Here is a 115343-nt window from a genome sequence, read left to right on the forward strand (position 1 = left end):
AACTTGTTCTACCTCTTCTTCTGATATAAAGCAACCTTGTACTCTAAGTGGTTTACTTTCACCAACTGGATAATATAACATATCTCCTTTACCAAGAAGTTTTTCTGCACCAGAGCTATCAAGTATTGTTCTAGAATCTATTTGAGACGAAACTGCAAATGATATTCTAGATGGTATATTGGCTTTAATTACACCTGTTATTACATCTACTGATGGTCTTTGAGTTGCTATTACTAAATGCATACCTGCTGCTCTAGCCATTTGTGCTAACCTACCTATATAATCTTCTACATCATTTGGACAAACCATCATTAAATCTGCTAATTCATCTACTATAATAACTATATAAGGGAGTTTTTCTTCTATTACTCCTTTATTAAATAATTCATTATATGATTCCATATTTCTAACACCCATCTCAGCAAAAAGCTTATATCTTTTTGTCATTTCATTTACTGCCCAGTTAAGCGCTGCTGCTGCCTTTTTAGGATCAGTAACTACTGGAATTAAAAGATGTGGTATTCCATTATAAACATTAAGTTCAACAACCTTAGGATCAACCATAAGAAGTTTCACTTCATTTGGACTATATTTATATAATAGACTTATTATTAAAGAATTTATACATACACTTTTTCCTGAACCCGTTGCCCCTGCAATTAATGTATGTGGCATCTTACTTAAGTCTCCTACAACACATTTCCCTGAAATATCTTTTCCAAGAGCAAAAGCTAATCTTTTACTTGAATTAATAAATTCTTTTGATTCTAAAACTTCTCTTAAAAATACTGCTACTTGATGTGAATTAGGAACTTCTATCCCTATAGCTGCCTTTCCTGGAATAGGTGCTTCTATTCTAATTCCTGACGCTGCTAATCCAAGAGCTATATCATCTGATAAATTAACTATTTTACTAACTTTAACACCAGGGCTTGGTTGTAATTCAAATCTTGTAACTGACGGACCCTTTGTTACTTGAGTAACTTTTGCATCTACTCCAAAATTTGATAATATTTCTTCAAGCTTACTAGCATTTTCTATTAATTCTTTTTTATCAGAACCCTTAAGTTTTTTATTGATTTTTAAAAGTTCTAACCCCGGATAAGAATATGGCATCTCATCTTTATCTTGTTCTTGATAAAGATTTTCTTCTATTTCACTGCTCATATTTTGTTTTTCTTCACTATTCAATTTTATTTTTTTATGAGTAGCTTTCTTCTCTTCTACAGTATTTTCAGCAATTTGATTTTCTATATCAGAAGAAAATTCACCTTCTACATCATCTTTAATATTGTCGTTTTTCATAAAATCTAAAATCTTTATTTTTTTATCTACACTTGATAAAAATGCATCTTTTTCTTTACTGATTATTGGAGCCTCTTCATCTTTCTCAACGACGTTTACAAATGTATTATCTAAAACTTTAACTTCTTTCTTAGATTTAGATATTACATTTCTCTCGCTTTTCATTTTTTTCCCTTTGTCTTTAGCTACAATCACTAAATCATATAAATTGATATCAAATATTAATATAAGTGAAATAATAGATAAAGTAAAAAATAATATATAAGTCCCTATTGCCCCTATAAACCTATATAAAGGGTAACATATAAAATAAGCTATTAATCCACCATGTAAACTTCCCTTATTATCAATAATAAACCTAATGTTGTCTCCAAAACTATTTGTATCATTCATCATTTGAATATTTATAATTGAGCAAGTTAATATTAATATTAATACTAACATTAAAATTCCTAAAAATCTTTTCCCAAACTTTACATTACCTCTAGTTTTGATATATTGAAAACCAAAATATATTAGATATATAGGTATTACATAAGAACCTACACCTATTAATAAATAAGAAAAATTTTGTGCTAAAGAGGATAGTAATCCTGCTAAAGAAGTGTATATAGCTATGGCAAGTATTACGCCTATTGCCATATATATTATTCCTAATATATCATTATTTATATTACTTTCTTTTTTAGTTTTTTTATTACTTCTTTTCGTTCCACTTCTGCTCACATTTAATCACCTCATTGTTAATTATTTCTACATAGATAAAACTTCTCCTTTAATAAGATACCACTAAAAATAAAAAACAGCCATAGATTTTTTTCTATAGCTGTTTAAATAATTAATTATTATTCAGTTAATTCCTTTAATTTTAATAAAGCTTCTTTTATTCCACCAACTTCATCTATAAGTCCACAATCAACGGCTTGCTTACCAATTAATATAGTTCCCACATCATTTAATAACTCATTTGTTTGTAGCATGAATTTCTCTAGCTCTTCTTCTTTGATATGTGATGTCCTTATAATAAATTCATTTATTCTTTCTTGCATTTTTTTAAAATACTCAAAAGTTTGTGCTACTCCTATTATAAATCCATTCATTCTCACAGGATGAACTATCATTGTTGCAGATGGAGTAATGAAAGAATAATCTGCAGCTGTTGCAAGAGGTACTCCTATCGAATGACCTCCACCTGTTACTATTGATACAGTTGGCTTAGACATACTTCTTATCATTTCTGCAATAGCAAGCCCTGCCTCTACATCTCCACCAACAGTATTTAAGACAATTAAAATGCCTTTAACATTATCGTTTTGTTCTAAATCTATCAATTGAGGTATAATATGCTCATATCTCGTAGCTTTAGTTTGAGGTGGCAATACCATATGACCTTCTATTTGCCCTATTATAGACAAGACTTGTATACTTTTGTTTGGTGTTACAGGAGCTGTATTTCCAAACTCCTTTATAGATTCCATTTTATTTTCAGCTTCACTATTATGATTTTTTTCATTATTATTTTCACCGTTAAATATATTGTTCATAAAAACATTCCTCCCATACAATTATTTTGTACCGAAGGAATGATTATATACCTACTTATTTTTACTATGATAAATTAAAAGTTTTATGAAGTACATTTATAGCTTTTTTAGTGTTTTCTGAGTGAATTAAACACCAAATTGTCATATTAGAGTCAGCTGTCTGTAACACTTCTACATTAGCTGTAATTAAAGATTTAATTATTTTAGCCATAACACCTGGTCTTCCATTCATTCTAGATCCTATAACTGCTATAGTACTACATTCTTCTATCAAATGATATTTTAAATTAAAATTAGTCAATATATTTTCTACAGTTCCTTTAACTTTAGAATTTATTGTAAATACTTGTCTATCAGGAAATATATTTATTAAATCTAAACTTATTTTGTTAGCAGCTAATAAATCCAACACATCTTGATATTTTATATTCCCCTCATTTTCAGAAAGTTTAATTAGAACTTGAATTCTATCTTTTTGATGTGTTATTCCTGTTATAATTCTTTCATTCTCTTTATCACCGAAATTATTTATTAACGTCCCTTTACAATTGCTCATAGTGTTTTTAATAACTAGTGGAATATTAGCTTTCATTGCTAGTTCTATTGCCCTTGGATGAATAACACTAGCGCCTTGATCAGCTAGTTGAAAAACTTCATTATAGCTTATTACATCTATTAAGCTAGCATCTTCTACAAGTCTTGGATCAGCCGTCATAATACCATCTACATCAGTATAAATTTCTATACTTTCCGCTTGAAGAGCAGCTCCAAGTATAGATGCCGTTGTATCACTTCCACCTCTTCCTAAAGTTGTAAAGTAACCATCCTCACATATTCCCTGAAATCCTGTAACTACCGGTACTCTTCCTTGAGATATTAAATTTAATATCTTTTTAGAATTAGTATCTATACATTTAGCATCTGTAAAATTGTTATTAGTTATAATTCCAGCTTGCCCACCTGTTAATGGAACTGCATCTATTCCTTCAGCATATAAATCATTACTCATTACAACTGAACTAATAAACTCACCACAGCACATAAGTAGATCTTGAGCTAGTTTATTTGATACTTTAAAATTTTCATTTACTAAAGATAATAATGTATCAGTTGCGTATGGTTCACCTTTTCTTCCCATTGCAGAAACAACTACAACTGGATTATATCCTTCTTTTTTTGCTTGTTTCACTTTTTCAATTACTCTTTGTCTTTTTTCTGGTGTTGAAACCGAAGTCCCCCCAAATTTTTGAACAACTATCTTCACGTGTTTAATTATTTATCAAAATAGTTAAATATAACTCTTTATACTTAATTTATTTTAATAAATATCCTCCCTTCATGATTACAAATATTACATTCTTAATAATATAATATTTGCATACCATTTTAAAGTTTAACTTTATTAAAGTTTAACTTTTTTTACTATTTCATCATCCGCATCAAGTATTATGGTTTTAGATCCTATTTTTTTTACACATTCCCAAGGAATCTCTAAAAACTCTTTGCTACCAAACATGCTAAATTTACTAGTACTTGTGTTAATAATTAAAAATTTAAAATTTCCATCATCATCTATTATTAAATCATTATTCACCAAATAATCATATTTTTCGCCATCATTAATATTTATTAACTCATATTTTTCTATATCACTTAAATATTTTACATTATTTAATTCATCCATAATATATATCCTCCTTGTTTGCTCATAACATAATATGATTAAAGAAGTATATTTATTACAAAATAAATTTATATGTTAACTTTATCTTTATTTAAAGAATTATTATATGCTTTTGTATCTGCCAATATTATTCTACTTAGTTCATTGTGATTTACCTCTTGACCTACATAACCAGCATTTAATATTCCTGGTTTAAAACACTCATCTAAAACACTTTGTATGTCATTTTGATTTATAGCATCTATCTTCCTTATAACATCTTCTTCTGTAAATACCTCATTAGTAAAAAGATAACTTTTAGCATTTGCAAACATTCTTGAACTCGTACTTTCTAGTCCTAAAATATAAGTAGCTTTTATTTTCTCTTTACTAATTTCTAATTGATTCTTTGTTATTCCCTTATTTGAGAATTCTATTACTTCTCTATTTATAACTTCAAGTGCTTTATGTGCATAATTTTTACTAAGCCCTGTATATATATTTATAGTTCCTGTTCCTTGAAACGGTTGCAAATAAGAACAAATTGTATAACATAAACCTAATTCCTCTCTTACTTTTTGAAAAAGTATAGAAGAAGCTCCACCACCCAAAACATTGTTTAAAAGCACTAATGGATAGCTGTTTTTATCTCTATATGGTAACCCCTTTAGCCCTAAAGAAATATGTAGCTGCTCTATTTCTTTATTAACATAGCCTGATTCACAATGTATTATTGGTTTATTATATTCAGGTATGTATTTTTTTTTGCTTTTCCAACTACCAAAACAATTTTCTATTAATTTTTTTAATTCTTTTTCATCAAATTTTCCACAAACTGATATTACTGAATTATAAGGAGTATATTTTTCACATATGAAATTTAAAATTTTTTCTCTAGTAAAAGATTTTATTTTAGGTATAGTTCCAAGTATAGGATATGATAATGAATTCTCTCTAAAAACAGCTTTTGAATGCTCATCATCTAATACATCTTCTGGCGAATCCTGGCTCATATTGATTTCCTCTATTACTACACCTTTTTCCTTTTCTATCTCTTCTTCATCAAAATTCGAATTTAATATCATATCTGAAAGTACATCTAAACTTAAATCTAAATGGGTATTTAAGGCTTTTATATAATAACAGGTTGCTTCTTTACTAGTAAATGCGTTTATTTGTCCACCTACATTTTCTATTTCCTCTACTATTTGTTTTGCACTTCTTTTTTTAGTTCCTTTAAAAAACATGTGTTCAATAAAATGAGATATTCCATTTACTTCCTCAGTCTCATTTCTAGAACCATTTTGTATCATTATTCCAACACTTACTGAATTTAAGGCATCTATCTTTTCTGTTATAACTCTAAGTCCATTATCTAAAGTATACGTATTATACATAATTATTGCTCTCCTTCCATCTATGAATTGCTTAAATCGTGTAGTTATAAAAATATTTTTCCCATAATAAATTTTAATATGAAATTTTTTTATTATATTTTTTCTTATTATATTTATATACTAACAATTCAATTCATGCTCTATGTTAAGGGGAATTTTTAAATGATTGTAATAAAAAAATCGCCAAAGCGATTTTATAGTCATTAATTTATATATATATTTATATAAAAACTATGAAAAAATTTAATAAAAGAACAAAAAGGCAATTTAATTGCCCTTTATTTTTCTTCTTTGTTTTCTTTGTTTTCTTGGTCTAAAAGAACATCTTTTCTTGAAAGATTTATTCTGCCTTGTGAATCAATTTCAGTAACTTTTACTAAAATTTCATCTCCTACAGAAACAACATCTTCTACTTTATTAACTCTTTCTTTATCTAATTTAGATATATGAACTAATCCTTCTTTATTTGGAAGAATTTCAACGAAAGCTCCAAATGTAGTTATTTTAGTTACTTTACCTAAATAAATTTCTCCAGCTTTAACATCTTTAGTTAATCCTTCGATTATCTTTATTGCTTCTTTTACACCTTCATGATCGCTTGAACTTACAAATACAGATCCATCTTCTTTTATATCAATCTTAACGCCTGTATCTTGAATTATCTTATTGATAACTTTACCACCTGCACCTATTACAGATCTTATTTTATCTGGATCTATTTGAATTGTTTCAGTCTTTGGTGCATATAAAGAAACATCTTCTCTTGGTGATGATATACATTCATTAATTTTATCTAGTATAGTCATTCTAGCTTTTCTTGCATCACGAATTGCATTTTCTACTACGTTAAAACTAAATCCTTTAAGCTTAGTATCAACTTGAATTGATGTAATTCCTTCAGTAGTACCTGCTACCTTAAAGTCCATATCTCCAAAGAAATCTTCTATTCCTTGAATATCAGTTAATACTTGTTCTTCTGATAAGTCTTCTGAAGTAATTAATCCCATAGCAATACCTGCCGCTGGTCTTTTTAGTGGAACACCTGCATCTAATAATGCTAATGTTGAACCACAAACTGATGCTTGTGAAGTAGATCCGTTTGAACTTAATACTTCTGATACTAATCTAATTGTATAAGGGAATTCTTCTTCAGATGGGATTAATGGTTCAAGTGCTCTTTCTGCTAAAGCTCCATGACCTATTTCTCTTCTACCTGGTCCTCTTAAAGGTTTTACTTCTCCTACACTATATCCTGGGAAGTTATAGTGATGCATATATCTCTTTGATTGAGCCTCATCTATTCCATCTAAGATTTGTATATCTCCTACAGCTCCTAATGTTGCTACTGTCATTACTTGAGTTAATCCTCTTGTAAATAATCCTGTTCCATGAGTTCTTGGAAGTAATCCAATTTCACAACCTAAAGGTCTTACTTGATCAAAAGCTCTTCCATCAGGTCTTCTCTTGTCTTTTAATAACATATGTCTTACGACTTTCTTTTGCATGTTATAAAGTACTTCTTTGATATCTCCGAATTTATCTTCATATTTTTCGCCAAATTCTTCTTTAACTTTTTGATTAACAGCATCTATAGCTGCATTTCTTTCATCTTTATCAGTTATATACATGGCTTCTTTTATCATATCTGAAGCAAATTCTTTTATATCTTTTTCTACTTCTTCATCAACAGTAAATAATGTTGGAACATCTTTTTCCTTACCAAACTTCTTAACTGCTTCTTCTTGGAAATTGATTATATTTTGACATTCATCAAATCCAAATTTAATAGCAGCAATCATAGTATCTTCAGGAATTTCATTTCCGCCTGCTTCTATCATCATTACTCTTTCTTTAGTTGCACAAACTGTTAAATGAAGAGTACTTTCTTCACGTTCAGTTGCATTTGGGTTAACTATAAAATTATTATCTATAAGTCCAACTTGAACTGCTGCAACTGGCATTGTAAAAGGTATGCTTGATAAGCATAATGCCATTGATGCTGCATTAATAGCTAATATTTCTGGTAAATTATCCTTTTCTACAGAAACAACAGTACAAACTACTTGAACATCATTTCTATATCCTTTTGGGAATAAAGGTCTTAGAGTTCTATCTACAGCTCTACCATTTAATATAGCTTTTTCTGATGGTCTTCCTTCTCTCTTTATAAAACCACCTGGTATTTTACCTACCGCATATAATCTTTCTTCATATTCAACACTTAGCGGGAAAAAATCAATTCCTACTCTTGGCTCACTTGATGCATTAACATTAGTTAAAATAACAGTATCTCCGTAGCTCATGAATGTAGCTGCATTTGATAGCATACCTATTTTCCCGAATTCAACTTTCATTTCTTTTCCAGCAATGTTAGTTGATAAAACGTTATTCATCTTTGAAACCCTCCTTTCAAACTCTCTTTATATTTTTTATAATTTCTTTAAAATAATAGAGCGGAAGATCCGCTCTAAAAATTATCTTCTTAAACCTAATTGTTTTACTATTGTTCTGTATCTTTCGATATCTTGATCAGCTAAATAGTTTAGAAGACCTCTTCTATGTCCAACCATCATCAAAAGACCTCTTCTTGAATGATGATCTTTTTTGTGAACTTTTAAATGTCCTGTTAATGAGTTAATTCTTTCTGTTAATAAAGCGATTTGAACTTCTGGTGAACCAGTGTCTCCTTCACTTCTTCCGTATTGGTTTATAATTTCTAATTTTCTTGCCTTATCCATAAGTGCACCTCCGTGTATTTTATCCCCTTATTTCCAAGTAAAAAGATGGCACCTTCAAACTTAGAAGTAGGTTCAATGTGTATTATATCAAAACTAATGATTATTGTAAATAAATATTATTTAACAACTATTTCTTCTTTCTCTGCAAATAATTTATTATTTTTAAGTTCATTTACTAAATCATCTACAGAATCAAATTTCTTTTGATCTCTGACTTTTTTTATAAAGTGAACTTCTATGGTCTTTCCATAAATGTCATTATCAAAACCTAAAATATTAGTTTCTAAAGTAATCTCTTTGCCATTAACTGTTGGATTATTTCCTACGTTAGTGATTCCTCTATATATTTTATTATTGACTCTAACATTAGTATAATATACACCTATTTCTGGTAAAATAATGTCTTTATTATATTTTAAATTAGCTGTCGGAAACCCCATTTTTCTTCCAATCTCTCGACCATGTACAATTTCACCTTTTATAAAATACGGTCTATTTAGCATGATACTAGCTTCTGAAACATTACCTGCTTCTAATTTTTTTCTAATTCTAGTACTACTTATAACTTCATCTTTATATGTGCATGAATCCATAACATGTACTTCATATCCATATTTTTTCTCAAGTTCTTTTAAAAGTTTAGTATCACCTAAATTTTTATATCCAAATTTATAATTAAAGCCTACTACTATTCCTTTTATATTTAAATTAACACATAAAAATTTTATAAATTCTTCTGGTGTTATTTTCATAAATTCTTCATTAAAATTTGCAAAATATGCTATATCAATACCCTTATCTTCTAACATTTTTATCTTGTCATCATTTTCCATCAAAAGTTTAAGAGTATTATTTGGATTTATAAATTTTCTTGGATGATTTTTGAATGTAAAGACCATACTTTTACCATTATTTTTTCTTGCTATCCTAGTAACTTCATCTATTAATGATAAATGCCCTATATGTAATCCATCAAAACTTCCAAGAGCAACATAATTATCATAAGTTTGTACATCTTCAAAGTTGTTTTCTATAATAATCATTTTTATTACTCCCACTTTAAAATAATAACTTTTGTATCTTAAATCCTTTGCTGTCTTTACTACCAAGTCCTATAAAAGTATTTTCTTTATCGTATACTCTATACAAAATATCATTTTCTATAACTTCATCGCTTAATCTTCTATCATATACCTTTACTCCATTTACTAATAATTTTGTAAATGAAGTATTTACTGTTAATTTAGGATAAGATGAAAGTGCATCTTCTATACTTATTATATAGTCTTTAATATTTTCTGGTGTTAAGTCTTCAATATTAACACTATTTTCTTCTTTAAATACAGAAGTTTCTGTTCTTATTAAATCAACCATTGTTGCTCCTACATTTAGTTTTTCACCAATGTCATAACACAAACTTCTTATATATGTACCTTTTGAACATGTAACTTTAAAAGACACATAAGGCAAATCATATTCAATCTCACAAATATCATAAATAGTAATACGTCTAGCTTCTCTTTCAACTTCAATCCCTTGTCTTGCAAGTTGATAAAGTCTCACTCCATTTTGCTTCAATGCACAGTACATTGGTGGAACTTGATCATATCCTCCTAAAAAAGAAAGGATGGTTTCCTTTACATCATTTTCTTTTATATGAGAGGTATCTCTTTCTTTTACAACTTCACCTTCTAAATCATAGGTAGTTGTATTCTTACCAAGCAACAATTTTACCTTATATACTTTTCTAGAATTCATTATATAATCTATAATTTTAGTTGCTTTTCCTAAACAAACTGGTAAAACACCTTCAGCTTCTGGATCAAGAGTTCCTGTATGTCCAACTTTTTTTTCTTTTGCTGTAAATTTTATTTTTCTAACTACATCAAAAGAAGACATTCCCTTGTTTTTAAATACGTTTAATACACCATTCATAGCTTCATCTCTTCTTTTATTGTTTTTAGTAAATTGTTTTTAGCTTCTTCTAAATTTACACCTTTTTGAAGGGCACCTGCTGCTTTAATGTGTCCACCACCACCGTATACTTCTGCTACTTTTCTTACATCAACATTGTTTTTTGATCTTAAACTAGTTTTAATTCCTTTTTCTGATTCTTTTAATAATATAGCAACTTCTATGCCCTTTATTCCAAGACCAAAAGAAATTATATCTGAAGTATCTGTTGTTAATAAATTAAATTTTTCTAGTATATGATACGGTATTTCCATTACTGCTACTTTATTATTTAATGCTAATTCTAAATTTGATAACACATAACCCATTAATTTTATTTTATTAAATTCCCTATTATCAAAAAGACTGCTGTGTACTTTACTATTGTCTAATCCTAACTCTATAAGTTCTGAAGCTATTGTGTGTGTTCTCTTTGTAACATTAGAATGTCTAAAAGAACCTGTATCTGTAACTAAAGATGTATAAATTGCTTTTGCCATCTCTAAATTATTCTCGTCTTTTTTACTAAGATCAATACCTAATTCTTTTATAAGTAAATATGATATTTCCGCTGTGGCTGCTGCTTTAGGATCTACATAATTTATATAACCATATTGTTCATTTGATAAATGATGATCAATATTTATAATTTTTCCATTATAATTATCTAAATTTGCAGAAATTCTCTCTACATTACCACAATCCATTACTATAACTAAATCAGTATATTGGTCTGGTTCTAGTGTATTTCCATCAACTTCTTCAGATAAAGAAAGGAAAGAGAGGTTATCTTGGATAACATCTCTTGAAATAATATAAGCATCTTTTCCTATAGTTCTAAGTGCTTTAAGCAATGATAAAGTACTTCCTATAGCATCTCCATCAGGAGATGTATGAAAAGATAATCCAATCTTTTTAGCTTTTAATATCTCTTCCTTTATACTTTGTAAAGACATTATTTATCTTTTACCTTTTGAATTAACTCATCAATATGCATTGCATAATTTATTGAGTCATCTAATTCAAATAATATTTCTGGGTTGTGTCTTACATTTATTCTTTGACCTAAGATTTTTCTTATAAATCCACTAGCACTCTTTAAAGCCATAAAGTTATCCTTCTTTTCTTCCTCTTTTGTTGAGAATATACTTACATATACCTTAGCATATCTTAAGTCTTTAGTAACTTTAACATCTGTAACAGAAATCATAGCAGTAAGTCTAGGGTCTTTAATTTCATTTTGAATAATGTTACTTATTTCTCTTTTAAATTCTTCGTTAATTCTGCCGCCTCTATAGTTTGGCATTTACATCACCTCTTTATAGCTCTTTTCTCTTGATTGCCTCCATCATAAAGCACTCAAGGATATCGCCTTCTTTAACGTCATTGAATTTTTCTACTGTCAATCCACATTCATATCCAGTATTTACTTCTTTAACGTCATCTTTAAATCTCTTTAATGATGATAAGTTTGATTCAAAAATAACTATACCATCTCTTATAACTCTTGTTTCAGCATTTCTTTGAAGCTTACCATTTAATACATAACAACCAGCAATTGTTCCGACATTTGAAATCTTATAAGTTTCTCTTACTTCTGCTGATCCTAAAATCACTTCTTTATACTCTGGTTCAAGCATTCCTATCATAGCTGATTTAACATCATCTATGGCATCATAAATTATTCTATAAGTTTTTATCTCTACATTTTCTTTATCAGCTTGTGCTACTGCATTATTATCAGGTCTTACATTAAATCCAATAACTATTGCATTTGAAGCAGTTGCTAAAGTTATGTCAGTTTCTGTTATTGCACCAACACCACCATGAATTACTCTTACTTTAACATCATCTGTTGAAAGTTTTTCTAGTGATTGATTAATAGCTTGAACTGATCCTTGAACATCAGCCTTTACTATTATACCAAGTTCTTTAACTTTTCCTTCTTTAATTTGACTATATAAGTCTTCTAAAGAAACTCTATTACCACTCATTAATGAGTCAGATTTTTCTTTATCTTTTCTCTTATCTGCCATTATTCTAGCTGTTTTTTCATCTTTCACTTGATTAAATCTATCTCCAGCTTCTGGAACTTCTGAAAGACCTAAAACTTCAACTGGAATTGATGGACCAGCAGATTTGATTTTTTTACCTGTATCGTCAAACATTGCTCTTATTCTACCATATGTAGATCCTACAATAATTGCGTCACCAACATGTAAAGTACCATTTTGAACTAATAATGTAGCAACTGGACCTCTACCCTTATCAAGCTTAGCTTCGATTACTGTTCCTTTTGCTTTTCTTTCTTTGTTAGCTTTAAGTTCAAGCATTTCAGCTGTAAGTAATACCATTTCAAGTAGTTTTTCAATATTTAAATTGCTCTTTGCAGATACTTCTTCACATATAGTATCTCCGCCCCACTCTTCTACTACTAATCCATGTTCTGTTAATTCTTGTTTAACTCTATCTGGATTTGCACCTGGTTTGTCAATTTTATTTATAGCAACAACCATTGGTACGCCAGCTGCCTTACAGTGATTAATTGCTTCTTTAGTTTGAGGCATGATTCCATCATCAGCTGCAACAACTAATATAACTACATCTGTTACTTGTGCTCCACGTGCTCTCATTGCTGTAAAAGCTTCATGGCCTGGAGTATCTAAGAATGTAATTTCTTCACCATTTATATTTATAGTGTAAGCTCCTATATGTTGAGTTATACCACCTGCTTCTGTATCAGTAACTTTTGCTTTTCTTATAGCATCAAGTAAAGATGTTTTACCATGGTCAACGTGACCCATAACAGTTACTATTGGTGGTCTCTTTTCAAGATTCTCTTCATCATCTTCTTCAGCTTCAACTGCTTCAAGTTCTTCTGTAACTTCTAACTTTTCTAGTATTACACCATAGCTTTCACATACTTTTTCAGCTGTTGCAAAATCTATTTCTTGATTTATTGCTGCCATAACGCCTGAGAAAATTAATGTTCTGATAACATCATTTGAAGGTTTATTTAATTTTTCAGCTAATTCCTTAACTGTAATAGTTTCTCCAATTTCAATTACTTCAGTCTCAAGTTCTTCATTTTCATCATCTTTATCTTCTCTTTTGTTCTTTTTTCTTTTCTTTTTAGCTTTGTTAAGTTCGTTTTGTAGAATTTCTTCATATTCATCAACTAAACTTTTTGCTTCTTCTGAACTTCCTTGAGCATATTCTGGTTTAGTTGCTAATAATTCTTTGATTAATTGAGCTTCTTCATCCTCAATGGCACTCATATGATTTTTAACTTCCACACCAAACTCATCCATTAATAATGTTATTAAATCTTTTGAACTCACATTAAGTTCTTTTGCTAATTCGTATACTCTTATTTTTGACATAAAGTCACCCCCGTTATTATTATCTACTCATATATTGTTTCTCCTCCTCATATATTTTAAGCAATTTTTTTGCCATATTTTTATCTAGGATTCCTAGTATCATAATTTGATCACGACCAATAGGACTTCCTAATTCTTCTTTGGAGAAACTATTAATATATGGTATATTTCTTTGAATACAATGTTTTATAAATTTTTCTTTTGAAGACTGTGATAAATCATTAGATATTATAAATAAATAAATATCAAGTTTATTTCTTAAATCGTCACATTTACTATAACCCTCTAACAAATTTCCTGATTTTTTTGCAATACCTAAAAAATTATAGAATTTATTCATTTTCTATTTCATCCTTTAGTCTTTCATATATTTGTTCACTTATAGAGCTATCTAAGTTTCTATTTAATCTTTTAGCTTTAAATGCTTTTTCGAAACATTCTATATCTCTACAAATGTAAGCACCTCTACCTGATTTTTTACCAGTTAAATCAACTGATATATCACCTTCTGGACTTTTTACTATTCTTATTAGTTCTTTTTTAGGTTTCATTTCCATGCAACCTGTGCACATTCTTAGAGGAATTTTCTTAACTTTCATTAAAAACACCTCGCCTATTCTTCTATATCTTCACATTTAAGATCTAATTCAGCTACATTTTCTATAGCTTCTTCTGACATATCTATATCTTGATCCATGGCCTTTTCTTCTTCTGCTTCTAAAGCTTCTTGTTGTGACTTGCTTTTTATATCTATTTTCCAATTAGTAAGTTTTGCTGCAAGTCTTACATTTTGGCCTTCTTTACCAATAGCTAATGAAAGTTGATCATCAGCAACTACTATTTTAGCTGATTTGCTCTCTTCATTTACTTCTGCACTTATTACTTTTGCTGGACTTAATGCATTAGAAATAAATTCTGCTGGATCTTTACTCCATTTTATTATATCTATTTTTTCATTTTTAAGTTCATTTACTATGTTTTGAACTCTAACACCTTTAGGACCTACACAAGCTCCCATTGCATCTACTTCTTCATCATTAGAATACACAGCTATCTTACTTCTTGATCCTGCTTCTCTTGAAATACTCTTAATTTCAACTACTCCATTGAATATTTCTGGAACTTCTAATTCAAATAATCTCTTAACTAAACCTGGATGTGTTCTTGAGACATGAACTTGAGCTCCTTTTGAAGTATTTTTAACTTCAACTATATATAATTTCAACTTTTCATTAAATCTATAGTCTTCATTTGACATTTGTTCATTAGGACCTATTATACCTTCAATCTTGCCTAAACTAACAAAAACCATACCTTTATCTTTTCTTAATATAGTACCTGTTATTATATCAAATTCTTTTTCTTTATATTCACTATAAATTATATTTCTTTCAGCTTCCTTAATTCTTTGTGTAACTACTTGCTTTGCAAGTTGAGCTGCTACCCTTCCAAAGTTCTTAGGAGTTACTTCTAAATCCACAATATCATCTACTTCATACTTAGGATTAATTGCTTTGGCTTCTTCTAATGAAATTTCTGTTACTTCATCATACACCTCATCAACAACCATTTTTTGAGCATATACGTGAATTTCCCCATTTTCTCTATTTATACTTATCTTAACATTTTGCGCTGATGTATTTAAATTTGCATAATTCTTTTTATACGCAGCAACCATTGCATCTTCAATAGTAGTAAAAAGTAAATCTTCTGATATTCCTTTTTCCTTTACTATCTCTTTAAGAGCCCCTACAAACTCCTCATTCATTTTAATCTCCTCCTTATTTATATTTCTCCCTCTAAGTTTGCCCCTTTTATTTTTTCAGTTGGAATTTTTAATTCTTTTTCTCCCTCAACTGTTATAAACTCATTGTCCGCTTCCTTCAATATACCTTGTATTTTCTTCATACCTTCTAAAGATCCATTAAATCTTACTAAAACTTCTCTTCCAATAAACTTTTTAAAATGTTCTTCTTTATAAAGTCCTCTATTTAATCCAGGTGAAGAAACTTCTAAATAGTATGAATCTTCAATTGGATCTTCAACATCTAGCATTTCACTAACTCTTCTTGAAACTTTTTCGCAATCATTTAGTGATATACTATCTTCTTCTTTATCAATATAAATTCTTAAATAATATTCGCCATTTTCTTTTACATATTCCAAATAGTATAACTCATATGATAATTCTTCTACTATTGGTTTAACTAATTCTTCTACTTTTTCAAGTAACATATCTTTTCTCAAATTTATGAAACCTCCTCTGCTATATTCAGTTTTAAAATTAATGCATTCGTTTTTAATTATAAAATCATAATCAAAAACGCAACTATATTAAAGTAGTTGCGTTACAAATAGAAAGAGCGGGTAATTTCCCACTCCACTTTTATAGCCTATTGACATTAAAAACTAAGTACATAATATCATAAATAATAGATAAATACAAGAGTTATAAATAAAAGCTTGAATTTTAGATATTAATTCATTCTTTTATTTTAAGCTAAAGGTATATTTTTAAGTCTTAGTATTTCTAGAATAAAGATAATTGATTTGTTTCTGATAAACCATCTAAGCATCCATGACTGCTTAAACTTTCTATAACGGTTTTTGAAACCCCTGCTCTTATTCTTAAATCTTCTTTAGATATAAATTCACCTTTTACCCTTGCTTCCACTATATTTTTGGCTGCATTATCCGCAACTCCAGGCAAAGAATTTAATGGTAAACGAAGTGCTCCATCTTCAATTTTAAATTTTATTCCTTCTGATTTATATAAATCTACTCTTAAAAATTTCACTCCCCTTTTATAGGCCTCAAAGCATAATTCTAATACAGTTATTAATCCCTTGTCTTTTACACTTGCATTATTTCCAAGCTCATATAATTCTTGGAGTTTTGTATGCACAGCACCGTCTCCAAGACATACTAAATTCGCATCAAAATCATCAGCTCTAACTGTAAAATACGTTGCATAATATGCTTCTGGATAATATACCTTGTAATATGCTATTCTAACAGCCATCATTACATATGCAACCGCATGACCTTTAGGGAACATATATTTTATCTTTTTACATGATCCAATATACCATTCTGGTACTTCATGTTCTTTCATAAGTTTTTCATCATCTTCTGAAAGACCTTTTCCTTTTCTTACTTTTTCCATTATTGTAAATGCGTTCTTTGGTGGCAGTCCTTTATACATTAAGTAAACCATAATATCGTCTCTTGTTGCTATACAATCTCTTAATGTAGTAAAGCCTTCTTTTATATAATATTGAGCATTATTAAGCCAAACATCTGTACCATGTGAAAGTCCTGATATTCTTACTAAATCTGCAAAAGTCTTAGGCTGTGTATCAACAAGCATTCCTCTTACGAATTTAGTGCCAAATTCAGGAAGTCCATAGCTTCCAACTTCACATTCTAGTTCCTCTTTTGTAACGCCTAATGCTTCTGGCGATGTAAAAAGACTAAGAACTTTTTCATCATTTAAAGGTATTGTTTTCGGATCAAGTCCTGTTAAATCTTGTAACATTCTAAGAACAGTAGGATCATCATGACCAAGTATATCTAATTTTAATAGTCTACCACTAATTGAATGATAATCAAAATGTGTTGTTACAACATCTGTATCATTATCATCAGCTGGATGTTGTATAGGACAAAAATTATAAATTTCATTATCAGCTGGTACAACCATTATTCCACCTGGATGCTGTCCTGTAGTTCTTTTTATCCCTGTACAACCCAGTGTAAGTCTTTCTATTTCAGCTGAAGAGGTTATAATCTCTCTTTCATCTAAATATTTTTTTACATATCCATAGGCTGTTTTCTCTGCTACTGTTCCAATTGTTCCTGCTTTAAATGTATGACCTTTACCAAATAGTACTTCTGTATACCTATGTACTACACCTTGATACTCTCCTGAAAAGTTAAGGTCAATATCAGGTTCTTTATCACCTTCAAAGCCTAAGAATGTTTCAAACGGTATATCATGACCATCTTTTATATATGGTACATTACAATCAGGACAATTTTTATCCGGTAAATCTGCTCCTGAACTTATGGAACCGTCTAAAAAGAATTCAGATTTCTTACACCTAGGACATACATAATGCGGTGGTAATCCATTAACTTCAGTAATATCAGACATTGTTGCTACAAATGAAGATCCAACTGATCCTCTTGATCCAACCAAATAACCATCTTCCGTAGATTTAGCAACTAGCTTTTGCGCTATTAGATATAATACGGCATATCCATTATTTATTATAGAGTTAAGCTCTTTATCTAGTCTTTTTTGAACTACCTCTGGAAGAACTTCTCCATAAATAGCATGAGCTTTATTTAATGTCATATTCTTTATATCTTCTTCTGCACCTTCGATTTTAGGTGGATATGTTTCATCGGGTATTGGCTTTAACACATCTATACTATCAGATATTTTTTTTGGATTATCAATAACAACTTCTTTTGCAATATCTTTTCCTAAATAAGAAAATTCTTTTAACATTTCTTCTGTTGTTTTTAAATAAAGTGGTGGCTGATTATCTGCGTCAGAAAAGCCTTGCCCTGCCATAATTATTTTTCTAAAAGCTTCATCATTAGGATTTAAGAAATGTACATCACCTGTAGCAACAGTAGGTTTATTGCATTCCTTACCTAATCTATATATTTTTCTATTAATCTCTCTTAATTCTTCTTCATCTTTAACTGACCCTTTTGCAATAAGGAAATTATTATTAGCTATAGGTTGAATTTCAACATAATCATAAAACTCTATAATTTCTTTTATTTCATCATCGCTTCGTCCTTCTAATACAGCTTTATATACTTCTCCTGCTTCACATGCAGACCCTATAATTAGGCCTTCTCTAAATTCAGAAAGTAGAGTCTTTGGTGTTCTTGGTCTTCTAAAGAAATTATCTATATGAGATTTAGATATTAATTTGTATAATTTTTTTAATCCTGCTTGCGTCTTAGCTAAAATAATAATATGGTAAGTTGGTTGCTTTCTTATATCCACTTTTGATAAAAACAAATCATTTAAGGATTTCAAATCATTTATTTCAAACTCCTCTTCTATCTTCTCAAAAGATTTTAAAAGTATATCTGCTGTTGCTTTTGCATCGTCTACTGCTCTGTGATGATTTTCAAGAGAAATTCCCAAGAATTTAGCAACTATATTTAGTTTAACCTTTTTTAATTCAGGATATAAAAATCTGCACAATGTAACTGTATCCAATATTGGAAGATTAAAGTTTATATTTAAATCTCTGCAATTCTTCTTTATAAAACCAGTATCAAATGCTGCATTATGTGCAACTACTACAGTATCTTCACAGAACTCCATAAATTTCGGAAGTATGTTCTCTATTATGTCTGCATCTTTAACCATATTATTATCAATGCTTGTAAGTTGTGTTATTTTATATGGAATATCTCTTTCTGGATTAACAAAACAGCTAAATTTATCTATAATTTCACCACTTTTAATCTTAACTGCTCCAATTTCTATTATTTTATCATTAATTGGGGAAAATCCTGTTGTTTCTAAATCAAAAACAACAAATGTATCATCCAATGTATAACCTTTTTCATTTATTACAAGAGGAACCCCGTTATTAACTAAATAACCTTCAACTCCATATAATATCTTTATTTTATTTTTTTTAGAAGCAATTTGTGCTTCTGGATATGCCTGCACTACACCATGATCTGTTATTGCAATTGCTTCATGCCCCCATTTTGCAGCAGTTTCTATTATTTTAGATGCACATGTAATACCATCCATACTACTCATATTAGTATGAAGATGAAGTTCTATTCTCTTTTCCTGAGCTCCATCCATTCTATGAATTTTTTTCATTCTAGCTATATCTCTACCCATTATTACTACTTCTCTTGCATAAGTATCAAATACAGCTTCACCTCTAACTTTACAATAAAGCCCTTTTTTGACTTCATCTAATACCGCTTCTTTTTCTTGAGGTTTTAAGAAACACTTTACAGTGATCGAACTTGTATAGTCTGTAATATAAAAGGTTAATATGGTTTTTCCTGTTTTAGTTTCTATAATATCTGTTTTGAAAATTTCACCTATAATAGCTACATATCCCGTTGTTTCATCTATATCTTTTATAGGGGTAGATTCCATCCTTATACCTCTTCCAAGAATAGTATTTTCATCCTTTGGTTCTTTCTTATAAGAAGCATAATTTGGTTTATTATCATTTTTTCTATAATTATTTTCACCAGATTTTTGTGCTTTAGATACTTGTGAACTAGAACCACCTGAACTTACACTTCTATTATTCATAACTTCTTTTATTATTTTAATATTTTCTTCTTTTTTGCTTGTTTCATATTCTTCACCAATCATTAAATTAGAATCAAAACTAAAATTAACTTTTGTTGAAATACTAAAAATATCTTTTATATTATTTTGAAGCAATTTATCTATTTTCTTGTTTAAAGCATGATTTATTAAAGTTTCATTTCCTGAATATATATTTATAACTTTTTCATCAACTTTTCTGTTCTTTGAATACAATATAGAACGACATAGAGGATGTTTCTTTGCTATTTCTTCTGCAACATTAATCCAATATTTTGAGTTAATTTCTTCTAATGATGTATTGTTAACATCTAAATAACATAAAAATTCTATATCTATATTAAATCCCAAATTATCTATAATTAACTTTTTCAAATATTCTTCTTCTTGACTTGTAAGTGATTCCAATGATTTCAGCACTATTTTTAATATTTGACTTTTTTTATAAAACTGAAATCTTAATAGTCTTATTTCTTTATTTTCTAAAATTTCATTCTTATTAATTTCTTTTGTTAATTGTTTTATAAAGTCTTGACTAATAAGAACCACTCTCCTCTCTAAAGAAATAAATAGAGGGATTTTCATCCCCCTACACTTCTTTTTATATTATAATGCTTAATTTATAAATCACAAAATATCCTTTTTATCTTCTAAACTAAATATTATTTATTTCTTCCATCAAAGCAGTTATTAACTCTTCTTCTTTAACTTTTTTAATTATTTCGCCTTTTTTAAAGATGATTCCTTCACCTTTACCTCCTGCAATTCCAATATCTGCTTCTCTTGCCTCTCCTGGACCATTTACAACACATCCCATAACAGCAACTTTAATATCTTTATTACAATTTTCTAACCTTTTTTCAACTTCATTTGCTATATTAATAAGGTTAATTTGAGTTCTTCCACATGTAGGACAAGATACAAAGTTTACTCCACCTTTTTTTAATCCTAATGACTTAAGTATCTCTATTCCAACTTTAATTTCATCAACAGGATCACTAGTTAAAGATACTCTTATAGTGTCTCCTATGCCTTCTGCTAAGAGAGTTCCTATTCCTATACTTGATTTTATTGTTCCCTTAGTTACAGTTCCCGATTCTGTAACACCTAAATGAAGTGGATAGTCACATTTATCTCCTATTAGTCTATAGCAATCTATCATCATCCTAACATCCGATGATTTTATTGAAATAACTATATTATAAAAATTAAATTTTTCTAAAATTTTAACATGTCTTAAAGCACTTTCAACTAAACCTTGTGCTGTAGGTTTTCCATCTCTAACTAAAATGTCCTTTTCTAAAGAGCCAGAGTTAACGCCTATTCTTATAGGTATGTTTTTTTCTTTACATTTTTCTGCAACTATTTTTACTTTTTCTTCGCTACCAATATTTCCGGGGTTTATCCTTAATGCAGATACACCACTTTCTATTGACTCAAGTGCTAATCTATAATCAAAATGTATATCAGCAACTACTGGCATTGGCGATTTAGTTGTTATTTCCTTTAACACCTTAGCTGCATCCATATCTAACACTGCGCATCTAACTATATCACATCCAGCTTTGTATAATTCATTTATTTGATTTAATGTATCTTCTGCATTTCTTGTATCAGTAGTAGTCATTGATTGAATAGTTATTGGTGCATCTCCACCAACATAAATGTTTCCAACCTTAACTTTTCTTGAAATTCTTCTTTCCATTTTTTCATCTCCTAAAACTTAACAGGGAAAATGATATCTTTTATGGTTACTAAAACCATAAGACCTATAAGCAACATAAACCCTACATAATTTAAAGTTTCAACTATCTTATTTGGAACTTTTCTCCTTGTTATTAATTCAATTAATAGTATTACTGTCCAGCCTCCATCTAAAGCTGGGAATGGTAACATATTAAATACTGCTAAACTAACACTTATATATCCAACGAATCTCATTAAAGTCCATATACCATTTTCAGCAGTTTTAGCTGACATCTTTATTATGGTAAGTGGGCCTCCAACATCTGTTTTTAAATTTGCATTTCCTGTAAATATCATTTTAAGACCTTTAAATGTTTGAGATACTAAAGAAGCTGTTTGATTAACACTATGTTTCAAGCTAGCACCTATACTTGGATTAGTTTCTGCCCCAAAGCCTATACCTACCATATATTGATTTTCTTCACTTAGCTTAGGTTTTACAGTAAAGTTTTTAATTTCTTCTCCTCTTTTTACTGTAAGATCTACTGATTCACCCTTCGCCATAAGTATTCCTGTTGTAACATCATCTACTGTAAAAACTTTTGAACCATCTATTTTTAAGAATTTATCACCTTCTTGAAGTCCTGCTTCTATTGCTGGATAGTCAGGAATAACAGTTGCTATCTCTGGCACATTGTATCCAAATTTTCCTGCAATACACGCAAATATTACCATTGCCAATATATAGTTCATTACAGCTCCAGCTATTATAATACTTATCCTTCTAAGAGGCGATTTTTCTGAAAAACTTCTATCATCTTGAACTGCCTCTTCTTCACCCATCATATTTACAAAACCGCCAATAGGAAATAGACGTAATGAATATGTTGTTTCTTTTCCTTTTTTAGAAATCACCTTAGGACCCATTCCTATAGCAAATTCCTCTACTCTTACTCCATTTAATTTTGCTAATGTAAAATGACCAAGTTCATGTACGATTATTAAAACACTAAACGCTAAAATAGCCCCTAGTATAGCTACTAGACTCATATTGTTCATCCTTTCCTATCTCATATCTACTACATATTTTTTAACTTTTTTATCTAATTCAATTATATTTTCTAAAGTTAAAGGCTTTTTAGTTTCTTCTTCAAATGTATTCATACAGTTTTCTATAATATTAAATATATCTAAAAACTCAATTTTTTCTTCTAAAAATAATGCCACTGCAGCCTCATTAGCACCATTTAATATAGTTGGCATAAGTCCACCTTGTTTTCCTGCTTTAAATGCTAATTTTAATGGCTTAAAAGTTTCTAAATCCGGCTTTTCAAAAGTTAACTGTGATATTTCATAAAAATCTAATGTTTTTGCTATTAAATTTTTTCTTTCTGTATAATTAAAAGCATATTGTATTGGCAGTCTCATATCTGCTGCTCCAAGTTGTGCTATTATACTTCCATCACAGTATTCAACCATAGAATGTACTATGCTTTGAGGATGAATAACAACTTGTATATTATCATAATCACAATCAAAAAGCCAATGTGCCTCTATTACTTCAAGACCTTTATTCATTAAAGTAGCAGAATCTATAGAAATTTTTCTACCCATATTCCACTTAGGATGATTTAATGCATCATCTACACCTATATCATTTAAATCACATAATTTTTTGCCTCTAAAAGGTCCACCTGACGCTGTAAGTATTATTTTATTTAAAGTCTTTAAATCATTTCCTCTTAAAGATTGATAAATAGCACTGTGCTCTGAATCAACAGGAAGTATTTTAACATTATTTTTTTTAGCTTCACTCATAACAAGTTCACCTGCAACAACTAATGTCTCTTTATTTGCAAGTGCTATATCTTTTTTTGCTTTTATCGCTTCTAACGTTGGCTCTAAGCCTATCATACCAACTAAAGATGTCAAAACTATGTCAATTTCTTCTAAAGATGCTATTTTATTAAGGCCCTCCATTTGAGATAAAACTATTGTTTGCTTATTTCTTTCTTTGCAGTATTTTTCTAATTTATCTGCAGAATTTTTATCCATCATACCTACATATTTAGGATTAAATTCTTCAATAATTTCAATCATTTTATTTACTGAAGAATTTGCAGTTGCCCCAATTAGTTTTAATTCTCCATTCGATTTTTTTATTACGTCTAAGGCTTGAGTTCCAATTGAACCTGTAACCCCTAATATAGATAGCTTTTTCATTTCTTTCCTCCTAAAGTATATTATAAAATGCTACTAATTTTATAAATTGTTTAACTAGAACTATATACTATTTCCTTTGCCAAAATACTGTACATAGGTCCAACTAGTATTCCTAAAATTCCAAATACCTCTACCCCAATATATATAGAAATCAATATAATTAAAGGATGTATATCTAGTTTATCACTCAAAAATTTTGCTTCTAAAATTTCTCTTATGACTTGAACTAATATATATAAGCACATAAGTCCAAATGCAGTAAGATACTCTTTCATTACAATATTGTATATTATAATTGGAATAAATACAATTATAGTTCCTACATAAGGTAACACATCTAAAATACCACAAAGTATTCCTAATATAAAATAATTAGATACATTTAATATCCAAAATCCCCCTATAATCTCAAGTGTTGATATTAATACTAAGATTATTTCTATAATAAACATTTGGCTAAAATTTTCTTTTTGTTTTTTTATTTTTTTAATCATTTCACTTGGAAATAACATTAAAATTATTTTTTTTATTTTTTCACCATCAACTAATATAAAAAAAGCACATATATTCCCTATAAAATAGGCTATTATTCCTTCACCTGTAGTTAATGCTCCTCGTCTTATGCTTTCTTGATTTATTATAGAAATCACACTCTTTCCTAAATCAAGCTTTTTTAATTGCAAATCAAGTTCTAATGATATATCTTGTATAATTTTATTTATTGTATTTACATTACTTAAATATATCTTTTGAAATACATTGAATATTTCATTGCCTAGGTATAATATAATTAATATTAAAAATATATTAACTAAAACAATACTTAAAGCCCCTGAAATTTTATCTGGAATATTAAATTTTATCATAATTTTATATAGAGGACTGGCTATTATAAATATAAATATCATAGCTAAAAAAGGCTTAAAATAATATTTTATAGTATATGTAATTATAAGTGTTATAAAAAGTAAGATTGTTAAAGATATTATCTTTTTGTATTTTTCAAAAATAGTATACACCACCCTAAAATCACTTTTTATAATATATGCTCTAAGTAACAATTTAATTATTATTTATCTTTAACAAATCCTATATTTTAGTAGAGTATTTATATGTACGTAATCAAAGTTGATTGAGTAATTGAACTTAGAAATGTCACTTTACCTATTGCATATATCAACACCTATTTAAAACATAGCCTTAGCAAATAAATTTAATTTTCTATAAAAATAAAAAAATCCGTGGATTTAAATTTAAATCCACGGATTTTTTAATAAATATTAAATTACAACTATAAAGGTTAAATAATAAAATACTACTGTTGATGAAAAAATTATACTATCAAATCTATCTAAGATTCCACCATGACCAGGTATTAAATTGCTATAATCCTTTATTCCTACGTATCTTTTTATCGAAGAGGCTACTAAGTCTCCAAACTGGCTAAACACACCACACAAAGCGCCTATGATAAAATAATGATATAAAGGCATGACATATACATATTTATTAACTATAATTCCAAATATACCACAGCATAAAATTGCTCCTAAAAGTCCTCCGATAGATCCTTCAATTGTTTTCTTTGGAGAAACCTTTGGACAAAGTTTATGTTTACCTAAAAACTTTCCTGAGTAATATGCACTTGTATCTGTCATCCATGATCCTATAAATATAAGCCAAACTAAAAATTCTCCATGATGTTTTGCATTAACTAAATATACAAAACTAAATAAAATACCAGCATATATAAAACCTAAAAATGTTAAAGAAACATCTATAAATGTATAATCTAAATTTATTACTGGAATAATCAACAATATAAACATGGCAAGAACTATTACATACATCATTATATTAAAATCATTATTTAATAAATAATACATAATTAATAATGCATATCCAAAAACTGATATTGGATTAAATTCCTTCTTTTTCAGAGCATTGTAGAATTCCCAAAGTCCCATTGCTGATAATAAAATAACAAATGATTTAAGATAAATTCCTCCAAGAAAAATAAATATTATAAATGGAGCAATCATAAGTGCACCTAAGTATCTATTATTAGATTTCAAAAACAGTCACCCCTTTACTTTACTCCACCAAATCTTCTATCTCTATTTTGATAGTCCAATATGGCCTTTTGTAAATCTTCTTCTTTAAAATCTGGCCAAGCTATGTCTGAATACCAAAATTCTGAATAAGCACATTGCCATAATAAAAAATTACTAATTCTTTGCTCACCAGAGGGTCTAACAATCAAATCTGGGTCAGGCATTCCTTTAGTATATATGTAATTTGATATTAAATCCTCACTAATATTTTCTTTTTTTATTTTATTGTCTTCTAAATCGTCTATAATTAATTTCATAGCTCTAACCAATTCATCTCTTCCACCATAATTTAGTGCAAGATTTAAATTTATTTCAGTATTATTATTTGTTATTTCTATAGCTTTATTTAATTCTTCCTTACATTCTGCTGGAAATTTTGACATATCACCCAATATATTGATTTTAACACCATTTTTGTTAAGTTCTGCAACTTCTCGTTTAAGATAAACTACTAATAGCTGCATTAATGCACCTACTTCTTCTTTAGGCCTTTTCCAATTTTCAGTTGAGAAAGCATATAAAGTTAAATATTTTATTCCTAATCTTTTAGACTCTTTTACAATTTTTCTTATTGTTTCAACGCCTGCTTTATGTCCCATGCTTCTTGGTAATTTTCTTTTTTTAGCCCAACGACCGTTTCCATCCATTATTATTGCAATGTGCTGCGGTATTTTATTCATATCTAATGCAACTTCATTTGTCGAATCTTTTTTTGATTTGAATATACTTAACAAATTTCCCATCCCCTCTCTCGTTTTATAATATAAATAAGATTAAATAACATTTAAATGATGAACTTAAGGAAAAAAACCTGCTAAATAGCAGGTTTTGAGATTAAATAGCTAGAATCTCTTTTTCTTTATCAACTATTATCTTGTCTATATCTTTTATAATAGCATCTGTCTTCTTTTGAACATCATCTTCGCCTTTTTTAACTTGGTCTTCAGATAAATCTCCATCTTTTTTTAATGCTTTAATTTTATCATTAGCATCTCTTCTAATTGATCTAATTGCTACTTTAGATTCTTCTCCAGTTTTTTTAACTTTTTTAACAAGATCTTTTCTTGTTTCTTCTGTTAATTCTGGAATAACTAATCTTATTATTGAACCATCATTTGAAGGATTTAAACCTAAGTCCGATTTTAAAATAGCTTTTTCAATTTCTTTTAATAATTGCTTTTCCCAAGGTGTTATCATTAATACTCTTGGTTCAGGTGAAGAAATATTTGCAGCTTGTGATAATGGGCACATGCTTCCATAATAATCAATTTGAATTTTATCAAGCATACTTGGATTAGCTCTTCCTGCTTTCATAGTTCCTAACTCTGATTTTAATACAGTTACAGTTTTTTGCATTTTTTCTTCTGCATTCTTAATGATGTCCTTAATCATGATTATCCTCCTATTTTTTAGTTACTAATGTTCCGATATTTTCGCCAGTTATTGCTCTTTTAATATTACCTGGCTCATCTAAACCAAATACAAGTATTGGAATACTATTATCCATACATAATGAAGTTGCTGTAGAATCCATAACTTGTAGTCCTTGATCTAAAACATCTATATATGATAGTGTATCATATTTTTTTGCTTCTGGGAACTTCATAGGGTCTTTATCATAAACTCCATCAACTTTTTTTGCTAAAAGTATTACTTCTGCTTCTATTTCTGCTGCTCTTAAAGCTGCAGTAGTATCAGTTGAGAAATATGGATTTCCTGTTCCTGCTGCAAAAATAACCACTCTACCTTTTTCCAAGTGTCTCATTGCTCTTCTTCTAATAAAAGGTTCCGCAACTTCTTTCATCTCTATGGCAGTTTGAACTCTAGTTTTTACACCTACTTGCTCTAAAGAATCTTGTAGTGCTAATGCATTTATACAAGTAGCCATCATTCCCATGTAATCAGCAGTTGTTCTATCCATACCTTCGCCGCTTCTTCCACGCCAGATATTTCCTCCACCTACAACTGTTCCAACTTCTACTCCCATGTCAACTAGTTCTTTAATTTCTAGAGCTATTCTTTTAGCTACATTAAAGTCAAGTCCAAAACCATTAACTCCAGCTAAAGCTTCACCTGAAAGTTTTAAAATTACTCTTTTATATTTACAATTTGTCATTCAAAACTACCTCCTAAATGTGGCATTAGAAGAAAACAATGCCTTATCTTCTATTATTTTCTTTAAAAAAAGAGAACACAGAGTGTCCTCTTTAGTTTTTATATTTTACTATTTTCCTAATTGTTTAGCAACTTCTTCTGCAAAGTTTTCTTCAACTTTTTCGATTCCTTCGCCTCTTTCGAATCTTACGAATCTATTTACTTTGATTGCAGAACCTGCTTCTTTAGCTTTTTCATCTATAAACTTAGTTATAGTCTTATCGCCATCTTTAACCCAAAGTTGTTCAAGAAGACAAACTTCTTTGTAGTACTTTTGGATTCTTCCCATAACCATCTTTTCAACTATCTTTTCTGGTTTTCCTTCATTTAAAGCTTGAACTCTATAGATTTCTTTTTCTTTTTCTATAGAATCTTGATCAACTTCTTCTTTAGATAAGAATAATGGGTTTGCAGCAGCTATTTGCATACAAAGTTCTTTTGCAACTTCTTCAACTGCTGGTGATTCAACATCACAAGCTACTTCTACTAAAACACCAATTCTTCCGCCACCATGGATATAGCTCTTAACTACTCCATTATCTACTGCGAATTTAACAAATCTTCTAACAGTCATGTTTTCACCAAGTCTAGCGATTAGTCCTGTTAAAGCTTCTTGTATTGTAGCTTCTTCATCAAATTTTTCATTAACAAGTTCTTCTACTGTTGTAGCACTTGTTGATGTTGCTATTTTAGCTAAAGCGTCAGCAAAAGCAATGAAATCTTCATTTGCTGCAACGAAATCTGTTTCACAATTAAGTTCAACGATAGCTCCGCTCTTTTTATCTTCTGAAATATATGTTTTAACTAAACCTTCTGCAGCAACTCTTCCTGATTTCTTAGCTGCAGCCGCAAGTCCTTTTTCTCTTAATACTTCAACAGCTTTTTCGATGTCACCATCTGTTTCTGTTAATGCCTTTTTGCAGTCCATCATTCCTGCGCCAGTTCTTTCTCTTAATTCTTTAACTGATTTTGCAGATATCATTATTAAATTCCTCCTCGATTATATATTGCATTTTATCAATCTATTATATTTATAATAAATTAAATATTTAGAAGAAATTATTTAAAACTTAATATAAAATATTAAATTTTAAATAATTGTGGCTTCTAAGCTAGAAGACAAAACAAAATTGTTTTGTCTTCTATTAAAATAGTATATATAAACTATTCAGCTAATTCTTCGCCTTGTCTTCCTTCCATGATAGCATCAGCCATTTTAGCAGTTATTAATTTAACAGCTCTTATAGCATCATCATTACCAGGAATTACGTAATCAACTTCTTCTGGATCACAGTTAGTATCTACTATAGCAACTACAGGAATTCCAAGAATCTTAGCTTCTGATATAGCATTCTTTTCTTTTCTTGGATCAACTACAAACATAGCACCTATGTTGTCACAATCTAAGTTTTTGATACCACCAAGATTTTTTTCTAATTTTTCTAATTCGCCTTTTAATTTGATAACTTCTTTCTTTGGAAGAACCTCAAATGTTCCATCTTCTTGCATTTTTTCTATTTCAGAAAGTCTTCTTATTCTTTTCTTGATAGTAGAGAAGTTTGTTAACATTCCACCTAACCATCTGTTGTTTACAAAGTGCATGCTGCTTCTTATTGCTTCATCTTTGATAGCATCTTGAGCTTGTTTCTTTGTTCCAACGAATAATATATCTTTTCCTTCTGTAGAAACTTCTTTAATGAAGTTGTAAGCTTCTTCAGCTTTTCTAACTGTTTTTTGAAGGTCTATGATATATATACCATTTCTTTCTGTGAAAATGTAAGGAGCCATCTTAGGGTTCCATCTTCTTGTTTGGTGTCCAAAGTGTACACCTGCTTCTAATAATTGTTTCATTGATATTACTGACATTTTGTTACCTCCTTGGTTTTTACCTCCATCATCTTCTTCTTGCAAATAATCCCTTAATAGGGCACCTAATTTACAAATTGGATGATGTGTGTATTTTGTTACCTTAAACAGTATAACATAAGGTATTTAACCTATCAATAAAAAATTTACTTTTTCTCTAAAAATAAATAAAAGAAACCAAATTTATTGGTTTCTTCTATTTATAGCTCGTCTAATTTTGAAATAAAACTACTATTTTATTTTTTTCAATTCATCTAATAATTTTTCATTTAATACTCTAATATAAGTACCTTTCATGCCTAGTGATCTAGATTCAATGACCCCAGCACTTTCAAACTTTCTTAAAGCATTTACTATAACACTTCTAGTTATTCCTACTTTATCAGCAATCTTAGAAGCAACTAATAAACCTTCATTTCCATTTAATTCTTCAAAAATGTGCTCTACTGCTTCTAATTCAGAATAAGAAAGAGTTCCTATAGCTAATTGAACAACAGCTTTTTTTCTAGTTTGGTCTGCTAAATCTTCTTGCAATGCTCTAAGCATTTCCATTCCAACTATTGTTGCACTATACTCTACTAAAACTAAATCATCATCAGTAAATTCTTTTCCAAATCTAGCTAATATTAATGTACCTAGTCTATCTCTACTACCTATTATTGGAATTATAGTTGAAATTTTATCTTTTGTCTTACAATCACCAATTTCCGCAAATACACATCTGCCTTGATTAGATAAGTTTGCTAATGTTTCATTACTTTCTAAAAGGGTAAGATTGTAATCTTCTGGGAATTTTTTATCTTCTATGACTTTCTTTTTCATAGCTTCACATTCAAAGCCTGGAGAAAAAGTATATCCTAAAACTTTACCTCTTTTGCTTACTATATAAGCATTACATTCAAGAACTTCGCTTAAAAGTGTACATATATCTTGAAAAGCAACTGGTTCAGTCCCCGTCTTTTGCAAGATTTTATTTAATCTTCTTGTTTTACTTAATAGAGATGACATTTCTTATCCTCCTTGTTAACCTCACAATAATCTCTGAATTATACAAACAGAATATAATCTTTTTAGAAAATTCTTAATTTAATGAATTTTCTCTCATGTTTTGTTAATTTTAGTCTAACATATAAAATAATGCTTTACAACAGTATTTTTTTTATTTCGACACAATAGAACTGTTAAAATTCATAAATTAATCTATTCAGTTTTATCTTCTTTAAGTTCTTTAGTATAATCACATTCTCCGTTAGAACACTTAATATATTTTCCTTTAGTTTTTGAATATTTAAGTACCATATAAGAATCACATTTAGGACATTTATCTTTTACTGGTTCATACCAACTAACAAAAGTACACTCTGGATATCCTGAACATCCAAAAAATTTCTTTCCTCGTTTGCTTTTCTTAACAACTATAGTTTTTCCACATTCAGGACATGATACATCTAGTTCTTCTACTATTGGTTTAGCATTCTTACATTCTGGATATCCAGGACACGCTAGGAATTCACCATATCTTCCTCTTTTTATTACCATCATGCGACCACATTTATCACACTTAACATCACTAACTTTATCTTCTATTACAACCTTTGATATTTCTTTTTCGGCTTTTTCTATTGCTATCTTTAGAGGTGTGAAAAATTCTTCTACTATTTTAGTCCAACTTTCACTTCCTTCTTCAACATTATCAAGCTTTTTCTCCATATCAGCTGTAAAATCTGCATCTACTATTTGAGTAAAATATTCACTAACTATATTATTCACTATAAATCCAAGTTCTGTTGGAATTAAGTTTTTCTTTTCACGAATAACATATGATCTCCCAACTAATGTGGATATTGTTGGTACATATGTACTAGGTCTTCCTATTCCTTTTTCTTCTAGTAATTTAACAAAAGATGCTTCTGTGTATCTTGGTTGAGGTTGTGTAAAATGTTGTTTTTCATCTATAGATACAGCTTTTAGTTCTTCCCCTTCTTCTAAAACAGGTAATGTAACTGATTTTTCATCATCTTCATTTAAATATTCGTATATTTTCATAAATCCATCAAAATTTATTGTTGATCCTGATGCTTTAAATTTATATTCTCCATTTAATATATCTATAGAATTTGTATTAAGTACACATGATGACATTTGACTTGCTACAAATCTATTCCAGATTAATGAATATAGTTTATATTGTTCTGAAGTTAAATTTTCTTTTGCTACTTCTGGTGTAATTTCTACGTATGTAGGTCTAATAGCTTCATGAGCATCTTGAATATTTTTCTTTCCTTTATATATTCTAGGAGCACTTGGTAAATATTCTTTACCATAAGTACTTTCAATAAATGTTTTCGTATTTTCTTGAGCTTCTTCAGATATTCTCATAGAATCTGTTCTCATATAAGTAATTAAACCGACAGTTCCATATCCCTTAATTTCTATACCTTCATAAAGAGCTTGAGCAATTGACATAGTTCTCTTAGTCATAAAATTCAACTTTTTACTAGCATCCTGTTGAAGTGTACTTGTTGTAAATGGTGGTAATGGATTTTTAACCTTATTACCTTTTTTTATTGAATTTATAATAAACTTATCATTTTCAAGTTCTTGCTTTATTTTATTAGCTTCTTCTTCTGTATTAATTTCAATCTTTTTACTTTTATAAGTTGAAAGTCTTATTGGAAATTTCTTTCTATCTTTTTTTAATACGCAATCAACAGACCAATATTCTTTAGGTATAAATGCTTTTATTTCTTCTTCTCTATCACAAATTAATTTTAATGCTGCTGATTGAACTCTACCTGCACTAAGACCCCATTTTACATTTTTCCATAAAATTGGACTTATTTCATATCCAACAAGTCTATCTAATATTCTTCTAGCTTGTTGAGCATCAACTAAGTCTAAATCTATACTTCTAGCTTGTTTTATAGCGCCCTTTACTGCACTTTTAGTAATTTCATTAAAAACTATTCTGCATTTTTCATTTTCAGGTATTTTTAAAATGTTAGCTAAATGCCATGATATAGCTTCTCCCTCACGGTCGGGGTCAGTTGCCAAATATATTTTATCAGACTTTTTAGCTGCTTTCTTTAGCTTATCTAACAATTCACCCTTACCTCTAATTGTTATATACTTTGGTGTGTAATTATTCTCTATATCAACACCTAATTTACTTTTAGGTAAATCTCTTATATGACCCATAGAAGCTTCTACAATATAATTTTTTCCTAAATATTTCCCGATTGTCTTTGCTTTTGCTGGCGACTCAACGATTACAAGTTTTTGACCCATATTTATAACTTCATAAAAAATTTTATGAAGTACTCACCCCCTAAATTTGTTTTAAATTATTTTTATATAGTAATTACCAGGAAGGCAAATTATCTCATTTTTTATTTGCATTTCAAATAATAACGCATATAAAGCCCCTCTGTCAACACAACTCTTCTTAAATATGTCATCGATATGAATTGGTGCATCTGTTATCATATCTAATATTTCTCTTTTTTCTGGTCTAATTTTCATTGGTTCAATATCTATGTGATTTGTATTAAAAAATTTATTCAAATCATCTATGCTACTTAAAACATCACATCCGTCTTTGATCAACTTATTAGACCCCTTTGCTCCTTCATATAAAATAGAACCTGGCACAACCAATACATCTTTATTTTGTTCTTGTGCTATTCTAGCTGTTATTAATGATCCACTTTTTTCACTGGCTTCTACAACTATAACGCCATCACTTAAGCCACTTATTATTCTATTTCTTAGTGGAAAGTTATGCCTTAAAGGTTTAGTTCCTAATGGAAATTCTGAAATAATTAATCCATCTTTAATTGCTTTTGAAAATAAAGCTCTATTTTCTGATGGATATACAACATCTATTCCACATCCTAAAACTATAATAGTTTTTCCTTCATTTTCTAAAGCGGATTTATGAGCTATGGAATCCACACCTCTTGCACCACCACTTATAAGCGTTATATTATTAGTAATAATCTCCTTTGTCAAGAGCTTTGTCACAGCCAATGCATAATTCGAACATTTTCTTGCACCTACAATGGCTATGGATTTATCATTTATTAAATTTATATCTCCTTTATAAAATAAATAATATGGTGCTGGCGAAAGTAGCTTTAATCTCTCTTTATATAAAGGATTAGAGTACGTTATATATCCTATACCTTTTTGGTTTAATGTATTGTTTACAGATATAATTTGATAAACCAAATCATTCTTTTCAAAATTTCCAAGTTTTTTTTGCAAATTTTTATTTTCTTTTAATATATTCTCAAAATTATTATATATATTTTCTTCATTTTCATACTCATCTATCAAATTTATTTTTTCTTTATTGCTTATATCTAACAATATAAACCATAACTCATAGTTTAACATTTACTTTCTCCTTATATTTACTATATAATCTCTCCATCTATATTTTTTCTATAATTAAAAGCTTCAATTATATGATGTTCTAAAATTTCTTTACTTTCATCTATATCCGCTATTGTTTGTGCTAATTTAATGACTTTACTGTATCCTCTCATTGATACACTAGATGTATTATAATAGTGTTTTAAAATATCACTACATCCTTTACTCATTTTACATATGTCAAATACATCTTTTCCTTTTATATCTGAATTATATTTGTATCTCGTATTTTTAAATCTTTCTTCTTGAATTTCTCTAGCCTTAAGAACTTTTTCTTTCATTACTTTAGAATTATAAGAATCCTCTCTTTTCTCAATATCATCATATTTAAGTCTTGGAACAAAAGTCAAAATATCCATTCTATCTAATAACGCAGTAGAAAACTTTCTAAAATACTTTTTCGCATTATATCTAGAATACAAACCACTTTCTAATATGCTTTCATCTTTTTCTTCAATCGGATTAAATGCTCCAACAAGCAAAAAGTTCGCTGGCATTGTATAATTCCCACTAATTCTATCTATATTGATTTGTTTTTCTTCTAACGGCTCTCTTAAGGATTCTAAAGCATCTTTTTTAAACTCTAATACCTCATCAAGAAAAAGCACTCCATTATGTGCTAATGTTACTTCTCCTGCTTTAACTTCTTTTCCGCCTCCAATTAAAGCACTTTTAGTTGTAGTATGATGTGGAGACCTAAAAGGACGATTTATTAAAGTATTTTTCTCCATAAGACCAGATGCACTATATATTTTTGCTATTTCTAATAATTCTTTTTTTGATAATGGTGGCAATATTGATGTTATGGCTTTAGCTAACATTGTTTTACCACATCCTGGTTCCCCATATAATAAAATATTATGTTTTCCTGCTGCTGAAATTTCCAAAGCTCGCTTTGATGAGTACTGCCCTATGATTTCACCAAAATCCAAATTTTCTAATATATCCTTTCTTTCAATGTCATCTTTAGAAATTCTACATGGTAATAAATCTTTGTATGTTACATATGATATTACTTCTTTCAAGTTTCTAAATGGATAGTATTCACCTTCATCAAAATAGTAACTTTCTTCTAAATTTTCATAAGGAAAAATAAATTTATTTTTCCCTTCTTTTATTCCTTCAATTATTATAGGTATACTTCCCTTTACTGCTTTTAATTCTCCTGATAATGATAGTTCGCCAAAAATTATATAATCATTTACTTTGTTATGTTCTATTTGATTAGATTCCATAAGTATTCCTAATGCTATAGGTAAATCTAAAAGAGAACCTATTTTTTTCATATCTGCTGGCGCTAGATTAATAGTTATTCTTCCTAGTGGAAAATCATATCCACTATTTAAAATTGCTGATCTCACACGCTCTTTAGATTCTTTAACAGAAGTATCTGCAAGCCCAACAATTGAAAATGATGGTAAACCTTTTGATATATCAACTTCTACTTCTATTAATAACCCTTCTAAGCCATTTTGTGTGGCACTTATTATTTTTATAGACATATTAAATCACCCATTAACATTATAGACATATAAACTTTTATTAATCCTTTTAATAAGAATGATTCACTTTTAAAATTTATGTCAATAATATTTACTATATTTTGTATATTATTATTCTTAACATAATTTTTATATTACATTTAATAAAAAATTTTTTATATCTTTAAGGAGCTTATATTAATGAAGAAATTTAATAAAGACATAGGAACTTATTGTGAAAAATTGTCATGTGATTATTTAATAGAGAATAATTTTAAAATACTTGAATGTAACTTTAAAAATTTTCTAGGAGAAATAGATATTATATGTATAAAGAATTCTATATTAATAATAATAGAAGTAAAAGGCAGATATAATTATGAATTTGGATCTCCAAAAGAGTCCGTGTCTATAAGTAAACAAAAAAACATTATAAAGGTTACAAAATCCTTTATAAATTATAAAAAACTTTATAATTTCAATGTACGTTTTGATGTTATAGAAGTATATCTGAATAAGCTTGATTCATCTTATAAAATTAATCATATAAAAGATGCTTTTAGAACTTAAAAATACCTTGTGAAATAATTTTCATATTATTTCACAAGGTATTTATTATAATATATTATTTAAAAAACTATTTCTATGTATTTCACATTTTCCATATTTTTTCAATCCATCTATATGTTTCTGCGTTCCATAACCCATATTATTTTCAAAATCATAATGTGGATATTTAATTGAATATTCCTTCATCAAATTATCTCTGTATACTTTTGCTAATATAGATGCAGCTGCAATACTAGCACTTTTAGTATCGCCCTTTATTACAAATTTATTAGCTATATCTATATTCTTTACTAAGTATCCATCAGATAATACTAAATCAGGTCTTACGCTTAAATTATTGCAAGAGTCTAAAAAAACATTATTATTAGAAAATGCTATTCCTCTTCCATCTATTTCTTTGTTTGATGAAAGAGAAATATAATACGCTAATGCTTTTTCTTTAATTATTGCTGATAATTCTTCTCTTTTGGTGTGATTTAATTTTTTAGAATCATTTAAATATAATATTAACTCTTCATCAATAACATTTAAATCTAAAATTACTGCACAAGCTACAATAGGTCCTGCTAATGGTCCTCTTCCAACTTCATCAACACCAGCTATATATTTGAATTCTCCAAAAGATTTATCAAATTCATACATAGATTTTACCCTACTCATTTCTTTTATGTATGAATCCAATTGCTTTTGCATGGTCTTCCCTAAAGATGATACATTTTTTCTTTTATCATCTAATAATTTATTAATTATCATCTTCAATTCTTCAGACTTATAGCTATCTAAAATTGATATTTCTGAAGCTTTTTCTTTTATAACTTTATATGATAATTTATCTATATCTAACTCAAGGAAACTATTCATTTATTTTACCTGGACGTTCTAATGAAATTTTTCCTATTCTTCCTGCTCTAAATTCATCTAATAGTATAACAGCTATTCTATTGTAATTAATTTCTCCCCCTGAAACTAATGTACCTCTTTTTTTAGCTATTGCATTTAAAGTTTCTAATGGGTCTTCAAAAACTTCATCTATTTTATATCTTTCCTTTAAATTATCTTTATAAAAATTTTGTAACCTTTCAACAAGTTTATATGAAAGTTCTTCTATATCCATTATTTCATCTTTTATAGCACCTGTAAAAGCTAAATTTAATGCTGTTTCTTCATCTTCAAATCTAGGCCATAATACACCTGGTGTATCTAAAAGTTCTATGCCTATTGATGTTTTTATCCATTGCTTACTTTTAGTAACTCCTGGTCTATCTCCTGTTTTAGCAATACTATTTCTAGCCATTTTATTTATAAATGTAGATTTACCAACATTAGGAATTCCAACAACCATAACTCTAGTTGTTATATTCACCATCCCTTTTGCTCTTAATCTATCATGTTTTTCTTTAAGTAAAGATAATAACATTGGTTTTATTGCTTTTAATCCGTCTCCTTTTAAGCAATTTACCTCTAATACTCTAACATCGTCTTTAGTTAAATGTTTAATCCAATCTTTTGTTACTTTGCCTTCTGTTAAATCACTTTTATTTAAAAGTATTATTCTTGGCTTACCTTGTAATAAACTATCTATATCTGGATTAGCAGAACTTCTTGGTATTCTAGCATCTCTTATTTCAATAACCGCATCTACTAATTTTAAATTTTCTTTTATTTCTCTTTGAGTTTTTTTCATATGCCCTGGAAACCAGTTAATTGCCATTTCATTTCCTCCTTACGCTTCTTTTTTTCTATATTAAAAGAAAAGAAGCTTAAGCTTCTAATTAATTTATTATAGAAAAAAAGAGGACTGAATCAGTCCACCTTTTAATCTAATTATCTAGTTAATAATTCTTTAACCTTTGCAGCCTTACCAACTCTATCTCTTAAGTAGTAAAGTTTAGCTCTTCTTACTTTACCTCTTCTTGAGATTTCAATCTTTTCGATTATTGGTGCATGCATTGGGAATGTTCTTTCAACACCGCATCCATAAGCAACTCTTCTTACAGTGAAAGTTTCTCTTAATCCACCGTTTTGTTTCTTAATTACAGTACCTTCAAACATTTGTACTCTTTCTCTTGTACCTTCTGTAACCTTAACATAAACTTTTACGTTGTCACCAATTTTAAAGTTTGGTAGGTCAGTTCTTAATTGTTCAGCTTCAATAGCTCTTATTATTTCGTTCATTGTGCATTCCCTCCTTAAAGATAATTTGACGTTCTTAACAAAATATATATGCATGACAGAGGAACGCCCGTACTAGCACGTTTTTAATCATAACATATTTTTTTATTTGTTTCAATAAATTTTATTTATTTTTTCTTCCCAAAAGTTTCTTATCTTCTTTTGTTAAAGTAACATTCTTATATAAATCAGGTCTTCTCTTTTTAGTTAAGTTTAAAGATTGTAATCTTCTCCATTTTCTTATGTTCTCATGATGGCCTGATAAAAGTATTTCTGGAACACATTCTCCCTCAAACTCATACGGTCTAGTATATTGAGGATATTCCAATAAATCATCAGAAAAAGATTCTTCCATAAAACTTTCTTCTTTTCCTAGTACCCCTGGTATCAATCGTAAAATAGAATCTATAACTGGAATTGCTGCCATTTCTCCTCCTGTAAGAATAAAATCACCTAATGATACTTCCACATCAATATGTTTATATACACGCTGATCTATTCCTTCATAATGACCACATAAAAATATTAAATTTTCCTCTTTTGAAAGATCCATTGCCATTTTTTGATTAAATGTTTTCCCTCTAGGTCCTAAGAAAACTACTTTACCCTTATTATTTTCCTTAGCTTTTCTTATAGTATCTACAATTGGTTGAGGTGCCATCACCATTCCGGCACCTCCACCATAAGGGTAATCATCTACCTTTTTATGTTTATCTAAAGTATAATCACGTATATTAAGCAATTCCAATTCTATTATATTATTTTCCTTAGCTCTACCTATTATGCTGTGATTAAAAATTGAAAACATTTCCGGAAAAAGAGTAAGTATACTAATCTTCATCTTGCCACTGCCTAACTGGTTTTATTACTATTTTTTTATTATCTATATCAATATCTAAAACAATATCTTTTAAAACAGGAATTAATAATTCTTTAGGTTCCTTTATCCAATATACATCATTGCTTGGCGTGCTAATAACATCAAATATTTTTCCAAGTTCCATATTATCAGTATCATATACCATACAACCTATTAAATCAACAATATAGTGAGTATCTGCTTCTAGTGTAGGAGCATTACTTCTAAATATCTCAATATATTTTTGTTTATAAGTTTCAGCATCATTCATAGTGTCTATTCCTTCTATTTTTAAAATAACTCTATCTTTTTGGAATTTAACACTTTGTATATTTCTTTCTTTTCCATCAATTAAAACATTTTTTAATTTTTTAAATTTATTAACATCATCAGTCAATGGATATACTTTTACTTCCCCTTTAATACCATGAGTATTTACGATCTGTCCTATCTTAAATATCTCTTCCAAAAAATTCACATCCTTTACATATTGTTTTATTTTAAATATTTAAAAAGAGTTAGGTGTAACCCTAACTCTTTATTTTTAAATAATTTCTACTATAACTCGTTTATTTTGTTTAATGGCTACGGCTTTTACAACAGTTCTAATTGCTTTGGCTATTCTCCCTTGTTTGCCGATAACTCTACCCATATCTTCAGGAGCTACTTTTAGCTCTAAGATTATTGATTGTTCACCAATTATCTCATTGATACTAACGGCTTCTGGATTATCAACTAGAGATTTAGCTATAAACTCAACTAATTCTTTCATAAACCTCTATAATTAATATGTACTAATTATAGAACTCACCTCCACAAAATTACTTGCTAAGACCTGCTTGAGTGAAAAGCTTTTTAACTACATCAGTTGGTTGTGCACCATCTTGTAACCATTTGCTAGCTTTTTCTTCATTGATTTTAACTTCAGCTGGTTCAGTTATTGGATTGTAGTAACCAATTTCTTCGATGAATCTACCATCTCTTGGGCTTCTTGAATCAGCAACAACTATTCTATAGAAAGGTGCTTTTTTGCAACCCATTCTTCTTAATCTAATTTTAACTGCCATTTTAATTTCACCTCCTTCAAAAGATATTATTTATTTAAAAAGGTAGTTTTCCAAACAAACCTTTTTTAGACTGTTTTTGAAGCGACTTCATCTGCTTCATATTTTTCTTCATCATTTCATAACTTTTTACAAGCTTATTAACTTCTTGTATTGTTGTACCTGCTCCTCTTGCAACTCTCTTTTTTCTTGAGCTTGCAGTATTACCTGACATAAGCAAAGCTGGATTATTTCTTTCTTTTTCTGTCATAGATTGAATAACAGATTTTGTTTTGTTAATTGCATCTTCGCCTTTAGATAAATCTACATTTTGTAGTTCTTTAGAATTCATTCCTGGAATCATTTCTAAAATTTTATTTAAAGGTCCAAGTTTTTTCATTTGCTCTATAGCTGTTAAATAATCATTAAAATTAAATTCTTGATTTAACATTCTTTTTCCTAAATCAGCTGCTTCTTTTTCATCAATAGCTGATTGAGCTTTTTCTATAAGAGACAATACATCCCCCATACCAAGAATTCTTGATGACATTCTATCAGGATGGAATATTTCAAAATCACTTAATTTTTCGCCAGTACCTATATACTTTATTGGCTTTTCAGTGATACTTCTTATTGAAAGAGCTGCTCCACCTCTTGTATCACCATCTAACTTAGTAAGTATTACGCCTGTTACATCTAAGTCCTTATTAAAACTTTCTGCAACATTTACTGCGTCTTGACCTGTCATTGAGTCAACAACTAACAGTATTTCAGATGGATTAACATTTTCCTTTATATCTTGAAGTTCTTGCATTAAAGCTTCATCAATATGAAGTCTTCCTGCTGTATCTATTATTATAATATTATTTCCATTATCTTTTCCATGTGCTATTCCAGCCTTTGCAATATCAACTGGATTAACTTTATCTCCCATTGAGAACACTGGAATTTCAATTTGCTTTCCAACAATCTCTAATTGCTTTATAGCTGCTGGTCTATAAACATCACATGCAACTAATAATGGTTTCTTATTGTTCTTTCTAAGTTCAAGTGCAAGTTTACCACACATTGTAGTTTTACCTGCTCCTTGTAGACCTACTAACATAATTACTGTTGTTCCTGAACTAGAGTAATTTATTTTACTCTCACTTCCACCCATAAGATTAGTAAGTTCTTCGTTAACTATTTTTATAACTTGTTGTCCTGGCGTTAAGCTTTCAAGAACTTCATTCCCAACACATTTTGAACTAACAGTTGAGATAAATCCTTTAACAACTTTATAGTTAACATCTGCTTCTAATAAGGCAAGCTTTACTTCTCTCATGGCTTCCTTTATATCTTTTTCAGTTAACTTTCCTTTACCTTTTAATTTTCTAAAAGTCTCCTGTAATTTTTCGCTTAAACCTTCAAAAGCCATGTTTAATTACCTCCCTATAAATTTTCTAGTTTTTCTTTAAACATTAAGTAATCTTTATCACTAACAGAATACTTCTCTTGTAGTTCTTCTAAAAAATTCATAATATATTTTTCTTTTCTCATACTCTTTTGAAGTAAGTTAAGCTTACTTTCATATGATAGAAGCTGTTTATCGCATCTTTTTATTAAATCATGAATTGCTTGACGACTTGTTTTATTTAATTCTGCTATTTCAGCTAATGACAAATCATCATCATAATATAATGCCATAACGCTACGTTGTTTCTCTGTTAATAATGAACTATACAAATCCATTAACATTGAAATTTCAACTCGGTCTTCCATAAGATCACCTTACCCACAAAAGAGATTTTAACAGGATTTTATATAGCTGTCAAGTATTTTTACTTAACAGTCATATTTTTTTTATTTTATTATTAAATTATTGCCTCTGCAAAACTTTCAGCATCAAATTCTTGAAGATCATCGATACCTTCCCCAACACCAATATATCTAACAGGTATATTTAAGCTTTGTTTTATTGAAATCACAACGCCACCCTTTGCAGTACCATCTAATTTAGTTAGTATTATTCCATCAATAGGACATACCTCCATAAATTGTTTTGCTTGTATTACTGCATTTTGACCTGTTGTAGCATCTAATACTAATAACGTTTCTTTTGTAACTCCATCTAATTCTCTATCAATAATTCTATTAATTTTTTCTAATTCATTCATTAAATTCTTCTTATTATGAAGTCTTCCTGCTGTATCACATATTAATAAGTCAGTATTTCTTGCCTTAGATGCTTCTATAGCATCAAATACAACTGCTGCTGGATCTGAACCTTCTTGATGCTTTATCAAGTCAACTTCTGCCCTTCTGCTCCATACTTCTAATTGATCTATTGCCGCTGCTCTAAATGTATCTGCTGCAATAAGTAATACTTTTTTTCCAGCCCTCTTATTTTTGGCTGCAAGCTTACCAATTGATGTAGTTTTTCCAACGCCATTAACACCTATTACAAGCATCACTTTCTTTTCATCATTATTGTCTTCATAATTACCTTCTAATAATATTTCCTTTATAACTTCTTTTAATGCTGGTTTCACTTCTTGAGGATCATTAATCTTTTCTTTACGAATTTTTTTTCTTAATCTTTCAATAATATCCATGGTGGTATCCATACCTATATCAGATGTTATTAATATTTCTTCTAATTCCTCATATAAATCTTCATCTATTGTTATGGCTATTTTTAAAGCTTCATTTATTTTATCTGTTAACCCATCTCTTGTCTTAGTTAATCCATCTTTTAGTTTATTAAATAAATTTCCAAACAAATTTAATTCCTCCTAAAACTTTAAGTCTACATATATTTTTATTATTTAGTTTTACATATATTATTTTATTTCTATACACCATAAACTAATCTCTTCTTTAGTATATAATATATTTCCAAACTTCTAAACAACAAGTTGCAAATTTTATTAAAAAACAACATTTTAATATAACATAATATATTTAGTATCTATCTTTAGCTAGCAGTTAAATCTACTGAAACTACTTTAGACACTCCTTTTTCCTCCATAGTGACACCATAAATTATATCACTTACTTCCATAGTACCCTTTCTATGAGTTATAACTATAAATTGAGTATTTTTAGAAAATTTAGTTAAGAATTCTGCATATCTATATACATTTGCATCATCCAATGCAGCTTCTATTTCATCTAATATACAAAACGGTGTTGGCTTCATCTTTAATATTGAAAATAATAAGGCTATTGCAGATAAAACTTTTTCTCCCCCTGATAGCAAGTTAATATTTTGAAGCTTTTTACCTGGTGGTTCAACATTTATATCAATGTTTGCAGTTAACTCATCACCATCACATAAAATCAATTGTGCACTTCCACCTTTAAATAACTCTCTAAAAGTTTCATTAAAAGTTTTATTTAATACCTTGAAATTTTCTTTAAACAAATCTTTTATTTTAACAGTCATTTCTTGTATTACAGAATTTAATTCTTCTTTAGCACATTCCAAATCTTTTTCTTGAGAAGACATAAAATCAAATTTTTCTTTAACTTCTTCATATTCTTGAATTGATGCTAAGTTTACTGTTCCAAGTGCTGTTATTTGCATCTTTAATTTCTTAGTTAATTCTTTAACTTCTTCTTCATTTTCAATGTCTTCTGCTATATCTAAAGCTTCTACATATGTTAATTCTAGTTCCTCATTTAATTTTTTATAATAATTATCTTTTTCCATCTCTTTCTTAGCTTTAATAACTTCTCGTTTATTTATATCTCGTTCTTTTAAATTTATCATCTCAAACATACTAGTTATTAAGTTATCTTGTTTTAAAGAGTTTTCTTTTAATTTTTCTTTTTCTAATTCCTTATATTTTAACTGTTTTTCTAACGCTTCTATTTTAACATTATTTTCATTAGTAGCAGTCAATTTATTTTTTATATCATTTTCTAAATTTATAAGATTTTCATTACTATTATTATTTTCAATTACAAGTGCTTTTTCTTTCACTCTTAATTCATTTAATTCTTTTTCTAATCTAATAAATTGATTTTTTTCATTTTGAATAGTTTCATCTAATGTTGCCTTATTAATTTTTATCTCTGTAATATTATTTGTATTCTCATCTATCTCTTTATTCTTTTCTTTAATAGATTCTTCTAATTTTAAATATCTATCTTTATTGAATGTATTTTTATCTTCAATAACTTTAATTTCAGACTTTTTATTTTCAAGATCAGAATTTAATTTATCTATATCCTTTTTGACTCTTTGGAATTCGTTTTTAGTTATCGCTAGATTATCTCTAAATTTGTTAGTATCATTTTTTAATCTTTCAGCTTCACCTTGTTTTTTAGTTATTTCAATATTTTTATAGTGAACCTCATCTCTTTTATTTAATATTTCCTCATCTAATTTTTTTACGTCTTCTCTTATTGCTAAAATTTCTTTTTCTACAATAATACAACTTTTTTGAGTTGTATCAATCTTTAATAATATCTCTTCAATTTCTCTTTTTCTTCCTAATACATTACTGTGTTTAGCATATATACTTCCTCCAGTAAGTGCACCTCCAGGGCTTATAACTTCCCCCTCTAATGTAACTATTTTATACTTATAATTCCCCTTTTTAGCTATCTGCAATGCTGAATTCATATCTTTTGCTATTATTGTTCTACCTAATACATGATCTAATATATTTGTATATGTTGACTCGTAAGAAACAATTTCACTAGCAATACCAAGATATCCATCAATTTTAGTAATATTATTATCTAAAATTAGCTTTTTACCTTTTATTATATTTAAAGGTAAAAACGTTGCTCTACCTAGGCGATGTTCTTTTAAATATTTAATTAACTTCTTAGCATTTTCTTCATTTTCAGTAATAATATTAGAAATTATTGATCCTAATGCTATTTCAATTGCTATTTCATATTGCTTATCAACTTTAAAAATTTCGCCAAGAATTTTAGTGTTTTTCACATTATTAATTAATCCTTTATTAATAGCTTCCATCAAATACTTAACAGATCTATTATAACCTTCATATTGTTTTTCTAAATTTTCTAATATGTTTTTATTAGCCTCTAACTTTGTTACTAAATTATTTAAATTAGTTAATTCTTTTTGTTTATTAGTTAATTTAGTCATTAATGAAGCCATATCACTTTTATCTCTACTTATTTCTTCTTCTAATGAAGTTATATCTTTTTTATCACTCATTATCTTATTCAATAAGTTTTGATAAGTAACCCCATTTATAGCTACATTATGCTTTATGAACTCATATGATTTTTCTAATTCAGCTTTTTTCTCTTCTTTTAATAAAATTTCTTTATTTATTAAAGTTATAGAGTTCTTTGTTTCTGAATTACTCCTTAATAGTTCAAACTCATCTTCTTTAAGTTTAGAAAGCTCTTTTTCCATATCCTCTTGTTCTTTTAAAAGAGTTAACTTTATTTTTTCCAAGTTGACAATGGCTTCGTTCTTTTCTTCTTGGTCCTTTAAGCAGCTTTTTAAATAAACATTTAAGTTAGTTTTAGCTTCTTCAACTTCTTTAATCTTTAATACTAAAACTTTGATTTCTTTATCATTTTTTGAAATTTTTTCTTTTAAGTTTCTAATTCTTTCTTTATTTAATTCTATATCCTTAGAATCTTCACTAATTAGTTCCTTTAGTTTATAATAAGATGTTTTTTCTTCCTCTGTTTCTTTTTCTAATAAATTAATTTTTTCTTCTAATGATTTTAATTTTTCTTTAAGTAAATCTAATTCTCTCTTCTTTTCATCAATAAAAGTATTTTTATCTCTTAATTCATTATCAAATTCTTTTAACTCATCTTCTTTTATTTTTATATATTTAACTAATAGTGAAACTTCATTCTTTCGCAAGTCTTCAGAAATCAAATTAAACTTCAAAGCTTTTTCTCTATCTATTCTCAATGGTTCTATACGTTCACTATACGTAGATATTATGTCTCGTATTCTAACCAAATTACTATCTGTATTAGCTAGCTTCTTTTCTGCTTCTTCTTTTCTGCTTTTAAATTTAACTATACCTGCCGCTTCTTCTAAGAGTGCTCTTCTTTCTTCTGGTCTTCCACTTAATATAGATTCTATCTTTCCTTGTCCTATTAATGAGTATCCTTCTTTACCTATGCCTGTATCCATGAAAAGATTTATAACATCTTTAAGTCTACATTTTTTGTTATTTATTAAATACTCAGATTCCCCAGATCTAAATATTCTTCTTGACACAGTAACTTCACTATATTCCGTTGATAATTTTTTATCACTATTATCTAAAGTTAAAGAAACTTGAGCTAACCCTACAGGTTTTCTATATTGAGTCCCTGCAAAGATTACATCCTCCATCTTTCCACCTCTAAGAGTTTTAATACTTTGTTCTCCTAAAACCCATCTAACAGCATCAGAAATATTACTTTTTCCACTACCATTTGGACCTACTACTGCAGTTACTCCATTGTTAAATTTTAATTCTGTCTTATCTGCAAAGGACTTAAATCCTCTTATATCTAGGGATTTTAAAAACAAATACACCACTCCTTATAAAAATACTGCTGGTAACAATCCTATAATAAAAATTAAAATAATAAAAATAGCCATAAAAACTTTTAGCTTTTCTCTAGTTTTCTTTTTCATAAACAACACTCCTTATTTGTAATAATTTTATCTTAAAGACACTTAAATATCAATGCAATAAAATTCTAATTATAAATCAGCTCAAAAAGCTTTTTATTCCTATATTTTATCAACTTTCAAAATTAAAAAGTTTTCTTAATTAAAAAACTTACAGAATAAAAGCGAGAGTTTCCTCTCGCTAATATGTAATGTTAATATTTTTTTCTTCAGTTATTAGTTTTAAATTTCCTCTTGAGACTTCAAAATCTTGCTTGATTATAATATTCTTGTTTTTTATAGTATTAAAATATTTTTTCTTATTAGCATATAATTTGCTTATATCTTTAGGATTTATCCTTAATTCAACTCTTTCTTTATCTTTTATATTAGAATTAATTAAGTTTGCTATTAAGCTGCTCTCAACCAGTTCTCTAAATGCTGGATGAAACGGACCACATACAATATCCGCTCCTTCATTTATACTTTCAGTTGGTTGAAGTCCTATTCTAATTACTTGAATATTATTTTTAAAGTATAGTTCATACATAGCCTTACTTATCTCAACTGCCTCATCTAAAGAATATGGTGTATATGTTCCCATTTCATACATCTTCTCCATAGGAGTATCTTTAATAACTAAAGCTGGATATATCCTACAAATATCTGGTTTCATCTTTATAGATAATTTGGTTGTTAGAATATCTTTTTCAAAAGTATCCCCCGGTAACCCTGGCATTATTTGATGCCCTAAAACAAATCCATATTGTTTTATTAAAGCTGATGCTCTTTCTACATCTAAAACGTAATGACCTCTACCTGATTTTTTTAATATTTCATCATCTAAGGATTGTACACCAAGTTCTATTATATCAACTTTGTATTCCTTTAAATAAGTAAGTATATAATCATCAATTGCATCAGGTCTTGTAGAAAGTCTTATTTTATCAATTAAGCCTTTATCTTTATAACCTTTGGCTATTTCTAAAAATGCTCTTTGTTTTTCTTCTTTTACAGCTGTAAAAGTGCCACCAAAGAATGAAACTTCTATAATTGCCTCTTTATTTTTTATTGTTTCTAAATAATCATCTATTGTTTTTCTTACTATATCAGTAGTTACTATATCTTTAAGCCCCGTTATTCTGTCTTGATTACAAAATACACATTTATGTGGGCATCCTTCCTGAGGTACAAATATAGGGATAATATAATAATTTTTACTCATAGTTCTTTTCTAACCTCTTTAAAGCTTCTTTTGCTGCATTTTGTTCAGCTTCTTTTTTGCTATATCCTTCTCCTATCCCCATAACCTTTTCATTAATAATTACATTAGTGAAAAATTTTCTTCTATGAGGTGGACCTTCATATTTTACTAAATCATATTGTATTAAAATTTCTCCATCTTTTTGCAATAGTTCTTGTAATTTAGTTTTAAAATCTAATACTATTTCATTATTTATTGCTTTATTTATCATTTCTTCAAAATGAAGTAATATAAAATCATTTACAAAGCCTATTCCCTTGTCTAAATACACTGCTGCAATTACCGCTTCAACAGCATCTGCTTGTATAGACATTCTTTCTCTTCCTCCAGTAAGTTCTTCACCCTTACTCATTCTTATATATTCTCCAAGACTTAACTTCTTTGCTATTTCGTAAAGTGAATTTTCACAGACTATCAAACTTCTAATCTTAGTTAATTCACCTTCTGATTTATCTTTAAACTTATTAAAAAGATACTCTGTAATACAAAGTTGCAATACAGAATCCCCCAAAAATTCTAATCTCTCATTATATTTGGCATCTTTAAATTGATTACCAAATGAACTGTGTGTTAATGCAGTCTTAATTAACGAAGTATTATTAAAATAAACTCCTAAGCGGTTTTCAATATCATTAAATTTATATCTATTCATTTATATCCACTCCTTGAAGTTTATTCTTCAACTTGCTAAAAATAAAATTTAATAAAAACATAACAAATTCAAGAATAAACTAGTTATAAAGAAAATCCCGCTCACTCGCGGGATTATATTATTCATCGTAATGAGCTTTTACGTAATTAACAACGTCGCCAACTGTCTTAAAGTTTTCAACATCTTCATCTGGTATTTCCATATCTAATTCGTCTTCTAATGCCATTATAAGTTCCACTATATCTAATGAATCTGCATTTAAATCTTCAATAAATGATGATTCCATAGTAACACTACCTAAATCGATACTTAATTTATCCGCTATAATATTTTGAATTTTTTCAAACATTTATTTCACCTCCCAAACTCTACAGTTAGATAATAGTATATATTTTTTCCATAGTCAATATTAATTTAAATAACTTTATAAATAAGATTTAATTTTTCTTCTCAAACTCTTTTTTTATCTCATCTAAAACATTATTTTCATAAAAAATCTTTGTTTGTCGAATTGCATTTTTAAAAGCCTTACCATCTGAGCTACCATGTGCTTTTATGCAAATACCATTTACACCTAAAAAAGGCGCTCCGCCATATTCTTTATAGTCAAATTTCTTCATAATTTTCTTTAGAAAAGGTTTTAATAACAATACACCTATTTTACTTTTTAAATCTGCTTTTAATACTTCATCTTTTATCATCCCTAAAATATTAGTAGCTGATCCTTCATACATTTTTAAAGCTGTATTTCCTGCAAAACCATCACTTACTATAATATTAGTATCTCCAGTTGGAATATATCTTGGTTCTATATTACCCACAAAATTTATAGTATTTTCTTCTTTTAACAATTTATAAGTTGCTTTTGTAAGATCATTTCCCTTTTCCTCTTCTGCTCCAATATTTAATAATCCTACACTTGGATTATTAACATTAAATACATTTTTATAGTATATACTTCCCATTTTGCTGAATTGAACTAAGTATTCTGGTTTGCTATCTACATTAGCACCTGCATCAACAATCATAAAGCTTCCTCTTCTACCAGGCATTATAGGACCTAACGCTGGACGTTCTACGCCCTTAATTCTTCCTACAATCAATGTACATCCTGCCAAAAAGGCACCAGTACTTCCTGCTGAAATTATGCCATCACAAGTTCCATCTTTAACCAAATTTAAAGCTTTAACAATGCTAGAATCTTTTTTTCTTCTTAATGCCATAACTGGATGTTCATTTGTTGATATTACTTCTTTCGCATCTATTATAACAATTTTTTCCTTTGAGTAGTCGTATTTTGAAAGTTCTAATGATATTTTATCTTCTGGACCTGTAATATAAAAAATCATTTCATTATATTCTTTTAATGCTGATACTATACCTTCCACAACTGCGCTAGGTGCATTATCTCCACCCATTCCATCAATCGCTATCTTCATAAACTTAACCCCTCTTTTTCTATAATAATAAAAAAAATAGATTAATTAAAAATATTAATCATAATAAATTTAATTAATCTAAAACATTTTTAATTAAATTACATTCATATATCAAAATATTTTACTTAATAATATTCTAATATAAAAATAAAAGAAAGTCTAAAGACTTTCTTTTATTTTTCTGAAGATACAACTTCTCTATTCTTGTAGAATCCACAGTTTTTACATACTCTATGAGCAAGCTTCATTTCATGACATTGAGGACACTCAACTATGCCAGGTAAGCTAGCTTTAAATGTTTGAGCTCTTCTTGAATCTCTTCTTGCGCTACAACACTTTCTTGCAGGATTTCCCATAACTACACCTCCTTATTGTCAAACAAACCTTTTAGAACATCAAATCTAATATCTATATCATCCTTATTACAAGAGCATGGCTGCTTATTAAGGTTTGAACCACATTCTTGACAAAGACCTTTACAATCACTCTTGCAAAGTCTTTGAATTGGTAAAGTAGATATTATATTAGACTCAATTATTTGACTGATGTCTAAAATGTCATCAAGCACAATAACAACATCTTCTTCTTGAAGATCATTATTATTGGCAAACCTCTCTTCTATATCAATATCTATTGGATAGATAAAGGTATCTAAACATCTTGCACAATTCATTTCTAAAGTAATTTTTACTTTAGCTTTCATTATTACAATATCTTTATCAGATGTTATTACTCCTGATACTTCGCACTTACTTACTGGAGTGATTACATCTCCTTCAAATTCAAATTTAGGTATTTCAAATTTGTAGTCAATTTTTTTACTTCTTTCTTTTCTTGAAATAAGATCTGAAACTCGTACTTTCATAATCAGTAGAACCTATTTATTTATAATAAGTCCTTTCTCACTCCTTAAACATATTATATTTGTTAAGCAAACACAATTTATTATATAAAGTGTGTCGATAAAAGTCAAGAAATTTATTATTAAATTACTTTTATACTAATGCTAAAGTTTCTTTTGCTATCATTAATTCCTCATTAGTAGGAATCACATAAACTTTTACTTTAGAACTTTCCTTTGAAATTAAAATACCTTCACCTATATCATGGCTGTTATTCTTTTCTTCATCAAGTTCTATTCCTATAAATTCAAGACCCTTTAAAGCTCTTATTCTAACTTCTGGAGCATGTTCTCCTATTCCTGCTGTAAATACTATTGTATCAATTCCACCCATTGCAGCTACATATGCACCTATTTGTTTCTTTATTTGATAGCCAAAAATATCTGTTGCAAGAATTGCTCTTTTATTATTATCTCCCATAGCACTTCTTATATCTCTAAAATCAGTTCCTACTCCTGAAACTCCTAATATACCTGATTTTTTATTTAATATATCATTTACTTCATCAGCTGAGTAACCTTTTTCTTTAATTAAATACGTAACTATTGCTGGATCTATATCTCCACATCTTGAACCCATTATTGTACCTGCAAGTGGAGTAAATCCCATTGTAGTATCAATTGATTTCCCACCATCTACTGCTGTAATGCTAACTCCATTTCCTAAATGACAAGTTACTGTTTTTAATTCATTTACGTCTTTTTTCATAAATTCTGCAACTTTATTAGCTACATACTTGTGAGATGTTCCATGGAAACCATATTTTCTTATATGATCTTCAGCATAATATTCATATGGTAATGGATACATATATGCCTTTTCTGGCATAGTTTGATGGAATGCAGTATCAAATACACATACCATAGGAGTATTTGGCATAAGTTCTTCACAAGCCTTTATTCCTATTATATTTGGTGGATTATGAAGTGGTGCTAATTTAATACATTCTTCAATGTTTTTCATAACTTCATCATTTACCAATACTGATTTTGAATACTTTTCTCCACCATGAACTACTCTATGACCAACTGCACTTATTTCATCCATTGATTTTATAACACCATGATTTTCATCAATTAAACTCTTTAATACTAATTCAATTGCATCTTGGTGATCTTTTAAAGGTTGTTCTACTATATACTTTTCTCTACCTTTAACTTTTTGAGTTAAGATTGATCCATTAATTCCAATTCTTTCTACAAGTCCTTCTGCTAAAGCGTCTTCTGTTGTCATATCAATTAGTTGATATTTTAAAGATGAACTTCCACAATTAATTACTAATACTTTCATTTTTTTCCTCTCCTCTTTCAGCTAATTAAACTTCTTGTGCTTGAACTGCTGTTAACGCTACAACATTAACTATATCATCAGCACTACACCCTCTTGATAAATCATTTATTGGCTTTGCAAACCCTTGACAAACAGGTCCAATTGCATCTGCATTGGCAAATCTTTGTACTAATTTGTATCCTATATTTCCTGATTGTAAATCTGGGAAAACTAGCACGTTTGCTTTTCCTGCAACTTTGCTATTTGGAGCTTTTTGAGCAGCTACTTTTTCAATTATTGCAGCATCTAATTGTAATTCTCCATCTATCATTAGATCTGGTCTTAAAGCATTTGCTTTAGCCGTAGCATTTCTTACTTTATCTACAAGTTCATTGTCAGCACTTCCCATCGTTGAAAATGATAGCATAGCTACTCTTGGTTCCATTTTACAAAGCTTCTTTGCTGTCTCTGCTGTTGCAATAGCTATAGCTGCTAATTCATCTTCATTTGGATTAGGATTAACTGCACAGTCTGCAAATATTAAAGTTCCATCATTACCAAATTCTTTGCTTGGTACATTCATAATAAAGAAACTTGATACTATTGACACTCCTGGCATTGTTTTTATAATTTGTAATCCTGGTCTTAATAAATCTCCTGTAGTATGAATTGCTCCTGAAACCATTCCATCTGCATCATCTAATTTTACCATCATAGTTGCAAAATAAAGAGGGTCTCTTACTATCTTTTCTGCCTTGACCATAGTCATTCCTTTATTTTTTCTAAGTTCATAGAAATTTTTTATATAAATTTCTAGCTTGTCTGAATCATTTGGATCTATTATTTGTATGTTTTCTAAATTCACATTTATTTCATCTGCTTTTTTCAACACTTTTTCCCTATCTCCAATTAGAATAGGATTTGCTAAACTATTATCTACTATTTTTCTAGCAGCAGCTATATTTCTTTCTTCAATTCCCTCTGGCAATACTATATTCTTCTTATCTGATTTGGCTCTAAGCCATATTTTTTCCATAAGTGGCATAAATGATTCTCCCTTCAATTATGAGTTACTCTTTTTATAATATACTCCTATACATATGATTTTTTCAACCAATTTTCTTAATAAAATAGAAGTCTTTAGATTTGAAATAATCTGAATAATCTGATAACACTTTTTTATCTTTTATTTATTTTTCTATATCAATATTATTAATTTATATTTTTTAGTATATTTTTTTTACAATATTGATAATTGTTTAACAAACAATTCCTTCTCATTTAATTGTGTTATAATAACATAACAAAATCATTTATAAGGAGTGTTTTTTTATTATGGTAACAGGAATAATTGCTGAATATAACCCATTTCATAAAGGTCATGAATACCATTTAAAACAAGCTAAAATAAATGCTAAGGCCGATAATATAGTTTGTGTTATGAGCGGAAATTTTATGCAACGAGGCATACCAGCTATTATAGATAAATGGAGACGTACTGAAATAGCTCTAAAGAATGGAGTTGATTTAGTAATTGAATTACCTCTAGTATACTCTTTATCATCAGCTGAGCATTTTGCCTTTGGTGCAATTTCCCTACTTAATTCTCTAAATATTGTTGATAATTTATATTTTGGAAGTGAAGAAGGTAATGTAAAAATTCTTGAAGATATAGCTTCTGTATTAGTAAATGAGCCCAATAATTATAGAATTATGTTAAAAAATTATTTAAATTTAGGCCTTCCATTTCACTTAAGTAGGGCTAATGCATTAAGTGATTTTTTCAAATCTAATCATATTATGGAAGCTATTTCAAGTTCAAATAATATTTTAGGAATAGAATATATTAAAGCTTTAAAAACTCTTAATAGCAACATAATGCCTTTAACTTTAAAAAGAGAAGGTTCAAAATATAATGATGAGTGTCTAAATACTACTTTTTCTTCAGCAACATCTATAAGAAATCATTTGAAAGATAAAAATTTAGAACATTTAAAAGACTTTTTACCCGAAGAAAGTTACAATATATTGTATAAATTATGGTGTGAAAATTATCCTTTTATATTTGAAGAAGATATATTTAAATATGTTAAATATAAACTTATAACTGACGGTAGCTTACTAAAAAATCTTCCTGATATATCAGAAGGATTGGATAACAAGATATTAAAAGAAATATTAAAATCAAATTCTTTAGATGAATTAATACTAAACTCTAAAAGTAAAAGATATACTTACACTAGATTAAATAGAATCTTAGTTCAATTTTTCTTAGGTCTTGAAAAATATGATTTGCTTAGTCTATCTAAAGAACCTTGCCCTTATTGTAGGGTTTTAGGCTTTAATTCAAAAGGAAAAGAACTTTTAAAAAATATAAAAAAGAATAGTACTATTGATTTAATAACTAAAATCCCCAAAAATAACATCAATGAATGTTTAGAAATAGATCTTCTTGGAACAAAAGCTTACTCTATTTTGAATCCTAAATTAAGTCCTATGCAAGATTATTTAACTAGCCCAATCATATTATAAATACATTTAACATAATCATAAGAATATAAATAAATTTCTAATAAGTTGTAGTGCTTTAATACACATATTGTAGTAGAAGTGAAAATATTATAGATTACCACTATTAGATATTTTTAATAAATATAATATAAATTTTTATTTCTATTCTGAGATTTATGAGAGTATATTTTTACTCTCTTATAAATCTTTAAAATTGGAGTGATTTAATGAGTTATACTATTATTTTCTTATGGTTATCAATAATATTATTAACTATTATTTTAATAAAATTATTAAATATAAAAAGCAATATCCTATTTTGTATAATATGTTCTATATTTATAGTGTTATTTATATTAAATATAAGACAGTGTACAATTGCAGCTATTGATGGATGCAAATTATGGTATACTGCTGTTTTACCTGTAACATTTCCATTTTTGGTTATTTGTAATTTATTAATTTCCTACGATGGAATATCTCTTTATTCTAAATTATTAGGACCATTAATTTGCAAACCCCTAGGTTTGTCTAAAAACTGTTCATTTCCTATAGTAGCTAGTTTTTTATGTGGATATCCTCTAGGTGCAAAATATTCTATTGATTTATGGTCTCTAGGAAGTATCGATGATGATGAATGTCAAAGACTTTTAAATATAGCTTCAAATGTAGGACCGCTGTTTTTAATTGGTTCTGTAGGAACAGCGCTTTTAAATAATACTACCTTAGGTTATATACTACTTATAGCTAATTATCTTTCTGTTATATTTATTGGTTTAATCACAAAAAAAAATAGAACCTTAAGAAATCCGCTTTCTAAAAGTTCTATAAATGAAAAAAAATTAAATTTTGGTCAAGCAATAAAAAATGCTGTTGGAAATGGTGTAAACACAATATTATCAATTTGTGGATTCATCGTTATATTTTCCGTAATAATATCTCTTATAAAAAATAGTGCTTATATAAATAATATATTTGTTTTTTTAGAAAATTCATTCCATATACAAAGTGGTACTTTGTTTTCTATATTCCTAGGAAGTATAGAAATGACAAATGGTTGTAATTTAATTTCAAACTTAAATATTTCACTTCCATTAAAATTAGGAATTATAAGTTTTTTGTGTTCTTTTTCTGGATTATCCGTAATAGCACAAATAAGTTCATTTATGAATGACTTTAACATTTCCTACTTTAAATATATATTTTTAAAGCTAGTTCAAGGAATATTCAGTTTTGTAATAACATATTCATTAATAAAAATTATACCTACAAGCATTGTTACATCTAGTTTTCCAACAACTTGTACTATAAATCCCTTTATGTATTTATTACCAATATTATTACTTTTAATTTTAACAATAGTACTTAAAATAATATATAAATTATTTTTTCATACCCCTTAACTCTTTTATATTTTCCCTTATAGTTACGCAGGCCGTACTTAAATTATCATCTATATCTTTGGCCACTACTTCAAAACTATTTTGAAGCCCTTTAATTAAAGCTCCTTTTTTAGCTTCTATTTCTCTATCAAGTTGTGATAAGATTTCATCTGAATAGTCTCTAGAACCTAGTCTTATAGCTTTAGCATCTCTTTGTGCTGAAGCTATAATTTCTTGTGCTCTTATCTTAGCTTCTTTTACTATATCATGACTCTCAACATTTTGTCTCATAATCATCATAGTTTCTTTTTTTACTGTATCATATTCTTTTTTAGCTTCTCCAAGTATTCTTTCTCTTTCATTCATAACCCATTGTGCTTTTTTAAATTGATCTGGCAAATAATTTATAATTTGATCTACCACTTCAAGAACTTCTTTTTTATCAACTACAACCTTACCGCTTATAGGAACTTTAGGTGAATTATCTACTAAATCTTGCAGATACTCCAATAGCTCCATTATATTTACATCCATCTTTTCCATAATACCACTCCTTAAATTTTACTCCTTCTAATAACATCAGATATAATTTCTTTTGGCACAAGACCTTCAATACATCCTCCGAACTTAGCAACTTGCTTTACTGAAGATGAACTTAAGTATGAATATTGCGCAGAAGTCATCATAAATACTGTTTCAATATCAGGATCTAATTTATTATTCATAAGTGCCATTTTAAATTCATATTCAAAATCTGATACCGCTCTAAGCCCCTTTAAAATAATCTTAGCATTATTTGCTTTTAAAAAGTCTATTAATAATCCATTAAAACTTAGAACTTCAACATTTTTTATATGTCTTGTAACCTTTTTTATAAGTTCAACTCTTTCTTCAATTTCAAAAAGTCCTTTTTTATCAACATTAACCAAAACACCTATGATCAGTTTATCAAAAACTTTTGATCCCCTTTCAATTATATCTAAATGACCATTTGTTATAGGATCAAAACTTCCCGGGTAAACAGCTACTTTCATAGTTAGTCCTCCTTATACCCATAAAAACACACTGTTGTGTTACCATATTTTCTATTTTTTGTTAAAATTATATCTTCATATCCATCATAAATCTCTTCTATAGTATCAATTTTAGTTACAATTATTCCATTTTCACTTAAAATATTATTTTCTTTTATAATTTTAATAGCTTCTGGAATCATTTCTTTACAATATGGCGGATCTATAAAAATCAATTCAAAAACTTTTCCTTGATTTGATAATTTTCTTAATGCTTCATACGAATCCATATTTAGTCCAAAACAAAAATCATCAAATTTTAAATTTTTTATATTTTCTTTTAATAAAGGAAAGGTCTCAGAACTTTTATCTATCAAGTAAACTTCTTTAGCACCTCTACTAGCTGCTTCTAGTCCAAGACTTCCTGTTCCAGCAAAAACGTCTATAACATTAGAGTCTGGTATATACCCTTGTATCATGCTAAACATAGCCTCTTTAACTCTATCTAATGTTGGTCTTGTTTCCATACTTGCAGGAGGTATTAATTTACGTCCTCTTGCTTTTCCTGATATTATTCTCAAAATTCTTCCTCCTTAATGGCATATATTAAGTATATTAACATATTTGTATATAATAATTCAATTAATTAAAGCAAATGTATTTACTATTATTTTCTAAACTTTTTTGCATTTCATTTATAAGTTGGATATTTTCTTTATAATCATTATGTAGTATATCAATTGCTTCATGTTTAGCAGCCCTTAAAATACTAATATCCTCATATAAATCTGCTAAAATAAATCCTGCATCACCACTTTGTTTTCTACCAAACATTTCGCCTGAACCTCTTAATTTTAAATCCTCTTCTGAAATAAAAAATCCATCAGTTGATTCTGTCATTATCATCATTCTTTTTTTAGTTATATTACTCTTTGCTTTAGCAATTAATATGCAATAAGATGCATACTCGCCTCTTCCAACACGACCTCTTAATTGATGTAGTTGAGCTAATCCAAACCGTTCTGCATTTTCTATTATCATAACTGATGCATTGGGTACGTTAACCCCTACCTCTATAACAGTTGTAGATATTAATACTTTAAATTCATTATTTTTAAATCTATTTATTTTATCTTGTTTTTCAATTGCTTTCATTTTACCATGAAGTATTTCAACTCCTATATCTTTAAATATACCATTTTTCAGCTTAATATATAAAGTTTCTACGGAATTTAATTCCTCTTTTTCATCTTCATCAATAAGAGGGCAAACTATATATACTTGCCTTCCCTTATTTATTTCTTCCAAAGCCAATTCATATCCAAGATCTCTATTATTTTCTTGATAAAATCTAGTATCTATTTTCTTTCTTCCAGGAGGTAATTCATCAATTATTGAAACATCTAAGTCTGAATATAAATAAAGGGCCAAAGTTCTAGGTATTGGTGTTGCTGTCATTACTAAACAATCTGCTTTCATGCCTTTGTTAATAAGCTTACTTCTTTGTTCAACACCAAACCTATGCTGCTCATCAGTTATTATAAGTCCTAATTTATTAAAAATAACATCATCTTGAAATAATGTGTGAGTACCTATAAGCAACATTGGATTTTCTTGCTTTATTTTTTCTTTTATTCTTTTCTTTTCTTTTAACGAAGTACTTCCAGTTAATATCTCAATATCTATATTAAAATCTTGGAATAATTTTTTAGATTCTTCATAATGCTGATTAGCAAGTATTTCTGTTGGCGCCATAAAAGCACATTGATATCCATTCTTTATTACATTAAATATAGAAATTAATGCAACTATAGTTTTTCCACTTCCAACATCACCTTGAACTAATCTATTCATAGGTTTTTGAGATTTCTGATCTCTTAAAATTTCTCTAACAACTTTTGTTTGAGCATTTGTTAAAGAATACGGTATGCTATCTTTCAATGCTTTAAGTTGATTATCCCACCCAAAATATATTCCATTTTTATTCTTATTAAGTTTATGTTTTACTAATAATAATTTTAATGAATACGTAAATAATTCTTGAAATTTTAATCTAATAATAGCTTTTTCTAATAAATCTTTATTCTCTGGAAAATGAATTGACCTTATTGCATCATTTAAAGATATAAGATTATACTTATTTAACATCTCCAAAGGAAGATTTTCTTTTATGATTATTGAAGAAATAACAAGATTAATTAATTTTTCTATAATCTTATTACTTATATCTCCTTTTAAAGGATATTTGGGTAAGATGCTATTATCTAATGCTTCCTCACATACAATTGTAGGATTGGTCACTTCAAGAATCTTACCTATTCTTTTAAATTTCCCCATTAAATTATATACTTTGTTAATATAAAAAGTATTTTTTATATATTTTTGATTAAACCATTTTCCATAAACTTTATGTCCATTATAATCAAACTCTATTGTTGTTAGTATTTTTCCAGTTTTGGTTTTCATATCACCTTTTATTCTTATAACTTTACATTTTAAAATTTGTTTCTCATTACCGCTTATTTCTTCAAATAATATATTAGAATCAACAAATTCATAATCTCTTGGAAAGTATAATAAAAGATCCAAAATGTTAAATATACCACATTTATTTAATTTTTCTGTTAGCTTAGGACCTACACCCTTCAATGAAGAAATATCACTATATATATCCATTAAATTTTTCCTCCAAAAAAAGCACCAATTAAGGTGCTTTTTAATTATATAATATTAGTAAATTTTATTATTCTACTGACATTAAGAAGTAATATAAAGGTTGGTTTCCTCTATATGCTTGAATATCTAAATCTTCAAATTCATTTTCTAATTCTTCTACAAATTCATTAACTTTATCTTCTTCGATTTCTTCGCCATAATAAATAGTTATTAGTTCGCTATCATCATCTAGCATATCTTTAAGAACTTGTTTAGCAACGGAAATTTTATCTTCCCCTACTTCTTTAATTTTTCCTTCTACTAATCCTAATATATTACCTTCTTTTATTTCTTTGCCATCAATTTCAGTATCTCTAACAGCATAAGTTATTGATCCTGTCTTTACTGAATTTATAACATCATTTAACTCTTCAACATTTTCTTCTGCTTCACATTCAGGATTAAACATAGTTATACAAGCTATTCCTTGTGGAATAGTTGTTGTAGGAATTACAACTATATGCTTATCTGATATTTCTGCAGCTTGATTAGCAGCCATAATTATATTTTTATTATTTGGCATAACAAAAATATGATCTGCATTTAATTTTTCTATACAATCTAATATGTCTTGAGTAGATGGATTCATCGTTTGACCACCTTCAATAACATAATCAACACCTGAATCTTTAAATATTTTTACGATTCCATCTCCCATAGCAACTGTTATAAATGCATATTTTTTATGGTCTACTTCATCACTTGATACTTCATCCATTGGTGTATTTTCATTTGATTGTAATTCTGTTAATAACTCTCTATGTTCTTCTCTCATATTATCAATTTTAATCTTTGATAATTCTCCTATTTTCACGGCATGAGATAGAACTAAACCCGGATCATTAGTATGAATATGAACTTTAATGACATCTTCATATCCAACAACAATCATAGAATCTCCAAGTGGCTCTATTGTATTTTGAAATTCCTTTGCTTTTTTTGCATCACCAAGAATAATAAATTCAGTACAATATCCAAATTTGATATCAATATCTTCAGTAGATTGTGCTCCTACCTTAGCTTCTGGTGAGCTTATCTTTATGTCTTGAATTTCAGCTTGTATTCCTTCTTTTAATGCTTCAAGCATACCTTGAAGTATAATATAAAGTCCCATACCACCTGAATCAACTACTTTTGCTTTCTTTAACGCTGGTAATAGCTCAGGAGTTTTATCAAGCATTATTTTAGAAGCTTTATTAACTTCTTCTAACAATGTTATTACATCTTTTGCTTCACACTCTACTGCGCATTCTGACGCTGCTCTTATTACAGAAAGTATTGTACCCTCTGTCGGTCTCATGACAGCCTTATAAGCCGCATTAGAGCCCTCAAAGAACGCTACTGAAAGTTCTGTTCCGTCAACTTCTTCTTTTCCCTCTAAGCCTTTAGAAAACCCTCTAAGTATTTGTGATAAAATTACTCCTGAATTTCCTCTGGCACCCATTAAAGCACCTTTTGCTAATTTTTTAGATATTTCTCCTATTGAATTAGAATTTATATTTTCTATTTCTTTAACTGCAGCCTTAAATGTCATTGACATATTAGTTCCAGTGTCACCATCTGGAACAGGAAATACATTCAAAGAATTTACAAATTCACTTTGTTCCAATAATCTATTACTAGCATTTACAACCATGTTATAAAAATCATGGCCATTTATTTTTTTAAATTCCATCTAATTTTAACCTCCTAGACTCTTACCGCTTGAACATTTACAGTTATTGATGAAACTTTTAATCCTGTGTAATTTTCAACGCTATAACGAACTTTTTGAATTATGTTGTTAGCTATAACCGATATTTTAGTTCCATATTCAACCATAACAAATAATTCGATTTGTAATCTATCTGTTTCTATAAGTTTTAGTTTTACACCTTTACTTAAATTTTCTACACGCATAAGTTCCCAAAAACCATCAGTAGCATTTTTAGAAACCATGCCAACAACTCCATAACATTCCATTGTTGATAACCCAACAATCTTAGCTAAGACTTCTTCAGAATAATTTATATTACCATTTTCATTTGAAAATCCAACCATAGCTATTCCTCCTAAATACATTCCTTATTGTATATTCTATATTAGAAAGATGTTTTATTCAAGAAATATATGTGTAATAATCTCAATAATATCTTTTCTTTTATAAAATTAGCTTGCATATATAATACATTCTGTGTTATAATTCAATCTGTCCTATTGAAGATAATTATCTTTAGAATATAAGGAGGTGTTTTCTAGTGGCAAGAAGATGCGAAATTTGTGATAAAGGCGTTGTAGCAGGTGTACAATTCAGCCATTCACATCGTCAATCAAAGAGAACTTGGGCTCCTAACATAAAGAAAATAAAGGCTTTAGTTAATGGAACACCAAAAACTGTTCGTGTATGTACAAGATGCCTTAGATCTGGTAAGGTTCAAAGAGCAATATAGTTCAAATAAAAAATGCAATTATGATATGAATTGCATTTTTTATTTTTTTACCTTTATTTTAGAGTTGTATGTATCACTCTATTATTTTTTTCTAAAAAATTTTATTATACTAGAAAAAAATCTCGGTAACTTGATTGCTATTATTTTCATTAATAACCCTCCTGAAAATTAATATACAAAAATTTTTAGATTACTATATTAATATTCAAGAGTTCTAGAAAACGTTCCTATTTTTTATATTTTATTTAAAAATCACATTATTAATCAATAGAATGCAATATTAATATCTCACCTTTATCATATTCTATATTTATACAAGTATCTAAAAATTCATTACATATTGCCCTTGGGTCTAATAAATTTATATCTTTTCCATTTAGTATATTATATTTAGCTCCTGTAACTTTAAAATTTTTAACGGTATCAGATAATGCATGAAAAGAAATATTTTCACCTCTCTCACCATTTAAAACCATTTTATTTTTAGCTAAATATACTTTATTATTATTGTCTATTATTTCTAAATCTATTCCTTTTTTCTTATATGATAAAAGTAACCCTATATTACCTAATGTATGATCCATCCTAGTACCAGTAGCACCTAATAAATAGATTTTTTCCCCACCTCTTTTTACAGCTTCCATTAGAGCCATTTCTGTATCTGTATAATCTTTTTCTGGTGGGAATTTTAATACTTCTTTTATTACCTTCTTTAATGTATTTAAGCTTTCTTTGCTCATCGAATCAAAATCTCCAATGAGCAAATTAGGAATAATATTATATTTAAGAAGATATTCTCCACCTTTATCAGCGGCTATTATAAAATCAACCTTTTCAGTATATTGATTTATTAGTTTTTCTGATGGTGTATTTCCCCCACTTACAATCATAACTTTCATTTTTATACTTATCTCCTTAAAACTTCTATATTTTCTTCTATATTTCCTCCTTTAAATACTGCTGATCCAGCAACTATTACATTAGCACCAGCTTCTACAACTTCGCTAATATTGCTTAAATCAACACCTCCATCTACTTGTATTAATAATGATGGATTTGAATGTTTACTCATTTCCTTCACTTCTTTAATTTTTTCTAATGAATATGGTATAAATTTTTGTCCTCCAAATCCAGGATTAACAGACATTATTAAAACCATATCTAATTGAGGTATTAAATCTTTTAAAACCATAGTTGGAGTACCTGGATTTAAAGCTATCGCTGCTTTTTTACCTTTTGATTTAATATATTGAATTGTTCTATCTATGTGTCTATCTGCTTCATAGTGAACAGTTATTAAATCAGCTCCAGCTTCTATAAAATTATCTATATATTTTGATGGATTTTCTATCATTAAATGAACATCAAAAACCTTTTCAGTTTTATTTCTTATTGATTTCATGATTGGAAATCCAAATGATATGTTAGGCACAAAAGATCCATCCATAACGTCTATATGAATAAACTCTGCTCCTGCTTTATCTATTCTTTCTACGTCCTCTCCTAACTTTGAAAAATCTGCTGATAATATTGATGGTGCTATTTTTACCATTTATTTTTTTCCCCCTCTATTATTTCTTCTAATGTTTTTATATAAAATTTATATCTATACTTATTAATTTTACCGTCTTCAACGTCTTGCTTTATAGCACATTTAGGTTCTTTATTGTGTAGACATCCTCTGTACTTACAACTTTCATTATGCTCTTCAAATTCTGGAAAACAATACTTAAGATCCTCTTTATTCATAAGCTCTTTTATTTCTAAAGTTGAAAATCCAGGGGTATCAACTATATATCCATTTGAAACTTCTATAAGTTCACTATGTCTTGTAGTATGTTTGCCTCTCCCTATTTTCTCGCTTACGATTCCAGTAAGCATATGCTCTTTATCTGTAAGCTTATTTATCAATGTAGATTTACCTGCTCCAGATGGGCCGCATAGTACTGTTATATTGCCATTAATTTTTTCTTTAAGTATATCTATTCCTAATCCTTCTTTTGCATTTATGTACAAAACTTCATATCCGATATCGTTAATTCTTTTTTTAACATTTTCTCTTTCTTCTTCTGAAACTAAATCTACTTTATTTAAACAAACAATTGCCTCTATATGATTATACTCACATAACACTAAAAATTTATTTAATAAATCAAAATTTATATCAGGACTTTTAATTGCAAATACCACAAATGCTAATGAAATATTAGCTACAGCTGGTCTAAGTAATTCAGAACTTCTTTTTTCTATAGATTCAATAACGCCCTTACCGTTTTCAACCTGTATTACTACATTGTCTCCAACCATTGGTTTAACATCTTTGTGTCTAAACTTTCCTCTGGCTTTACATTCTATTAAATTTTCTTCAACTTTTACATAATAAAATCCAGCTATACCTTTTATTATTTTTCCTTTCATACATTCCTCCCTAATTAAATTTCCTATCTAATATAATAAACAAAATCATATTAAAAATGCAACTTATTTTTTAAATAAAGAAACTATAAAAAACCATCTTAAAAAGTAAATTAAATTGCTTTTTAAGACAGTCTCTTAATTATTCTACCTTTGGTACTGTTGCACTTGGATGCCCAGCAGATACGTCAACATCTCCTCCGTCACCATCAACAGGCGGTGTTGTAGGTGTCTCTGTATCTCCAGGATTTGTAGGTCCTTCATTATTATTGTTATTTCCGTTGTTATTGTTATTTCCGTTATTATTATTGTTGTTTCCATTATTATTATTGTTATTTCCGTTATTGTTATCTCCCGGATTTGGAGTAGGTGCTACAGGTGCTACATACTTTCCTATGGTTATAGTAACTGTAGTCCATTGTTGTACCTTACTACCTTCCATAGTTTGTTCTAAAACTCTTCCATTCTTTGCTTCATCATTTGTGTCTTTTTCTACAATAGAAATCTTTAATTTAGCATTATCTAATCTACTCTTTGCATCATCTAAGCTTAATCCAATAACACTAGGTACAGTTGAAAGTCTAACTTGTGCACCCTTACTTACTACCACACTTATTTTTGTCGTAGTATCTATTTCTGTATTTTTTGAAGGAGTTTGACTTATTATTTGTCCTTTTGGCACATCATCACTATACTCCTCCATAACATTATCTATTTTTAAGTTAAGTGATTGTAATATTTTATTTGCAGTATCAGTATCTTCTTCACGTAAATCAGGCATTTTTACTTTTGATTGTCCAGAACTTACAATTACTCTAATTTTACTTTTTGCCTTTACAGAGCTTCCAGCCTTAGGATCACTTTTTATGATAGTTCCTTCTGGTTCATCACTTTTTTCTGAACCAGCATCAACTAAAGTTAAATCCATTCCTTCAAGCTTAGATTTAGCTTCATCTAAAGTCATTCCAATTATATTAGGTAATTCTACTTCTTTGCCTACTCCTGAAGAAAATAATGTGAATATTCCTACACATAATAATATTAAGAATATTCCTCCTCCAACGCCCAATAAAATCTTTTTAATTTTTTTACCATTAAATTTCTTTTCTTTAAATTCATCCTCGTCATCATAATCATCATAGTCATAATCATAATCGTCATCATCACTTGCTGATACAGCTTTAATTGATGATTGTTTTGCTATTTCTTCTGTGACAGCTGACATTATTATAGTATGTTGGTCATCACAAACTTTATCTATGACAGCATTAGGATTTTCTTTTATCTTTTCAAGGTCTTTTATTACGTCTTGTGCAGTTTGATATCTTTTGTTAGGTTCTTTTTCCATACATTTTAAGATAAGCTTATTTAAACTATCAGGAATTTTAGCATTTATATTTTTAGGTGGTACAACCTGTTCCTGTAAATGCTTTAATGCAATAGTTACTGCTGTATCTGCTTCAAAAGGCAATGTTCCTGTAACCATTTCGTATAAAACTACTCCTAGTGAGTATAAATCTGTTCTATAGTCAATGAATCCACCCTTTGCTTGTTCTGGCGAAAGATAGTGAGCCGATCCCATTATAGTGCTAGTGTTTGTAATAGTTGTAGATGTTGTAGATTTAGCGATTCCAAAGTCAGTAACCTTAATTACTCCATTATCTGCTACTAAAATATTTTGTGGCTTTACATCTCTATGAATTATTTTATTTCTATGAGCACAATCTAAAGCTTTTGCTACTTGAATTGCTGCAACTATTGCTGACTCATAATTCATTTTACCTGTCTTTTGAATAATTTCTTTTAAGGTCTTTCCATCAACTAATTCCATAACAATATAATTTATATCATCTTGTGTACCCACATCTAATATATTTACTATATTGCTATCATTTAATTTAGCAATTGCTGTTGCTTCTCCCTTAAACTTTTCAACGATCTCTTCATTATCACAAAATTCTTTTTTAAGAATTTTAACTGCTACAAATCTATTTAATTTATTACATCTTGCTTTAAAAACTTCAGACATGCCACCTTCGCCTATTTTTTGAAGCAATTCATATCTATTCCCTAGTATCACACCATTCATACTACATATCTCCTCCAAACAACAATACAGTTATGTTATCTCTTCCACCTTTTTCTTTAGCTGAACTCACTAATTTGTTAGCTGCACTTATATAATCATTTTCGTCCTTAATTATATTTAATATCTCATAATTTGTTAACTCATTTGTTAATCCATCTGAACATAATAAATATTTATCATATTTATTATGTTCTAATGTAAAAACATCAACTTTTACATTTTCGCTAGTTCCTAATGCCCTTGTTATTATATTTTTCTTAGGATGATTCAATGCATCTTTTTCCGTTATGCTACCACAATCAATCAACTCTTGTACTAGCGAATGATCTTTTGTTATTTTAACAATTTCACTATTATTTATAGCTAAACATGAACTATCACCAACATTTGCAATGTGAATAAAATTTTTAGTTATTAAACAAGCTGTTACAGTAGTTCCCATTCCATTTAAGCTTTCATTACTTTTAGAATATTTAAAAACTACCTTGTTAGATTTTTTAATAGCATCTTCTATTAAAGTATCCTTTTCTGCGGAATTAAAATTTTCTTCTACATATTTTACAATATGTTCAGCAGCCATTTTGCTTGCTACTTCACCAGCATTATGTCCACCCATTCCATCTGTAACAACATATAGTTTAAACTCATCTTTTTCTAAATAAATTGCAAAATCTTCATTTAAAACTCTTCTTAATCCTACATCACTAACTAATCCAACCACTTTATTCCCCCCTTGTTTCTTGGGTCTTTATATAACTTCTCCTAAGTTGTCCACAAGCTGCATTAATATCGCTTCCCATTTCACGTCTAACAGTTACTTCTATTCCTAAATTACTTAATATGTTTGCAAAATCTTGTATTGTTTCTTTAGATGATCTCTTAAATGTACGTTCTTTTATTTCATTTACAGGTATTAAATTAACGTGACAAAGCATTCCCTTTAACAATTTACCTAAAGCTTTTGCATCTTCTTTAGAATCATTAACATCTTTAACTAAAGAATACTCAAAAGTTATTCTTCTTTTAGTCTTGTTTATAAAATACTTACACGCATTTAAAATTTCATCAATACTATATTTATTAGCTATTGGCATAATCTCTTTTCTTTTTTCATCGCTAAATGCATGTAATGAAATAGCTAGAGTTATGCTAAGTTCTTTATTTGCAAGTTCATATATCTTAGGTACAATCCCACAAGTAGATAATGTTATATGTCTTTGGCCTATATTTAGTCCATACTCTGCGGAAACTATGTCTAAAAATTTCATTACATTTTCATAGTTGTCTAATGGTTCACCACTTCCCATTAAGACAACATTTGAAATTCTCTCACCTATGTGATTTTGAACCACTAATATTTGAGCTAATATTTCACCTGTAGTTAAATTTCTAATTCTACCATCTATTGTTGAAGCACAAAATTTACATCCCATCCTACAACCTACTTGAGTAGATATACATATAGAATTCCCATGCTTATATCTCATTAAGACACTCTCTATTAAATTTCCATCAGAAAACTTAAATAAAAACTTTTCTGTTCCATCAAGTTCTGATTTATATATTTCCTCAATTTCTGGTAATGCTATTTCAAAATTTTCTTCAAGCTTTTTAATTAAAGATTTAGGCATATTTCTCATATCACTAAAATTTCTAATATTTTTGTATATCCAAGACATAATCTGCTTAGCTCTAAAAGAACTTTCATTGTTTTCTTTCATCCATAATGTTAGTTCTTCTAGAGTATAATCTAATATGTTTTTCATTTATTCACCTACTATTATTGCTTTTCTAGTTTTGCAACAAAGAATCCATCCATTTTTGCATTTGGAAGTATTGTTAATGTACCATTCTTATTGTAAATTAAGTTATCTTCTTTTCCTATGAATATAGTTTTTAATTTACAATCCTTATGAGTATTTAAGAACCATTCAATGTTTTCTTCATTTTCTTCTTTATTAAGTGTGCAAGTTGAATATATCATAACTCCACCATTTTTTAAGTATTCCCATGCATTATTCATTATTTCTCTTTGAACAGGAATTATTTCTCTTAAATTTTCTCTTGTCTTATTCCATTTTATTTCTGGTTTCTTTCTTATTATACCTAAACCTGAACATGGAACATCTATAAGTACTCTATCAGCATATGAAACTAAATCTGCATTTAATTTTGTTGCATCTCCTACTTCAATTTTAACATTATTTAAATCAAGTCTTTCACAGTTCTCTTTTATTAAACCAAGCTTAGATTCATGTACATCAAAGGCTCTAACTTCACCTGTGTTTTGTAACAATTCAGCTATATGAGTTGTTTTTCCTCCTGGAGCACTACATAAATCTAACACTTTCATATCATTTTCTAATTCAAGTAAAGGTGCAACTAACATAGCACTTTCATCTTGAACAGTAATTTCGCCTTCTTTGAATAATGGATTTTCTTGTATTGAACTTCCACCTTTTATTAATATAGCTTCTGGACATATAAATCCTTCTTCAACACAATATCCCATTTCTTCTAATTTTTCAAATACTTCATCATACTCGCATTTAGTATCATTAACTCTAACAGTTGTTTGTGGAATTTGATTTAAACCAACCATTATTTTTTTAGCAAGATCTTCTCCATATTGTTTAATTAGAAGTCTTATCATCCATGGCTCAAAAGAAAACTTATATGCATACTCATTAATTTTATTTCCATTAATTGTTATATCATCTGGATCTTTTGAGAAGTTTCTAAGGATACCATTCACAAGTTTGCCTGCTTCTGGAGATATTTTTTTTGCTTCATCAACAGCTTCGTTGCATGCTGCATATGTTGGTACCTTATCCAAGAATGTCATTTGATATATAGCTACTCTTAAAATATTTAATACTTCATGATCCATAAGTTTTATATCTCTTACAAAATTAGATATTATAAGATCCAATGTTTTCTTTCTTCTTAAAACACCATAAACTATTTCTGTTAATAATGCTCTATCTCTTTCTTCTAAGTTTGCTTCGTTTAGTTCATTTGAAAGAATAATATTTGAATATGCTCCTTCATCAATAACTCTTTTTAATATTTTTACTGCTAAATTTCTACAATTCATACGCTACCTCTTTTTTTCCTAATTTCTATCGCTTATCGCAATAAGTCTAATTAATTGTGATATTGCCATTAATGCTGCTGCTACATAAGTCATTGCTGCTGCATCTAAAACCTTTGCTGCGCCTTTTACTTCATCACCATATAAAATATTTCTTGATTTTAATATATTTAATGCTCTGCTTGAAGCATTAAATTCAACTGGTAATGTTATTAATTGGAATATTACCGCCGCAGAAAATAGTATTATTCCTAAGGTTACTAAACTTTTTACTCCCATTAGTATTCCTGCAAAAAATAAGATCCATGAAAAATTAGAACTGATATTTACAGCAGGAACTATTGAATTTCTTATTATTAAAGGTCTGTACGCTTCTTTATGCTGTATTGCATGACCTACTTCATGGGCTGCAATACCAGCTGCTGCTATTGTCTGACCTCTATATACTTCTGGAGATAATCTTAAAACTCTATTTGATGGGTCGTAATGATCTCCTAATTTTGTATTTACCAGTTCAATTCTTATATCATAAAGTCCAGCTTCATCTAACATCATTCTTGCAACTTGCTCTCCAGTATATCCATTCATAGCACTTACTTTACTAAACTTACTATAAGCTGAATTAACTTTTGTTTGTGCCCAAAAAGCTATTATTATTGCAGGAACTAATATAATCATTGTTGGATCAAAATAAAACATAAGCTTTCCTCCTATTCTCTAAATTATACCTTTTTATATGTTATTCACCTAATATTATATCCTTATCTATGCTATGACCATTTATATACTGTTCTATAGTAAGTGGTTTTCCATTAGGGAATTGTACCTTTTCAATTATTAATACATTTTTGCCACATGCAACCTTAACGCCATCTTTGTTGACTTCTATTATTGTGCCTGGCTTATTAGAAACTCCCTTATATAAAACTTTTGTTTTATATAATTTCATTCTTTCACCTTTATATTCAGTGTAAGCAATAGGCCAAGGATTTAATCCTCTAACAAGATTGTGAATATCATAAGCATCATCATTCCAATTTATATGTGCTAATTCTTTATCAAGCATTTTAGCATAGAAAGTTTCTCCTTCTTGCTTTGTATGCTTTATGCTTCCATCACATAATCCTTCTATTGTTTTTAATAAAAGTTCTCCACCACTTATCATTAAAATATCATGTAATTCTCCAGTTGTCATATCTTCATGAATTTCAACTTCTTCTTTTAATAACATGTCACCTGTATCTAAACCTACATCCATCAACATAGTAGTGTTTCCTGATTTTTTTTCGCCTTTTATTATAACCCAATTTAATGGTGCTGCCCCTCTATACATAGGCAATAATGATGCATGTAAATTTATGCAACCATATTTAGGTATATCTAATACTTCTTTAGTTAATATTTGACCAAATGCCACTACTATAATAAAATCAGGATTTATGTCTTTTAGTTTTCCAATAAGTTCTTTATCATCTTTTAACTTTATTGGCTGATATACAGGTATATCATGCTTTAAAGCCTCTTCTTTAACAGCAGAATATGCAAGCTTTTTTCCTCGTCCCTTTGGCTTATCAGGTTGAGTAAGAACCGCCTTAACTTCATGTTCTTCTATTAATTTTTTTAAAGATGTAACTGCAAATTCTGGTGTTCCCATAAATACTATTTTCATTTATTAAGGCCTCCTATTTTTTATTAGTTCTGTCGATAAATAGAGTTCCATTTAAGTGATCATATTCATGTAAAATAGCTCTTGCTAAAAGTTCTTCAGCTTCTATTTCAAACTCTTCCCATTTTTCATTTAAACCTCTGGCTTTAACATAATTAGGTCTCATAACAGGTTCTGTTTTACCAGGTAAACTTAAGCAACCTTCTTCATCAACTTGATTTCCATTAGTATCTAATATCTCAGGATTTATAAATACTAAGGGACCATCTCCAATATCTACAATAAATAACCTCTTTAATATTCCAACTTGTGGTGCTGCAAGACCTACTCCATCTGCATCATACATTGTTTCAAGCATATCTTTAATTAGTGTTACTAATCTTTCATCTATTTTTTCAACTTCTCTACATTTTTTTCTTAAAACAGAATCTCCATATTTTCTTATATTTCTTAATGCCATATAAAATTCCCCCTATGTCATATTATTAGGATTTATATCAAAACTAATCCTTATTTCATTATATACACTCTTATTTAATAGATAAAGTGTATCTTTTACTTTTTTATTAAATTCATCACTTAAATTGCCTTTTATTATTATCTGCCAGCGATATTTATCCTTTAATTTGGTAATTATGCAAGGTACTGGACCTAACAACGTAAGTTCAGTTCCTATTATTAACTTTTCCAATTCTTTCTGTAAATTATACATAAAATTTTTCAATTTTTCCTCAAATTTAGAAGTTCCATTAATAACCAATATCTTTGTGAATGGTGGATTATCCATAAGACTTCTAAATCTAATTTCTTCATCAAAAAAAGACTTATAATCAGCATTTTTAGCATGTATTAAGCTGTAATGGCTAGGAGTATATGTTTGAACTATTGCTAATCCATCCTTTTCTCCTCTACCTGCTCTACCTGCCACTTGAGTTATGATTTGGAAAGTTCTTTCTCCACACCTGTAATCTGGAATATTTATAGAAATATCAGCTGCTAATACTCCAACTAGCGTTACATTTGGAAAATCCAAACCTTTAGCAATCATTTGAGTACCAATTAAAATATCTCCTTCTCCATTTTTAAATGAATTATATATAGATTCATGTGAATTTTTATGTCTAGTAGTATCAACATCCATTCTTAGTACTCTAGCTTTAGGAAAATATTTTTTCACTTCAGTTTCTACTCTTTCTGTACCAGCACCAAAATACTTCACATATTTACTTTTACATTTTGGACATGTTTTTTGTTCTCTTTCTGCTCTTCCACAATAGTGACATATTAAATAACCATTTTTATGATAAGTCATTGATACATCACATTCTGGACATTTAAAAACATATCCACAGCTTCTGCAAGAAATAAAAGTTGACATTCCTCTTCTATTTAGAAATAAAATAGTTTGATTTTTGTTTTTAAGATTCTTATCAATTTCATTATAAAGAGTCCTGCTAAATAAAGATAAATTATTACATTTTAATTCTTCTCGCATATCTATTATATCAAATCTTGGCATATCTTTTTTATTCACTCTTTTATTCATCTCTATAAGCTTATATTCCCCCTTCAAAGCTTTATAATAGCTTTGAATACTTGGAGTAGCAGAACCTAATATAAGCTTACAACATTGCATTTCAGTAATAAATTCTGCAACTTCAATAGTATTATACTTAGGATTTTGTTCTGATTTATAAGTGGTTTCATGCTCTTCATCTATTATAATTAATCCTAGATTCTGCATTGGTAAAAAAAGAGCACTTCTGGCCCCTATAACTAATTTAGATTTACCTTCTTTTATTCTAAACCATTCGTCAAATCTTTCTCCATCAGAAAGTCTACTATGAAAAAGAGAAATATTACTTCCAAATCTTCCTTTAAATCTTTCAATCATTTGAGGCGTTAATGCAATTTCTGGTACTAATATTATACATCCCTTATCTTGCTTTAACATATCAGCTACTAAGTGCATATAAACTTCCGTTTTTCCTGACCCAGTTACTCCCTTTATGAGATATTTTTTTTCATTTCCATTTACAATAGTATCAAAAGCTTCTTGTTGTTCTAATGTTAATGTTTTAGAAGCGTATTCAGAATAACTTTTAATATTATATCTAAAAACTACTTGCTCTTCACATTTTAAAATTCCTGCTTCTATTAATTTATTTAAAGAATAACTTGAAAATCCATTTTCTTTTGTTATTTCACCTTTAGTAAATGAACCCTCATTTTGTGATATAAATTCATATAATTTTATATAATTGTCTTTTTTAAATTTCTCATCGTCCAATTGTTTAGCTGTATATATCACACGTCTTTTTTTATTTTTTAAACCTTTCATAATGCCAACAGGTATTAAAAGTCTTATTCCATCTATATACTTACAAAGATATTTGCTTCTCAAAAAATTAATAAGATCAATATCTGATTTTGTTAAAATAGCATAGTCTTCACACACATCTACAATACATTTAATCTTATATTTAAATTCCAACTCTTCTGTTAAAATTCTAAATATAAAACCATCAACATTTCTATTTCCTTTTCCAAAAGGAACTTTAACTCTATATCCAACACCAACTTTATCCATGAATTCATCTGGTATTTTATATGTAAATGGTCTATCTACTTCATTTGCATCACTATTTATAATTATTTCAGCATAAATGCTCATATAAATTCACCCTTTTTAAGATGCATTATTAACATATACTTGTATAATAAGAAGAAAGCGCATTTAGCGCTTTCCAATAATATCAAATAATTTGCTAGCAATCTCATTTTTGCTTGTTTTATCTATTGGGATTTCTTCATCTTTATTAGATAAAATAATTACTCTATTATCTTCAGAAGCAAAACCAGTATCTTCACTTGTTATGTCATTTGCAACTATATAATCTAAATTTTTATTCATAAGCTTTCTTTTAGCATTTTCTTTTAAATTTTGACTTTCAGCAGCAAATCCAACTAAAATTTGATTTTTCTTTTTGCTTCCTAGCTCCATAAGAATATCATTATCTCTAGTAAAAGCTAATTCTAAATCGCCCTCACCTTTTTTTATCTTTTGATTACTGTATTCTTTTGCTTTATAATCAGCTACAGCAGCTGATTTTATAACTACATCAGAATTATCAAAATACTTATTTACTTCTTCTTTCATTTCGCTGTTAGTAGAAACTCTAATAAAATTAATATTAGCTGGTACTTCTAATGAAGTTGGACCAGAAATCAATGTAACATTAGCGCCTCTATCTCTAGCTTCTTTAGCTATTGCATATCCCATTTTTCCTGTTGATCTATTAGTTATATATCTTACTGGATCTATTGGTGATATTGTAGGACCTGCTGTAACTAAAATATTTTTATTAGCTAAATCTTTTTTTGTAAATTGTGATATCACTCTATCTACAATTACTTTTGGGTCTTCAAGTTTTCCTTTTCCTATGTCCCCACAAGCAAGTCTACCTGATGCTGGTTCTATAAATTCATATCCTAAACTCTTAAGTTTTTCTATATTTCCTTGAACTATTGGATTTTTATACATATGAGTATTCATTGCTGGTGCAAAAATTACTTTTGCTTTAGTTGCCATAATAGTTGTTGATAGCATATCATCTGCTATTCCATTTGCAACTTTACCAATTATATTAGCTGTTGCTGGTGCTACTAAAAAAACATCTGCTTTTTCAGCTAAACTTATATGTTGAATTTCCCATGCTTTTGGTTCAGAAAACATATCATATATAACCATATTTTGGCTAAGTGATTGAAATGACAGTGGTGTAACAAATTCAGTTGCTGATTTTGTCATTATAACTCTAACTTCAATATCTTGTTTTCTAAGTAAGCTTACTACTTCTAAAGCCTTATAAACAGCTATGCCTCCGCTTACTCCTAATACCACACACTTTTTCATAATACCCAAATCCCTTTATATTATTCTTCGTATTTTACAATGTCTTCATTTACTTCATTAATTGCAATTGTTAATGGTTTATGAGAATCTACTTTAATTAAAGGCTCTGCACCTTCGATTATTTCTCTAGCTCTTTTTGATGTTAAAATTACTAAAGAATATCTGTCCCCCACCTTTGTTAATAAGTCTACTATTGATGGATTAATCATAGAGTTGTTCATGTATTAAGTCCTCCTTTGAATCTAATATACTATGTTTTAACCTGTCTACCCTGCATTTTTCTGCTAATATTATTGCTTCTAATTTTTCTACTGCAACGTTAACTTCATCATTAACTACTGCATAATTGTATTTAGAAACAAAATTTATTTCTTTATATGCAGATTTGAATCTCTTCATAAGAGATTCTGGGGTTTCACTTCCCCTTTTTATAATTCTTTGTTTTAATTCTTCCATAGAAGGTGGTAATATAAATATAAATACTCCTTCTTCTGTATTTTCTTTTACTTTTAATGCACCTTGTATATCTATTTCTAAAATAACATCTCTACCACTATCTAACATTTTATCTACATTTGATTTAGGCGTTCCATAATAGTTTCCATATACTTCTGCATGTTCTAAAAAGTCATTTTTTTCTATTCTTGTTATAAAATCGTCTTTAGATAAAAAATGATAATTAACACCATCTACTTCACCATTTCTTGGTGATCTAGTTGTTGCTGAAACTGATAATAACAAATTATCATTTTTTTCAAGTAATTCTTTGCATATCGTACCTTTTCCTGCACCTGAAGGTCCCGATATTACAATTAGCAGTCCTCTCTTTTGATCATTCATTATTCATCGACCTCGTCAACAACTTCGTCTTTAGTAGATAATCTATGAGCAACTGTTTCAGGTTGTACTGCTGACAATATAACATGATCACTATCTGTTATTATTACAGCTCTTGTTCTTCTTCCGTATGTAGCATCTATTAACATACCTCTATCTCTCGCTTCTTGAATTATCCTTTTTATTGGTGCTGATTCAGGACTTACAATAGCAACTAATCTATTAGCAGAAACTATATTACCAAAACCTATGTTTATTAATTTTATTCCCATTTTTTTCCTCCTATTATTCTATATTTTGTACTTGCTCTCTTATCTTTTCTATAGTATTTTTTATATCTATAACTTTATTTGTCATACAAATATCTACTGATTTAGATCCAATAGTATTAGCTTCTCTATTCATTTCTTGAATTATAAAATCTAATTTTCTTCCTATTGGTTCTTCTAATCCTAACGTTTGTCTAACTTGATTTAAATGACTTTTAAGTCTTACAATCTCTTCATCAACCGCTGCTTTATCAGATAAAATTGCAATTTCTTGAGCAATTCTTGATTCATCTAAATCTACATTACTTAATAATTCAGATAATCTCTCTTCGAGTCTTTGTTTATAATTTTTAGGAATTTCATCTGCTAATTTTTCTATTTCTATCACAAATTTTTCTATTGTATCTATTTTCATCAAAATATCATTTTTTAACTTTTCACCTTCTCTTATTCTCATATCATTCATTAAATCAATAGAATTTTCTATCAAAGGCAATAGTTCTTTTAATATTTCTTCTAAATTTTCTTCCTTTTCAATTAAAGTTAACACGTCAGGCAATCTTGATATCTTAGTAGTTGTTATATCATCTACCAAATCCAATTCTTCTTGTATTAACTTTAAACAATCATAGTATTTTTTAGCCAGCTTAACATCAACTGTTGGCTCTATATTTTCTTTTGAATAGCTCTTATAGTTTATAAAAACGTCCACTTTACCTCTATTTAGTTTACTATTAATTAGTCCTCTAATCTTTTCTTCTAGAGATAGCATAGTTTTAGGCATTCTAATATTAATATCTAAGTATCTATGATTTACGCTCTTCATTTCAACTGAAAAAACCATGCCACTATTTTTATCACTTTGAGCACGCCCAAAACTTGTCATGCTTTTAACCATTTTAGTACACCTCCTTCATTTATAAGAAGTAATTCTTTAATTATAATAATTAATTTGCTATCTTAAGTCAACTCTTTGTTCATATTTTATTCACATTTAATTTTATTCATAAGTAACTATCTCATAAATATAGTTACTCTTCATTGTGTAGTTATTTTTTTGCTAAGTTCATTATTTAAGTTAAAAATATAAAATCATTAACTAAATACCACACTGTTCTTCCTTTAACCTATATATTACACTTATTACAATGACATAGTTTTCTAAATATAAACTTCAAATTTCACTCTTCAATTATTTATAAATAAAATATGCATCTAATATTCAATACTAAACATTAGATGCATACTTTTTATTATTCCGTTAAAACTTTAACCCATAGTTGAAAGTTCGCTTTATTTTTTAAATAAAAATTCTATATTATAATACTATTAATTTCACTAAGAAGATAAATGCCAATATTATCATAACCCAAGAAACTTTTTTCTTATCTTCTTTTTTAGAGAAAAGATTATACAACACATTTATAAATACATAAGATAGTATACCAAATGTTAGTCCATCTCCAATACTATAAGTAAGAGGCATTAAAGCAATTGTCACAAATGCTGGAAGCCCTTCTGTAATTTCATTGAAATCTATATTTTTAGCTGCTCCAAGCATTAAATATCCAACATATATTAAAGCTGGTGCTGTAGCACATGATGGTATTGCAATAAAAATTGGTGAAAAGAACATTGCTATTAAGAATAAGATACCTGTTGTAATAGCAGTCCATCCTGTTCTTCCTCCTGCCGCAACTCCTGTTGAACTTTCTACATAAGTTGTTACTGTTGAAGTTCCAAGACATGCTCCTATGGTTGTCCCAACGGCGTCTGCAAGTAGTGCTTTTCCTACATTAGGAACTTTTCCTTCCTCATCAAGCATTCCAGCTCTTGAACTAACACCTACTAATGTTCCTACTGTATCAAAGAAATCTACAAACAAGAATGTACATACTACTATTATAAATAATCCTATATTATCTGGATGAAATGCATATCCTAAGTCTACCTTACCTGCAATAGGAGCAAGACTTTCAAATTTAAAAATCCCATTTGGTAAATATATACCTAATTCAGCTGCCACTGATGGATTTTTTAAAGCATATCCCCAAGCTAATAAAGTACTTACTAAAATCCCAACTAAAATCGAACCTTTTATTTTCTTTTTATCTAATACGGCAATAATTATTAATCCAACACAAGTAATTGTAACTGTAGGAATTGTAAAATCCCCCAGTCCTAATAGTGTTGCATCATTGTCTATAACTATTCCACTTCCTACAAAACCAATAAATGCAATAAACAATCCAATCCCAGCAGTAACTGCATATTTCATATTCTCTGGAATTGCATTTACAACAGCTTCACGAATTTTAAATAATGACATTAAAATAAATATAATACCCTCTACAAATACTGCCGTCAATGCCACTTCCCATGATATTCCTTTTCCTAATACAACTGAAAATGCAAAATATGCATTTAACCCCATTCCAGATGCTAACGCAAAAGGTAGATTTGCAAATACCCCCATAAATATCGTTGCAAATGCTGCCGATAAACAAGTTGCTGTTACAAGCGCTCCACTTGGCATTCCTGTTGCATTTAACATATTAGGATTTACAGCAATTATGTAAGCCATTGTTAAGAAAGTAGTTACCCCAGCTACTATCTCTTTTTTAAAATCAACTTTTTCATTAGAAAATATTTCAAATATTTTTCCAGACTTCTTTTCTTGTTGCATTTTTATTCCTCCTAAATTATTCAAATAAAAAAAGCCACTATAGTTTTATTTGATAACTCATAGCGACTTAATTATTAATAAGAAATTAATATAGTCTTACTCATAGTCAGATTATTTACGGCAATCTGGTAGATACTTGCGAACCCTATTATCACAATTATATGAGTTATCCCTTTTACGAATATTATTATACTTTTTAATCCGAACGTTGTCAATATTAAAAAGCTAAATTTCTTATTTTTTTCTTATTTTTCCGAACGATTTATTTTATTTGTTTTTATTTATTCAGTTTTTTATATTTCATATGTACCTTTTTCAAATATTTCTCTTATTTTCATTAAATTATCATTATGATTTACAGCTACTAATAATTTTATTCTAGCCTTCTGTCCAGATAATACGTCTCCAAATATAACTCCATATTCTCTAAGATTTTTTCCTCCACCTAAATATCCATAGGATTCAAATACTCTTCCCTCAAAGCACCTTGATACCATTACAACTGGAATTTCTTTTTTAATAGCTCTCTTAATTCCATCTACCATTAAAGGAGGTACATTTCCTCTTCCTAAAGCTTCAATTACTACTCCTTTATATCCATTAGCAATAACAAAGTCTATAAACTTTGAATCCATACCAGAAACACATTTAATTAAAGCTACATCTTTTTCTGCACTATTTATTTTAACGTGTGTAGATTTAGAATTTTCTCTATAAAATATAACTCTATTATTATCAACTATTCCTATTGGCCCAAAATTGGGTGTACTAAAAGCATTTAATGCCATTGAATTTCTTTTAGTTACTTCTTTTGCACTATGTAATTCACTATTAAAACATACTAAAACGCCTCTATTTTTAGCACTATCAGAAATAACTGTACATATTGATGTAGCTAAGTTAAAAGGTCCATCATATCCTAATTCATCACTACTCCTCATGGCTCCCGTAACAACCACTGGTTTATCAGTATTTAAAGTTAAATCTAAAAAATATGCTGTTTCTTCCAAAGTGTCAGTTCCATGAGTTATTACTACACCGCTTATATCATCTCTGTCTAATAATTTTTGAACCAAATTTGACAATTCAAGCATTAATTCAGAAGTCATATGTGGAGATGGTAAATTAGAAAATGTATGACTTTCAATTTCAGCAAAGCCCTGAATTCCTGTTACCATTTGCATTATTTCTTCTCCACTTAGACTAGGAACCGCTGCTTTTATTTTTTCATCTACCTTCATAGATATAGTTCCACCATTAAATATTATTGCTATTTTTTTCATCCATTGTTCCTCCATATAAACATAGTTACTTTATAATATATAATTATTTTTTATTTTTATCATAAAAATACTCTTGGAATTCCAAGAGCATTTAAATTGTTTTGTTAATATTTAAATATTCTACATTTCCATTAAAACTTTCTTAGTTAATTAAAATATATCCTGAGTTTCTTCATTATTGCAACTTATCAACCTTCCACTATTCAATCTTGAAATCATTCTAGATTCTGTTATAGGATACATAGTTGCTACATATATATATTGACCCTCTTCATCATACTCTAAAGCTAAAAGAATATTACTATCAATCTTTTTTACTAATTCTAATGCCCCACTATTACTTCTTAAAGGATCTATTCCTATATAATCTGGACACCTAATTATTTCTTCCATAATTTTTATTATATGATTTTTAACTGTTTTAGTAAATTGTTTTCCATGCTTTTTTATTATATGATTTATTACTCTAGAAGATATATAAACAGATGATGGAAAGTCATATTCTATAAGTTCTTCAATTAAAGATATATTTAAATTGCCAACCTTCTTATAGATTCTATACATTTTTTTCATGATATCCCTCATTTTATATTCTTTATTTTATTATATAATATTAGGATAACTCCTTCTATGAATTTTAAAATATTAATATAAAAGTTTATTAATATGTATTAAAAAGGAGTTCAAAGATACTTTTCTTTAAACTCCTTTTTAATTATTAATCCCTTAAAGTTAAAGAATTATACAAATCAAACCGCCATTACCTTCATTAATAATTTTTTGAAGTGTCTTTTGAATTTTAACTTGTACATCTTCTGGCATTTTATATAATTTGTTTTGAAGCCCTTCTTTAACTAGCACTTCTAAAGACTTTCCGAACATGTTGCTTTGCCATAGTTGTGCTGGATCTGTTTCAAATTGTTCTAACAATCCCTTTACAAGTTCTTCTGATTCCTTTTCTGAACCCATTATCGGACTAATTTCTGTCTTTATGTCACACTTTATAAAGTGTAAGCTTGGAGCACTTGCTTTTAATTTAACACCAAATTTACTTCCTTGTTTTACAATCTCCGGTTCTTCAAATTTCATTTCTGATAGTTGAGGTGCTACCAATCCATAACCAGATTCTTTGACATCTTCTAATGCATCTTTCACCTTATCATATTCTAATTTTGCATGAGTTAACTCCTTTATTATACTTAAAAGATCACTTTCTGAATTTACTTCTAAATCACATATTTCACTAAGTATCTTGTAAAATATACCATCTTTAGGTTTCATAAGTATGTTTGCTGTTCCATTTCCTAAATCAACTTCTTTAATAGATGTTGTTCCCATAAATTCTTTTTCTTCAAAACTATTTAATATATGTTTAACATCTCTAACTTTTGAAATTTCGTTACTCATAGTTAAAATTACATCAAAGAAGTTCTTTTTCAACCAATGATTACAATCTAATTTTTCCAACCATTCTGGCATATTTATATTGACTTCTTTTACCGGAAATTCTCTAAGTACATACTCAAATAAATCTTCTATATCTTCTTCTCCCATATTGTATATATCCATCACTTTTACTGCCACATTATATTTTGCTTCTAATTCATTTTTTAATGCTTTTGTTTCTTGAGAATTTGGTTTATTAGTATTAAGTACAACCACAAATGGTTTATTTATTGATTGAAGCTCATATATAACCCTTTCTTCTGCCTCCATATAATCTTCTCTTGGTATTCCTGTAATACTTCCATCTGTTGTAATTACAAGACCTATGGTTGAATGATCACTGATAACCTTTCTAGTGCCTATTTCTGCTGCATCTTCAAAAGGAATTTCATACTCATACCATGGTGTATGTACCATCTTACTTTCTTCACCTTCTAAATATCCCAATGCACTTTTTACAATGTATCCTACGCAATCTACCATCCTAACTTTAAATTTTGTTTCATCTCCTAAAGTTATTTCTACCGCCTCATTTGGCACGAATTTAGGTTCTGTTGTATGAATACTTTTACCTGAACCACTTTGTGGTAACTCATCTTTCGCTCTTTCTTTCTTATAAGTATTATCAATCTTTGGTATTACCATAAGGTCCATAAATTTTTTAATAAAAGTTGATTTACCAGTTCTTACTGGTCCCACTACTCCTACATATATGTCCCCTTGGGTTCTTTCAGCTATATCTTTGTATATGTTAAAACTGTCCACATTATTCCCTCCTTATTCTTTTTACCAATATATATATATTCTTAAAAAACTAAAAATATACAGATTAAATAAAATTTTAAATAGAAAAGTCCTAAAAAGACTTTATTAACACAGTTATATGGTTAAAAAATTCTTTTTAGGACTAATATTAAAATATTTCACTTTTCTTTTCACGAAGCATGAGTTCTTCAATCCCTGATTTAGGATCTTTTTTCTCAAATAAAACTTTATAAAGAATGTCAGTTATAGGCATAGACACGCCTATTTTTTCTTTTAGTTCATAAAAAGCCTTACAAGCTTTTACACCCTCAACTACCATTCCTATTTCTTCAATTGCTTTATCTACGTCCATACCACTTCCAATTAATAAGCCTGCTTTTCTATTTCTAGAATGATTGGAAGTACATGTTACTATTAAATCTCCCATTCCAGTCAAGCCATAGAAAGTTTCTTCTCTTCCACCAAGAGCTGAACCTATTCTAGAAATTTCTTTCATTCCTCTGGTCATCAATGCAGCTTTAGTGTTGTCTCCATAACCTAAACCATCTAAAATTCCAGCGGCTAGTGCAATTATGTTTTTAACAGCACCACCAACTTCTACACCTACCAAATCTTCATTTGTATAAACTCTAAAGAAAGAAGTCATAAATAAATTTTGAACTTCACTAGCTGAATTCATATTTTCCGAAGAAACTACAAGTGTTGTTGGAAGTTTTAATACTACTTCCTCTGCATGACTAGGTCCAGATAAAACAACAATTGGATTATTTAACTCTTCCTTAATTACAGCAGACAATCTTTTGTCAGTATGTTCTTCAATTCCTTTGGCAATTGAAATTATAATCGTTTCTTCTTTTATTTTGTTTTTTAACTGTTTGCAAATACTGCGTATTGTATGAGATGGTATTGCTAGAATAATATATTGAGCATTTTCAGTTGCTTTTTCTAAATTATCAAATGCTTTAATATTACTAGGAATTTCTAACTTTTTTATATATTTGTCATTTCTTCTATTAATATTTATATCATCAACAACTTTTTTATCTCTATTGTATATACTTACAGTATTCCCCTTTTCCGCAAGCAGTATAGCTAAAGCTGTTCCAAAACTTCCTCCACCTATAAAACTTACTTTATTCATTACTATTCCTTCCTTTGTCTATACTCGATTTGTATACCAGTACCTTTAAAATCAAAACTATTTCTTAATTGATTTTCTAAATATCTTTCATAAGAAAAATGTGAAGCACTAGCATCGTTAACGAAAAATACAAACTTAGGTGGTTTAGTAGCAACTTGAGTTGCATAATATATCTTCATTCTCTTAAGACTAACTATTGGTGGTTCTTTCATTAATATTGCCTGACTTATTACATCATTTAATATTCCTGTAGATACTCTCTTATTGTAATTGTTATAACATTTTTTAGCTAATTCTAAAATTTTATGAGTTCTTTGTCCTGTTAATGCTGAAATAAATAAATATTCAGCATATGGCATAAATTTCAAATTACTTTGTAAGTCTTTTTTAAACTTCTCCATAGTTTTATCATCTTTTTCAACAAGATCCCATTTATTTACTAGAACCATTATAGCTTTATTTAACTCATGAGCATAACCTATTATTTTTTCATCTTGTTCTGTTACACCATCTTGAGCATCTATCATAAGTATACACACATCTGCTTTTTCTATTGATGCATATGTTCTTATAACACTATATCTCTCTATTTCTTCTTTAACTTTACTTTTTCTTCTAAGTCCAGCTGTATCAATTAAAATAAATTTCCCTTGTTCTGTTTCTAAATAACTATCTATAGCGTCTCTAGTTGTTCCGGCAATATCAGAAACAATAAGTCTCTCTTCACCTAATAATTTATTTATTAATGATGATTTTCCTACATTAGGCTTTCCAACCATAGCTATTCTGATGTATTCATCATCTTCAGCATCAGCATCAAATCTATCAAAATGTTCTACTACTCTATCAAGCATATCACCAAGACCTAATGCTTGTGATGCTGATATTGTTATTGGATCACCAATTCCTAAGTTGTAAAATTCCCAACTGTTTTCTTCATATTTTAAAGAATCAATTTTATTTACTACTAATACTACTGGCTTTTTGCTTTTTCTTAACATATTAGCAACTTCTTGATCGGCAGCAGTTAATCCTTCTTTACCATCAACTATAAATACTATTACATCAGCAGTTTCTATAGCGATATTTGCTTGCCTTCTCATTTGTTTCATTATTATATCGTCATTTGTAGGTTCTATACCACCAGTATCTATCATAGTGAAATTATAATTTAGCCACTCTGCCTCAGCATAAACTCTATCTCTCGTTACTCCTGGTGTATCTTGTACTATGGAAATTCTCTTCCCTGCTAATTTATTAAACAATGTTGATTTACCAACATTCGGTCTTCCTACTATTGCAACTATCGGTTTTCCCATTAAAATTCCTCCTTATATTCATTTAATATACTAATTAAATCTTCTCCTGTGTAATCTGTTACTATAACTTTTACATCTAAAGCTTCTTCAATATCTCTAATTTTTAAATCATCCAACATGATTTGTTCACTGGAATCAGCTAATTCATATCCTTTTCTAAACATACAATCAGCCATTAATAAATACTTGGTATTTATCTTTCCTTTTAGTTGATTTATTATATCAGTTCCAGTTAAAAGACCTGTTATAGTTATTGTTTCTCCAAAGTAATTGTTTATTACTTTGTATACATCTAATTTTATATTAGGGTTCTTTTGCACAATCTTGTTTCTAGCTTTCATAATTTCATCATAAGCTAATACTCCCGTTGCAATTGAAAAACTCCCTTTAGAATCCTCATTTAAATCATTTAATGTTCCATCTATAATATCCTTGAAATATCTTACAACACCGACTCCATCTTCCAACTGTTCATATCCTTTATAAAAATCCTTTTTAGGAACTTCCTTGCCAGAAACTATATAAAATTCATCTGATAATCTTACAAAAGGTTCATTTACGTCTTTCATAAATTTATTTTGAAGCTCTTTAACCATCTCTATTTCTTTTCCAGATTGTTCTTTAGTAAATGTCTTTACATGTTCAAGCTTTTCTCTGAATTTAGTTATTCCTATTGGGACAACAGCCACACTAGCTACAAATGGATAAAATTCATATAAATCTTCTATAGTTCTCTTTAATTCATTTCCATTATTTATACTTGGTATACACACTATTTGAGCATTTATTGTAATTCCCGCATCCGTTAATCTTTTTAATCTCTCTAGTATGTTTCCTGCAAATCTATTTTTCAACATTTTAACCCTAAGTTCTGGGTTTGTTGTATGTACTGATACATTAATTGGACTTATGTGATATTTTATTATTCTATCAATATCTTCTTCCTTCATATTAGTTAATGTAACAAAATTCCCTTGAAGAAAAGATAATCTAGAATCATCATCTTTAAAGTATAAAGTTTCTCTCATTCCAGTTGGTAATTGATCTATAAAACAAAAAATACATTTATTACTGCATCGTTTTGCTTTATCCATTATTCCACCACCAAATTCAAGACCTATATCTTCTCCATATTCTTTTTCTATTTCTATTTCCCAAATTTCGCCGTTTGTTTTTTCTATTTCTAAAACTATTTCCTCATCTGCTGATAAGAATTTATAATCCATAATATCGCCGATTACAGTTTGATTAATAGATACTAAACTATCATTTACTTCTATTCCTACTTCTTCAGCAATACTACTTTGTTCTACTTTTGTTATAATATTCTTCATTTTTTCACTCCTAATTATAACATCCTATATTCATTTATAGTACGTTTAATTATATAATAACTGACTAGTTATTGCAAACACTATATTTTAAACCAATTTTATTTGTTTTATTCTATAGATAAACTTTTAATTCAAACTATGTTTGATTAATATGTATTTTAGAATATAATCTAAATTTATTATTAATAAAGGCTAGGAAAAATTTCATTTCCTAGCCTCAACTTTTTTATTCATTTAAATCAACATAAGTTCCATGTTTCGAAAAAATAGTCCATTCACATATATTAGTAACATGATCCGCTATTCTCTCAAGATACTTTATTACAAATAATAATTGAGTACCTTGGTTAATTAAATCTTCATTCTTTTTAATTTCATCTATGCAAACACCAAACAATCTTTTATATAAATCATCTATTGCATCATCCATTTTACATACCTTATATGCAAAATCAACATCATCTTTTATATAAGTATCTATTGACAGATTAATCATTTCTCTAACCTTTACTTCCATATCCCATAACTCACTGATATTTTCTTTAAATACCACCTGATTTAATCTTTTAGTTATTTTGCATATATCAACTGCATGATCTGCCATTCTTTCTAAATCCGTTACTATTTTAGAAGCTGTAAAAACTCTCCTTAAATCTGTAGCAAGAGGTTGCTCCATAGCAATAAACTTTATACAATCTTCTTCTATTATTTTTTGTAAATCATCTACTTTATCATCATACTTTATAACTTTATCTGCCATATCTGAGTCATGATTTTTTAAAGAAATCATACTATCATGTATTTGCTTTTCTACTAAACTTGTCATTTTTAATAATTGCCTATTAATTTCTTTAATTCTTGTATCTTGAGATTCTCTTGTCATTAATTCTCACCCTTTCATTTAGCCGAATCTACCAGTTATATAATCTTCTGTTCTTTTATCCCTAGGATTGTAGAATATATCTTCCGTTTTTCCAAATTCTATAACTTCTCCGCTTAAAAAGAAAGCTGTTTTATCCGCTATTCTTCCTGCTTGTTGCATATTATGAGTTACTATAACTACTGTATAATCTTTTTTTAGTTGCTCTATTAACTCTTCTGTTTTATTCGTTGAAATTGGATCTAATGCAGATGTTGGTTCATCCATTAAAATAACTTCTGGAGACACTGCTAAAGTTCTTGCAATGCATAATCTTTGTTGTTGTCCTCCTGAAAGTCCCATTGCACTTTTTTTTAGTCTATCCTTTGTTTCCTCCCAAAGCGCTGCACCTTTTAAACTATTTTCAACAATTTCATCTAATATTTTTTTATCTTTAGTTCCATGAATTCTCGGACCATATGCTATATTATCATAAATAGACATAGGAAATGGATTAGGTCTTTGAAATACCATGCCAACTCTTTTTCTTAAATATATTTCGTCATAATCTTTATATATATCTTTATCTTCAAATAAAACCTCTCCGGTTATTCTAACTATTTCAATCAAGTCATTCATTCTATTTAAGGTTCTTAAAAAAGTTGATTTACCACACCCCGATGGTCCTATTAATGCTGTAACTTCATTTTTATTTATATTCATATTTATATCTTTTAACGCTTGATTTTCAGCATAATATAAATTTAAATTCTTAGTTTTTATAATACTCATTTTTATATTCCTCTACTTTCCACCATAAGATTTCATTAATCTATTTCCTATTAGCCTTGCTAAAATATTAAATAAAAGAACTGCTATAATCAGCACCGCTGCTGTCCCATTAGCAATTTGAGCTGCATCTACCACTATTCCTTCAGAATTTAATTTCCAAATGTGAACCGCCAAAGTTTCTGCTGGTCTAAAAAGAGAAAATGCCGATTTGTTTCCAACTAAACTTATTTGATTAAAATTTAAAGCGCCTGAACTTAATCCTGCTGTATACAAGAAAGCGGCTGCTTCTCCAAAAATTCTACCTGCTGATAATATTATTCCAGTTAAAATTTCACTCATGGCTGTTGGTACCGTAAGTTTTGCTATTGTTTGCCACTTACTTGCACCAAGACCTAAAGAAGCTTCCTTTACCTTCTTACTAGCTGCTTTTATTGCATTTTCTGAAATTCTAGTCATAGATGGTATATTTAATATACTCACTGATATAGCTCCAGCAAGTATTGAATATCCCCAACCTGCCATATTAACAAATACTAATAAGCCAAACATACCTATAACTATAGATGGTAATGAGGAAATTGTTTCAAGACACATTCTTATTATATTTAAAAACTTTCCTTCTTTTGCATACTCAGCTAAGTATATTCCAGCACCTATTCCTATTGGCACTGTTATTATTAATGAAACAATAAGCATATAAAATGAATTAAATAATTGTGGTCCTATTCCTCCGCCAGCTCCTGTTAATTTAGGTTTTCCAAACAAGAAAGAAGGTTTTATCATATTCCCACCTCTATATAATATATAAAGAATAAACGCACCTAACAAACCTACTATAAATATACTTATTATATAAAATACTACGGTAGCCATTTTATCAACTCTTTTAGCATTCATTATACTGCACTCCTTTTTTCTATCTTTCTAACCATTAGTATAAAAATAAATGAAATAACAAGTAATATTAATGCTAATGTCCATAATGCGTCATTCCACATTGTTCCGCCCACTGTATTAGCCATATCCATTGTTATAATACTAGTTAAAGTAGACATTGAAGAAAGAAGTCCATCTGGTAATTTAACCGTATTACCAATTACCATTTGCACTGCAAGTGCTTCTCCAAAGGCTCTTGCTATGCCTAATACTACACCAGTTAAAATTCCTGTTTTTGCTCCTGGTACTATTACTCTGCTTATTGTTTGCCACCTTGTAGCTCCCAGTCCATAAGAAGCTTCTATATGATCATTTGGTATATTCTTTATTGCATCTATAGCTAACGTTGCAATTGTAGGTAAAATCATCAATGCTAAGACTAATATTCCTGATAAAAGTGAGAATCCCATTCCTCCAACATTATTCTTTATAAATGGTACTAATACAGATATTCCAACCCAGCCATAAACAACTGATGGTATTCCAACCAATATTTCTAATGATGGCTTTATTACCTTGTTACCAAATTTACTAGAAATAACATTAGTAAAAATAGCTAGTGCAATAGCAATAGGAGAACTTAAAATTACCGCTCCTATTGACACACATGTAGAGCCTAAGATGAATGCTAAAGCTCCAAAGGAAGGCTGTTCTTGATTTGGTTTCCAATTATTTTTAAATAAAAATTCAGTTATGCTATATCCATTTTGGGTAAATGATTTAATTCCTTTTGAAGCTATAAATAATAATATCAAGCCCGTAATCACTATTATTAGTATTCCACATAGAGTTGCAAAGCCTTGACCCAAATATTCATTTTTAAGCCTTTCCTTAAAACTTCTCTTTTTCATCTTCTAATCATCCTTTAATTATTATTTTTCTTTTATTTCAGCTCCTGAAATAAATCCTAAATTTTCTATACTTTCTTTATTGTCTTCACTTGTTATAAAGTTTATAAATTCTTTACTTAATCCTTCTGCTTCACCTTTTGTATACATATGACCCCATGACCAGAAATCATAGCTTCCATTCTTTATATTCTCATTTTGTGCTGATACGCCATCAATGCTAGTAACTTGCAATAATTCTTTAGCTTCAGCTGTATTCATATAAGAAAGAGCTAAATAGCTTATTGCGCCATCATTTTGTTTCATCGCAGTAAGAACTGCACCATTTGAGTCTTGCACTGCTCCTAATGAATCATTTTCTAATGACTTATCTCCATCTAATATTTTATTTTCAAATGTACCTCTTGTTCCAGATCCTGATTTTCTATGAATTAAGAATATTTCTTTGTCTATACCTCCAACTTCTTTCCAATTTGTTATCTTTCCAGAAAATATACCTTTTAATTGTTCTTTACTTAAATCTGTAACTCCTAATGATTTATTTACAACAACGCCAAAGCCTTGAGCTATAACTTTATGATCTACTAATTCTTTAGCTTGTGTTTCGTCTAATTTTTCCTCTGCAAATATATCTGAATTTCCAATATCAACAGTTCCTTCTAGTACTTGAGTAAGACCTGTTCCTGAGCCACCTGCTTGTGCACTTATTTCTGCCTCAGAATTTATTTCATTAAATTTTTCAATTGATTGTTCCATTAACGGTAATAATGCTGATGATCCACTCACTGTTATTGATCCGCCTGCATCACTTGCATTGTCTCCAGATCCACAGCCTACCATACTTCCTCCAATCATAGTTATTAATAATGCACTGACTATAAGTTTTAAAGTATTTTTTTTCATATAAAATTCCTCCACCAACTTTTTTATACATTAATTAAATCTTGCATACTTATAATATAACCCGTAAGTTAAGCTATTATTAGATTAAAGTTAATTTATATTAGGACTACGTTAAATGAATTTAACAATAGAAAATATTTCAGCATTTCCTATAACTAACTTTACGCAAAATAAAATAAGCTGAAAATTTTAATTTTCAGCTTATTTTAACAATTGGCTATATTTTAGATTCGCGTAATATGTAAAGTGGCATATATCAACACAATGCTAAAGCATATCCTTATAATTATATATATTTTATTCTTACTTTAAATGTGCTACCTTCACCTAATATACTTTTAACATTTATATCTCCATTAAATGTTTTAACTATATGTTTTACAATGGCTAGTCCTAAGCCTGTTCCACCTTTTTTTCGTGATTTATCTACTCTATAAAATCTTTCAAATATTCTTGGCAGGTCTTCTTTAGGGATACCAATCCCATTATCACTAACTTCTAAATAATAATATCCTCGTTTACTATAACTTACTACTTTAACTTTTGATCCATTTTCAGAATATTTTATAGCATTTTCAACTAAATTTAATGTTAGCTGATAAAATTTGTCCTTATCTCCTAGTATAAGCTCTTGGTTATCATCATAAAATTCTAAATTGATATCTTTGTTATTAGCAAGTTTTCTTACCATATTAATAACATCTTCTATTATAATTTTAGGCAAAAACTCATCATTTGGAGTTGATATATTACTCTCAATACTAGAAAGCACTAAAATATCATTTATCAATCTAGATAGCCTTTCTGATTCTTTATCTATTATATTTAAAAATTTTTCTCTAGTTTCATTATCTTCTACATATCTTAATGTTTCTGCAAAACCCTTAATAGATGTTAATGGTGTTTTTAGCTCATGAGATACATTTGCAACAAATTGAGTTCTCATAAGTTCAAGTTTTTTTATGTCAGTTATATCTTGTATAGTTATTACTTTACCTATCATTTCTATTCCATTTATTATATTTGATTTTTTTATCTTTAGATCTCGCTCTATTGGATGAAGTATTTTTATTTCTTTATCTATTTCGTAATCTTCTTCTAGAAAAGTATTTATATCATAATCAGAAATATATTCAATTATAGATTCACCTAAAATATTTTTCTTTATACCAAATATTCTTTCTGCATAAGGATTAATAGATATTACAACATTATTATTATCTACTGCAATAACACCACTTTCCATACTTCTTAAAATAGATTCTATTCTAGTTTGTTTATCAAATATCTCGTTCATTTTCATTTGAAGCTGATCTGCCATATTATTAAAACTTTTTCCTAGATTCCCAAGTTCATCTTTGCTATTTATTTTAGCTCTTATTCTATAATCTCCATTAGCCATTTTATGGGTTACTGACTCTAAATCTTTAATAGGTTCAATAATCATTTTTATTAATTTTAAACATAATGATATAGAAAAAAACATTACAACAGTTATTATACCTATACAATACTTTATATTTTTATTTTGGAACGTCTTTACCATATTAACTGGAACTGAACTTACTATTATTAAATTATCATTTAATTTTGTAGAATAATATATTAAATTCAGATTATAATCCTCACTATATTTAGTTGAAGATCCTTCTCCACTTTCTATAGCTTGTTTAAATTCTGTATGATTTTTGTAATTGCTTTCTAATTCATTTTCCGTATCATATAATATATTACCCATCCCATCAAGTAACGTTAATCTAACTGATACATTGTTTATTTTTATTTCCATAAAATCTTGCTTATTTATATTATTTAATGATTGTAAATTATCTAACTGACCAATAAGCAAATTGAAATTTCTAAGTTCATTTTTAGTATCTCTAATTTGTTGAAAATTACTTAACAATACAAAAAAAGAGGTTACTATTATAAGAGCAAAGAAAACTGTCATCATTGATGATATTAATATTTTCTTTTTCATTATTTATCAATTGGGTTAAACCTATAACCTACTCCTCTAATCGTTTCTATAAATTTAGGATTTTTATCGTCTTCTTCTATCTTCTTTCTCAGATATCTTATATGTACATCAACAGTTCTAGTTTCCCCTATGTATTCATAGCCCCATATTTTATCTAACAAGGTTTCTCTTTGAAGAATTTTCCCTTTGTTTTTTATTAATATTTTTAAGAGATCAAATTCCTTTAAAGTTAACTCAATTTTTTGCTTGTTAATAAACACCTCATGTCTATCAAAGTCTATTTTAAGACCTTGGGACTCATATGAATTTTCTTCAATATCTGCACCTGGATAAATTCTTCTAAGAACAGCTTTAACTCGTGCCAACAATTCTCTTACCGAAAATGGTTTAGTTATATAGTCATCTGCACCTAATTCTAAACCTAATATTTTATCAATTTCCTCTCCTTTTGCTGTCAACATTATTATAGATATATTTTGAGTTTCTTTATCTTTTTTTACTTCTTTACAAACATCAAAACCATCTAATCCTGGCAACATTAAATCCAATAATATCAATTTAGGTTTTTCAGCCTTTGCTATTTTAAGCGCATCTATACCATTATTGGAAGAAAGTACTTCGTACCCAGCATTGATCAAATTGAACTTTAATAATTCTATTATGTGTTCCTCATCATCTACTATCAATATTTTTTCATCAGACATAACTATTCTCCTTACTCTAAAATTATAAAAGTAAACATTCTACCATAATTCCCATTTGATTTTCTATATGAATATAATTTAATTTTTTCACTACAATACGTGCATAATTCTAAAGTATTTATACTATCTTCTTTAACTCCTGAATTGCTCAAATCATTTAATATACATTCTTCTAAATTCAAGTTATTTTTATTAAATAAATCCGATTCTTTAATTTCTTCCTTTTTCTTTAAAAACTTTTCTTTTAGTTCTTCTGATACCTCATAACAACAGCTTCTTATATGAGGTCCTATATAAGCTTTAATATTTTTAGGATTACACTTAAACTCATTCTTCATCTTCTCTATTGTTTTTAAAGTAATAGAATTAAATGTTCCTCTCCAACCACTATGAATCGCTGCGCATACCTTTTTAACCTCGTCTACTAATATAACGGGAACACAATCCGCTGTAAAAACTCCAATAATAACATTTTTATTGTCTGTTATTATTGCATCTCCTTCTTTATTTATAATATCATTGTTATTATAAATAAATATGTTATCACTATGTACTTGTTTTAAATATACTACTTCATTAACATTAAATTTACATTTCAGTGATTCTAATTGCTTAATTCCTTCATCGGTATTCCTATTAAAACTTCTATTAAGTTCTGCATTTGAAAACACTATTTTAGCAACATTATCTAAATTTATTGTCATAAAATCTTCTACATTTTCTATAGCTTTTAAGTCTAATTTTTTCAGAATTATCCCCCCAAAATTTATACCTTAATTTTATCATTTATAAGTTTTATGTTAATTATATTAACTCATTTTTAACGTTCATATAACATATATATAACATAATATTATACATATTAATATATAAAAAGGATTTGAATGTTAAATCTAACATATTCAAAACCCTTCTTAAAATAACTATTTAAATTTTAATTAACTACGAGATTTTTAATTTCTTCTAAGAAAGTATTTATATCCTTAAACTGTCTATAGACAGATGCAAATCTAACATATGATATTTCATCAACTTGTTTAAGTTTATCCATAACCATTTCACCTATATCTTTAGATGCAATCTCAGTAACCATTCTATTAGAAATTGATTTTTCTATTTCATAGGCTATATCTTCTATTTGCTTTCTTGAAACAGGTCTTTTTTGACAAGCAATAATAAGACCATTAATAATTTTTTCTTTATTAAAATTTTCCCTAGTTAAATCTTTTTTTACAACTAAAACAGGAAAGTCCTCTATTTTCTCATAAGTAGTATATCTCTTATTACAATTTAAGCATTCCCTTCGTCTTCTAATTGTAGTATTATCATCCGTTGCTCTGGAATCAACAACTTTGCTTTCTTCAAAATTACAAAATGGACATTTCACTTTAATCACCTCTTTTACTTTAGTAAAAAGTATTTATAGATTCATTATATATAGTTTTTGTTCTGATTACTACCCATTATCAGAATCATACTCTGTTATATTATTTGATTTAACTAATATAACATCAACTCCAACTTTTACTATATCATTCCACTTAATCTCTATTTCATCATCTTTTAAAAACCATGACTTCATGGTTGTACTTGGTAAAATTAATGAGGTTATTTTATTTTCATCACAATCAACTTTAAAATCTTTTATAAAACCAAGTTTACGGCCTGTAGATATATCTATTATTTCCATAGATCTCATCGCATTAAGTGAATACATTTCTGCTTCCATAGTTATCCCCCTACCTATAAAAATTAATATCTTTATTCATCAACAACAACTCGTAATATTTTTATTCTATAACGCTAAATACACGTTTCAATGCTAATGAATCATAAATTTATAACTTTCAAATGCATAATTGTACATTTACTTTACTTTGAATACAAAACAAACTGCAAATGAAACTAAAAACTTTATTTATTTTATATATTTATATGTATGATAACTTTACTTAATTCCTGATATAATAAAAACTGATATTTATTAAATATCAGTTTTTATTATATCATATGGATTAAATTTAAACATGCTTTCTCATATGCTTTAAAGCTGTTTTTTCTAGTCTAGATACTTGTGCTTGAGAAATTCCAATTTCATCTGCAACTTCCATTTGCGTTCTTCCCCTAAAAAATCTCAAATTTAAAATTAATTTTTCTCTATCTGTTAGCTTTTTCATAGCTTCTTTTATGGATATATTTTCAAGCCAACTTTCATCTGTGTTTTTTGAATCGCTTATTTGATCCATAACAAATATTGCATCTCCACCATCATGGTAGATTGGTTCAAATAAAGATACCGGATCTTGTATTGCATCTAACGCAAATACAACTTCTTCTCTTGGTAGTTCTAGTTCTTTTGCAATTTGAGATATTGTCGGCTCTTTATTATTGTCTTTTATAAATTTATCTCTTACTATTAATGCCTTGTATGCAATATCTCTTAATGATCTACTAACTCTTATAGAATTATTGTCTCTTAAATATCTTCTAATTTCCCCTATTATCATAGGTACTGCATAGGTTGAAAACTTAACATTTTGTGATAAATCAAAATTATCTATTGATTTCATCAAACCAATACATCCTACTTGAAATAAATCATCAACGTTTTCTCCTCTATTATTAAATCTTTGAATAACACTAAGTACTAATCTTAGGTTGCCTTTTATAAAGGTTTCTCTAGCACTTAAATCTCCTTTTTTTAATGCTAAAAGAAGTTGTTTTTTTTCTTTTTCTTTAAGCATTGGAAGTTTAGAAGTATTTACTCCACATATTTCCACTTTATTAATAATCATAAGTACCAACCCTTTCGGAAGTAATAATCTGCTGCATTAAAGATTATCTCCGATAGATAATACTTTTATACTAAAGACAAGCTAAATCATTTTACTTATTTCTTTTTTTAGCCTTCCAATTATTTTTTTCTCCAATCTTGAAATATAAGATTGAGATATTCCAAGCATATCAGCAACTTCCTTTTGAGTTTTTTCTCTTGTTCCATTTAGTCCAAATCTAAGCCTCACAATTTCTTTTTCTCTATCATTTAAAATTCTAAGTGCCATTAGCAATAGTTGCTTATCCACTTCATCTTCAATTAAATTATATACTTCATCATTTTCAGTACCTAAAATATCTGATAACAATAGTTCATTTCCATCCCAGTCTATATTTAAAGGTTCGTAAAATGAAATTTCTGCTTTTATTTTACTATTTCTCCTTAAATACATTAGAATTTCATTTTCTATGCACCTGGATGCATATGTTGCTAATTTAATCTTTTTTTCTGGATTAAAAGTATTTACTGCCTTTATTAATCCAATAGTACCTACTGAGATTAAATCTTCAACATGAACACCTGTATTTTCAAACTTTCTTGCTATATAAACAACTAGTCTTAAATTTCTTTCTATTAAAGTACTTCTTATACTTTCATCTCCATGCATAAGATTATTGACTAATGTTTCTTCTTCATCTTTTGATAATGGTGGTGGAAGTGCATCGCTACCACCTACATAATATAGTTTTCTTCTAAATAATTTAAATCTAGATAATAATTTATTTAAAAATAAAATCACTCTTCTCATAATACACCCCTTTTATATTACTCCTCTTGATAACAATGCATTAAAATCATTTTCCTTACTTAATTTTTCATTGCACGGACATATGATAGCATCTACTTCATTATAAAATTTTTCACCTTTTATTTTTATTGCCTCTACCTTTATTCCCTTTAAATTACCTCCATATCCAATTGCACTATAAGGTATGTAGTAGACATCCTTACTATTAAAATTAATTGTACCTATAAGATCCTTTTCTATTAAAATACATGGAAGATTGCTAACAGGCTCTCTTAGTTCATTGCCAGTATCTAAAAATCCTTTTATATCATACATAGTGTCAGATACCTCAAACTGTATACTAAACTTAAAATTATTTACCATTAATTTGTTTTTAACATATTCTATTAATCTATTACAAAACATATATATTATCATTCCACCTAATAACAAATACTTCATTGAGTATTTACTTATTTCAAAACTTTCTCCTAATAAATATTCATTCTGATTTAGTGAAAATAAAAAACATAATCCACTTAATGTAAATGTTAATAATAAAAATATTCCCATTGCTTTAATTATGTTAATAAAACCTTTTTTACCATAACTTATCCTAATCATTATATATAAGATTATTATTCTACAAGGAAACGAAGTTAAAACATTCAATTTAGGAAATAATAATACAATCGTATACAATGCGCCTATAAATCCTGAACATATTAATAGAATATCTTTAACTTTATACTTTAGTATTTTCATTGTTAGTATCATAAGAAATAAATTAATTATAAAATTTTCTAAAATTAAAATATCTATATATACCTCCATACGAATCCCCCTATTGAGTTTTATTATAGACTTATATTAATTAAAAATTTGTCACAATAGCATACGATTTTACCATTTTTAGAACATAACTTTTTACATATATTTACATTTATTTTTTAATAATTAATAATACTTTTATATTTAATCAATTGCTATCTTTAATTGTATAACATGGATAAGTTACTTTATAAAAAGTAATAACATGTATTAAAACAATAAAATTTGCATAAAGAAAAAAGCATACAAGATTAATTAATCTCGCATGCTTTTCTTATATATAAATTCATAAAATACTAAGTATTAATGCTTTTTAGTTCTTCTTAAGAAAACAGGTATATCTAATAGATCATCATCATCAAAATTATTTTCTGGTTTAGGTTGTTCCACTGTTGCTGCAACTTCTGGTGTATGAGCCTTAGCTTGTGGTACCTCTTCCTTTTGAGTTTGAGTAACCTTATTTATCACTTCTGAAGGAGCAATATTATTGTTAGGAACTTCAAATCCTGTAGCTATAACAGTAATTCTAATCTCTTCATTAAGTGTTTCATCAATTACCGCACCAACAATTATATTAGCATCAGGATCTACTGCTTCACGTACAACATCAGCTGCATCATAAACTTCTAATGCACCTAAATCAACTCCACCTGTGAAGTTTATTATAACATCTGTCGCACCTTCAATTGATGTTTCTAATAATGGAGATGAAATTGCTTGATGAACTGCATCTTGAGTTCTATTATCTCCACTTCCGAAACCAACACCCATATGAGCTAATCCTTTATTAAGCATAACTGCCTTTATATCTGCAAAATCTGCATTAATTACACCAGTAATGGTGATTAGGTCAGAAATTGCTTGTACACCTTGTCTTAACACATCATCAGCTAATTTAAATGAATCTAATAATGTAGTCTTCTTATCTGCCATTCTAAGTAGTCTTTCATTTGGAATAATCACCAATGTATCTACTTTTTGTTTTAATGTTTCTATGCCCATTTCCGCATGTCTCATTCTTCTCTTACCTTCAAATGGGAAAGGTTTTGTAACTACACCTACCGTTAATATTTCCATAGACTTAGCTATTTCTGCAACTATTGGAGCAGCGCCTGTTCCAGTTCCGCCACCCATTCCTGCAGTTATAAACACCATATTAGCACCCTTTATTGCAGCCGAAATTTCTTCTTTGCTTTCTTCTGCTGCTTTTTTACCTATTTCAGGGTTAGCTCCAGCACCTAAGCCTTTTGTTAACTTTTCTCCAATTTGAATTTTGTGATCTGCATGTGAAAGCATTAACGCTTGCTTATCTGTATTAATTGCTATAAATTCTACATTTTTTAAACCTTCAACTATCATTCGATTTACAGCATTACTACCGCCACCTCCGCAGCCTATTACTTTTATATTAGTTAATTCTTGAATATCCCCATCAAAATCTAACAAAATAACTCCTCCTTTAGAAAATTCCCTCTAAAAAATCTCTGACTTTCTTTAAAACACTCTTACTTGCTTTGTTTTCTAATTTTTCTTCTTCATTTTTACTTATAACAATATCATTAACCTGTTGTGAACTTTTATACTCATATGAAATTAAATCTAAATTATCATAAACTTCCTTGACTACAGCTAAAGATGTTATATTCTCCGGATTTTTTATCCCTAAATCATCTTTTGTTATAACTGTAGCTGGAATTTTCAAAATATCATTAACGAAATTGCTTATATTCTCAAAATAATTTAATCCACTACCATATAGAATTATACTACAAATTCTATCATAATGACCAGTGTTTTTTAACTCCCTATTAATATAATTTAGTATTTCTTCAATTCTAGCATTAATAACTTCATAGAATAATGATTTTGATATCTTTAATGCCCCAACTTCTATTTCGTCCGCTATTTTATTATCTTTATACAAAGTTTCATAATTACTAGAATAAATTATTTTTATATTCTCAGCTTCCGAAAACGAAAGTTCTCCACAAATTGCCAAATCTTTAGAAATATTACTTCCACCTAAAGGTATACTACCAATATATTTAGGAATTCCATTACTAAATATAGCCATATCTATATTGCCTGCACCTATATCTACTAAAACTTTATCTCCTACATCATCCTCAGTTAAAAATATCTGTTTACCACACAATATATTTAACTTTATATTAGATAGCTTATAATTAGTGCCTTTAAAAATCTCATAATATTTAGTAATTTCATCTTTTAACCCTATTATTAAAGTTAAATTTACATCTAATTTATTACCTCGCCAATTTAATATATCCCTATGTAAAACTTTTCCATCCAAGATATAAAAATTAATCAAAGTATCAATTAGAATTTCATTGTCACTAATAGAAGTAGCGTTTCTAGCCTTTTTTAATGCTTCTTTTATATCTTCTTTTCTAGCGATCCCCTCTATTAATGAAATAGAAACAGTGACTTCAGTTATTCTAATATTTCTTGTTGATATCCCTGCTGAAATATTTTTTATCTTCCTACCAGTTTTATCTTCTAAATCTTTTAAAAGAGTTTTTAAAACAGCTCGACACTTGTCAGCATCTTTAATTATTCCTTTTTCAATTCCTTTGGACTTACAGTACTTAACACCAAGTATTTGCATATCCTCTTCATCTTTTTTTACTGCAAGAGAAGCTGATAGCTTCTTACTTCCAAAGTCTACTGATGCAATTATTTCTTCTTGCATTATTTTATTTCTTACCTCCTTGCAGAAAAGTATACTATGTTCCTATATATTCAACATAACAATTAAAATTCCTTTTTATTACTTTATTAATTTTAATTATTATTTGATTTCCATTTTATATACTCTTCTTTAACTATTATATTTTCATTAACCAATCTTTTCAAATCCATATCAATAGTTTGCATTCCATACTTAGACCCCATTTGAATAAAACTATTGATTTGTTCGTAATTTCCCTCTCTTATTAAGTTCTTTATGCTAGTAGTACATGTCATAATTTCTAGTGCTGCTGTTCTTCCAACCCCTGTAGCATTAGGTAATAAAATTTGTGATACAACACCTCTTAACAGCGAAGAAAGTTGTACTTTAATTTCATTTTGTTCTTTATTATCAAAAGAGTTAATTATTCTATAAATACTATTAGCAGCTCCCATTGTATGAAGTGTTGAAAATACCAAGTGGCCTGTCTGAGCTGCTCTTAATGCCACTTCTATTGCCTCAGTATCTCTCATTTCTCCAATTAATATAACATCTGGATCTTGTCTTAGTGCAGCTCTTAGTCCCATAACATAACTTTTAGTATCTTGACCAACTTCTCTTTGATTTATTATTGATTTATTATTATCATATATATACTCAATAGGATCTTCTAGTGTAATTATATGTTTCTCTTTTGTATTATTAATTTCATTTATCATCGCCGCAAGTGTTGTACTTTTACCTGATCCTGTAGGACCTGTTACTAATACTAATCCATCATTCAGTTTTGTCAAATCCTTTAGTGTTTGTATATTTGTTATATCACTAATTTTAGGTATACGTTGCTTTATTACTCTTAAACAAATAGAATAATTACCCTTACACTTATATGCATTAACTCTAAAATTCCCCATACCTTCAGGTTTATACTTAAAATCAATATCCCCTTCTTCTAAAAATTCTTCAAATCTTTCCGGTGCTAGTTCTCTAATATATTGAGATACTGTTTCATGATTGATTACTAAGTTACTAGCACTTTTTAAATTACCATCTATTCTAATCATTGGAGGTAACCCAGAAGAAATATGAATATCAGAAACATTATTTAAATCAATACTTTTTATCAATTTGTCGATATTTGACATACTCACTCCCCCATTAAATATTAAAATATATTTTTAAAAAATAAAACTTTTTTGATTTATTCTAAAAAATAATCTTCTTACAATAAGATTATCATATTTTTCAATATAATTAATAGTTTTTTATATTAAAATAAGGTGTGCTTTTTAGCTACACCTTATTTTCACCTTAAATTTTACCAAATAATTCTTTTTTTAGTTTTTTTAAAGCTTTTTTTTCTATTCTAGATACATAAGAACGAGAAATTCCTAATGATCCTGCTATCTCCCTTTGAGTTTTTCTATTTCCATCTATCAATCCATATCTCATTATAAGTATTGTACTTTCTCTTTTAGTTAAAGAATCTTTAATTTTTTTGTATAGATCTTTAATCTGTAGGTTACTCTCTACTTTTTCTAAAACAGAATCACTATCACTACTTAATATATCGATAAGACAAATTTCATTTCCTTCTTTATCTACTCCAATAGGATCTTGCAGATATACTTCACTTTTTTGTTTTTTATTATTTCTAAACAACATTAAGATTTCATTTTCTATGCACCTAGAGGCATAAGTAGCAAGCCTAGTACCCTTACCAGAATCAAACGAATCAATTGCTTTAATTAATCCAACAGTTCCAATAGAGATTAATTCATCTACATCTTTATTAGGAAAAGAATATTTTTTCACTATATGTGCTACCAGTCTTAAGTTTCTTTCAATTAAAACACCCTTGGCTGTCTTATCTCCATCTTTAAGTCTTTTTAAGTATTCTTCCTCTTCACTTTCATTAAGCGGGTTGGGAAATGTATTTCCACTACTTATATATCCTGTTAAAAATAGCGAATTACATATCAATTCTATGAAACCATTTAATACAAACACCTTTTTCCTCCATAACAGTGCTTGATACTATAATATGTTTGGAAATCAAAAAAGTTGCTTATTCATTTCTATTTTATTATATTTATTTATTATTTAATGTTTTAACTATATCTTTAAATATAGGAGCAGCTGTATCTCCGCCACCAAGTTCAACATTAGTCTCTAAATTTTGTAATTCTATATTTGGTATAAACACTACCATAGTATATGTTTTGTTATTAAATTTAAAATACCCTGAGAACCATCCATGTGTATTTCCATCACTTGCTGTAGCTGAACCTGTTTTTCCGCCTATATCTAGATCCGCTATATACGCTTTTATTCCTGTACCTCTTACTACAACCTCTTTCATTGCATCTTTAACAAGTCTTGATGTTATTTCACTATAAATTTTTTTCTCATCACTTTTAAATTCTTTTACTACATTGTCATTTTTATCTAAAATACTCTCTACAATATATGGCTTTACATATACTCCATTATTCACCACAGTATTTATAGCTCCTAACATTTGAACTGGTGAAACATTCATACATTGACCTATTGATATATTATTCATGCCTGCATCTTCTTTAGGTTGTATTCCACGGGTTTCATTTTTATTTTCTCCTTCTAAGTTTAAAACTCTATTATATAAACCTTGTTCTTTAGAATATTCCATTAACTTATCATATCCTACTAAAGAACCAATTTTAGCAAATATATCATTGCAAGATTTTACCAATGAATTTTTTACAGTTAATTTTCCATGATTTTCCCTACATATATTTCCATTACAATTGAATGTATCATTTACGTTTACTAAACCCATTTCTAAAGCAGAAGCCAATGTTATTATTTTATATATTGATCCCGGTTCATATCCTATTTCTTGGATACCCAAATTTATATTAGCTTCACTTTCATCTTTTTGCACTAAAGTCCTTATCTTTCCAGTATCACTTTCTATAATACTTACTCCAACATTTTTTAAATACTTATACTCTTCTTTTTCAAGTATATTTCTTATTTTATCTTCCATATCTTTATCAATAGTTAACTTTAGATTATTGTTATCATCACTTATATTAACTGTTTCTTTGGCATATACAGACTTATTATCTAAATAAAAATTTTTTTTAGGCAAATCATTATTTTTTAAATACCCTTGAAGATTTTCTTGCAAAGATCCCTCAACTTGGCTTTCATCTAATACATTTGCTAAGAAACTACTAACACTCCAAGCTTTTTTTGTATCTACTTCATCAAAGATATACGTGTAAATTCCTTTTATATTTTTAAGTTTATTTATTTTATTATAAGTTTCTTCTGAAATATTATAATAATTTTTTCCTTGTGCCTTCATTATTTCTGAATAATTAAAATCAGGGTTTTCAGATTTCATTATAAAATTTAAAGCCATTAAGTCCTCTAATGTTTCCTCATAATTATTCAAACTAAAAGGCTTAATATCAATAACTAAAACATATTTTTTATTATATTTCATCAAATCTTTCCCATTAGTATCTAAAATCATATATTTTATATTACTTATATTCTCCATTTGATGATTCTGATAAGATACCTGTACTTTTTCTGATGGATGTACTTGTAACATATACAATCTCATACTCAGCACTATTATTATTGTAATAAAAAAAGACAGAATCTTTAACAATCTCTTTTTTATGCTATATTTATCAGTAAAAATACAAAACACCTCTCTTCAGCTTAAATTTTAGCCTTAGATAAGGTGTTTTATTCAAAAATAAAATATTTTATTTGTTTTATAATGAAAGTACTTTATTAGATTTTACTAACATATCATTTTCTTGTAGTGGCTCATCAACTTTTACTGTAAATGTCATATGTGCTCTATTAGCAACATCAGTCTTCACATTCTTTTCTGCATCAAACATATCTAAAAGTTTAACATTAAAATATGGAGTATTAGGTCTTAACACTTCTACTTCATCATTTTCAAACACTCTATTTTTTTGAAGTATGGTTGCTATCTTAGTTTCTGAATCATAGGATTTAACCATACCTACAATATCATAATCTCTTACATAAGATGATTCTTCATAATTTTGTTCGCCCATTTTACCTAAGAAGAATCCAGTATGATATTTTCTGTGACTTATTTTATTTAAAGTATCCATCCACTCTTCTTTAAATTTATACTTTTCAGGATCTTCCCAATAAGTATCTAGTGCTTCTCTATACGCTTTTACAACAGAAGCTACATAAAATTCACTCTTCATTCTACCTTCTATTTTAAATGAGTATATTCCACTTTGTACAAGTTCTGGTATATAATTAATCATACATAAATCTTTAGAATTCATTATATATGTACCATTTTCATCTTCAACTACTGGATAATATTCACCAGGTCTTGTTTCTTCCATAAGATGATATTTATATCTACATGCATTTGAACATACACCCTTATTAGCATCTCTTCCAAGCATATAATTAGATATTAAACATCTACCTGAATATGCTATACACATTGATCCATGAACAAACGCTTCTATATCACAATCTTCTGGAATATTAGATGTTATTGTTTTTATTTCATTAAAAGTTAATTCTCTTGCTAATACAATTCTTTTTACTCCTAAATCATGCCAAAACTTAGTTGCTACCCAATTAACAGTGTTAGCTTGAGTACTTAAATGTAATTCAAGATCTGGAGCTACTTCTTTTGCTATAGCAATTAATGATGGATCTGCTATAAGAACTGCATCAACACCTAAATCATATAAGCTTTTAATATATTCTCCTGCACCCTTTAAATCATGGTTTCTTGCGAAAACATTTAAAGTAACATATACTTTTTTACCTCTATCGTGACAGTACTTTATTCCTTCTGCCATTTCTTCATTAGTAAAATTATTTGAAAATGCTCTTAAATTTAGTTTTCCTCCACCTAAGTATACAGCATCTGCTCCAAAGTCTACTGCAATTTTTAATTTTTCTAAATTTCCAGCTGGTGCTAGAATTTCTGGTTTTCTCATTTTAAATTACCTCCTTTTTGTCACTGCAATACCATCGCCCATAGGTATTACTGTTGTTATTAATTCTTCATCGCTAGTAACCATATCTAAGTATGTTCTCATTCTTTTAACTATAGTTATCTTTCTTCTTTTAACAAGCTCATTAGAAGCTACCATACCTCTAAATAAAACATTATCAGCTATAATGATTCCATCTTGTTTTAATAATCTTAAACAATGTGGAAGAAAATGATTATAATGACCTTTGCCGGCATCCATAAATATTAAATCAAAAGGTTCTTCCAATCTTTCTAAGACTTCAAGACAATCACCTTGTTCTATTTTTATCTTATCTTCTAAATTAAACTTCTTTAAGTTCAACTTAGCAAATTCTATCATTTTTTCATCTCTTTCAATTGTTATAATTTCAGGATTAGTTTTCGCTGATTCATACATTAATATAGATGAAAAACCTATTGCTGTACCAAGTTCTAAAATTCTAAGTGGTTTTTTCATGTTTACCATAAACTCTAAAAATACCCCTGTTTCTTTTTGAACTATAGGAACTGCATTTTCTTTTGCAAAATCTTCAATTTCTTTTAATGTTCCTTTTCTATCAGGAATTAGACCTCTTATATAATCTTCCATATAGTCATATGTAATTTTACTCATTTAAATCCTCCATATTAAACTAATATCCCAATTCTTTTTTTTTCTTTAAAAAATCATCATAACTATCAGTAAAATAATGATATCCATCTTCTTTTAATATATAAAATAAATAATTTGTTTCTTTAGGAAATAATGCAGCTCTTATAGATGCCTTCCCCGGACTTCCTATTGGTCCTATTGGTAAACCAGCATACTTATATGTATTATATAAAGAATTCACTTCTAAATGCTTATTTAATACTACATCCACATGATAACCAAGACCATATATTACTGTGGCATCTAATTGCAATTTCATATTATCTTTTAATCTATTATAAACAACAGAAGATATTAAATCCCTATCATAATCATATCTAGCTTCCTTTTCTATCATGGATGCAATAGTTATTACTTTTTCAATTTCATTATCTTTTATGTCAATTCCATCTTCATTTTCAATTTCTGCTAATACTTCTAAAAATCTATTAAACATTAGGTTAACTACTGCCTCTGCATTAGAACCATTTTTCACAAAATATGTATCTGGATATAAAAATCCTTCTAAGCTGTACCTCTTATTAGAATCTTCTCTTATAAAATTGGGTAATTTATAATTCTTTACTGCATTTATAAAATCTTCTTTAGAGCAAATTCCTTCTTCTTCAACTTTAGAAGATATTTGATCTATTGTATATCCTTCTGGAATTACTAACTTCTTAACATTTTTATTATCTTCTTGATTGTTTAATGTATTTATTAGCTCTGGTAAATTAACATTAGAGTTAACTTCATATATTCCCTCTTGAAGACTCATATCTTTTTTATTAAACATTAGGTTAAGTTTTATAAAATACTTATTAGATAATTTATTTTCTCTATTTAACCTATCCAATACTGAATAAATTCCTTCTCCATGTCTAACTTCTACAGAAATAACACCTTCATTTCCCTTTAAGGGTTTAGATATACTTCTTTTGTATGAAAATAATAATATAGCACATAAAACTACTAAAAAAAGACTTAAGGTTAATATGACGTGCTTTTTAAAGGATTTAATCTTCTTCATAAAGTTCCTCCGTAATATATAATAAAGTAAATAGTCAGAAGACCATTTACTTTATTATAATATCTTTTTATATTATTTTAAACATAAGAACTTATATTATTTTTTACTTCTGCTTACTAATTTTTTTCTTTCAGAACTACCTAATACAGTTTTTCTCATTCTTATATTCTTTGGTGTAACTTCTACTAATTCATCATCATTTATGAATTCTAAACATTGTTCAAGCTTCATTTCTAATGGTGGAATTAATTTTACTGCTTCATCAGCTCCTGAAGATCTTGTATTAGTAAGTTTTTTACCTTTACATATATTAATATCTATATCTTCTGCTCTAGATGACACACCAACAACCATTCCTTCATATACTGGAAGACCTGATGTTATAAATAATTGTCCTCTTTCTTGAGCATTAAATAATCCATAAGCAATAGATTCTCCATCTCCAAATGAAACTATAGATCCTCTACTTCTAGTTGGAATTTCACCCTTATATCTGTCATAGCTATGGAATACATGGTTCATTATACCATTTCCTTTAGTATCAGTCATAAATTCATTTCTGAATCCAATTAATCCTCTTGCTGGAACTATAAACTCTAATCTTGTATATCCATTAACAGCTGATGTCATATTAACCATTTCAGCTTTTCTTGGTCCTAATTTTTCCATAACAGGTCCCATGAATTCTTCTGGAACATCAATTGTCAAATATTCCATAGGTTCTTCTTTATGACCATTTTCTTCTTTGAAAATAACACTTGCTTTTGAAACTTGGAATTCATAACCTTCTCTTCTCATTGTTTCAATAAGTACTGAAAGATGAAGTTCTCCTCTACCAGAAACTTCAAAGCAATCTGGTGTAAGTTCTGTTACTCTTAAACTTACGTTAGTTTCTAATTCTTTAAATAATCTATCTCTTAAATGTCTTGATGTAACGAATTCTCCTTCTTTTCCTGCGAAAGGTGAATTATTTACCATAAAGTTCATGCTAAGAGTTGGCTCATCTATATTTACAAATGGTAAAGCTTCTGGATTTTGAGAATCCGCAATAGTTTCTCCTATATTTGCATCTGTAACACCACTTACTGCAACTATATCTCCAAGTGCTGCTTCTTCTGCTTCTATTCTCTTTAATCCATCATAAGTAAATACACTTGTTATCTTATAATTTGATGTACTTCCATCAATTTTTACTAAGGCAACTGTTTGGTTTTTCTTTACTTTTCCTCTATGAATCTTACCGATGGCAATTTTACCGACATATTCATTTGTATCTAATGTAGTAACTAACATTTGTAATGGTTCATCAATATAACCTTCTGGTGCCTCTACATGTTCTATTATCTTTTCGAATAATGGAATCATGTCATTGTTAGTATCCTCAACATTATTTCTAGCAAAACCTTCTCTAGCTGATGCATATATAATTGGGAAATCTAATTGTTCATCATTTGCTCCTAATTCTAAGAATAAATCAAAAACTTCATCTATAACTTCCTCTGGTCTTGCATCTGGTTTATCTATTTTATTGATTACAACTATTGGTTTTAATCCTAATTCTAATGCCTTCTTTAAAACGAACTTAGTTTGAGGCATAGGACCTTCATATGAATCTACTACTAGTAAAACCGAGTCAACCATTTTTAATACACGTTCAACTTCTCCACCGAAATCAGCATGTCCTGGAGTATCTACTATATTTATTTTAATATCCTTGTATTGTACTGCTGTATTTTTTGAAAGAATAGTAATTCCTCTTTCTTTTTCTAAATCATTTGAATCCATTACTCTTTCTTGTATTTTTTCGTTGCTTCTAAAAACATGGCTTTGCTTTAATAGAGCATCTACTAAAGTTGTCTTACCATGGTCAACGTGAGCGATAATCGCTATATTTCTTATGTCTTCTCTCTTGATTAATTCCATGTACATTCCTCCAAAAATAATTATTTAATGTATGGACAGTTTAATTTTTACTCTATGTAAACCTATAACTTTTTTTCTCCAAAAGAAAATTGGATACAAAAAGTATCCAATCTCCTATAACCACTGTTTTTTATTTTAAACTTTTATTCTACAAAAGTCAACTCAATTATACACGATACCCTTTACCAATAATTTTAAATTTCCATAATTATTGGTAAAATCATTGGTTTCCTTTTTGTTTTTTCATAAAGAAGTTCTCTTAATTCATCTCTCATTCTAGATTTTAATGTAGCCCAATCAGTAATATTCTTTTCTTCACAATCTTTTAAAACTTTTCTAACAAGTTCTTTTGCTTCATCCATAAGACCTTCTGATTCTCTTACATATACAAATCCTCTTGAAATAATATCTGGACCTGCAATTACATTAGCAGTATGTCTTTCCATTGTAACTACAACGGTTAATATACCATCTTGAGATAAATGCTTTCTATCTCTTAATACTATATTTCCAACATCTCCTACCCCTAATCCATCTACAAATACTTGACCAGCTGAAACAGTACAACTTTTCTTAATACTCTTTCTTGTGATCTCTATTACATCACCATTTTCAGGTATTAAAAGATTTTTTTCTGAAAGTCCAAGACTTATAGCCAATTCTCCATGTTGCTTTAAATGTCTATATTCTCCATGCACTGGAATAAAAAATCTTGGCTTTACTAATCTTTGCATTAATTTTAATTCTTCTTGACAAGCATGACCAGAAACATGTACTTTTTCTAAAGATTCATATATTACTTCAGCACCTTTTTTGAATAACTGATTAATAACTTTAGAAACTAGTTTTTCATTACCTGGAATTGGCGTTGCTGAAATAATTACAGTATCACCTTCAACTATATTTATCTTTTTATGTTCAGATGCTGCCATTCTAGCTAATGCTGACATTGGCTCCCCTTGGCTTCCTGTTGTTATTATAACAATTTTTTCATTTGGATATTTTGATATTTGATCCACAGATACAAATACATCTTTTTCTATAGTTAAATATCCTAACTCTATTGCAACTTGAACTATATTTTCCATACTTCTTCCAGATACAGCGACTTTTTTACCATAAATTTGTGCCGCCGTTATAATTTGCTGAATTCTATGAACATTCGATGCAAATGTAGCGACTATAACCCTACCTTTCGCATTATCAAAAAGTCTAATAAAACTCTCGCCTACTGTTTTTTCTGACATTGTATAACCTGGTCTTTCAACATTTGTTGAATCTGCTAACATTGCTAAAACGCCTTTTTTACCTAATTCTGCAAATCTTGCAAAATCCATTATTTCTCCGTCAATTGGAGTATAATCGATTTTGAAATCCCCCGTATGAAGTACCGCGCCAAGTGGCGTGTGAACTGCAATTGCTACTGAATCTGCAATTGAGTGATTAGTTTTTATAAATTCTACTGAAACATTATTTAACTTTATTGTATCTCTTGGCTTTATTGTAACTAATTCTGTAGTTGAAAGTAAACCGTGCTCTCTCAACTTTGTTTCAACGATTCCAAGAGTAAGTTTAGTACCATAAATAGGAACATTAAGTTGTTTTAAAACGTAAGGTAATGCACCTATATGGTCCTCATGCCCGTGTGTTAAAAATATTCCTCTAACTCTATCTTTGTTTTTAATAAGGTATGAAACATCCGGAATAACAATATCAATCCCAAACATATCGTCATCTGGGAATTTAAGTCCACAGTCAATTACTACGATATCTTCTTTATATTCAATGGCTGTGATGTTCTTACCGATTTCATTTATACCACCTAAAGGAATAATCCTAACCTTAGCTCTTTCGTTTTTCATGTTTCCCCTCCTTCTTCTTTTAATATTTTATAATTAAAGATTCCTTAATTTTAAGAAATTCTTTTATTCATTTTTATCTTTTTCTTGACATTCTTTACATAATCCATAAAATTTAACACTATGATCAGATATTTTAAATTTATATTGTGTCTCTATTTGTGTTTCTAAATCTTCTAATAAATCATCTTCAACTTCTAATACTTTGTTACATATATTACATACAAGATGATGATGTCTATGAGTTTCATTGGAGTGAACTAACTCGTATCTACTACAACCGTCATTCAACTCTAATCTGCATATTATACCTAGTTCCTCTAAAAGAATAATAGTTCTATATACAGTTGCTAATCCTATTTCAGGACAACTTTTTTTAACCTCATCATATATTTCTTCTGCTGTTAAATGCTTTCCTTCTGTCTCAATAATAGCATTAACAATAGATCGTCTTTGAGCAGTTAATTTATACCCTTTTCTTTTTAAATCTTCTTTCAAGGCATTCATATCTATTGAAGTTGATTGCTCCATAATAACACCTCACTTTATAAAATATAAGTTAATTTATAAAATTTTACTCTTGTTCTGACATAACAAGATTATATGCTTCTTCAACTAAATCAAATTCTTTTTCATCTTCTATTGAAACAAGAGTTTCATTGCCATCTTCATCAGATATAACTTTTAACACAAATGCTTCATCGCATTCATCATTTTCTGCTGGAGTCACTACAACATATTCTCCATTTATTTCGTCTATTTGGAAATAAGTTATTACCTTAAATTTAATTTGTTCTCCTTGTTCATCTAATAATTCTATATATTCTACATCTTTTTGCATTTCAAATGCCCCTTTCATAACTCTTATATATTCTGTTCACATAACTAATATAAACAATACTCTAAATTATATAATTTCAAAATTTATTACTATTTTAGAGTATATTAGTTATATACTTAAAGATATCCATTCTCAAGTTTCATATTTTAACATAACTCTATATGAAACTAAGAACTTTGTCTATATTAATGTACTATAAATTTCAATATTATTTAGATATTCTATCCAAATAACCTTGAAGTATGTATGTTGATGCCACCTTATCAACTATCTTTTTTCTCTTACTTCTTGAAAGATCTGCTTCAAGCATAGCTTTGTGAGCTGCAACTGTTGTTAAACGTTCATCCCAAAATTCTACTTTTATATTTAAAGCTTCTTCTACTAGTTTGCCCATTTCCATTGCTATTTCTCCTGATGGTCCTATTGTTCCATTCATGTTTTTAGGAAGTCCTATAACTATAGTTTCTACTTTATATTCATCACAAATTTTTCTTAATTCTTCCATATCTTTTTCTTTATTTGCTCTTCTTATTGTAGTTATACCTTGTGCTGTAAAGCCTAGTGGATCAGATATAGCTACTCCAATAGTTTTTTTTCCTAAGTCTAAACCTAATATTCTCAAATTAAAGCACCTCTTAAAAAATAAGAGCACCCGCTAATACGGGCACTCTTTACTTTATCTCTAAATAAGATTTTATAACTTCTTCAAGTATTTCATCTCTTTCAAGCTTTCTTACTAAAGCTCTTGCTCCGTTGTAATTCGTAATGTAAGTAGGGTCTCCTGAAATTAAATATCCAACTAATTGATTTATAGGATTATAACCCTTTTGTTGTAGTGAATCATAAACCTCTGTTAATATTGCTTTTGTTAAAGCTTCCTTAGTTTTGTTTAAATCAAATTGCATTGTATGTTCAATATTTTTACTCATAAGATTGCTGCTCTTGCAGCTCACCCCCTTACAATATATCAAAAAGAAACTATTTTCATATATATAGCATCACCATAATTGTTCTAACTTATTCACATATTAATGAAATATGATTCTTAATGACAAATCTATAATATATACAGTATTCTTATATATGATTATAACCTATATTTATTAAAAAGTATACTACTTTACTAAAGTTTCAACTATTTTATAAACAGAATCCAGTGCTTCACTTATTTTTTCTGGTAATTTACCTCCAGCTTGGGCCATATCTGGTCTTCCACCACCGCCTCCACCAAGGATTGTTGCTGCCTCTTTAATTACTTTACCACAATGAGCGCCTTTTGATACTGCTTCTTTATCAGCCATAGCACATATTACAACTTTTCCATCTATTGAACTTGTAAGTAAAGTTAATGAATTATTAACTTTATCTCTAACTTTTTCACAAAGTCCTCTTAATGCTTCACCATCAACATCTTTTAATGCATAAGTAACAACATTTATACCCTTAACATCTTTAGCTGAATTAATTATATCATTAATTTCCATTGAAGCAAATTTAGATTTTAAGTTCGTAATTTCTTTTTCTTTTTCTTTCATTTCTTTAGATTGTTGATCTAATTTACTTGTAATTTCTTTTTCTGAACATTTTAATTTTCCTGAAATTTGTTTTAATAATTCAGCTTTTTCATTTACTAATTTATATGCTTCCATTCCAGTTACAGCTTCTATTCTTCTTGTTCCAGCTGCTATTCCATTTTCAGATATTATTTTAAATAATCCAATTTTACCAGTATTATCTATATGTGTTCCCCCACATAGTTCCTTAGAATATTCCCCAGCGCATACTACTCTTACTTTTTCAGCATATTTATCATCAAATATACCTACAGCTCCTGAACTTTTAGCTTCTTGTAAATCCATTTCTGTAGTATTAACAGGTGTAACACTCATTATAGCTTCATTCACTAATTGTTCTACATTTAATAATTCTTCTTCTTTTACGCCTTCAAAATGAGAGAAGTCAAATCTTAATCTATCAGCACTAACATATGAACCTGCTTGATGAACATGAGAACCTAATACTTTAACTAATGCTGCATCTAAAAGATGTGTAGCTGTATGATTTCTCTTTATATCTTCTCTTCTAGCATTATCAACTTCTAATGTTACTTTATCTCCAACTTTAAGTTCTCCACTTATAGCTTCAACAAAATGAATTATCTTACCACCAATATTTTTCTTAGTATCTAAAACTTTTCCTTTAAAGCTGTCATTGTATATTGTACCTGTATCTCCTATTTGTCCACCCATTTCAGCATAGAAAGGAGTAACATCTGTAACTACAACAGCATTATTACCTTCTGTTATTGAGTCTGCAAAATCTTCTCCATTAACTAAACTTTTAACTTCAGCAATTAAGCTATCATTTTCATATCCATCAAAGGTAGTTTCAATTTCACCTGATATTATATCTAATGTTTTTACATCTGTTCCCATATAATTAGAAGTTTTTCTTGCACTTCTAGCTCTTTCTCTTTGTTCCTTCATTTCTTCATGGAAACCATCCTCATCAAGAGATAATCCTTCATCTTCTAATATT

Annotated in this window: 112 protein-coding genes and 1 riboswitch (2 of these 113 cut by a window edge); of the genes, 4 read left to right on the forward strand and 108 right to left on the reverse strand. The window is 28.4% G+C overall.

Annotation, left to right across the window (positions count from 1 at the left end; all coding sequences use genetic code 11):
* From RYM86_RS01550 to RYM86_RS01700, 31 genes are all read right to left on the reverse strand, one after another.
* On the reverse strand, positions 1-2031 hold the 5' portion of the coding sequence (locus tag RYM86_RS01550) for a DNA translocase FtsK 4TM domain-containing protein (protein WP_315076916.1). The gene continues 324 nt to the left of window position 1, outside the view; only the first 2031 of its 2355 coding nucleotides appear in the window; its start codon is at positions 2029-2031; its stop codon lies off the left edge, out of view.
* Between the two features lie 119 nt (positions 2032-2150).
* On the reverse strand, positions 2151-2849 hold the full coding sequence (locus tag RYM86_RS01555) for a ClpP family protease (protein ID WP_315076918.1): 699 nt from the start codon (positions 2847-2849) through the stop codon (positions 2151-2153).
* Between the two features lie 64 nt (positions 2850-2913).
* On the reverse strand, positions 2914-4113 hold the full coding sequence (gene dapG / locus RYM86_RS01560; protein WP_315076921.1) for an aspartate kinase: 1200 nt from the start codon (positions 4111-4113) through the stop codon (positions 2914-2916).
* A gap of 138 nt (positions 4114-4251) precedes the next feature.
* The gene (locus tag RYM86_RS01565; RefSeq protein ID WP_315076924.1) at positions 4252-4533 is read right to left on the reverse strand and encodes a YlmC/YmxH family sporulation protein; all 282 of its coding nucleotides are present in this window, start codon (positions 4531-4533) and stop codon (positions 4252-4254) included.
* Positions 4534-4601: 68 nt separating this feature from the next.
* Positions 4602-5909, reverse strand: coding sequence for a pitrilysin family protein (locus RYM86_RS01570; protein WP_315076927.1), 1308 nt, complete (start codon positions 5907-5909; stop codon positions 4602-4604).
* Positions 5910-6187: 278 nt separating this feature from the next.
* Complete coding sequence (locus tag RYM86_RS01575; RefSeq protein WP_315076928.1) at positions 6188-8302, reverse strand: polyribonucleotide nucleotidyltransferase; 2115 nt, start codon at positions 8300-8302, stop codon at positions 6188-6190.
* Between the two features lie 81 nt (positions 8303-8383).
* Positions 8384-8647: a 30S ribosomal protein S15 gene (gene rpsO, locus RYM86_RS01580; RefSeq protein WP_315076930.1), complete on the reverse strand. Its 264-nt coding sequence runs from the start codon at positions 8645-8647 to the stop codon at positions 8384-8386.
* A 116-nt stretch (positions 8648-8763) separates the two neighbouring features.
* Complete coding sequence (locus RYM86_RS01585; RefSeq protein WP_315076932.1) at positions 8764-9690, reverse strand: bifunctional riboflavin kinase/FAD synthetase; 927 nt, start codon at positions 9688-9690, stop codon at positions 8764-8766.
* 16 nt (positions 9691-9706) lie between these two features.
* Entirely contained in the window at positions 9707-10582 is an 876-nt protein-coding gene (gene truB, locus RYM86_RS01590; RefSeq protein ID WP_315076934.1) for a tRNA pseudouridine(55) synthase TruB, read from the reverse strand.
* Positions 10579-11556 (reverse strand): bifunctional oligoribonuclease/PAP phosphatase NrnA, encoded by a 978-nt coding sequence (locus tag RYM86_RS01595; protein ID WP_315076936.1) that lies wholly within the window; start codon positions 11554-11556, stop codon positions 10579-10581. Before RYM86_RS01595 ends, truB begins: the two co-directional genes overlap by 4 nt.
* Positions 11556-11906 carry a 30S ribosome-binding factor RbfA gene (gene rbfA / locus RYM86_RS01600; protein ID WP_315076938.1) on the reverse strand — a complete coding sequence of 117 codons (351 nt, stop codon included), beginning with the start codon at positions 11904-11906 and terminating at the stop codon, positions 11556-11558. Before rbfA ends, RYM86_RS01595 begins: the two co-directional genes overlap by 1 nt.
* Before the next feature lie 13 nt (positions 11907-11919).
* Entirely contained in the window at positions 11920-13983 is a 2064-nt protein-coding gene (gene infB, locus RYM86_RS01605; protein ID WP_315076940.1) for a translation initiation factor IF-2, read from the reverse strand.
* 19 nt (positions 13984-14002) lie between these two features.
* Positions 14003-14323: a ribosomal L7Ae/L30e/S12e/Gadd45 family protein gene (locus tag RYM86_RS01610; RefSeq protein ID WP_315076942.1), complete on the reverse strand. Its 321-nt coding sequence runs from the start codon at positions 14321-14323 to the stop codon at positions 14003-14005.
* The gene (rnpM, locus tag RYM86_RS01615) at positions 14316-14582 is read right to left on the reverse strand and encodes an RNase P modulator RnpM (RefSeq protein ID WP_003372910.1); all 267 of its coding nucleotides are present in this window, start codon (positions 14580-14582) and stop codon (positions 14316-14318) included. The genes RYM86_RS01610 and rnpM overlap by 8 nt, the downstream gene beginning before the upstream one ends.
* Before the next feature lie 14 nt (positions 14583-14596).
* Entirely contained in the window at positions 14597-15751 is a 1155-nt protein-coding gene (nusA, locus tag RYM86_RS01620) for a transcription termination factor NusA (RefSeq protein ID WP_315076949.1), read from the reverse strand.
* Between the two features lie 17 nt (positions 15752-15768).
* Positions 15769-16230 (reverse strand): ribosome maturation factor RimP, encoded by a 462-nt coding sequence (rimP, locus tag RYM86_RS01625; RefSeq protein ID WP_315076952.1) that lies wholly within the window; start codon positions 16228-16230, stop codon positions 15769-15771.
* A 283-nt stretch (positions 16231-16513) separates the two neighbouring features.
* Positions 16514-20908 (reverse strand): PolC-type DNA polymerase III, encoded by a 4395-nt coding sequence (locus RYM86_RS01630; RefSeq protein WP_399547057.1) that lies wholly within the window; start codon positions 20906-20908, stop codon positions 16514-16516.
* A gap of 70 nt (positions 20909-20978) precedes the next feature.
* On the reverse strand, positions 20979-22028 hold the full coding sequence (gene ispG, locus RYM86_RS01635) for a flavodoxin-dependent (E)-4-hydroxy-3-methylbut-2-enyl-diphosphate synthase (protein WP_315076955.1): 1050 nt from the start codon (positions 22026-22028) through the stop codon (positions 20979-20981).
* Between the two features lie 11 nt (positions 22029-22039).
* Positions 22040-23068: a M50 family metallopeptidase gene (locus tag RYM86_RS01640; RefSeq protein ID WP_315076958.1), complete on the reverse strand. Its 1029-nt coding sequence runs from the start codon at positions 23066-23068 to the stop codon at positions 22040-22042.
* A gap of 6 nt (positions 23069-23074) precedes the next feature.
* Complete coding sequence (locus tag RYM86_RS01645; protein WP_315076961.1) at positions 23075-24232, reverse strand: 1-deoxy-D-xylulose-5-phosphate reductoisomerase; 1158 nt, start codon at positions 24230-24232, stop codon at positions 23075-23077.
* 50 nt (positions 24233-24282) lie between these two features.
* Positions 24283-25251, reverse strand: coding sequence for an AI-2E family transporter (locus RYM86_RS01650; protein WP_315076963.1), 969 nt, complete (start codon positions 25249-25251; stop codon positions 24283-24285).
* Positions 25252-25512: 261 nt separating this feature from the next.
* Complete coding sequence (locus RYM86_RS01655) at positions 25513-26307, reverse strand: phosphatidate cytidylyltransferase (protein WP_315076966.1); 795 nt, start codon at positions 26305-26307, stop codon at positions 25513-25515.
* 14 nt (positions 26308-26321) lie between these two features.
* Complete coding sequence (locus RYM86_RS01660; protein WP_315076968.1) at positions 26322-27080, reverse strand: isoprenyl transferase; 759 nt, start codon at positions 27078-27080, stop codon at positions 26322-26324.
* A 100-nt stretch (positions 27081-27180) separates the two neighbouring features.
* Positions 27181-27738: a ribosome recycling factor gene (frr, locus tag RYM86_RS01665; protein ID WP_012425335.1), complete on the reverse strand. Its 558-nt coding sequence runs from the start codon at positions 27736-27738 to the stop codon at positions 27181-27183.
* 10 nt (positions 27739-27748) lie between these two features.
* Positions 27749-28462 (reverse strand): UMP kinase, encoded by a 714-nt coding sequence (pyrH, locus tag RYM86_RS01670; protein ID WP_003373447.1) that lies wholly within the window; start codon positions 28460-28462, stop codon positions 27749-27751.
* A 108-nt stretch (positions 28463-28570) separates the two neighbouring features.
* Positions 28571-29482: a translation elongation factor Ts gene (gene tsf / locus RYM86_RS01675; protein ID WP_315076989.1), complete on the reverse strand. Its 912-nt coding sequence runs from the start codon at positions 29480-29482 to the stop codon at positions 28571-28573.
* Between the two features lie 182 nt (positions 29483-29664).
* On the reverse strand, positions 29665-30366 hold the full coding sequence (gene rpsB, locus RYM86_RS01680; protein ID WP_315076992.1) for a 30S ribosomal protein S2: 702 nt from the start codon (positions 30364-30366) through the stop codon (positions 29665-29667).
* A 231-nt stretch (positions 30367-30597) separates the two neighbouring features.
* Complete coding sequence (gene codY / locus RYM86_RS01685) at positions 30598-31374, reverse strand: GTP-sensing pleiotropic transcriptional regulator CodY (protein WP_315076995.1); 777 nt, start codon at positions 31372-31374, stop codon at positions 30598-30600.
* 192 nt (positions 31375-31566) lie between these two features.
* On the reverse strand, positions 31567-33654 hold the full coding sequence (gene topA / locus RYM86_RS01690) for a type I DNA topoisomerase (protein WP_315077000.1): 2088 nt from the start codon (positions 33652-33654) through the stop codon (positions 31567-31569).
* 51 nt (positions 33655-33705) lie between these two features.
* Positions 33706-34764 carry a DNA-processing protein DprA gene (gene dprA, locus RYM86_RS01695; protein ID WP_315077003.1) on the reverse strand — a complete coding sequence of 353 codons (1059 nt, stop codon included), beginning with the start codon at positions 34762-34764 and terminating at the stop codon, positions 33706-33708.
* A gap of 20 nt (positions 34765-34784) precedes the next feature.
* Positions 34785-36305: a YifB family Mg chelatase-like AAA ATPase gene (locus RYM86_RS01700; RefSeq protein ID WP_315077006.1), complete on the reverse strand. Its 1521-nt coding sequence runs from the start codon at positions 36303-36305 to the stop codon at positions 34785-34787.
* A gap of 180 nt (positions 36306-36485) precedes the next feature.
* On the opposite strand from RYM86_RS01700, the gene RYM86_RS01705 reads away from it, so the two are divergent.
* On the forward strand, positions 36486-36854 hold the full coding sequence (locus RYM86_RS01705) for a YraN family protein (protein ID WP_315077009.1): 369 nt from the start codon (positions 36486-36488) through the stop codon (positions 36852-36854).
* A 45-nt stretch (positions 36855-36899) separates the two neighbouring features.
* Here RYM86_RS01705 and RYM86_RS01710 read toward each other — a convergent pair whose 3' ends face one another.
* The 20 genes from RYM86_RS01710 to pta form a co-directional block, all read right to left on the reverse strand.
* Entirely contained in the window at positions 36900-37715 is an 816-nt protein-coding gene (locus tag RYM86_RS01710; protein WP_315077013.1) for a ribonuclease HII, read from the reverse strand.
* Positions 37708-38565: a ribosome biogenesis GTPase YlqF gene (gene ylqF / locus RYM86_RS01715; protein ID WP_315077017.1), complete on the reverse strand. Its 858-nt coding sequence runs from the start codon at positions 38563-38565 to the stop codon at positions 37708-37710. The genes RYM86_RS01710 and ylqF overlap by 8 nt, the downstream gene beginning before the upstream one ends.
* A 113-nt stretch (positions 38566-38678) precedes the next feature.
* On the reverse strand, positions 38679-39029 hold the full coding sequence (gene rplS, locus RYM86_RS01720) for a 50S ribosomal protein L19 (protein ID WP_003371296.1): 351 nt from the start codon (positions 39027-39029) through the stop codon (positions 38679-38681).
* 121 nt (positions 39030-39150) lie between these two features.
* Complete coding sequence (gene trmD / locus RYM86_RS01725) at positions 39151-39867, reverse strand: tRNA (guanosine(37)-N1)-methyltransferase TrmD (RefSeq protein WP_315077030.1); 717 nt, start codon at positions 39865-39867, stop codon at positions 39151-39153.
* Entirely contained in the window at positions 39857-40354 is a 498-nt protein-coding gene (gene rimM, locus RYM86_RS01730) for a ribosome maturation factor RimM (RefSeq protein WP_315077034.1), read from the reverse strand. The genes trmD and rimM overlap by 11 nt, the downstream gene beginning before the upstream one ends.
* Positions 40355-40429: 75 nt before the next feature.
* Complete coding sequence (locus RYM86_RS01735) at positions 40430-40657, reverse strand: KH domain-containing protein (protein ID WP_003371032.1); 228 nt, start codon at positions 40655-40657, stop codon at positions 40430-40432.
* 49 nt (positions 40658-40706) lie between these two features.
* The gene (rpsP, locus tag RYM86_RS01740) at positions 40707-40952 is read right to left on the reverse strand and encodes a 30S ribosomal protein S16 (RefSeq protein WP_003369516.1); all 246 of its coding nucleotides are present in this window, start codon (positions 40950-40952) and stop codon (positions 40707-40709) included.
* Positions 40953-40986: 34 nt separating this feature from the next.
* Positions 40987-42345 carry a signal recognition particle protein gene (gene ffh / locus RYM86_RS01745; protein WP_315077052.1) on the reverse strand — a complete coding sequence of 453 codons (1359 nt, stop codon included), beginning with the start codon at positions 42343-42345 and terminating at the stop codon, positions 40987-40989.
* 14 nt (positions 42346-42359) lie between these two features.
* The gene (locus RYM86_RS01750; protein WP_315077055.1) at positions 42360-42689 is read right to left on the reverse strand and encodes a putative DNA-binding protein; all 330 of its coding nucleotides are present in this window, start codon (positions 42687-42689) and stop codon (positions 42360-42362) included.
* Positions 42690-42781: 92 nt separating this feature from the next.
* Complete coding sequence (gene ftsY / locus RYM86_RS01755) at positions 42782-43690, reverse strand: signal recognition particle-docking protein FtsY (RefSeq protein ID WP_315077059.1); 909 nt, start codon at positions 43688-43690, stop codon at positions 42782-42784.
* A 194-nt stretch (positions 43691-43884) separates the two neighbouring features.
* On the reverse strand, positions 43885-47442 hold the full coding sequence (gene smc, locus RYM86_RS01760; RefSeq protein ID WP_315077062.1) for a chromosome segregation protein SMC: 3558 nt from the start codon (positions 47440-47442) through the stop codon (positions 43885-43887).
* A 12-nt stretch (positions 47443-47454) separates the two neighbouring features.
* A complete protein-coding gene (locus RYM86_RS01765) occupies positions 47455-47550 on the reverse strand; it encodes a DUF4044 domain-containing protein (protein ID WP_315077065.1) in 96 nt (31 codons plus the stop codon).
* A gap of 178 nt (positions 47551-47728) precedes the next feature.
* A complete protein-coding gene (locus RYM86_RS01770; protein WP_315077068.1) occupies positions 47729-48751 on the reverse strand; it encodes a radical SAM protein in 1023 nt (340 codons plus the stop codon).
* Positions 48744-49442: a ribonuclease III gene (rnc, locus tag RYM86_RS01775; RefSeq protein ID WP_315077070.1), complete on the reverse strand. Its 699-nt coding sequence runs from the start codon at positions 49440-49442 to the stop codon at positions 48744-48746. Before rnc ends, RYM86_RS01770 begins: the two co-directional genes overlap by 8 nt.
* Positions 49443-49560: 118 nt before the next feature.
* On the reverse strand, positions 49561-49791 hold the full coding sequence (gene acpP, locus RYM86_RS01780; protein ID WP_003368963.1) for an acyl carrier protein: 231 nt from the start codon (positions 49789-49791) through the stop codon (positions 49561-49563).
* An 88-nt stretch (positions 49792-49879) separates the two neighbouring features.
* Complete coding sequence (gene plsX / locus RYM86_RS01785) at positions 49880-50881, reverse strand: phosphate acyltransferase PlsX (protein WP_315077080.1); 1002 nt, start codon at positions 50879-50881, stop codon at positions 49880-49882.
* A 173-nt stretch (positions 50882-51054) separates the two neighbouring features.
* Positions 51055-51237 (reverse strand): 50S ribosomal protein L32, encoded by a 183-nt coding sequence (rpmF, locus tag RYM86_RS01790; RefSeq protein ID WP_003372794.1) that lies wholly within the window; start codon positions 51235-51237, stop codon positions 51055-51057.
* Between the two features lie 2 nt (positions 51238-51239).
* Complete coding sequence (locus tag RYM86_RS01795; RefSeq protein ID WP_315077088.1) at positions 51240-51746, reverse strand: DUF177 domain-containing protein; 507 nt, start codon at positions 51744-51746, stop codon at positions 51240-51242.
* A 130-nt stretch (positions 51747-51876) separates the two neighbouring features.
* The gene (locus RYM86_RS01800; protein ID WP_315077091.1) at positions 51877-53073 is read right to left on the reverse strand and encodes an acetate kinase; all 1197 of its coding nucleotides are present in this window, start codon (positions 53071-53073) and stop codon (positions 51877-51879) included.
* A gap of 25 nt (positions 53074-53098) precedes the next feature.
* Positions 53099-54097, reverse strand: coding sequence for a phosphate acetyltransferase (gene pta / locus RYM86_RS01805; protein ID WP_315077094.1), 999 nt, complete (start codon positions 54095-54097; stop codon positions 53099-53101).
* 290 nt (positions 54098-54387) lie between these two features.
* Between pta and RYM86_RS01810 the strand changes: the two genes are divergently transcribed.
* Together RYM86_RS01810 and ylbJ are read left to right on the forward strand one after the other, a co-directional pair.
* Positions 54388-55584: a nucleotidyltransferase gene (locus RYM86_RS01810; RefSeq protein ID WP_315077096.1), complete on the forward strand. Its 1197-nt coding sequence runs from the start codon at positions 54388-54390 to the stop codon at positions 55582-55584.
* A 206-nt stretch (positions 55585-55790) separates the two neighbouring features.
* Positions 55791-56966, forward strand: a complete 1176-nt coding sequence (ylbJ, locus tag RYM86_RS01815; protein ID WP_315077100.1) for a sporulation integral membrane protein YlbJ — start codon at positions 55791-55793, stop codon at positions 56964-56966.
* Here ylbJ and RYM86_RS01820 read toward each other — a convergent pair.
* From RYM86_RS01820 to RYM86_RS01845, 6 genes are all read right to left on the reverse strand, one after another.
* Entirely contained in the window at positions 56946-57488 is a 543-nt protein-coding gene (locus RYM86_RS01820) for an ATPase (RefSeq protein WP_315077103.1), read from the reverse strand. The two genes, ylbJ and RYM86_RS01820, sit on opposite strands and share 21 nt — an antisense overlap.
* Before the next feature lie 11 nt (positions 57489-57499).
* Positions 57500-57979 (reverse strand): pantetheine-phosphate adenylyltransferase, encoded by a 480-nt coding sequence (gene coaD / locus RYM86_RS01825; RefSeq protein ID WP_315077107.1) that lies wholly within the window; start codon positions 57977-57979, stop codon positions 57500-57502.
* Between the two features lie 2 nt (positions 57980-57981).
* Positions 57982-58539: a 16S rRNA (guanine(966)-N(2))-methyltransferase RsmD gene (gene rsmD / locus RYM86_RS01830; RefSeq protein ID WP_315077112.1), complete on the reverse strand. Its 558-nt coding sequence runs from the start codon at positions 58537-58539 to the stop codon at positions 57982-57984.
* A gap of 61 nt (positions 58540-58600) precedes the next feature.
* A complete protein-coding gene (recG, locus tag RYM86_RS01835; RefSeq protein ID WP_315077115.1) occupies positions 58601-60634 on the reverse strand; it encodes an ATP-dependent DNA helicase RecG in 2034 nt (677 codons plus the stop codon).
* Positions 60635-60701: 67 nt separating this feature from the next.
* Positions 60702-62348 (reverse strand): DAK2 domain-containing protein, encoded by a 1647-nt coding sequence (locus RYM86_RS01840; protein ID WP_315077118.1) that lies wholly within the window; start codon positions 62346-62348, stop codon positions 60702-60704.
* A 14-nt stretch (positions 62349-62362) separates the two neighbouring features.
* The gene (locus tag RYM86_RS01845; RefSeq protein ID WP_012424803.1) at positions 62363-62713 is read right to left on the reverse strand and encodes an Asp23/Gls24 family envelope stress response protein; all 351 of its coding nucleotides are present in this window, start codon (positions 62711-62713) and stop codon (positions 62363-62365) included.
* A 197-nt stretch (positions 62714-62910) separates the two neighbouring features.
* On the opposite strand from RYM86_RS01845, the gene rpmB reads away from it, so the two are divergent.
* Positions 62911-63102 (forward strand): 50S ribosomal protein L28, encoded by a 192-nt coding sequence (gene rpmB / locus RYM86_RS01850; RefSeq protein ID WP_003373388.1) that lies wholly within the window; start codon positions 62911-62913, stop codon positions 63100-63102.
* Positions 63103-63362: 260 nt separating this feature from the next.
* On the opposite strand, the gene RYM86_RS01855 is transcribed toward rpmB, so the two are convergent.
* The 51 genes from RYM86_RS01855 to alaS all read right to left on the reverse strand — a co-directional run.
* Positions 63363-64001, reverse strand: a complete 639-nt coding sequence (locus tag RYM86_RS01855; RefSeq protein ID WP_315077127.1) for a thiamine diphosphokinase — start codon at positions 63999-64001, stop codon at positions 63363-63365.
* Between the two features lie 8 nt (positions 64002-64009).
* Positions 64010-64654, reverse strand: a complete 645-nt coding sequence (rpe, locus tag RYM86_RS01860) for a ribulose-phosphate 3-epimerase (RefSeq protein WP_315077130.1) — start codon at positions 64652-64654, stop codon at positions 64010-64012.
* Positions 64648-65520, reverse strand: a complete 873-nt coding sequence (rsgA, locus tag RYM86_RS01865) for a ribosome small subunit-dependent GTPase A (RefSeq protein WP_315077133.1) — start codon at positions 65518-65520, stop codon at positions 64648-64650. Before rsgA ends, rpe begins: the two co-directional genes overlap by 7 nt.
* A 139-nt stretch (positions 65521-65659) precedes the next feature.
* Complete coding sequence (pknB, locus tag RYM86_RS01870) at positions 65660-67606, reverse strand: Stk1 family PASTA domain-containing Ser/Thr kinase (protein ID WP_315077138.1); 1947 nt, start codon at positions 67604-67606, stop codon at positions 65660-65662.
* 1 nt (position 67607) lies between these two features.
* Complete coding sequence (locus RYM86_RS01875; RefSeq protein WP_315077141.1) at positions 67608-68327, reverse strand: Stp1/IreP family PP2C-type Ser/Thr phosphatase; 720 nt, start codon at positions 68325-68327, stop codon at positions 67608-67610.
* A gap of 1 nt (position 68328) precedes the next feature.
* Positions 68329-69372 carry a 23S rRNA (adenine(2503)-C(2))-methyltransferase RlmN gene (gene rlmN, locus RYM86_RS01880; protein ID WP_315077144.1) on the reverse strand — a complete coding sequence of 348 codons (1044 nt, stop codon included), beginning with the start codon at positions 69370-69372 and terminating at the stop codon, positions 68329-68331.
* A 14-nt stretch (positions 69373-69386) separates the two neighbouring features.
* Entirely contained in the window at positions 69387-70703 is a 1317-nt protein-coding gene (rsmB, locus tag RYM86_RS01885) for a 16S rRNA (cytosine(967)-C(5))-methyltransferase RsmB (RefSeq protein WP_315077147.1), read from the reverse strand.
* 18 nt (positions 70704-70721) lie between these two features.
* Complete coding sequence (locus tag RYM86_RS01890; protein ID WP_315077150.1) at positions 70722-71399, reverse strand: zinc metallopeptidase; 678 nt, start codon at positions 71397-71399, stop codon at positions 70722-70724.
* Positions 71400-71439: 40 nt separating this feature from the next.
* Positions 71440-72369 carry a methionyl-tRNA formyltransferase gene (gene fmt, locus RYM86_RS01895; protein WP_315077153.1) on the reverse strand — a complete coding sequence of 310 codons (930 nt, stop codon included), beginning with the start codon at positions 72367-72369 and terminating at the stop codon, positions 71440-71442.
* Positions 72370-72382: 13 nt separating this feature from the next.
* Entirely contained in the window at positions 72383-72826 is a 444-nt protein-coding gene (def, locus tag RYM86_RS01900) for a peptide deformylase (RefSeq protein WP_315077157.1), read from the reverse strand.
* A gap of 12 nt (positions 72827-72838) precedes the next feature.
* A complete protein-coding gene (priA, locus tag RYM86_RS01905; RefSeq protein WP_315077160.1) occupies positions 72839-75040 on the reverse strand; it encodes a primosomal protein N' in 2202 nt (733 codons plus the stop codon).
* A gap of 63 nt (positions 75041-75103) precedes the next feature.
* Positions 75104-76282 (reverse strand): bifunctional phosphopantothenoylcysteine decarboxylase/phosphopantothenate--cysteine ligase CoaBC, encoded by a 1179-nt coding sequence (coaBC, locus tag RYM86_RS01910; RefSeq protein ID WP_315077164.1) that lies wholly within the window; start codon positions 76280-76282, stop codon positions 75104-75106.
* Positions 76283-76302: 20 nt separating this feature from the next.
* Entirely contained in the window at positions 76303-76503 is a 201-nt protein-coding gene (gene rpoZ / locus RYM86_RS01915) for a DNA-directed RNA polymerase subunit omega (protein WP_003370751.1), read from the reverse strand.
* Positions 76484-77122, reverse strand: a complete 639-nt coding sequence (gene gmk / locus RYM86_RS01920) for a guanylate kinase (RefSeq protein WP_315077172.1) — start codon at positions 77120-77122, stop codon at positions 76484-76486. The genes rpoZ and gmk overlap by 20 nt, the downstream gene beginning before the upstream one ends.
* Positions 77122-77391, reverse strand: a complete 270-nt coding sequence (gene remA, locus RYM86_RS01925) for an extracellular matrix/biofilm regulator RemA (protein WP_012423656.1) — start codon at positions 77389-77391, stop codon at positions 77122-77124. The genes gmk and remA overlap by 1 nt, the downstream gene beginning before the upstream one ends.
* Before the next feature lie 13 nt (positions 77392-77404).
* Positions 77405-78286 carry a YicC/YloC family endoribonuclease gene (locus tag RYM86_RS01930; RefSeq protein ID WP_315077176.1) on the reverse strand — a complete coding sequence of 294 codons (882 nt, stop codon included), beginning with the start codon at positions 78284-78286 and terminating at the stop codon, positions 77405-77407.
* Between the two features lie 420 nt (positions 78287-78706).
* A complete protein-coding gene (locus tag RYM86_RS01935; protein WP_315077179.1) occupies positions 78707-80074 on the reverse strand; it encodes an NCS2 family permease in 1368 nt (455 codons plus the stop codon).
* A gap of 83 nt (positions 80075-80157) precedes the next feature.
* Positions 80158-80259: riboswitch (purine riboswitch) on the reverse strand.
* 108 nt (positions 80260-80367) lie between these two features.
* The gene (locus tag RYM86_RS01940) at positions 80368-81357 is read right to left on the reverse strand and encodes an asparaginase (RefSeq protein WP_315077182.1); all 990 of its coding nucleotides are present in this window, start codon (positions 81355-81357) and stop codon (positions 80368-80370) included.
* Between the two features lie 150 nt (positions 81358-81507).
* A complete protein-coding gene (locus RYM86_RS01945; RefSeq protein ID WP_315077184.1) occupies positions 81508-81930 on the reverse strand; it encodes a PBECR2 nuclease fold domain-containing protein in 423 nt (140 codons plus the stop codon).
* A 159-nt stretch (positions 81931-82089) separates the two neighbouring features.
* Entirely contained in the window at positions 82090-83568 is a 1479-nt protein-coding gene (gene spoIVA / locus RYM86_RS01950) for a stage IV sporulation protein A (RefSeq protein ID WP_315077187.1), read from the reverse strand.
* 148 nt (positions 83569-83716) lie between these two features.
* Entirely contained in the window at positions 83717-84709 is a 993-nt protein-coding gene (locus tag RYM86_RS01955) for an NAD(P)H-dependent glycerol-3-phosphate dehydrogenase (RefSeq protein ID WP_315077190.1), read from the reverse strand.
* A 2-nt stretch (positions 84710-84711) separates the two neighbouring features.
* Positions 84712-86028, reverse strand: a complete 1317-nt coding sequence (der, locus tag RYM86_RS01960; RefSeq protein ID WP_315077192.1) for a ribosome biogenesis GTPase Der — start codon at positions 86026-86028, stop codon at positions 84712-84714.
* Complete coding sequence (locus RYM86_RS01965; RefSeq protein WP_315077194.1) at positions 86028-87362, reverse strand: DUF512 domain-containing protein; 1335 nt, start codon at positions 87360-87362, stop codon at positions 86028-86030. The genes der and RYM86_RS01965 overlap by 1 nt, the downstream gene beginning before the upstream one ends.
* 226 nt (positions 87363-87588) lie before the next feature.
* Positions 87589-88245 carry a phosphate signaling complex protein PhoU gene (phoU, locus tag RYM86_RS01970; RefSeq protein WP_315077196.1) on the reverse strand — a complete coding sequence of 219 codons (657 nt, stop codon included), beginning with the start codon at positions 88243-88245 and terminating at the stop codon, positions 87589-87591.
* An 18-nt stretch (positions 88246-88263) separates the two neighbouring features.
* Positions 88264-89013: a phosphate ABC transporter ATP-binding protein PstB gene (gene pstB, locus RYM86_RS01975; RefSeq protein ID WP_315077198.1), complete on the reverse strand. Its 750-nt coding sequence runs from the start codon at positions 89011-89013 to the stop codon at positions 88264-88266.
* Between the two features lie 12 nt (positions 89014-89025).
* Complete coding sequence (gene pstA / locus RYM86_RS01980) at positions 89026-89910, reverse strand: phosphate ABC transporter permease PstA (protein WP_315077201.1); 885 nt, start codon at positions 89908-89910, stop codon at positions 89026-89028.
* Positions 89910-90800, reverse strand: a complete 891-nt coding sequence (gene pstC, locus RYM86_RS01985; RefSeq protein ID WP_315077204.1) for a phosphate ABC transporter permease subunit PstC — start codon at positions 90798-90800, stop codon at positions 89910-89912. The genes pstA and pstC overlap by 1 nt, the downstream gene beginning before the upstream one ends.
* A 21-nt stretch (positions 90801-90821) precedes the next feature.
* The gene (locus tag RYM86_RS01990) at positions 90822-91700 is read right to left on the reverse strand and encodes a phosphate ABC transporter substrate-binding protein (RefSeq protein ID WP_315077207.1); all 879 of its coding nucleotides are present in this window, start codon (positions 91698-91700) and stop codon (positions 90822-90824) included.
* 286 nt (positions 91701-91986) lie between these two features.
* Positions 91987-93681, reverse strand: coding sequence for an ATP-binding protein (locus tag RYM86_RS01995; RefSeq protein WP_315077209.1), 1695 nt, complete (start codon positions 93679-93681; stop codon positions 91987-91989).
* Positions 93681-94385 (reverse strand): response regulator transcription factor, encoded by a 705-nt coding sequence (locus tag RYM86_RS02000; RefSeq protein ID WP_315077214.1) that lies wholly within the window; start codon positions 94383-94385, stop codon positions 93681-93683. The genes RYM86_RS01995 and RYM86_RS02000 overlap by 1 nt, the downstream gene beginning before the upstream one ends.
* A gap of 11 nt (positions 94386-94396) precedes the next feature.
* Positions 94397-95089, reverse strand: coding sequence for a peptidoglycan editing factor PgeF (gene pgeF, locus RYM86_RS02005; protein ID WP_315077216.1), 693 nt, complete (start codon positions 95087-95089; stop codon positions 94397-94399).
* Between the two features lie 230 nt (positions 95090-95319).
* A complete protein-coding gene (nrdR, locus tag RYM86_RS02010; RefSeq protein WP_315077218.1) occupies positions 95320-95772 on the reverse strand; it encodes a transcriptional regulator NrdR in 453 nt (150 codons plus the stop codon).
* Positions 95773-95841: 69 nt separating this feature from the next.
* Positions 95842-96114, reverse strand: a complete 273-nt coding sequence (locus RYM86_RS02015; RefSeq protein ID WP_315077220.1) for a YlmC/YmxH family sporulation protein — start codon at positions 96112-96114, stop codon at positions 95842-95844.
* A gap of 292 nt (positions 96115-96406) precedes the next feature.
* Complete coding sequence (gene sigG, locus RYM86_RS02020) at positions 96407-97180, reverse strand: RNA polymerase sporulation sigma factor SigG (protein WP_012425713.1); 774 nt, start codon at positions 97178-97180, stop codon at positions 96407-96409.
* An 81-nt stretch (positions 97181-97261) separates the two neighbouring features.
* Positions 97262-97969 carry an RNA polymerase sporulation sigma factor SigE gene (sigE, locus tag RYM86_RS02025; protein ID WP_315077226.1) on the reverse strand — a complete coding sequence of 236 codons (708 nt, stop codon included), beginning with the start codon at positions 97967-97969 and terminating at the stop codon, positions 97262-97264.
* A gap of 12 nt (positions 97970-97981) precedes the next feature.
* Complete coding sequence (locus RYM86_RS02030) at positions 97982-98782, reverse strand: sigma-E processing peptidase SpoIIGA (RefSeq protein ID WP_315077229.1); 801 nt, start codon at positions 98780-98782, stop codon at positions 97982-97984.
* A gap of 300 nt (positions 98783-99082) precedes the next feature.
* Entirely contained in the window at positions 99083-100225 is a 1143-nt protein-coding gene (ftsZ, locus tag RYM86_RS02035) for a cell division protein FtsZ (RefSeq protein WP_315077232.1), read from the reverse strand.
* Between the two features lie 13 nt (positions 100226-100238).
* Positions 100239-101492: a cell division FtsA domain-containing protein gene (locus RYM86_RS02040; protein ID WP_315077234.1), complete on the reverse strand. Its 1254-nt coding sequence runs from the start codon at positions 101490-101492 to the stop codon at positions 100239-100241.
* 92 nt (positions 101493-101584) lie between these two features.
* Entirely contained in the window at positions 101585-102616 is a 1032-nt protein-coding gene (locus RYM86_RS02045; protein WP_315077236.1) for a PilT/PilU family type 4a pilus ATPase, read from the reverse strand.
* Between the two features lie 166 nt (positions 102617-102782).
* A complete protein-coding gene (sigK, locus tag RYM86_RS02050; protein WP_315077238.1) occupies positions 102783-103481 on the reverse strand; it encodes an RNA polymerase sporulation sigma factor SigK in 699 nt (232 codons plus the stop codon).
* 82 nt (positions 103482-103563) lie between these two features.
* Positions 103564-105078, reverse strand: coding sequence for a penicillin-binding transpeptidase domain-containing protein (locus RYM86_RS02055; protein ID WP_315077445.1), 1515 nt, complete (start codon positions 105076-105078; stop codon positions 103564-103566).
* 169 nt (positions 105079-105247) lie between these two features.
* Positions 105248-106483 carry a U32 family peptidase gene (locus RYM86_RS02060; protein WP_315077241.1) on the reverse strand — a complete coding sequence of 412 codons (1236 nt, stop codon included), beginning with the start codon at positions 106481-106483 and terminating at the stop codon, positions 105248-105250.
* Between the two features lie 6 nt (positions 106484-106489).
* Complete coding sequence (locus tag RYM86_RS02065; protein WP_315077244.1) at positions 106490-107134, reverse strand: O-methyltransferase; 645 nt, start codon at positions 107132-107134, stop codon at positions 106490-106492.
* A 19-nt stretch (positions 107135-107153) separates the two neighbouring features.
* Positions 107154-108182 carry an endolytic transglycosylase MltG gene (gene mltG, locus RYM86_RS02070; protein WP_315077246.1) on the reverse strand — a complete coding sequence of 343 codons (1029 nt, stop codon included), beginning with the start codon at positions 108180-108182 and terminating at the stop codon, positions 107154-107156.
* Positions 108183-108278: 96 nt separating this feature from the next.
* Positions 108279-110105: a translational GTPase TypA gene (gene typA / locus RYM86_RS02075; RefSeq protein WP_315077249.1), complete on the reverse strand. Its 1827-nt coding sequence runs from the start codon at positions 110103-110105 to the stop codon at positions 108279-108281.
* Between the two features lie 194 nt (positions 110106-110299).
* Positions 110300-111967: a ribonuclease J gene (locus tag RYM86_RS02080; protein ID WP_315077251.1), complete on the reverse strand. Its 1668-nt coding sequence runs from the start codon at positions 111965-111967 to the stop codon at positions 110300-110302.
* 63 nt (positions 111968-112030) lie between these two features.
* Complete coding sequence (locus tag RYM86_RS02085) at positions 112031-112495, reverse strand: Fur family transcriptional regulator (protein WP_315077254.1); 465 nt, start codon at positions 112493-112495, stop codon at positions 112031-112033.
* Between the two features lie 43 nt (positions 112496-112538).
* Positions 112539-112805: a DUF1292 domain-containing protein gene (locus RYM86_RS02090; protein ID WP_252212952.1), complete on the reverse strand. Its 267-nt coding sequence runs from the start codon at positions 112803-112805 to the stop codon at positions 112539-112541.
* Positions 112806-113013: 208 nt separating this feature from the next.
* A complete protein-coding gene (ruvX, locus tag RYM86_RS02095; RefSeq protein WP_003373859.1) occupies positions 113014-113427 on the reverse strand; it encodes a Holliday junction resolvase RuvX in 414 nt (137 codons plus the stop codon).
* Between the two features lie 49 nt (positions 113428-113476).
* A complete protein-coding gene (locus RYM86_RS02100) occupies positions 113477-113734 on the reverse strand; it encodes an IreB family regulatory phosphoprotein (protein WP_003372947.1) in 258 nt (85 codons plus the stop codon).
* A gap of 186 nt (positions 113735-113920) precedes the next feature.
* On the reverse strand, positions 113921-115343 hold the 3' portion of the coding sequence (gene alaS / locus RYM86_RS02105) for an alanine--tRNA ligase (RefSeq protein WP_315077277.1). Its footprint extends 1217 nt past the window's final position; the window shows 1423 of its 2640 coding nt (coding positions 1218-2640); its start codon lies beyond the right edge, outside the window; it ends in the stop codon at positions 113921-113923.

It is taken from the genome of uncultured Clostridium sp., from assembly GCF_963527835.1.
Taxonomy (GTDB): domain Bacteria; phylum Bacillota; class Clostridia; order Clostridiales; family Clostridiaceae; genus Clostridium.

Bases quoted from the DNA above. Each gene is read 5' to 3' on its own strand.
- RYM86_RS01555 (WP_315076918.1), bottom strand. From the start codon at position 2,849: ATGAACAATATATTTAACGGTGAAAATAATAATGAAAAAAATCATAAT.
- RYM86_RS01565 (WP_315076924.1), bottom strand. From the start codon at position 4,533: ATGGATGAATTAAATAATGTAAAATATTTAAGTGATATAGAAAAATAT.
- RYM86_RS01570 (WP_315076927.1), bottom strand. From the start codon at position 5,909: ATGTATAATACGTATACTTTAGATAATGGACTTAGAGTTATAACAGAA.
- RYM86_RS01575 (WP_315076928.1), bottom strand. From the start codon at position 8,302: ATGAATAACGTTTTATCAACTAACATTGCTGGAAAAGAAATGAAAGTT.
- rpsO (WP_315076930.1), bottom strand. From the start codon at position 8,647: ATGGATAAGGCAAGAAAATTAGAAATTATAAACCAATACGGAAGAAGT.
- RYM86_RS01585 (WP_315076932.1), bottom strand. From the start codon at position 9,690: ATGATTATTATAGAAAACAACTTTGAAGATGTACAAACTTATGATAAT.
- truB (WP_315076934.1), bottom strand. From the start codon at position 10,582: ATGAATGGTGTATTAAACGTATTTAAAAACAAGGGAATGTCTTCTTTT.
- RYM86_RS01595 (WP_315076936.1), bottom strand. From the start codon at position 11,556: ATGTCTTTACAAAGTATAAAGGAAGAGATATTAAAAGCTAAAAAGATT.
- rbfA (WP_315076938.1), bottom strand. From the start codon at position 11,906: ATGCCAAACTATAGAGGCGGCAGAATTAACGAAGAATTTAAAAGAGAA.
- infB (WP_315076940.1), bottom strand. From the start codon at position 13,983: ATGTCAAAAATAAGAGTATACGAATTAGCAAAAGAACTTAATGTGAGT.
- RYM86_RS01610 (WP_315076942.1), bottom strand. From the start codon at position 14,323: ATGAATAAATTCTATAATTTTTTAGGTATTGCAAAAAAATCAGGAAAT.
- rnpM (WP_003372910.1), bottom strand. From the start codon at position 14,582: ATGAAAGTTAAGAAAATTCCTCTAAGAATGTGCACAGGTTGCATGGAA.
- nusA (WP_315076949.1), bottom strand. From the start codon at position 15,751: ATGAATGAGGAGTTTGTAGGGGCTCTTAAAGAGATAGTAAAGGAAAAA.
- RYM86_RS01630 (WP_399547057.1), bottom strand. From the start codon at position 20,908: ATGAAAATCCCTCTATTTATTTCTTTAGAGAGGAGAGTGGTTCTTATT.
- ispG (WP_315076955.1), bottom strand. From the start codon at position 22,028: ATGGAAAGAAGAATTTCAAGAAAAGTTAAGGTTGGAAACATTTATGTT.
- RYM86_RS01640 (WP_315076958.1), bottom strand. From the start codon at position 23,068: ATGAACAATATGAGTCTAGTAGCTATACTAGGGGCTATTTTAGCGTTT.
- RYM86_RS01645 (WP_315076961.1), bottom strand. From the start codon at position 24,232: ATGAAAAAGCTATCTATATTAGGGGTTACAGGTTCAATTGGAACTCAA.
- frr (WP_012425335.1), bottom strand. From the start codon at position 27,738: ATGATTAAGGACATCATTAAGAATGCAGAAGAAAAAATGCAAAAAACT.
- pyrH (WP_003373447.1), bottom strand. From the start codon at position 28,462: ATGACAAATTGTAAATATAAAAGAGTAATTTTAAAACTTTCAGGTGAA.
- tsf (WP_315076989.1), bottom strand. From the start codon at position 29,482: ATGATATCTGCAAAATCAGTTAAAGAATTAAGAGAAAGAACTGGCGCA.
- rpsB (WP_315076992.1), bottom strand. From the start codon at position 30,366: ATGTCAGTAATATCAATGAAACAATTATTAGAAGCAGGTGTACACTTT.
- codY (WP_315076995.1), bottom strand. From the start codon at position 31,374: ATGTCATCTCTATTAAGTAAAACAAGAAGATTAAATAAAATCTTGCAA.
- topA (WP_315077000.1), bottom strand. From the start codon at position 33,654: ATGGGTCAAAAACTTGTAATCGTTGAGTCGCCAGCAAAAGCAAAGACA.
- dprA (WP_315077003.1), bottom strand. From the start codon at position 34,764: ATGTTAAACTATGAGTTATGGTTTATATTGTTAGATATAAGCAATAAA.
- RYM86_RS01700 (WP_315077006.1), bottom strand. From the start codon at position 36,305: ATGTCTATAAAAATAATAAGTGCCACACAAAATGGCTTAGAAGGGTTA.
- RYM86_RS01705 (WP_315077009.1), top strand. From the start codon at position 36,486: ATGAAGAAATTTAATAAAGACATAGGAACTTATTGTGAAAAATTGTCA.
- RYM86_RS01710 (WP_315077013.1), bottom strand. From the start codon at position 37,715: ATGAATAGTTTCCTTGAGTTAGATATAGATAAATTATCATATAAAGTT.
- ylqF (WP_315077017.1), bottom strand. From the start codon at position 38,565: ATGGCAATTAACTGGTTTCCAGGGCATATGAAAAAAACTCAAAGAGAA.
- rplS (WP_003371296.1), bottom strand. From the start codon at position 39,029: ATGAACGAAATAATAAGAGCTATTGAAGCTGAACAATTAAGAACTGAC.
- trmD (WP_315077030.1), bottom strand. From the start codon at position 39,867: ATGAAGATTAGTATACTTACTCTTTTTCCGGAAATGTTTTCAATTTTT.
- RYM86_RS01735 (WP_003371032.1), bottom strand. From the start codon at position 40,657: ATGAAAGAATTAGTTGAGTTTATAGCTAAATCTCTAGTTGATAATCCA.
- rpsP (WP_003369516.1), bottom strand. From the start codon at position 40,952: ATGGCAGTTAAAATTAGATTAAGAAGAATGGGTTGCAAAAAAGCACCT.
- ffh (WP_315077052.1), bottom strand. From the start codon at position 42,345: ATGGCTTTTGAAGGTTTAAGCGAAAAATTACAGGAGACTTTTAGAAAA.
- RYM86_RS01750 (WP_315077055.1), bottom strand. From the start codon at position 42,689: ATGGAAGACCGAGTTGAAATTTCAATGTTAATGGATTTGTATAGTTCA.
- RYM86_RS01765 (WP_315077065.1), bottom strand. From the start codon at position 47,550: ATGAAAAAGAAAACTAGAGAAAAGCTAAAAGTTTTTATGGCTATTTTT.
- RYM86_RS01770 (WP_315077068.1), bottom strand. From the start codon at position 48,751: ATGAGTAAAAATTATTATATTATCCCTATATTTGTACCTCAGGAAGGA.
- rnc (WP_315077070.1), bottom strand. From the start codon at position 49,442: ATGAATAGATATAAATTTAATGATATTGAAAACCGCTTAGGAGTTTAT.
- acpP (WP_003368963.1), bottom strand. From the start codon at position 49,791: ATGTTTGAAAAAATTCAAAATATTATAGCGGATAAATTAAGTATCGAT.
- plsX (WP_315077080.1), bottom strand. From the start codon at position 50,881: ATGAAGATAGCGATTGATGGAATGGGTGGAGATAATGCACCTAGCGCA.
- rpmF (WP_003372794.1), bottom strand. From the start codon at position 51,237: ATGGGAAATCCTGCAAGAAAGTGTTGTAGCGCAAGAAGAGATTCAAGA.
- RYM86_RS01795 (WP_315077088.1), bottom strand. From the start codon at position 51,746: ATGAAAGTACGAGTTTCAGATCTTATTTCAAGAAAAGAAAGAAGTAAA.
- RYM86_RS01800 (WP_315077091.1), bottom strand. From the start codon at position 53,073: ATGAAAGTATTAGTAATTAATTGTGGAAGTTCATCTTTAAAATATCAA.
- pta (WP_315077094.1), bottom strand. From the start codon at position 54,097: ATGCCACTTATGGAAAAAATATGGCTTAGAGCCAAATCAGATAAGAAG.
- RYM86_RS01810 (WP_315077096.1), top strand. From the start codon at position 54,388: ATGGTAACAGGAATAATTGCTGAATATAACCCATTTCATAAAGGTCAT.
- ylbJ (WP_315077100.1), top strand. From the start codon at position 55,791: ATGAGTTATACTATTATTTTCTTATGGTTATCAATAATATTATTAACT.
- RYM86_RS01820 (WP_315077103.1), bottom strand. From the start codon at position 57,488: ATGGAAAAGATGGATGTAAATATAATGGAGCTATTGGAGTATCTGCAA.
- coaD (WP_315077107.1), bottom strand. From the start codon at position 57,979: ATGAAAGTAGCTGTTTACCCGGGAAGTTTTGATCCTATAACAAATGGT.
- recG (WP_315077115.1), bottom strand. From the start codon at position 60,634: ATGGATATATATAGTGATATTTCTTCATTGAAGGGTGTAGGTCCTAAG.
- RYM86_RS01840 (WP_315077118.1), bottom strand. From the start codon at position 62,348: ATGGAATTTAAAAAAATAAATGGCCATGATTTTTATAACATGGTTGTA.
- RYM86_RS01845 (WP_012424803.1), bottom strand. From the start codon at position 62,713: ATGGTTGGATTTTCAAATGAAAATGGTAATATAAATTATTCTGAAGAA.
- RYM86_RS01855 (WP_315077127.1), bottom strand. From the start codon at position 64,001: ATGAAAGTTATGATTGTAAGTGGGGGAAATACACCATCAGAAAAACTA.
- rpe (WP_315077130.1), bottom strand. From the start codon at position 64,654: ATGGTAAAAATAGCACCATCAATATTATCAGCAGATTTTTCAAAGTTA.
- rsgA (WP_315077133.1), bottom strand. From the start codon at position 65,520: ATGAAAGGAAAAATAATAAAAGGTATAGCTGGATTTTATTATGTAAAA.
- pknB (WP_315077138.1), bottom strand. From the start codon at position 67,606: ATGAATGGTGTGATACTAGGGAATAGATATGAATTGCTTCAAAAAATA.
- rlmN (WP_315077144.1), bottom strand. From the start codon at position 69,372: ATGAAAAACATATTAGATTATACTCTAGAAGAACTAACATTATGGATG.
- rsmB (WP_315077147.1), bottom strand. From the start codon at position 70,703: ATGAATTGTAGAAATTTAGCAGTAAAAATATTAAAAAGAGTTATTGAT.
- RYM86_RS01890 (WP_315077150.1), bottom strand. From the start codon at position 71,399: ATGTTTTATTTTGATCCAACAATGATTATATTAGTTCCTGCAATAATA.
- fmt (WP_315077153.1), bottom strand. From the start codon at position 72,369: ATGAAAATAGTATTTATGGGAACACCAGAATTTGCAGTTACATCTTTA.
- def (WP_315077157.1), bottom strand. From the start codon at position 72,826: ATGGCATTAAGAAATATAAGAAAATATGGAGATTCTGTTTTAAGAAAA.
- priA (WP_315077160.1), bottom strand. From the start codon at position 75,040: ATGAGCATTTATGCTGAAATAATTATAAATAGTGATGCAAATGAAGTA.
- coaBC (WP_315077164.1), bottom strand. From the start codon at position 76,282: ATGAAAAAGTGTGTGGTATTAGGAGTAAGCGGAGGCATAGCTGTTTAT.
- rpoZ (WP_003370751.1), bottom strand. From the start codon at position 76,503: ATGAACAACTCTATGATTAATCCATCAATAGTAGACTTATTAACAAAG.
- gmk (WP_315077172.1), bottom strand. From the start codon at position 77,122: ATGAATGATCAAAAGAGAGGACTGCTAATTGTAATATCGGGACCTTCA.
- remA (WP_012423656.1), bottom strand. From the start codon at position 77,391: ATGGGAATAAAATTAATAAACATAGGTTTTGGTAATATAGTTTCTGCT.
- RYM86_RS01930 (WP_315077176.1), bottom strand. From the start codon at position 78,286: ATGGTTAAAAGCATGACAAGTTTTGGGCGTGCTCAAAGTGATAAAAAT.
- RYM86_RS01935 (WP_315077179.1), bottom strand. From the start codon at position 80,074: ATGCAACAAGAAAAGAAGTCTGGAAAAATATTTGAAATATTTTCTAAT.
- RYM86_RS01940 (WP_315077182.1), bottom strand. From the start codon at position 81,357: ATGAAAAAAATAGCAATAATATTTAATGGTGGAACTATATCTATGAAG.
- RYM86_RS01945 (WP_315077184.1), bottom strand. From the start codon at position 81,930: ATGAAAAAAATGTATAGAATCTATAAGAAGGTTGGCAATTTAAATATA.
- RYM86_RS01955 (WP_315077190.1), bottom strand. From the start codon at position 84,709: ATGAATAAAGTAAGTTTTATAGGTGGAGGAAGTTTTGGAACAGCTTTA.
- der (WP_315077192.1), bottom strand. From the start codon at position 86,028: ATGGGAAAACCGATAGTTGCAATAGTAGGAAGACCGAATGTTGGTAAA.
- RYM86_RS01965 (WP_315077194.1), bottom strand. From the start codon at position 87,362: ATGAAGAATATTATAACAAAAGTAGAACAAAGTAGTATTGCTGAAGAA.
- phoU (WP_315077196.1), bottom strand. From the start codon at position 88,245: ATGACAAGAGAATCTCAAGATACAAGAATTAAAGAAATTAATAGGCAA.
- pstB (WP_315077198.1), bottom strand. From the start codon at position 89,013: ATGAGTATTATAAAAACTAAGAATTTAAATTTATATTATGCTGAAAAT.
- pstA (WP_315077201.1), bottom strand. From the start codon at position 89,910: ATGAATGCTAAAAGAGTTGATAAAATGGCTACCGTAGTATTTTATATA.
- pstC (WP_315077204.1), bottom strand. From the start codon at position 90,800: ATGAAAAAGAGAAGTTTTAAGGAAAGGCTTAAAAATGAATATTTGGGT.
- RYM86_RS01990 (WP_315077207.1), bottom strand. From the start codon at position 91,700: ATGAAAAAAAATACTTTAAAACTTATAGTCAGTGCATTATTAATAACT.
- RYM86_RS01995 (WP_315077209.1), bottom strand. From the start codon at position 93,681: ATGAAAAAGAAAATATTAATATCATCAATGATGACAGTTTTCTTTGCT.
- RYM86_RS02000 (WP_315077214.1), bottom strand. From the start codon at position 94,385: ATGTCTGATGAAAAAATATTGATAGTAGATGATGAGGAACACATAATA.
- pgeF (WP_315077216.1), bottom strand. From the start codon at position 95,089: ATGACAATAAATTTAGATAATGTTGCTAAAATAGTGTTTTCAAATGCA.
- RYM86_RS02015 (WP_315077220.1), bottom strand. From the start codon at position 96,114: ATGGAAGCAGAAATGTATTCACTTAATGCGATGAGATCTATGGAAATA.
- sigG (WP_012425713.1), bottom strand. From the start codon at position 97,180: ATGATTATTAATAAAGTGGAAATATGTGGAGTAAATACTTCTAAACTT.
- sigE (WP_315077226.1), bottom strand. From the start codon at position 97,969: ATGAGAAGAGTGATTTTATTTTTAAATAAATTATTATCTAGATTTAAA.
- RYM86_RS02030 (WP_315077229.1), bottom strand. From the start codon at position 98,782: ATGGAGGTATATATAGATATTTTAATTTTAGAAAATTTTATAATTAAT.
- RYM86_RS02040 (WP_315077234.1), bottom strand. From the start codon at position 101,492: ATGCAAGAAGAAATAATTGCATCAGTAGACTTTGGAAGTAAGAAGCTA.
- RYM86_RS02045 (WP_315077236.1), bottom strand. From the start codon at position 102,616: ATGTCAAATATCGACAAATTGATAAAAAGTATTGATTTAAATAATGTT.
- RYM86_RS02055 (WP_315077445.1), bottom strand. From the start codon at position 105,078: ATGTTACAAGTACATCCATCAGAAAAAGTACAGGTATCTTATCAGAAT.
- RYM86_RS02060 (WP_315077241.1), bottom strand. From the start codon at position 106,483: ATGAGAAAACCAGAAATTCTAGCACCAGCTGGAAATTTAGAAAAATTA.
- RYM86_RS02065 (WP_315077244.1), bottom strand. From the start codon at position 107,134: ATGAGTAAAATTACATATGACTATATGGAAGATTATATAAGAGGTCTA.
- mltG (WP_315077246.1), bottom strand. From the start codon at position 108,182: ATGAAGAAGATTAAATCCTTTAAAAAGCACGTCATATTAACCTTAAGT.
- typA (WP_315077249.1), bottom strand. From the start codon at position 110,105: ATGGAATTAATCAAGAGAGAAGACATAAGAAATATAGCGATTATCGCT.
- RYM86_RS02080 (WP_315077251.1), bottom strand. From the start codon at position 111,967: ATGAAAAACGAAAGAGCTAAGGTTAGGATTATTCCTTTAGGTGGTATA.
- RYM86_RS02085 (WP_315077254.1), bottom strand. From the start codon at position 112,495: ATGGAGCAATCAACTTCAATAGATATGAATGCCTTGAAAGAAGATTTA.
- RYM86_RS02090 (WP_252212952.1), bottom strand. From the start codon at position 112,805: ATGCAAAAAGATGTAGAATATATAGAATTATTAGATGAACAAGGAGAA.
- RYM86_RS02100 (WP_003372947.1), bottom strand. From the start codon at position 113,734: ATGAGTAAAAATATTGAACATACAATGCAATTTGATTTAAACAAAACT.